The 105,737-nt window shown below is 68.4% G+C and carries 84 protein-coding genes, 2 other RNA genes and 2 pseudogenes (1 of these 88 running past the window's edge); 33 read left to right on the top strand and 55 right to left on the bottom strand.

All coding sequences use genetic code 11. From position 1 onward, the window contains the following. The 7 genes from fxlM to ACZ404_RS07915 all read right to left on the bottom strand — a co-directional run. Positions 1 to 89, bottom strand: the 5' portion of a protein-coding gene (fxlM, locus tag ACZ404_RS07885) for a methyltransferase, FxLD system (protein WP_468436995.1). Its footprint begins 1,132 nt before the window's first position; 89 of the gene's 1,221 nt are visible here — the first part of the coding sequence; it begins with the start codon at positions 87 to 89; its stop codon lies beyond the left edge, outside the window. Positions 90 to 181: 92 nt separating this feature from the next. Next, complete coding sequence (locus ACZ404_RS07890) at positions 182 to 1,339, bottom strand: lanthionine synthetase C family protein (protein ID WP_468436997.1); 1,158 nt, start codon at positions 1,337 to 1,339, stop codon at positions 182 to 184. Beyond that, positions 1,336 to 4,380, bottom strand: a complete 3,045-nt coding sequence (locus tag ACZ404_RS07895) for a lantibiotic dehydratase (protein WP_468436999.1) — start codon at positions 4,378 to 4,380, stop codon at positions 1,336 to 1,338. The genes ACZ404_RS07890 and ACZ404_RS07895 overlap by 4 nt, the downstream gene beginning before the upstream one ends. 74 nt (positions 4,381 to 4,454) lie before the next feature. Continuing rightward, a complete protein-coding gene (locus tag ACZ404_RS07900) occupies positions 4,455 to 4,640 on the bottom strand; it encodes an FxLD family lanthipeptide (protein WP_468437001.1) in 186 nt (61 codons plus the stop codon). A gap of 135 nt (positions 4,641 to 4,775) precedes the next feature. Further along, a complete protein-coding gene (locus ACZ404_RS07905; RefSeq protein ID WP_385999577.1) occupies positions 4,776 to 4,955 on the bottom strand; it encodes a hypothetical protein in 180 nt (59 codons plus the stop codon). Continuing rightward, the gene (locus ACZ404_RS07910; protein ID WP_351443490.1) at positions 4,952 to 5,206 is read right to left on the bottom strand and encodes a hypothetical protein; all 255 of its coding nucleotides are present in this window, start codon (positions 5,204 to 5,206) and stop codon (positions 4,952 to 4,954) included. The genes ACZ404_RS07905 and ACZ404_RS07910 overlap by 4 nt, the downstream gene beginning before the upstream one ends. A gap of 221 nt (positions 5,207 to 5,427) precedes the next feature. Beyond that, positions 5,428 to 5,835 carry an ATP-binding protein gene (locus ACZ404_RS07915; RefSeq protein ID WP_468139390.1) on the bottom strand — a complete coding sequence of 136 codons (408 nt, stop codon included), beginning with the start codon at positions 5,833 to 5,835 and terminating at the stop codon, positions 5,428 to 5,430. Between the two features lie 232 nt (positions 5,836 to 6,067). Here ACZ404_RS07915 and ACZ404_RS07920 point away from each other — a divergent pair, with 232 nt between their 5' ends. The 4 genes from ACZ404_RS07920 to ACZ404_RS07935 all read left to right on the top strand — a co-directional run bounded on the left by ACZ404_RS07920 (position 6,068) and on the right by ACZ404_RS07935 (position 9,921). Continuing rightward, on the top strand, positions 6,068 to 7,462 hold the full coding sequence (locus ACZ404_RS07920) for a helix-turn-helix domain-containing protein (protein ID WP_468437004.1): 1,395 nt from the start codon (positions 6,068 to 6,070) through the stop codon (positions 7,460 to 7,462). Further along, positions 7,459 to 8,343: an aminoglycoside phosphotransferase family protein gene (locus tag ACZ404_RS07925; protein ID WP_468437006.1), complete on the top strand. Its 885-nt coding sequence runs from the start codon at positions 7,459 to 7,461 to the stop codon at positions 8,341 to 8,343. Before ACZ404_RS07920 ends, ACZ404_RS07925 begins: the two co-directional genes overlap by 4 nt. A gap of 248 nt (positions 8,344 to 8,591) precedes the next feature. After that, entirely contained in the window at positions 8,592 to 9,110 is a 519-nt protein-coding gene (locus ACZ404_RS07930; RefSeq protein ID WP_468437007.1) for a hypothetical protein, read from the top strand. Positions 9,111 to 9,336: 226 nt separating this feature from the next. Then, on the top strand, positions 9,337 to 9,921 hold the full coding sequence (locus ACZ404_RS07935; RefSeq protein ID WP_468437009.1) for a hypothetical protein: 585 nt from the start codon (positions 9,337 to 9,339) through the stop codon (positions 9,919 to 9,921). Between the two features lie 430 nt (positions 9,922 to 10,351). Here the strand turns inward: ACZ404_RS07935 and ACZ404_RS07940 are convergent, their stop codons facing one another. The 3 genes from ACZ404_RS07940 to ACZ404_RS07950 all read right to left on the bottom strand — a co-directional run bounded on the left by ACZ404_RS07940 (position 10,352) and on the right by ACZ404_RS07950 (position 12,632). Further along, complete coding sequence (locus ACZ404_RS07940; protein ID WP_468437011.1) at positions 10,352 to 11,158, bottom strand: hypothetical protein; 807 nt, start codon at positions 11,156 to 11,158, stop codon at positions 10,352 to 10,354. 31 nt (positions 11,159 to 11,189) lie between these two features. After that, positions 11,190 to 12,302, bottom strand: a complete 1,113-nt coding sequence (locus tag ACZ404_RS07945) for a hypothetical protein (RefSeq protein WP_468437013.1) — start codon at positions 12,300 to 12,302, stop codon at positions 11,190 to 11,192. 69 nt (positions 12,303 to 12,371) lie between these two features. After that, positions 12,372 to 12,632 (bottom strand): helix-turn-helix domain-containing protein, encoded by a 261-nt coding sequence (locus ACZ404_RS07950; RefSeq protein WP_366837083.1) that lies wholly within the window; start codon positions 12,630 to 12,632, stop codon positions 12,372 to 12,374. A 194-nt stretch (positions 12,633 to 12,826) separates the two neighbouring features. Between ACZ404_RS07950 and ACZ404_RS07955 the strand changes: the two genes are divergently transcribed. The 9 genes from ACZ404_RS07955 to ACZ404_RS07995 are packed head-to-tail and all read left to right on the top strand — an operon-like array spanning position 12,827 to position 38,634. Continuing rightward, entirely contained in the window at positions 12,827 to 13,150 is a 324-nt protein-coding gene (locus ACZ404_RS07955; RefSeq protein ID WP_366837082.1) for a hypothetical protein, read from the top strand. 1 nt (position 13,151) lies between these two features. After that, positions 13,152 to 13,967 carry a DUF8175 domain-containg protein gene (locus tag ACZ404_RS07960; RefSeq protein ID WP_468437015.1) on the top strand — a complete coding sequence of 272 codons (816 nt, stop codon included), beginning with the start codon at positions 13,152 to 13,154 and terminating at the stop codon, positions 13,965 to 13,967. 37 nt (positions 13,968 to 14,004) lie between these two features. Then, the gene (locus ACZ404_RS07965) at positions 14,005 to 15,570 is read left to right on the top strand and encodes a hypothetical protein (RefSeq protein WP_468437017.1); all 1,566 of its coding nucleotides are present in this window, start codon (positions 14,005 to 14,007) and stop codon (positions 15,568 to 15,570) included. Positions 15,571 to 15,597: 27 nt separating this feature from the next. Further along, positions 15,598 to 17,094, top strand: a complete 1,497-nt coding sequence (locus tag ACZ404_RS07970; RefSeq protein WP_468437019.1) for an SCO6880 family protein — start codon at positions 15,598 to 15,600, stop codon at positions 17,092 to 17,094. Between the two features lie 15 nt (positions 17,095 to 17,109). After that, positions 17,110 to 18,471: an ATP/GTP-binding protein gene (locus ACZ404_RS07975; RefSeq protein WP_468437196.1), complete on the top strand. Its 1,362-nt coding sequence runs from the start codon at positions 17,110 to 17,112 to the stop codon at positions 18,469 to 18,471. Then, entirely contained in the window at positions 18,468 to 20,288 is a 1,821-nt protein-coding gene (locus ACZ404_RS07980; RefSeq protein ID WP_468437021.1) for a type IV secretory system conjugative DNA transfer family protein, read from the top strand. Before ACZ404_RS07975 ends, ACZ404_RS07980 begins: the two co-directional genes overlap by 4 nt. Then, positions 20,281 to 20,943 carry a hypothetical protein gene (locus ACZ404_RS07985; protein ID WP_468437023.1) on the top strand — a complete coding sequence of 221 codons (663 nt, stop codon included), beginning with the start codon at positions 20,281 to 20,283 and terminating at the stop codon, positions 20,941 to 20,943. The genes ACZ404_RS07980 and ACZ404_RS07985 overlap by 8 nt, the downstream gene beginning before the upstream one ends. Positions 20,944 to 20,961: 18 nt before the next feature. Then, positions 20,962 to 21,489: a hypothetical protein gene (locus ACZ404_RS07990; protein ID WP_468437024.1), complete on the top strand. Its 528-nt coding sequence runs from the start codon at positions 20,962 to 20,964 to the stop codon at positions 21,487 to 21,489. 60 nt (positions 21,490 to 21,549) lie between these two features. Further along, positions 21,550 to 38,634 carry a UvrD-helicase domain-containing protein gene (locus ACZ404_RS07995; protein ID WP_468437026.1) on the top strand — a complete coding sequence of 5,695 codons (17,085 nt, stop codon included), beginning with the start codon at positions 21,550 to 21,552 and terminating at the stop codon, positions 38,632 to 38,634. Positions 38,635 to 38,664: 30 nt separating this feature from the next. Here the strand turns inward: ACZ404_RS07995 and ACZ404_RS08000 are convergent, their stop codons facing one another. Then, positions 38,665 to 39,870 carry a hypothetical protein gene (locus ACZ404_RS08000; RefSeq protein WP_468437028.1) on the bottom strand — a complete coding sequence of 402 codons (1,206 nt, stop codon included), beginning with the start codon at positions 39,868 to 39,870 and terminating at the stop codon, positions 38,665 to 38,667. Positions 39,871 to 40,285: 415 nt separating this feature from the next. On the opposite strand from ACZ404_RS08000, the gene ACZ404_RS08005 reads away from it, so the two are divergent. From ACZ404_RS08005 to ACZ404_RS08015, 3 genes are all read left to right on the top strand, one after another. Continuing rightward, positions 40,286 to 40,648 (top strand): type II toxin-antitoxin system prevent-host-death family antitoxin, encoded by a 363-nt coding sequence (locus ACZ404_RS08005; protein WP_468437030.1) that lies wholly within the window; start codon positions 40,286 to 40,288, stop codon positions 40,646 to 40,648. 148 nt (positions 40,649 to 40,796) lie between these two features. Beyond that, positions 40,797 to 41,828, top strand: coding sequence for a hypothetical protein (locus ACZ404_RS08010; RefSeq protein ID WP_468437032.1), 1,032 nt, complete (start codon positions 40,797 to 40,799; stop codon positions 41,826 to 41,828). A gap of 78 nt (positions 41,829 to 41,906) precedes the next feature. Further along, positions 41,907 to 42,797: a hypothetical protein gene (locus tag ACZ404_RS08015; RefSeq protein ID WP_468437033.1), complete on the top strand. Its 891-nt coding sequence runs from the start codon at positions 41,907 to 41,909 to the stop codon at positions 42,795 to 42,797. Between the two features lie 176 nt (positions 42,798 to 42,973). On the opposite strand, the gene ACZ404_RS08020 is transcribed toward ACZ404_RS08015, so the two are convergent. The 6 genes from ACZ404_RS08020 to mobF form a co-directional block, all read right to left on the bottom strand. After that, on the bottom strand, positions 42,974 to 43,330 hold the full coding sequence (locus ACZ404_RS08020) for a hypothetical protein (protein ID WP_468437035.1): 357 nt from the start codon (positions 43,328 to 43,330) through the stop codon (positions 42,974 to 42,976). 26 nt (positions 43,331 to 43,356) lie between these two features. Then, entirely contained in the window at positions 43,357 to 44,367 is a 1,011-nt protein-coding gene (locus tag ACZ404_RS08025; protein WP_468437037.1) for a hypothetical protein, read from the bottom strand. Between the two features lie 325 nt (positions 44,368 to 44,692). Beyond that, positions 44,693 to 45,265 (bottom strand): GIY-YIG nuclease family protein, encoded by a 573-nt coding sequence (locus ACZ404_RS08030; RefSeq protein ID WP_468437038.1) that lies wholly within the window; start codon positions 45,263 to 45,265, stop codon positions 44,693 to 44,695. Between the two features lie 382 nt (positions 45,266 to 45,647). After that, entirely contained in the window at positions 45,648 to 46,601 is a 954-nt protein-coding gene (locus tag ACZ404_RS08035; protein WP_468437039.1) for a DUF4365 domain-containing protein, read from the bottom strand. A 204-nt stretch (positions 46,602 to 46,805) separates the two neighbouring features. Continuing rightward, positions 46,806 to 47,102 (bottom strand): hypothetical protein, encoded by a 297-nt coding sequence (locus ACZ404_RS08040; protein WP_468437040.1) that lies wholly within the window; start codon positions 47,100 to 47,102, stop codon positions 46,806 to 46,808. An 18-nt stretch (positions 47,103 to 47,120) separates the two neighbouring features. Continuing rightward, positions 47,121 to 51,899, bottom strand: coding sequence for a MobF family relaxase (gene mobF / locus ACZ404_RS08045; protein ID WP_468437041.1), 4,779 nt, complete (start codon positions 51,897 to 51,899; stop codon positions 47,121 to 47,123). Positions 51,900 to 52,248: 349 nt separating this feature from the next. Here mobF and ACZ404_RS08050 point away from each other — a divergent pair, with 349 nt between their 5' ends. Further along, positions 52,249 to 52,731, top strand: a complete 483-nt coding sequence (locus ACZ404_RS08050) for a hypothetical protein (protein ID WP_468437042.1) — start codon at positions 52,249 to 52,251, stop codon at positions 52,729 to 52,731. Between the two features lie 72 nt (positions 52,732 to 52,803). Here the strand turns inward: ACZ404_RS08050 and ACZ404_RS08055 are convergent, their stop codons facing one another. The 10 genes from ACZ404_RS08055 to ACZ404_RS08100 all read right to left on the bottom strand — a co-directional run bounded on the left by ACZ404_RS08055 (position 52,804) and on the right by ACZ404_RS08100 (position 58,740). Continuing rightward, entirely contained in the window at positions 52,804 to 53,172 is a 369-nt protein-coding gene (locus ACZ404_RS08055; protein WP_468437043.1) for a hypothetical protein, read from the bottom strand. A 165-nt stretch (positions 53,173 to 53,337) separates the two neighbouring features. Further along, the gene (locus ACZ404_RS08060; RefSeq protein WP_468437044.1) at positions 53,338 to 53,865 is read right to left on the bottom strand and encodes a hypothetical protein; all 528 of its coding nucleotides are present in this window, start codon (positions 53,863 to 53,865) and stop codon (positions 53,338 to 53,340) included. 239 nt (positions 53,866 to 54,104) lie between these two features. After that, positions 54,105 to 54,422: a hypothetical protein gene (locus ACZ404_RS08065; protein ID WP_468437045.1), complete on the bottom strand. Its 318-nt coding sequence runs from the start codon at positions 54,420 to 54,422 to the stop codon at positions 54,105 to 54,107. Between the two features lie 147 nt (positions 54,423 to 54,569). After that, positions 54,570 to 55,148 carry a hypothetical protein gene (locus tag ACZ404_RS08070; protein ID WP_468437046.1) on the bottom strand — a complete coding sequence of 193 codons (579 nt, stop codon included), beginning with the start codon at positions 55,146 to 55,148 and terminating at the stop codon, positions 54,570 to 54,572. A gap of 245 nt (positions 55,149 to 55,393) precedes the next feature. Further along, an RNA gene (locus ACZ404_RS08075) (hammerhead ribozyme type II) lies at positions 55,394 to 55,459 on the bottom strand. A 53-nt stretch (positions 55,460 to 55,512) separates the two neighbouring features. Next, on the bottom strand, positions 55,513 to 55,857 hold the full coding sequence (locus ACZ404_RS08080; RefSeq protein WP_468437048.1) for a hypothetical protein: 345 nt from the start codon (positions 55,855 to 55,857) through the stop codon (positions 55,513 to 55,515). A 123-nt stretch (positions 55,858 to 55,980) separates the two neighbouring features. Then, positions 55,981 to 56,406, bottom strand: a complete 426-nt coding sequence (locus tag ACZ404_RS08085) for a hypothetical protein (RefSeq protein ID WP_468437050.1) — start codon at positions 56,404 to 56,406, stop codon at positions 55,981 to 55,983. Positions 56,407 to 56,414: 8 nt separating this feature from the next. Then, entirely contained in the window at positions 56,415 to 56,792 is a 378-nt protein-coding gene (locus tag ACZ404_RS08090) for a hypothetical protein (protein WP_468437051.1), read from the bottom strand. 575 nt (positions 56,793 to 57,367) lie between these two features. Next, positions 57,368 to 58,246, bottom strand: a complete 879-nt coding sequence (locus tag ACZ404_RS08095) for a hypothetical protein (RefSeq protein ID WP_468437053.1) — start codon at positions 58,244 to 58,246, stop codon at positions 57,368 to 57,370. Positions 58,247 to 58,473: 227 nt separating this feature from the next. After that, the gene (locus ACZ404_RS08100; protein ID WP_468437055.1) at positions 58,474 to 58,740 is read right to left on the bottom strand and encodes a hypothetical protein; all 267 of its coding nucleotides are present in this window, start codon (positions 58,738 to 58,740) and stop codon (positions 58,474 to 58,476) included. Positions 58,741 to 59,054: 314 nt separating this feature from the next. Here ACZ404_RS08100 and ACZ404_RS08105 point away from each other — a divergent pair, with 314 nt between their 5' ends. The 3 genes from ACZ404_RS08105 (at position 59,055) to ACZ404_RS08115 (ending at position 65,160) form a co-directional block, all read left to right on the top strand. Then, a complete protein-coding gene (locus ACZ404_RS08105; protein WP_468437198.1) occupies positions 59,055 to 59,417 on the top strand; it encodes a hypothetical protein in 363 nt (120 codons plus the stop codon). A 40-nt stretch (positions 59,418 to 59,457) separates the two neighbouring features. Beyond that, positions 59,458 to 61,608, top strand: coding sequence for an ATP-binding protein (locus tag ACZ404_RS08110; RefSeq protein ID WP_468437057.1), 2,151 nt, complete (start codon positions 59,458 to 59,460; stop codon positions 61,606 to 61,608). Positions 61,609 to 61,767: 159 nt separating this feature from the next. After that, on the top strand, positions 61,768 to 65,160 hold the full coding sequence (locus ACZ404_RS08115; protein ID WP_468437059.1) for a tetratricopeptide repeat protein: 3,393 nt from the start codon (positions 61,768 to 61,770) through the stop codon (positions 65,158 to 65,160). On the opposite strand, the gene ACZ404_RS08120 is transcribed toward ACZ404_RS08115, so the two are convergent. From ACZ404_RS08120 to ACZ404_RS08135, 4 genes are all read right to left on the bottom strand, one after another. Continuing rightward, complete coding sequence (locus ACZ404_RS08120; protein ID WP_468437061.1) at positions 65,154 to 65,519, bottom strand: tRNA lysidine(34) synthetase; 366 nt, start codon at positions 65,517 to 65,519, stop codon at positions 65,154 to 65,156. The two genes, ACZ404_RS08115 and ACZ404_RS08120, sit on opposite strands and share 7 nt — an antisense overlap. Further along, positions 65,516 to 65,755 carry a hypothetical protein gene (locus tag ACZ404_RS08125; RefSeq protein ID WP_468437063.1) on the bottom strand — a complete coding sequence of 80 codons (240 nt, stop codon included), beginning with the start codon at positions 65,753 to 65,755 and terminating at the stop codon, positions 65,516 to 65,518. The genes ACZ404_RS08120 and ACZ404_RS08125 overlap by 4 nt, the downstream gene beginning before the upstream one ends. A gap of 172 nt (positions 65,756 to 65,927) precedes the next feature. After that, positions 65,928 to 67,325 carry a DNA cytosine methyltransferase gene (locus ACZ404_RS08130; RefSeq protein ID WP_468437065.1) on the bottom strand — a complete coding sequence of 466 codons (1,398 nt, stop codon included), beginning with the start codon at positions 67,323 to 67,325 and terminating at the stop codon, positions 65,928 to 65,930. 97 nt (positions 67,326 to 67,422) lie between these two features. Then, complete coding sequence (locus tag ACZ404_RS08135) at positions 67,423 to 68,295, bottom strand: hypothetical protein (protein ID WP_468437067.1); 873 nt, start codon at positions 68,293 to 68,295, stop codon at positions 67,423 to 67,425. A 547-nt stretch (positions 68,296 to 68,842) separates the two neighbouring features. On the opposite strand from ACZ404_RS08135, the gene rnpB reads away from it, so the two are divergent. Then, an RNA gene (gene rnpB / locus ACZ404_RS08140) (RNase P RNA component class A) lies at positions 68,843 to 69,246 on the top strand. Between the two features lie 50 nt (positions 69,247 to 69,296). Here the strand turns inward: rnpB and ACZ404_RS08145 are convergent. Together ACZ404_RS08145 and ACZ404_RS08150 are read right to left on the bottom strand one after the other, a co-directional pair. Next, a complete protein-coding gene (locus ACZ404_RS08145) occupies positions 69,297 to 70,061 on the bottom strand; it encodes a hypothetical protein (protein WP_468437069.1) in 765 nt (254 codons plus the stop codon). Next, a complete protein-coding gene (locus ACZ404_RS08150; RefSeq protein WP_468437071.1) occupies positions 70,062 to 70,523 on the bottom strand; it encodes a hypothetical protein in 462 nt (153 codons plus the stop codon). A 792-nt stretch (positions 70,524 to 71,315) separates the two neighbouring features. On the opposite strand from ACZ404_RS08150, the gene ACZ404_RS08155 reads away from it, so the two are divergent. Continuing rightward, a complete protein-coding gene (locus ACZ404_RS08155) occupies positions 71,316 to 71,519 on the top strand; it encodes a hypothetical protein (RefSeq protein WP_468437073.1) in 204 nt (67 codons plus the stop codon). Between the two features lie 86 nt (positions 71,520 to 71,605). On the opposite strand, the gene ACZ404_RS08160 is transcribed toward ACZ404_RS08155, so the two are convergent. Together ACZ404_RS08160 and ACZ404_RS08165 are read right to left on the bottom strand one after the other, a co-directional pair. Further along, positions 71,606 to 72,364, bottom strand: a complete 759-nt coding sequence (locus ACZ404_RS08160; RefSeq protein WP_468437075.1) for a hypothetical protein — start codon at positions 72,362 to 72,364, stop codon at positions 71,606 to 71,608. A gap of 234 nt (positions 72,365 to 72,598) precedes the next feature. Next, positions 72,599 to 73,032, bottom strand: a pseudogene (locus ACZ404_RS08165) (transposase family protein); the annotation flags it as partial. Between the two features lie 117 nt (positions 73,033 to 73,149). Between ACZ404_RS08165 and ACZ404_RS08170 the strand changes: the two are divergent. Then, complete coding sequence (locus ACZ404_RS08170; RefSeq protein ID WP_468437077.1) at positions 73,150 to 74,241, top strand: hypothetical protein; 1,092 nt, start codon at positions 73,150 to 73,152, stop codon at positions 74,239 to 74,241. Positions 74,242 to 74,545: 304 nt separating this feature from the next. On the opposite strand, the gene ACZ404_RS08175 is transcribed toward ACZ404_RS08170, so the two are convergent. The 7 genes from ACZ404_RS08175 to ACZ404_RS08205 all read right to left on the bottom strand — a co-directional run bounded on the left by ACZ404_RS08175 (position 74,546) and on the right by ACZ404_RS08205 (position 81,947). Beyond that, positions 74,546 to 76,081, bottom strand: coding sequence for a gamma-glutamyltransferase (locus ACZ404_RS08175; RefSeq protein ID WP_468437079.1), 1,536 nt, complete (start codon positions 76,079 to 76,081; stop codon positions 74,546 to 74,548). Positions 76,082 to 76,229: 148 nt separating this feature from the next. Then, positions 76,230 to 77,543 (bottom strand): hypothetical protein, encoded by a 1,314-nt coding sequence (locus ACZ404_RS08180; RefSeq protein WP_468437081.1) that lies wholly within the window; start codon positions 77,541 to 77,543, stop codon positions 76,230 to 76,232. A gap of 705 nt (positions 77,544 to 78,248) precedes the next feature. After that, on the bottom strand, positions 78,249 to 78,560 hold the full coding sequence (locus ACZ404_RS08185) for a hypothetical protein (protein WP_468437083.1): 312 nt from the start codon (positions 78,558 to 78,560) through the stop codon (positions 78,249 to 78,251). A 119-nt stretch (positions 78,561 to 78,679) separates the two neighbouring features. Continuing rightward, positions 78,680 to 79,450, bottom strand: coding sequence for a hypothetical protein (locus tag ACZ404_RS08190; protein ID WP_468437085.1), 771 nt, complete (start codon positions 79,448 to 79,450; stop codon positions 78,680 to 78,682). Beyond that, the gene (locus tag ACZ404_RS08195; RefSeq protein ID WP_014676526.1) at positions 79,447 to 80,163 is read right to left on the bottom strand and encodes a ParA family protein; all 717 of its coding nucleotides are present in this window, start codon (positions 80,161 to 80,163) and stop codon (positions 79,447 to 79,449) included. Before ACZ404_RS08195 ends, ACZ404_RS08190 begins: the two co-directional genes overlap by 4 nt. Before the next feature lie 237 nt (positions 80,164 to 80,400). Next, positions 80,401 to 80,967, bottom strand: coding sequence for a helix-turn-helix domain-containing protein (locus ACZ404_RS08200; protein ID WP_468437087.1), 567 nt, complete (start codon positions 80,965 to 80,967; stop codon positions 80,401 to 80,403). Next, entirely contained in the window at positions 80,964 to 81,947 is a 984-nt protein-coding gene (locus tag ACZ404_RS08205; protein ID WP_468437089.1) for a helix-turn-helix domain-containing protein, read from the bottom strand. Before ACZ404_RS08205 ends, ACZ404_RS08200 begins: the two co-directional genes overlap by 4 nt. A gap of 198 nt (positions 81,948 to 82,145) precedes the next feature. On the opposite strand from ACZ404_RS08205, the gene ACZ404_RS08210 reads away from it, so the two are divergent. Next, positions 82,146 to 82,466: a hypothetical protein gene (locus tag ACZ404_RS08210; RefSeq protein ID WP_468437091.1), complete on the top strand. Its 321-nt coding sequence runs from the start codon at positions 82,146 to 82,148 to the stop codon at positions 82,464 to 82,466. Between the two features lie 570 nt (positions 82,467 to 83,036). On the opposite strand, the gene ACZ404_RS08215 is transcribed toward ACZ404_RS08210, so the two are convergent. Continuing rightward, positions 83,037 to 84,857 (bottom strand): glycoside hydrolase family 6 protein, encoded by a 1,821-nt coding sequence (locus ACZ404_RS08215; RefSeq protein ID WP_468437093.1) that lies wholly within the window; start codon positions 84,855 to 84,857, stop codon positions 83,037 to 83,039. A gap of 594 nt (positions 84,858 to 85,451) precedes the next feature. On the opposite strand from ACZ404_RS08215, the gene ACZ404_RS08220 reads away from it, so the two are divergent. From ACZ404_RS08220 to ACZ404_RS08230, 3 genes are all read left to right on the top strand, one after another. Then, positions 85,452 to 88,370 carry a glycoside hydrolase family 48 protein gene (locus ACZ404_RS08220; protein ID WP_468437095.1) on the top strand — a complete coding sequence of 973 codons (2,919 nt, stop codon included), beginning with the start codon at positions 85,452 to 85,454 and terminating at the stop codon, positions 88,368 to 88,370. 199 nt (positions 88,371 to 88,569) lie between these two features. Further along, on the top strand, positions 88,570 to 89,715 hold the full coding sequence (locus ACZ404_RS08225) for a glycoside hydrolase family 12 protein (RefSeq protein ID WP_468437097.1): 1,146 nt from the start codon (positions 88,570 to 88,572) through the stop codon (positions 89,713 to 89,715). A 196-nt stretch (positions 89,716 to 89,911) separates the two neighbouring features. Beyond that, a complete protein-coding gene (locus tag ACZ404_RS08230; RefSeq protein WP_468437099.1) occupies positions 89,912 to 90,934 on the top strand; it encodes a LacI family DNA-binding transcriptional regulator in 1,023 nt (340 codons plus the stop codon). Positions 90,935 to 91,014: 80 nt separating this feature from the next. Here ACZ404_RS08230 and ACZ404_RS08235 read toward each other — a convergent pair whose 3' ends face one another. The 7 genes from ACZ404_RS08235 to ACZ404_RS08265 all read right to left on the bottom strand — a co-directional run bounded on the left by ACZ404_RS08235 (position 91,015) and on the right by ACZ404_RS08265 (position 95,624). After that, complete coding sequence (locus tag ACZ404_RS08235) at positions 91,015 to 91,326, bottom strand: hypothetical protein (RefSeq protein ID WP_468437101.1); 312 nt, start codon at positions 91,324 to 91,326, stop codon at positions 91,015 to 91,017. Next, complete coding sequence (locus ACZ404_RS08240) at positions 91,326 to 92,264, bottom strand: hypothetical protein (RefSeq protein WP_468437103.1); 939 nt, start codon at positions 92,262 to 92,264, stop codon at positions 91,326 to 91,328. The genes ACZ404_RS08235 and ACZ404_RS08240 overlap by 1 nt, the downstream gene beginning before the upstream one ends. Positions 92,265 to 92,347: 83 nt before the next feature. After that, positions 92,348 to 92,710 carry a hypothetical protein gene (locus ACZ404_RS08245; protein WP_468437105.1) on the bottom strand — a complete coding sequence of 121 codons (363 nt, stop codon included), beginning with the start codon at positions 92,708 to 92,710 and terminating at the stop codon, positions 92,348 to 92,350. Further along, positions 92,707 to 92,889 carry a hypothetical protein gene (locus ACZ404_RS08250; RefSeq protein WP_468437107.1) on the bottom strand — a complete coding sequence of 61 codons (183 nt, stop codon included), beginning with the start codon at positions 92,887 to 92,889 and terminating at the stop codon, positions 92,707 to 92,709. The genes ACZ404_RS08245 and ACZ404_RS08250 overlap by 4 nt, the downstream gene beginning before the upstream one ends. Then, positions 92,864 to 93,154, bottom strand: a complete 291-nt coding sequence (locus ACZ404_RS08255) for a hypothetical protein (protein WP_468437109.1) — start codon at positions 93,152 to 93,154, stop codon at positions 92,864 to 92,866. Before ACZ404_RS08255 ends, ACZ404_RS08250 begins: the two co-directional genes overlap by 26 nt. Before the next feature lie 190 nt (positions 93,155 to 93,344). After that, on the bottom strand, positions 93,345 to 94,811 hold the full coding sequence (locus ACZ404_RS08260; protein ID WP_468437111.1) for an APC family permease: 1,467 nt from the start codon (positions 94,809 to 94,811) through the stop codon (positions 93,345 to 93,347). 78 nt (positions 94,812 to 94,889) lie between these two features. After that, complete coding sequence (locus ACZ404_RS08265; RefSeq protein ID WP_468437113.1) at positions 94,890 to 95,624, bottom strand: FadR/GntR family transcriptional regulator; 735 nt, start codon at positions 95,622 to 95,624, stop codon at positions 94,890 to 94,892. Positions 95,625 to 95,841: 217 nt separating this feature from the next. On the opposite strand from ACZ404_RS08265, the gene ACZ404_RS08270 reads away from it, so the two are divergent. After that, positions 95,842 to 97,293 carry an amino acid permease gene (locus ACZ404_RS08270; protein ID WP_468437115.1) on the top strand — a complete coding sequence of 484 codons (1,452 nt, stop codon included), beginning with the start codon at positions 95,842 to 95,844 and terminating at the stop codon, positions 97,291 to 97,293. Between the two features lie 123 nt (positions 97,294 to 97,416). Here the strand turns inward: ACZ404_RS08270 and ACZ404_RS08275 are convergent, their stop codons facing one another. The 3 genes from ACZ404_RS08275 to ACZ404_RS08285 form a co-directional block, all read right to left on the bottom strand. Beyond that, on the bottom strand, positions 97,417 to 97,602 hold the full coding sequence (locus ACZ404_RS08275) for an MbtH family protein (protein ID WP_468437117.1): 186 nt from the start codon (positions 97,600 to 97,602) through the stop codon (positions 97,417 to 97,419). A gap of 29 nt (positions 97,603 to 97,631) precedes the next feature. Then, positions 97,632 to 99,413, bottom strand: coding sequence for a non-ribosomal peptide synthetase (locus ACZ404_RS08280; protein ID WP_468437119.1), 1,782 nt, complete (start codon positions 99,411 to 99,413; stop codon positions 97,632 to 97,634). Positions 99,414 to 99,501: 88 nt separating this feature from the next. Next, positions 99,502 to 100,032, bottom strand: a complete 531-nt coding sequence (locus ACZ404_RS08285; protein ID WP_468437121.1) for a nuclear transport factor 2 family protein — start codon at positions 100,030 to 100,032, stop codon at positions 99,502 to 99,504. Positions 100,033 to 100,249: 217 nt separating this feature from the next. On the opposite strand from ACZ404_RS08285, the gene ACZ404_RS08290 reads away from it, so the two are divergent. From ACZ404_RS08290 to ACZ404_RS08310, 5 genes and pseudogenes are all read left to right on the top strand, one after another. Further along, positions 100,250 to 101,602: a DUF1015 family protein gene (locus ACZ404_RS08290; RefSeq protein ID WP_468437123.1), complete on the top strand. Its 1,353-nt coding sequence runs from the start codon at positions 100,250 to 100,252 to the stop codon at positions 101,600 to 101,602. 4 nt (positions 101,603 to 101,606) lie between these two features. Further along, positions 101,607 to 102,653, top strand: coding sequence for a ketoacyl-ACP synthase III family protein (locus ACZ404_RS08295; protein WP_468437125.1), 1,047 nt, complete (start codon positions 101,607 to 101,609; stop codon positions 102,651 to 102,653). An 11-nt stretch (positions 102,654 to 102,664) separates the two neighbouring features. Then, a pseudogene (locus ACZ404_RS08300) lies at positions 102,665 to 103,108 on the top strand (methylmalonyl-CoA mutase family protein); the annotation flags it as partial. Next, positions 103,088 to 103,411 carry a methylmalonyl-CoA mutase family protein gene (locus ACZ404_RS08305; protein WP_468437200.1) on the top strand — a complete coding sequence of 108 codons (324 nt, stop codon included), beginning with the start codon at positions 103,088 to 103,090 and terminating at the stop codon, positions 103,409 to 103,411. The pseudogene ACZ404_RS08300 and the gene ACZ404_RS08305, both read left to right, overlap by 21 nt. A 15-nt stretch (positions 103,412 to 103,426) precedes the next feature. Further along, on the top strand, positions 103,427 to 103,876 hold the full coding sequence (locus tag ACZ404_RS08310; RefSeq protein WP_468437127.1) for an SRPBCC family protein: 450 nt from the start codon (positions 103,427 to 103,429) through the stop codon (positions 103,874 to 103,876). A gap of 60 nt (positions 103,877 to 103,936) precedes the next feature. On the opposite strand, the gene ACZ404_RS08315 is transcribed toward ACZ404_RS08310, so the two are convergent. Together ACZ404_RS08315 and ACZ404_RS08320 are read right to left on the bottom strand one after the other, a co-directional pair. Next, positions 103,937 to 105,184: a dihydrolipoamide acetyltransferase family protein gene (locus tag ACZ404_RS08315; RefSeq protein ID WP_468437202.1), complete on the bottom strand. Its 1,248-nt coding sequence runs from the start codon at positions 105,182 to 105,184 to the stop codon at positions 103,937 to 103,939. Positions 105,185 to 105,212: 28 nt separating this feature from the next. Next, the coding region (locus ACZ404_RS08320; protein WP_468437129.1) for an alpha-ketoacid dehydrogenase subunit beta at positions 105,213 to 105,737 on the bottom strand (525 nt) is incomplete at its 5' end.

Raw genomic sequence — 105,737 nt, forward strand, 5'->3', positions numbered from 1 at the left:
CGGGCGTCGTAGAGGCCCGGGAGGCTGGCCTTCACGATCCGGTCGACCAGGCGGTTGCGTAGTTCCTGCGGAGTGCTGTGCTCAGTCATACATGTCCTTCCGGGAGCGCCCGGCTCGTCCTGGGCGGAGTGCGGGCAGAGCCTAGCTACGTCGTGGTGGTGGGAAATGGTGGTGAAACGGGTCAGCCGCTCAACAACAGGCAGAGATCCCAACTCGTCTCGGGCGTGGCGCACTTGGAGTCGTCGAGGCGGACCAGGTCCAGTCCCGCGGTGCCCTCCATGAGTGTGGAGCGGGCCGGTGGCCCTTGCTCTTCGAGGTGCGTCGTGAGCCCGGCCCAGAGCCTTGGGAGCAGGTCGGAGAGCTGTCCGTCCTTCTCGTCCTCGGCAGCACGTCGGGCCGCCTGTATGAGCCCCGACCACCCGTGGCACAAGGAAGCATCGGTCAGCAGGGCGAGCTGCTGCGGGTCCAGCAAACATCCGGCGAGTGCCTGCTCGGCATGCTCCTGGAGCGCAGCGTCACCGAGCGCGCGTCCGGCGAGCTGCAACGCACGGGCGATCCCCGGAGTGCCGTAGCACCACGACGGTCGCTTCGGGCCCATGCTCGCGGTACTGCCGCGTCGCTGCTCCTGCAAGTCGATCCACTCCGGCCAGTGGGCGGAGCGCCCGTCGCCGGTCCTCCAGTCGTCCAGCCACTGGCAGATGCGAGTCATGGCGCGTTCCTGGCCGGGCACGGTGTAACCGCGCAACGAGGAGGTGGCGAGAAGCGCCAGGGGCCCGGTGATGCCGTGGGCGAGACCGAAGTTGCCGTGCCCGTCGGCCGGCCACGCGGTCCCGGCTTCGCTGATGCTCCACCAGCCAGGCAGCGTTTGCCCGCCGCCGATGATGGGCTCGCACAGCTGAACGAGGTAGGACAGGATGCCCTGCAGCTCACCGATGTTGCCCCGGCGCAGGTGGTAGACGCCGAAGCCAGCCAGTCCGCTGATCAGGTCGAACTCGGCCGTCTTCGCGGGCTGCCCGCTCTCCAGCCGGGCGCGGGCGGCTTCCAGCCGCGAGGTCGTCATGCGCCGTACATGGCCGTCGAGGGCAGACAGGAGCCGCTCGGTGGAGGGGGTGTCCGTGAAGGTGAGGACGTAGGCGACTGCTGGGGCGCCCTCGTACAGGCCGAATCCCTCGGTGCCCGCCATGATCGGCATACGGAACATGGACTCGGCGCATGCTCGCATCGCTTCCGTATCGCCCACGCCCACAAGCTCTTTAATCGCTTGTAAAAGGGTGATGCCGGCGGCTCCCGAGTAGAGGGACTGTGGCCAGCCGGGCGCTGCCTGGGCCGTAGGGTTCACCGGTGTGCCTCCGACCATGCGAGGCACGCGATGGCAGTCTGGCGGGCGATGCGGCGGCATGTCTTCTCGTCGTCGCGGTTGACGCCCCGCATCCGGTTGTGGTGCATGTGCAGCAGTGACTCCAACACCGCATCAACGTCCATACCGTCGTCCAGAAGCTCGCGGTAGCGGGCGAGGGCCTCACCTCGGCGGTGCCACGCGTCGGCGAGGGCTGCTGACCAGCCGCGTGCGGCTGGGTTTCCGGCTCGGACGAGATCGATGGCCTGGTCGGTCGCATCGCGTCCAGCGGCGGCTGCTACCGAGCGTGTGGCCAGCCAGCGCAGGCCCTCGTCAGCACCGAGCAGGCCGCAAGCGATGTCGACCATGCCCACGGCTGTGAGCGCGTGACCCTGGGCGCCCGGAGCTGTGGTGCCTGCGAGGGCCGTGGCTGCGACGTACGAATCGGCGACGAACACGGCTTCGGCGCGCGCGAGGGTGCGACCGCTGCCATAACGGCCGATTTCGGGAGTGTAGGTGGTGAACGCCAGGTCACTGATCATGCCGCAGTTGTGCAGTATCGCCGCCCAAGTTCCGATGGCCTCGGTGTAGGCGCTGCGCTGGCCGGCGCTCGCGGCGCGAACGCGGAGGCGGATGTGGTCCGCGCCGTGTGGCGTCCGATATCGGATGAACCACCAGTCAGGGTGATTCTGCAGACGCGGGGCGAAGGTGGCCACGCCCTGGGCGATCAGCTCGTCATGGAGATCGGGGTGGGCGTAGAGCTGCACGTTCACCCAGGGCGCGGCGGGTGCGGCGGGGAGGGGGCCGAGCGTGCGGTTGCGCAGCACGGGCAGGCGACCGGTGAGGGGATTGGGCGAGGGTGACCGGGTGCTGGTCATCGGCACGGCCACCTCGTGGACACGGCCGCCGATCCAGCCGAATCCGTCCTCCGGCGGTGCCTCGGTGAGCACGGCCTGCCCGTTACGGTTCAGGTGCTCCCGCAGGATTGCGGCATGTGCGGGCACGTCGAGCATCAGTCGTAGGGCACGGTCGTCGTCGCGTAGCTCTACGGGCCCCTGGCACTGCCATATCTTCCGCCAGGAGGTGAGGGCGTCCATCCACTGGCCGCTGTCCTCCTTGGCAGGGGGAAGGCTGTCGGCGGACAGGTACCAGCGGGCTGGCGACAGGATGGTCTTGTCGTAGCGCACGCGCGGCAAGAACGGTAGCCGCTCGGCTTGCGGGCCCCAGTCGAACCCGGTCCAGGCGGGGCCGAAGGCCCGGGTCAGGTGGGCGAGGAAGCGGGCAAGGAGCGGCGGCTGCTTCTCCAGCGCCATCGCGTGGAAGACCTGCGGGTCGATGACCTGACGACGCGAACGGCTGACGAGGTACAGGCGGTTGGCAGTGGCGGTGACGGCGATGTCGTCGACGTCGATGACCTCGACCTTCTCACCGGCGGGTCGATGCTCTCCCAGAGAGATCACATGGGGAAGGTAGGCAGGGATACGCGCGACGTTCTCGATGTGGGCGTACAGGCCCGGGAAGGAGAGCTGGGCAGTGAGTGCGCCTTCAATGCTGGGCGGGACCTGGCGGTACACCCCTTCGAGGCCGGAGCCGGTGGCGACCGGGGTGAACCGGGAGGTGAGCGTCCCTGCGCTTCTTGCCGGTGTGACCGTGACCGTGAAGTGGCCATCTTGCAGGGCCTGCAGGTCGCGGGCGTGGATGCGGGCGCACATCTCGACGGACCGGGGTGCTGCTTCGCGCGCTGCAGGCGCCCCCGCGATCTGGTCGACCAGCTCGTCGGTGAGTACGATCTCGCGGCTGCCGGCAGTAGCTGCCTCCCATGCCACGGCGAGCAGGCGCCCGTCCCGCTCGGACACCATCAGCCTCGCGGTGAGTCTCCGGCTGCCCGGGTACTCGGCCGGGTAGCCGAGCCCGGCCACCGGGTCGATGACGTCCTTGACCGGCACGAGGGTACCGCTGCCGTAACGCTCCCAGAACGCTGCGTGATAATCCCGCCACACGCCTTGTCCCGCCGGCTGTCGGGTGAGTCGCAGCAGCACGTCGGCAGCACGTTCCATCTGCCGTACGACGCTGCGGGGGATCCGCACGTCGGCGTCCAGGACCAGATCGACGGCGATCGGACTGCGTGCCGCCGCGGATACGTTGCGGCAGTCCCTCACGGCTGCCTCGCGCAGGATGTCCTGGTCGCGGGCGGGGGCCGTGTTGTGCTCCCGGAAGGCTTCTTGCACGGCCAGGAGATCAACGAGGATGCCAGCAGCGGAGGGCACACTGTCCGCGTCGATCGCGTTGAGCTCGCCGACGAGGTGGCCCAGCGGATCCGTCTCGGTCATTGGGGCCCGCAGGTTCGTCAGGAGGAACTTCTGCCCCATGAGGGAGGCGATCAGCGCACGCGCACGAACGGGATCGGCTTCCGGAAACGCCCTGTCGAGCTCGGCGAGCAACGCGGTGACGCGAACAGGGCGAGTGGTGTGCTTCTCGATGAGTCGCACGACGCGGCTGCGCCGGACAGAGGCGCCCCTCGGGCCGCCGTGTTGGACATGCAGTCGGTCACCGCGGGGCATGGCCAGCGAGTTCAGGACGACGCTCAGGCGGTCCAGGAGTTCCGGGATGGACTCCAGGCGGGTACAGACGTCGTCCAGCCATTCGGTGTCTGCCCGGATGACGGCGCGGTGAGCGTCGCCCCACCGCACGTGCGGCTCCCTGTCGATCCCGGCGGCCGCCACCCCAGCGAAGAGACCGAAGGGCGTCGGGCGCCCGGTGGCGCGCAGAACGTAGGAGACGGTAGCGAGGTAGGCACGCCGAATCTGCCTCGGGTGTACGGGGCGTCCGCTGCAAATGTCGTTCAGCCGCGCGGCCAGATCACCGCTCGCTTGCCGGATCGCGTCGGCGAACACCCGTTGACGGCAGACGTCTCGCAGCCAATCGCTCACCGCGTCTGTGTCGTGCGGGTCCGGCCATGACGAGGGGAGCGCCGTCAGCGGTGCTGCGGCGGCGCGCAGCAGCGCTGCCCCCGTGTGCTGGTAGACCCTGGTGTGCTTGCCCATCGGTGCCTCCGCCGTTGTGTTCGGAAGGGTGTGGGGCCGGGGGAGCCCCCCGGCCCCACGTCAGCGGCCGTACGTCACACGGCGCTGGTGCACGATGACGCGCAGGTGGACTTGCAGCCGTCGCCGGTGCCGCAGGCCTGCGGCAGTTGCTCGGCGTCGATCTCGGTGACGACCTCCACCTGGACGTCGAAGGGGTCCTCCTCCGCCGGAGCCGTGGTGGTCTCCGTGATCGGCTTGGTCAGAACAGCAGCAGAAGCCATGCCTTCATCCCTTCTGGATGATCGTTTATGCCGGCCGGATGGCCGGCCTGGAACCCCTCCCCGGCCGACCTGGGCCCGTGGGGGAACGAGTCGGATCGATGGCCGAGGAGGGGGGCTTGATGCCCGCCGCGCGGGCTACCGCGGGCCGCCGAGATACAGAGCCGTGAGCAGGCTCCCGGTCGTCACCGCGGGCAGAAAGAGGATCTGGAACGTGCCGAAGCCGCACCGGCGGGCGTACCAGCGGGGGTGACGCAGCACATACCAGAGGCGGGCCAGCGTGGTCAGTGAGGCAGCCGCCAGTTTCTCCGGGTTCACGCTGCCCCCTGCGTGAGTAAGCCGTTCGCCTCCGGCGTGTCGATGACGGACGAGGTCAGCAGATAGGCGCCGGTGCGCCGCTGCCAGGCGGCCAGGTGCTCGACCTTTCCCCGGCTCAGCATCACCATCAGCGGCGTGATGATGCCCATGGCCTTGCCCTCTTCCACTGCGGTCAGGGCGTTGTGCCATCCCGGGCATCCGTCACGGTCACCCAAGGGGTCCGCCTGGTCAACGAACTCGGCGACGACCAAGCAGTGTGCTTCCTTCGCGTGGCGACGGGCTGCGTCGACAGCCCCGTCTGCCAGGGCACCGAGCGACGCGGGGACGCAGGCGTACAACACAAGGGCCGTGCCTGCAGGCACCGCCGGCTGTCCGGCCTGTATCGCTCTGCTGGTCATTCGGTGCTACCTCCGCCCGGCGTGGGCTGTCGTGTGGTTGAGAATGGGGTTGCGGCAGACTGCCGTCGGCATGATCACGGGGTGGCCTTCGGCTCACCAGGGCTCAGCAGGGTGAGCCAGACGTCCTTGCCGCCGCTGGGAGTGCGGGACACGCCGAACTGGTCAGCGATGACGCTGACGAGTTGGAGACCGCGGCCGTCCTCGTCCTCATCGCCGGCGCATCGACGCTGCGGCAGCGATGGGTCTTCGTCGTGCACGCAGAGCGCCACTCCATCGGGGGTGCGGGTGACGGTGATGAGAGCGCTGCGGCGCCCATCGCGGTCCGGCCGAGTGTGGTTCAGGACGTTGGTCAGCAGCTCGGAGACGACGAGAGCCCCCGTGTCGACCAACTTCTCCATGCCCCACAGGCGCAAGTGCGCGCTCACTATGACCCGTGCGATCCGCACCGACAGCGGCGTCACGTCGTAGTCCATCTCCAGCATGCCCGCGGTAGCGCGCGTCGCTCCGCGCACGCCGGTTGCAGCGGTGGGGTGAGCAAGGAGACTGGCCATTCCAGATCCACTTCGTTCTGGCGAACCTCACGCGAGAGGCCCGACTGCGGTGTGTACTGGTGCGTGATCGGTCAGCAACCATTGAGTCAGGCCGAAGCCCAAACGTGCAGATGCGGAAACGGAAAGCTCGACTTTCCGTTTCAGGACCCAGGGGACCCTCGTCATGCCACGACCCGAAAAGCAGCTGACTCCCGACGCCTCGCCGCGAGACTGGTTCGGGCACGAGGTGCGGTACTGGAGGAAGATGCGTGGCCACTCGGCGTCCTCGTTAGGCCCGTTGGTGCAGGCCAGCCCCTCCCTCATCGAGAAGGTGGAGAAGGGCCAGGCCTCCTGCCGCCGCGACCTGGCGGAGCGTTTGGACGAGGTGTTGGGGACCGGCGGCGTGCTCACCCGCGCCTGGGGGATGGTGTACGGCGAAGCGGAAAAGCGCCGTCGTGAAACGGAAAAGAATGCCGGCCCTGCGATGGAGGGCACCGTTCAGGTACACCAAGGGCGCATCCTGGGCAGAGAGACTTCGTCGCCGCTGGGGAGCACTGAGCCTGTGGACCGTCGCGCCTTCCTGGCCAACAGCAGTCTGGCCGCCATCGCATCGATAGACCTTGCCGCGCTCGTCGCCCCCACCACCCCGCACGAGCCACCCACCAGGATTCGCCCCAAGGACATCACGGCAGTCCTGAACGTGGCGGAAGACATCTACCGGCGGGACAACGCTCATGGCGGCGGAGGGATCGTCGGCGTTCTCGCCAGCCGAGCCATGGAGTGGGCAGTCCGTCTGCTCACCGTCCCTTGCCCCGAACAGCTCCGTGCCCCTCTCTACACCGCTGTCGCACGCCTGGGCGTTGTGGTCGGCGCATCCCACTTCGACGCCTACGCACACGACGACGCCCGCATCGCCTTCAAGATCGCCGCAGACTGTGCCGAGGAGGCCAACGACTGGCACTTGCGTGCCAAGGTCTTCTCCTTCCTCGCACGGCAGGCCATCTGGATCGGCGACCCAGACACAGGCCTGACCTACGCGGAGAAGGGGCTCGTCCGGGCCGACCGGCTCACACCAACCATCCAGGCCATGCTGCACACCGCACGTGCTCGCGCGTTCGGAAAGATGGGCGACATCGGCGGTGCGATGTCTGCCGTCGGGGCCGCCGACGATGCCTTTGCGAGGTCCAATCCGCAGGATGATCCGCCCTGGATGGCGTACTACAACGGAGCCCAGCACCACGGGGACACCGCACACGCGCTCTACGACCTGGTCCTGTTGAAGGACCAGGACCCCGGACAGGCCAGCCGGCGTTTCGAGATCGCCATCGAAGGCCACGACGACGCATACGCCCGCTCGCGCGCAATCTCCGGTACGAAGCTGGCGAGCCTTCTGATGGCCAAAGGCGATCCGCAACAGGCCACGGCCATTGGCCACCAGGCCCTCACGGACGCCGGCCACCTGACTTCCCGGCGAGCTGCAGACGACCTGAAGGAGCTCAACCGGTTCGCCGCCCGGCACCGTCGCATCCCCGAAGTGGCGTACCTTCGCGAACGAATCGGCGCTACGTTGCAGGCATGACGATCTCGGCCCATGCCTCCTCCGCGGTCCTGGTCGCAGCCTGCTCGGCGGCCGGACTCGATCCATCTGCCGCCGAGCCGATTCGCATCGCCGAGAACGAGATATGGCGTCTGCCGGGTCAGCGCGCCATCGTACGCATCGCGCGTCCCGGTCAGTCGGCGGCAGCCGTCCGAGAGGTGAACGTCGCTCAGTGGCTGGCCAACAATCACGTACCAGCAGTTCGCGCGCTGCCGGTCGACCAGCCGGTCGAGGTGAGCGGGCGCCCGGTGACGTTCTGGGAGGAACTACCAGCGCACACAAACGGCACCGTCCGCGACGTGGTACAGCTCCTCAAAAGACTTCATCCGCTGCCGGTTCCCGACTTCCCACTGGGCGAGCTCGACCCGTTCGTCCGTGTGTCGGATAGGATCGACGCCGCGACGTCCCTGACCGAGGACGACCGGTCGTGGCTCCGGCAACGGCATCAGGAACTGCAACGCCAGTGGGTACAGCGTCCTTCCGGGCTGCCCGACTGTGTCGTGCATGGTGACGCGTGGGTGGGCAACGTCGCCCGGACGGCCCGCGGCCCAATCCTGTTGGACTTCGAGCGAGTGTCCGTGGGCCCACCGGAGTGGGACCTGGTCTCCACCGCGGTGAAGCTCACCACAACCGGTGCCGTGAGCGCCCCCGAGTACGCAGAGTTCTGCGACTTGTACGGCGTAGATGTGACGGAGTGGGAGGGGTACGAACTGCTCTCCGGGACACGCGAGTTGCGCATGGCGACCTACGCGGCCCAGCATGCCGCGACCCGACCAGAGTGGCAGGAGGAAGCGCAGTACCGCGTGGACTGCCTCCGTGGCCGTCATGGTTCCCGGCCTTGGAAGTGGAGGGGGATCATGTAGCCGCCCTGTCGGATGCCCTCAAATCCCCTGATCGATAACAATGCACGGTCGCCTTGGTGGTAGCGATCAGGTTGCCGACATACGACATCCACCACCTCCGTACTCCTGATCAACCGAAGGCAGCAACGTAAGGCCCTGAGCCGCGGCGCGTGAGGACCTGTGGATAACTCCACACCTCGCCAGTACTCTCAGAGCAGGTCGTCCCGTCGGGGGACGACGACATCACGTCCTCATCGGAGGGACAAACCATGCCGTTGAGCCGCCTTGCCCAACAATTCGCTGCTGAGATCGCCCAGCATGACTGGTCCGACGCCCCCTACCGGATCGACCGAGCTGGCCACAAGCGAGACGACGACACCCCTGCCAAGCGGTCGCAGGAAGTCCTCACGGCCGACGAGGCTCGTCGTGTCCGGATGAACGTCATGTGGGTCACCGCGCAGGTCCTCGGGTACAACGACCCGAACTTCGACGTCTACGAGTTCGCCGAGGCCTGTGGCATCAACACCCGAAACAGCCGGGGTGGCCGCAACGGTACGATCGACGCCGGTCTCCGCTCTTGGTTCGGGGAGTACATGCGCCCTGGTACCTGGAAGTTCGATCCGGTCACCGAGGTCATCACCACTGAGACCAGCGACGACTACCATGCCAGCGCCCAGTGTTCCCTGTTCCGCAACGGCTACAAGGGCGCACCTCTCCTGCGGTTTGCGCCCGACAAGGTGCCGGCGCAGTGGAAGCCGTGCCAGTGCATGTCCCTCAACAGGGACTGACATGATCAGGCCCCGCCGCTCTCTCCCGGCGGGGCCTTCTACGAGGAAGTCCGGGTGGGCCGACAGGTGGTCATCCTGTATGACCTAGACCTAGGAGATCACGCGTCTGGGGGCGGGAATGGTGTTGAGTCTGGGGCCGGTCGGTCCTGCGCAGAGCGAGTATCTGATCCACTTCACTGGCCGAAGCGGGAGTCGGCCCATCTGGGTACCCGAGGACATCAGAGGCATGACCCCGGAGCAGCGTCTAGACACCATCCTGTGTGAGGAGAAGTTCCGGGCTTTCCCACCCTTCGGCGCAGCGGAGCCGGGTAGCTCGGGGACCCCATGTCTGTGCTTCTCCGAGTGCCCTCCTGGGCATCTCGACCACCTCATCGCGGCGCGAGGCTTCACACCATGGGGTCTGGTGACCGTTCGGGAAGTTGTGAACCACATCGGCGGAGGGACCGTGGCCTACGTCCCACCAGACGTGCACAAGGCATTCCAGGAAGCCGGTCTGGGGCACTGGGCGGTACGTACTTCGGCGGAGTCAACGTGGCTGCATGAGCGCGAGTGGCGGGTCCCTCTCCCAGACGGAGGGGCCGGCATCAAGGGTGTGAAAGCCATCCTGGTTGCCAACGCCGGGTGGAGGCCTACGAAGGTGCCCACAGGCCGGTGGATCGAGGGAGACACCGGTATCGAGGTCGCCGGACCGGGAGAACGGAACGCGATCGAGTTCTACGACTACCCGCGCCTGTGGCGCGAATCCAACGTGTGGGTGTGGGACCGGGAGAAGCGGGACTTCGCAAAGTATGAGCCGGGCGAGCTGTGCTGAGGATTGCTCGGCCCGCGCGTCAGTGCTGCCGCGCGACGGTCGAGACCGCGTGCCGCGTCGTGCCCGACAGCACCTCCACGACGAGACGGAGCGCCGCCGCGGTGTAAGAGTCGCTGTCGTCGTCCGCGCTCGCCCTACACCCGCCAGATGGCAAGGAGGGCGTTCACCTGCGCACGGCGCAACCTGGCCGTCTACGACCGGCGCCCTACACCGCCGCTCACGCACCAGTTGCACCGTCACGAGCGTCCGCGAAGGCGGGCCCAGAAGGCACCGAGGGCGGCGACTGCGAGTGCCTGAAGAGCGCCGGTGGCGCCTCCAGGTGTGCTTGCCTTCTCGCCCGCCACCAGAATCCCCGTGAGGATGAGAATGTACGGAACGAGGAAAAGAATGGTGCGACCCGTTCGTATCGGGTTCACTGCTTCCTCTCCTTTCAGCGAGTAGCGGCCAGGTGCCGGAGACGGTGACGGACTGCATTGAGGTTCGTTTCGCCCTGGGGGATGGGGATCTCTTGCAGTAGAGAGATGATCTCCTCTCCCTCGGCCAGGGAGTGCGATCGGGGGAGGCGCCGCCAGCAGCCGACCGCGTTGCCGACGGCGCGGATGGTTGTCTTGTGCGTCGGCCCGAGGAGACTGTGCCATGCCCTGGCGATGAAGATCCAAATCTGCAGAGCGTGACGGTCATCGCGCATGAGCCAAGCGATGTCGCCGCGAACGCTTCCGGCAGCCAGCGTGTACAGGTGGGTTGGGCCGTATTTCGTGGTCAGTTCGCTTATCAGTGCATCTGCGCTTGTGGCGGCCTCTGGGAAGCGCCCCTCTCTGGCGGTGACGCAGATTTCTTCAAGCCGTGCCCGGTACGGCTCGGGTAGCGGTTCGTACGGACGGTCTGGAGCGAGAGGTTCGTCCCACGGCAATGCGACGGGGGGTTGGGTGCTGGACGGACCTGGTGATGGGGTCACCTGGGTGTCCACCTGCGCAGCCCCCTGTGCCTTGGTCGAGTCGTCCGATAGCGGTTCGCTGGTGCCGTCCCTGTTGACCTGGATGGCCAGGGTGTAATGAGCCTGCTCATCATGGATGACGGCGCGGACGGGGGCATCGAGAGCTGCGGCCTCCAGCTGAAGGTGGGAGAGGACGGCTTCGTTGAGGGAGGCGCCCGGAGGTGGGGCGAAGAACTCGTCATCGATGAAGCACGTTCCGTCGGTGGTGATGCGAACCTGGACCATCGCGTCGGTAGCGTTCATGGCGTCTACTCCTTCCTGTTCGAGAGAGGGGTCAGATCGTGCTGGTGCCGCCGGCGCCGGGGAATGCGGGGTCGGCCCAGCCCCGATAGCGCAGGCGCCAGGTGCCGTCGGTGATGTCCTTGCGGTGAACGATGCCGATGCTCCCGGCCCTCAAGACGTCGTTGCTGGCGACCATGTCGTCGCCCAGGTACAGCGCGACGTGGCCAGCCGACTCGCCGGTGTCGTAGAACAGCAGCGCGCCGGCCGGCGGGTTGTTGTCGCCGGGGTGGGCGAGGCCCATGTCGACCAGGCGGTCCCAATGCGCGTTGGCGGTCACTGATCCGCTGTTTCGCCAACCGTAGGCCTGGGCGACGAAGTTGTCGCATCGCCGATACCAGCCGGTGCTTCCGGCGGCCCGGCGAGCCGCGCTGATCGCCTGGGCTGGGGTGCGGGGGTTCTTCGCCGTGAAGTGGGCGGCCGGGTCATCGCTGCCGTCGCTGTCGCATCCGGTGGACACCGAGGTCACAGCATGGGTGCCCCACGTTTTGGCGACGAGAGCGCCAGCGTCCTGCTCCCACTTGGCGTATGCGTCAGGGGTTCCGCTTCTCTGGACGGCCTGGGCGACTTTGGTCAAGGGCCTGGTCTGCCAGTCAGCGACCTTGACCAAAGCGTCGTAGAACTTGCCGGATGCGTAGACCGGGTCAGTCAGCTGGGCGACCGTTCCCCATCCCTGACTCGGGCGTTGCTGAAAAAGGCCGACGCTGTCCCGGTCGCCATTGTCGAGGTTGTCGAGACTTGATTCCTGCATTGCCGTGGCCACTGCTATGACGGCGGCGCGCGGGGCGAGACCCCGGGTCCGGGCGACGTTGGTGATCGTGGCGGCGTTACGTATCCGGGCAGCGCTCCAAGTTGCATGGGTCTGCGGGCCATGTGGGTCGAGCGGGACGATGACCTGGGAGTCGGTGGGTTGGGTCGATCCGTCGAATTTCACCGAGTCGCCAGCCGAACCGGGGCCGCTCTGTCCGTTGCCGACGGGCTGCAGACCGCCGTTGCAGGTCTGGGCGTTGGCCTCGCCGGTCGCCCCGGCCACGACCAAGGTGCTCAGCGCCATCACCGACGTGAACGCCGCGAATACCGCGATGGCGACGTTGCGAACGGCCTTCACCCGACCCCCCGTCATAAACACATGTGAATCACCACACCCAGTAGAGCATCACCTCCCTCCCGTCGGCTATCAAGATGTGCCACCCTCCGGCACCACCCCGCGAAAGAGGGCGAGGACAGCGGCGGTGCTGATGCGCCACTCGCCGCCGACTTTGCGGCCGGGGAGCTCGCCGCGTTGGAGGCCGGCCATCACCGCACCCTTCGTCGTCCGCAGCCAGCCAGCAGCTTCCTCAACTGTCAGGAAGTCGGGCATCAGGCGAGCACTGAACTGGGCATTTGGCCATCCGTCAAGTCTTGCTCGGGAGTCTTCGGCGGTGGGCTTCTCTGGCATGCACCTACCTCGCACAGAGCTCGGCCAAGGCGTCGCCGACGGGCCTCGGCTACCGAACGGGTGATCGTAGGCGTACCCTAGCCCGTCGTCAGGGTCATAAACAGTTGTTGTCAAGCTTGGGTCTCTGTACGTTGAGGCCGATTCGGCCCGTACTGGACCCAGTTCCGCGACGCGAGGACGTGGAAGGAGTGACGATGTCTGTCGCGCACCACGTGGTGACGCTGGCCGCCAACGGCAGCATCGGGAATCTGGTCAATGGGATAGCCCCGGACTGGGGGCCGTTTGCCGCTCTGGGCAATACGGCGCGCACTGTGATTCAGGCGATCATGGCTGGGGTGGTACTCGCGCTGCTGGGCCGGGCGGCTCTCGGCGCTTTCCACATCAAGGTGGGCGAGGGCCAGCACGACGTGGCGCAGGTCTCCAAGGGCAAGAAGGAGGTCGGCGGTTCCCTGATCGGCGCGTTCGTCGTCGGGTCACTCGGCACGATCTTCACGATCGTCTATGGCATGGGGATCTGAGATGACACGCAACTCCCCACCTCCGCGCCGTGGTACCAAGACGCTCGGCGGAGACAGCAGCGGGCCGGCACAGGGCAGCAAGCCGTGGTGGCGTGGCGCGGCGGTCGCCGGCGGGCTGTTCGTGGTCCTGCTCGTCTTGGCCGTCGTGGTCAACCTCGATCGGGGCAGCGGTAGTTCCACTGACTCGAGCCGCACTTCCAGCCCCGGCCCGACGCACGGTGCGGCGCCGGGGAAAAACGCTGGCGGTGCAGGCGGGAATCCGCAGACCTCCGCCTTGAAGATGGTCGACGGCGTTCCGGTTGGCTATCCCCACTCCCAGGCCGGCGCGGTGGAGGCCGCGGTCGACTATCAGATCGCCCGGTCTTCGGCGAAGTACTTCACCGACACGACTACGCGACACAAGATCATCGCCGCGATGGCGACATCGGAGGCGCGCGACAGGCTGACCGACAACGACGACACCGGCATGAAACAGGTGCTCTCCTCGCTCGGCATCAGCGACGTCAATGCTGACAGCCTCGTGGCGCGGGCTGCGGCCATGGGCACCAAGACCGTCAGCTACACCGACCAGGTCGCCACTGTCGAGGTCTGGATGGCCGGGCTGATCGGTACGACCAGCGAGAAGGCGCCGCTTCCCGTCTCGGCGTCCTGGACCACCTACACACTCACCCTCCAGTGGCAGAAGGGGGATTGGAAGCTCTCGTCAGTCACATCGGTGAATGGCCCGACGCCGGTATCCACCGGCAGCGAACCGAGCTCGGTCAACGACTTCCGCACGGCTGATGAGGAGTTCGATGCGCCTCCGTACATCGGCTGAGACGAGGCAGCGCCTGTGTAGGCGACTCCTTGTACTGATGGGGGTGACGACCACCTTCCAGGTGCTCTTCACAGCAAGGCAGGCGCACGCCAACGAGTTCAGCGACTGGTCGTGTAAGAACATCCCGTTCGCGGACAAGATCTGCCACACGGTCGAGGCCACCAACAAGGCCGTCGACTTCATGAGTGACCCGCTGGGGTACATCGCGCAGTTCTTCAACAACGCGGTGACATCGCTGTTCACGCAGATGATCAAGGCTCTGCTGTCGACCACCCGGATCGACTGGGGCAACCCGGGGTTCCTGCGCACGTACAGCATGGCGTTCGCTGCTTCCGCCGTCCTTACCGTGATCCTCTGGCTGATCGCCGCGGCCAAGCGTGCTTTGCAAGGAGTCCCGCCGTTGCAGGCGCTGGGTGAGTCGATCGGCTTTCTTCTGATCTCGGTGGTGGTCTCCGCTCTGGCACCAGCCGCCGTCGCTTACGTCACGGAGCTGTTCGACGAGGCCGCCGAGGCGATGTTCGCGCCGGTCGCTGGGGACGCGGCGAGCATGGTGGTCACCGTCACCTCGGGTATGGCCGCGCTGATGGCGATTCCAGGCGGCGCGGTCATCGTCATCTTCCTGGCGATGTGCATGCTCACCGCTGTCGCCGGGGTGTGGCTGGAGTTGATCGTTCGCAACGCGCTGATTCTGGCCGGATTGGTGTTCGGTACCTCGGTGTTCAGCGGGCTCGTGGACAAGAGCCTGTGGAACCACACCAAGCGGTGGATCGGTGTCATGGGCGCCGTCATCGCCAGCAAGTACGTCACCTTGACCACGATCGCCCTGGCCACCGGCATGCTGTCCACCAGCGGCCACGGGGACGTGTCGGTCGTTCAGGCGTTCGCAACGGTATTTACCGCGCTCGCCTTGCTCTTCTTGGCACTGTTCCTGCCGTTCTCCTTGGCGAAGTTCCTGCCGCTGGTCGGGGACGAGTTGCAGCACATGTACCAGGCCCGCGACGACCTCAAAGGCCGAGCGCAGAACCTCGGCAGCCAGGTTGGTGACACCTTCGGTGAGCTCAGAAGCCGGTTTGGCGGCGCATCGGACGGCGGAGGCGACGGCTCTGCCGAAGCCGGTGGTGGAGGTGCCGCTGGCGGCGGCGACGGCGGTGGCGCTGAGGTAGAGGCCGGCGCCGGGGAGGAAGCTGCGGGAGCAGAGGCCGCAGCGGCGTCCACCGGGGTCGGCGCGGCTGCCGTGGCAGGCAAGAAGGGCGTCGACATGGCCAAGGACCAGGCCGAAAAGGCAGCCGACCGGGCCGTGGACGGCGCCACAGCAGGCACCGGCGACGACGCCCCCGCTGCCCCGGACACGCCATCGCCCGGTTCGGAAACCGGTGTCGGCGAAGCCGTTGGAAGTGGATCAGGGACGGTTGAGTCCGGCCCTGGTGGCCCGGCGGGCGTCTCCTCGAAGTACATGCCGCCTCCGGCCGCTCCCGCACACGACCACACCGCTGTAGCCGGCGATGGGGTCGGCGCTCCGGAGGCTGCTCCGCCGTCATGGCCGCCCTCCGAGCCGGCGGCCGAGGAGCCAGCCCCGGAACCTGACGATGATCAGCCGCGATGAGCGACTCCATGATCGGAATTCTGTTCGATGCGTACATTCACGTTCCCGAGGCCGCGGCCACGCGGCTTGCTCGGTCGGAAGCTGGAGGCCGACGAACAACTCGTCCTGGGCGTCGGGTTCGTCGGCGGCCTGAGCCTGGTCTGGCTGCTGAGCGGCGTCGTTCTCAAGCTCATCGCGTTCTTGGTGATCGCAGGAAGCTGTGCCTGGGCGACGCTTGCTCCGTACAAGGGGCGGACCTATCTCAAGTGGTTCGAGATCAACCGGACCTACAAGCGGCTGTTGCGTGACGGTTCGCTGCTGTACCGCTCCAAGGCCGCGCACGTGGGCCGGATGGCCGACGGGCGCCGGGTGCCCATCGACGTGCCCCCTGGTGTGCCGCAGGACATGGAGTGGATCTCGGCGCGCACCGCGTTCGGGCAGATCGCTATCCTCCTCCAGCCACACGAGCTGATGTTCACCGCGGCGGTCGAGGTCGAGGCGATGCGCGATTTCGGCAGCCTGGACACCGACGACAAAGAGGCCCTGATCCGGGCGTACGAGTTCCTGCTGAAGTCGACGGCGGACGGCGGCGGCCGGATCCGCCGCCTGCAGTGGATCGCCCGGATCATCCCCACCGACCCCAATGCGCACGTCCGGGATGCCGCCGCGCGCCGCGACCCGCACGCCCCGGCCTGGCTCGACCACTCCTACGGCGAGCTGATACGCCAGGTCGCCGTCACCGCCGAAGACCGCCGGCTCATCCTCGCGCTCGGCATCCCCTACACCTCCGAACTCGTTGCCGAAGCCCGCCGCTACAACACCCTTCACCAGGGCTACGCGGTCACCTTGGGCAAGGAGGTCGAGTCGTTCATCCGCTCGCTGGCACGCGGTCAGCTGCGACACGTGCGCAACCTGGACGAGGCCGGGCTCGCCTCCTACCTGCACCACGCCTACGACCCCAGCCACTGGATCGACGACACCACCGGTATGGACCGGGTCACCGCCTGGCCCGCCGAGATCGATGCACGCCCAAAGGACCACATGGTCTCCCGCAGCTGGGAGGCCTCCCCGGACTCCTGGTTCTCGCGCACCGCATGGATCAAGGAGTGGCCCGTCCTGCCTGTCGGGATCAACTTCCTCGCGCCGCTGCTGCTGTACGTACAGGACGTCATCGTGTCGATGTCGGTGACCATGGACCTCGTTTCCACCGACCAGGCCATTACTGAGGCGATGGCTGACGCCACAAACGAGCTGGGGCAGGCCGACAAGCGGGCCGGGAAAATCGAGGACCCCCGCGAGCAGAAGGCACAGAAGGCGTCCCTGTCCACCATGCAGGAGATCGCCAACGGCGCGGCAGGTATCCGCCTGGCCGGGTGGCTGACCGTCACCTCTCCCAGCAGCGAGGCATTGCGCCGCGACGCCGACACCATCCGCAACGCCGCCACCCGCAGTGGGCTGCGCCTGGAGTGGTGCGACAAGGAGCACCACCGGGCCTTCGCCAACACGTTGCCGTTCACCGGTGGCCTGATCAAGGAGGGACGCTGATCAGACGTGCTGGAGATGTTGCGCACCCAGACGCAGACCAGGCGGCGGGCAATCCGCTCGACCTCCGCAAATGCCTGCGGCCTGTACCCGGCCGTGGGCGCTGCCAGCATGGATCCGCGCGGGGTGATCATTGGGCGGGAGGCCTACAGCGGCAAGGCGTACATTTTCGACCCGTTCATCCTCTATGACCCGAAGGCGCGCGTGCGCCTGCCCAGTCCGCACGTGTTGATTCTGGGTAAGTCCGGCCACGGCAAGTCGGCTCTGGAGAAGACGTACGTGTTGCGTCAGCTTCGGTTCCGCGACCGAAACTTCTGCGTCCTGGACGCTCAGGGTGAGGATGGTACGGGGGAATGGGACGGCATCGCCCGTGAGCTGGGCATCAAGCCGATCCGTCTGATCTATGGGGATGCCGAGGCCGGCGAGGGCATCCGCATCAATCCGCTCGACCCACGCATCCCCAGCGAGCACCAGTTCAAGGTGCTGGTCTCCATGATGGAGATCCTCGTCGGCGGGCCGCTGTCCTCGCAGACCAAGTTTGCCCTCGCCGAAGCGCACAAGGCCGCCTCGGCGAGCGCTCGCACGCACGGTCGCGTTGCTGTGTTGTCGGACGTCCTGAACGCACTCACCGCCCCGCGCGAGGCCCTGCTGGGTCAGCAAGCGGTCGGCCCAGAGGAGCTGAGCGAGTGGGGTCAGCCCGCCGCGCTGGCGCTTGACGAGCTGTGCAACCCCGACCGGGACCTGGCGGGTCTGTTCGATGGACCGACCAGCGAGGGTATCGACTTGGACGCCCGGCTGATCATCTTCGACCTGACGCGGCTGCCACGCGAGGGCGAGGCCATGCCGCTGCTGATGGCGGTGATCGGCCCCTGGATCCGGTTCGGGTGGATCAAGCCCGGCGACGACATCAAAAGAACCTTGATCGTCGAAGAGGCCTGGCACATCCTGAGCCACCGCCCCGTAGCCCGCCTGTTCGAAGAGCTGGTCCGCTACGGCCGCCGGCTCGGCCTGTCCTTCTGGGCGATCCTGCACCATCTGGCGGACTTGGTCCTCGAAGAGGCCCCCGAAGCCGCCGCGATCCTCAAGCTCACGGCGACGCGGGTGGTGTACCACCTGGATCGGGAGGAAGCCGAGAAGACCGCTGACTACCTGGGGCTGACCTCCTGGGCTCGCAAGTCGCTGCCGGATGGGGCGAACATCTGCGCCCCCGGGCGGGCGATCTGGCAGGTCGGCTCTCGGATCAACCTCGTTGAGCACATCCGAACGGCGACCGAGGTCCGGCTGACCGACACCAACAGGCGCATGACCGAGCGTTCCGGAACCGAGGTGACGCCGCCGACGGCGCCGATGATCCGTCTGCACAAGGGGGCCGCTGCATGATGCCCAAGGCCGCCGTCCCGAAGACCGCCGTACGGCTGCGGATGGGCCGCGACGCCATCTGGGTCATCCCTCTGATCGTCGCGTTCACGCTGACCGCGCTGCTGTGGGCCTCGGCGGTGCTCTCCGGGCTGCTGCAGCACGGCCGGCCCGCGGCGGTCGGCTGGAACGCCGCCGGGAACGGCATTCTGGCGATCCTTTCGCACCCCGGCGAACCGGGCACCGTCTGGCCCCACGCCGGCGTCGGCGGGCCGATCGCCTTCTGGAGCTCCTTCACCGTTCTGCTGGTCGCCTCCGGCTGCGGGGCGTGGAAGGGCTACTCGTGGTGGAAGCGGCGCGGCGTCGACGGTGCCGACGGCATGGCCACTGTTGCACAGCTGGAAAAGGCCATGGGGGAGAAGCAGGCCTTGGCCCGGGCTTCCTCCCTGCGACCCACCATGTACGAGAAGGACCCGAGCTCGATCACCATCCGGCACGTCGCCGTGCATATCGGCAACGCCGACCCCTCACACATCCCGTTGTGGATCACGATCGAGGAGAGCGTGGTCCTGGTTGCGCCTCCTCGGGAGGGCAAGACGAGCCAGATCATCCTCCCGGGCATCCTCGACTTCCAGGGCACGGTGCTGGCCACCAGCTCCAAGACCGACGTGCTGTACAACACGGCGGTGCTGCGCAAGGAACACGGCCCGGTGTGGGTTCTCGACCCGACGGGGCTGTCCGGTTGGCCGAACCAGTTGCGGTGGCCGCTGACCGCCGGGTGTGAGCGCTACCAGGTCGCCCGCAAGCGGGCCGAGACGCTCGTCGCCACGACCAAGAGCGAGGAGGGCACCTCCAATGGAGGCTACTTCTCTCTCAACGCCAAGACGTTGATCACCTGCTGGTTGCACGCCGCCGCGCTGAACAAGCGTCCGGTGTCCGATGTGCTGAGCTGGGCGGCCGATCCGGACAACCGGGAGGCCGTCGACCTCCTCGCGCTCCAGGGCAAGCACGCCTTGGCTGAGGCCCTGGCCGGCCAGCACGCCGCCGCGGAAGAGGAGCGCAGCGCGACCTGGCGAACAGCCCAGCAGTCTTTCATCGCCCTGTATGACGACAACGTCGCCGCCATCTTCGCCCCCGAGGGCGACGCGGAGGTCTTCGACATCGAGAAGTACCTCACCGAGGGCGGCACACTGTTTCTGATCGGCGAGGATGAAGAAGGCTCGGCGCTCGCGCCACTGAACGCAGCATTCGCCAAGGCGTTGTTCGACACGGCCAAGGCGATCGCGGGGCGCGCCCCCAACGGGCGGTTGCCCATACCGCTGGGTTGCTTCCTGGACGAACTGGCCAACGTCGCCCCCCTGCCGGAAATCCCGAGCCTGATGAGCGTCTCCGGCTCCCAGAACATCTTCGTCATGGCCGTCCTGCAGTCCTATGCCCAGGCGGAGGAGCGGTGGGGACAGCTCGGCGTACGCAAGATGATGGCGGCTGGCACCGTGAAGATCTTCCTCGGTGGTATCTCGGACCCCGAAGAGCTCAAGGCGTACTCCGCGCTGGCGGGAGAGTTCGACGAGGACGTCGCCTCGATCTCTGACGACGGAGACCGCGTGTCGGTCTCCACTTCACTGCGACGCCGCGCGGTGCTGGAGCCGGCCGACATTCGCATGATCCCCGAACGAGGCGGCCTGGTTTTCCACCGTCGCACCCCGGCGACTCTTGTCAGCTTCACCCGTGCCCACGAAGGACCGCGGGCCGAGGAAATCAAGGCCGCCACTCGCGAGGCACGCGAGATCGTCGAGGGCCGACGTCTGACGTTGGACAAGGCGGGCCGCGTCGATGGCTAACGGATTTGACGACCTGTTCAAGGCGATGGCCTCGGTGAACGAGGAGGTCGTCTCCATGAACGCGGAGCTGGTACTGCTCGGCGAACGCGTAGCGGTGCTGGAGGAACACCGCGCCGCCGGCAGTGGGGGCCACTCCGGCGGCGAGGGCGCCGAGGAGGAACGTGTCGTTGGTGTCCCGGTGCACTGGGCTGAGCTCAAACCGGCCGAGCGAGCAGCGCTGTGGCCAGAGTTTGTGGCCTGGGTCATCTGGATGGCCGACCGCTACGAGGTGACCAACGACCAGCTTCCCCGGCAGTGCTGGTGGCGGCACGGTGCCGTGGTCGAGGAGCTGACCGCTCTGTGGACCTCCCACCAGTCTGCCTATGCCCCCGGCGAGGACGCCGGCTCTGCCCCGTACCTGTGGCAGGACGCCCTCGCCCGGGCGATCGAGCGGATCGGCCGCCTGTGGGTCGGTGCCTGCCGCAACGGCCACCACCGCGACCGGCACCGTGAGAAGTGGGGCGGTGATGAGGAGTACCTCGCCGCGATTCTCGCAGCCGCCCCCACACCCGCCGACGGCGGCACCCGGGCAGAGGCCGGTGGGAAGCGGGAAAGCTCCGCTGTCTCACCGGGCGCAAACGCTGAAGACCATGACACACCCCCTGACGGCGAGTGACAGCAAGGAGAGATCGCGATGGCAATGAACCGGTACGGAGTGGAGGCTCGGGCGTACTGGCGGCGGTGGCTGCCCAAGCGCTACGCCGCCATTCCCGACCCCGTGGCCTTCTTCACCAACCTGGGCGAGCAGGTCGAGCAGCAGGTTGGCGACCTGTGGGACCAGCTGGTGGCCAACGACTGGCCGCCGGCGGACGAGACGCACGAGCAGCGCGTCGGACGGCTGGGCATGCTCAAGGCGCGAGCCGAGTACGAGGTGATAAGCGAGTTCGTGCGGCTGCCGCCCGAGCCCGATGCAGCCGCTGAAGCAGAGGCGGACGACGGGCTGCTGGAGAGCGACGAGCAGTTCGCCGAGCGTATGCGGCGAACCCAGGAGCACACCGAATGGGTGAGTTCCACTGCCGATGCCCTGATCGACGGCACGACCACCTTGGATGACCTCACCGACGAGCAGTTGCGGCAGGTACTCGACTACATGACGCCGTCCTTCCTGCGCCTGTTCGGTACTTCGGTGGAGGACCTGCGACCCCGGGGGCGCAACGTGTAGCGCCCCCCTAATCCACCCCCGGAACAGACCGACCGTGCCGCGACGTGGTGGAGGATCGCGATGTACCAGACTCCTCGACAGCTCTTTGACCTGGACGCTCAGGCTGCGTCTGAGGCCATCGTCTTCCGCGCCTCGACCAGCCCGGAGAACAAGCCGTGGCAGTACCGGCTCTATGCCATCGGCTCGGATGGCCCCGAGGCCGCCTATACCGAGCGCGGCAACTACCTGTTGGTCCGCGTGGCAGAAGACGGCTCGGTGCACGAGGTGGCCTCCCCACAGATACTGGTGCACCGGCAGTGGGCCGAAGACCTTTTCGACCGGCTTTGGCAGGCGCTGGAGGAAGGGAGCCTGTCCGAGGGCACGGACGACGAAGCCGCGCCGCAGTCGGCAGAGCAGGCCATCGTCACCGAGATCATCAGCGGGCCGCCACCCACCGAGGAAGGGGCCAGGACGCCCCCGCGCGGCGCGGAGGCACCTCCGGAGGAAAAGGCGACCTGGGAGGAAGCGCCCCAACAGGTCGAGCAATTCCAGGCGGGGGACGTCATCGCCCACCGGGACTGGGAGGCCGCCTCGGCCGCGTTCACCCTCCCCGACTACCAGCCGGCAGTCACCAGCGGGCCTCCACAGGACGGCGACGTCGACACCGATCCGGAACGCCTGACCGAGGCGGTGGTCGTCAGCAGCGCCGATGGGCGCCTGCTGGTGCAGGACGTTGACAGTGACGACGAGCCGTATGCCGTCGATGTCACGAAGGTCGCTCTGCGGCGCGCCGTCGCTTCTCCGCCGACGGAGGTGCAGCGGCTGCGGTTCAGGCCGCGGAGCCAGGACGACCTCGCGCCGTCCGGCCCGCTGGCGCGGATCCGGGCAAACATCGCCGCGATCCGAGTTCTGCACACCCTGCGGGAGGAAAAGCGGCCCGCGACCGAGGCCGAACAGGCCGTGTTGGCTCGCTGGAGCTCATGGGGAGCGGCCTGGCAGGCCTTCGACCCCCGTAAGCCGGAGTTCGCCGGGGTGCGCGCGGAGCTGCGGTCGCTGTTGACCGAGGAAGAATGGCACGCGGCCGAGGCGACCGTCCGCAACGCGCACTTCACCGACGCCGCCCTGGTACAGCCGATCTGGCAAGCGCTCAAGAACCTGGGCTTTTCCGAGGGCCGGGTGCTGGAACCGGGCTGCGGCAGCGGCAACTTCCTCGCCTTCGCCCCGCCCCAGGCAGCGATGACCGGAGTCGAGCTGGACCCGATCACCGCCGAGATAGCCGCGGCCCTGTACCCCGACGCGGAGATCCGCGCGCAGGACTTCAAGGACACCCGCCTGCCCGAGGGCTACTTCGATGCCGTCATCGGCAACGTCCCCTTCGACGAGATCGCTCCGACCGATCCCGTCCACAACCCGCTGCGTCTGGCCCTGCACAACTACGCCATCGTCAAATCGCTCGAATTGACGCGGCCCGGCGGCCTGGTCGCCGTGATCACCAGCCGTTACACGCTGGACTCCATGGGCAAGACCGCCCGACTGGAGATCGCCGACCGGGCGGACCTGGTCGGTGCGGTGCGGCTCCCGGCCGGCGCGCACCAGAGGGCCGCGGGCACGGACGTCGTCACCGACGTGCTCATCCTGCGCCGTCGTGACGGCAAGGTTCCGGAGACTCCGCCGGACTGGGTGGGCCTGTCGCCGGTGCAGGTCGACGCGGAGCGCAGCGTCCTGGTCAACACATACTTCGCCAAGCACCCCGACATGGTGCTGGGCACGATCGGGCTGACCAGCACCCAGTACAGCCGCGAAGACCTGACCGTCCGCCCGAAGGAGGGTACCGACCTCACGGAGGCGCTGACCGAGGCACTTGCCGCGATCACCCGTCAGGCCCAGGAATCGGGCCTGACGATGAGCGCCTCCCCGGATGCCGCGCAGCGGATGACGGTCGAGCAACGCGCCGAGCGGATGCGCCAGGCGCAGGAGATGTTCGGCGAGGAGCTCCAGCGGTTCGAGGGCACCCTCATCGACCAGGGCGACGGAACGTTCCTTCAAGTCGTCGGCGGCGAGCTGGCCGACCGCCCGTTGTTCAAGAACGCGGTGGAGGAGCTGCGTGCGCTGCTGCGCCTGCGCGACACCTACGTCGACCTGCTCAGCGCGGAGTCCAACCGGCAGGACGATCAGGCCACCTCCCTGCGCGAACAGCTCAACGCCCACTACGACGCCTACGCCGCCCAGTACGGGTTCCTCAACGACCGGGAGGCGCGCCGCGACCGCCGCAGTGCGCACGGCGCGTTCCGCACCGACCCGTACGCCGCCGGCGTGTACGCGCTGGAGGTCTACGACAAGGAGTCGCGCACCGCCAAGAAGTCGGCGATCTTCACCCGGGCGGTGACCAAGCCGCAGGCCGAGAAGACCAGCGCCGAGACTCCGCAGGATGCGCTGGCCATCAGCCTGAACACCTACGGCGAGGTGAGGCTCGGTGAGATCGCCCGCCTGCTCGGCATCGAGTCCCTGGACGAGGCCCGGGACGCCCTCGGCGAGCTGGTGTTCAACGAGCCGGGGACCCAGCGGTTGGTGCCCGCCGCCGAGTACTTGAGCGGGAACGTCCGCGAGAAGATCGAACAGGCCGAGAAGATCCTGCGGATGGTCCCGGAGGAATCCCGGGCCCACCACCCGCTGCAGGCCAACGTCGCCGCGCTGCGCCGCGTCCTCCCGTCCGACGCGCAGCCCGGGGACATCGAGAACGTCGAGATCGGCGCGACTTGGGTCGCACCCAAGTACTACGAGCAGTTCATCCAGCAGCTGCTGCAGACCAAGGCCGTCACCGTGACGCGCACCTCCGGGGCTGACTGGGAGGTCGACGCTCCGACGGCAGTGCGCAAATCCCGAGCGGCCACCAAGGTCTACGGCACCGCGCGCCGGGACGCCGTCGAGCTGTTCTCCCGCATGCTGCGCCGGGCCACCCTCGTGGTCAAACCACCCAAGCCGGACGAGAACGCCACCGCGGAGGACATCCGGGACGCCAAGCGGTGGGCCGCGGACCAGACCGAGCAGGCGATCGCCAAGGCCGACGAACTGAACCGGCTGTTCGCCGACTGGCTGTGGCAGGACCCCGAGCGCACCAAGGACGTCCTGGACACCTACAACCGGCTCTACAACTCCTACGTCCCTTACCAGGGTGACGGCTCGCACCTGACGTTCCCTGGTCTCTCCGAGACGATCACCCCGCTGCCGCACCAGCGCGCCGGCGTCGCCCGCGCGCTGTCCGAGCCGTACGGCACCTTCTTCGACTACGAGGTCGGCGCGGGCAAGACCTACACCATCGCCATGACGCTCATGGAGATGAAGCGCCTGGGCATGGTGAACAAGCCCTCGATCGTGGTGAAGAACTCCACGGTCAACGACTTCCGCAACGACTTCCTGAAGGCCTATCCGCAGGCACGTGTGCTGGCGATCGACAGCAGCGAGTTCACCAAGGAATCCGCCGCGGCGTACGTCGCGCAGATCGCCAATGGTGACTGGGACGCCGTCATCCTGCCCCAGTCCCTGTTCAAGCGGATCCCGATGTCCGGGCGCGGACAGGCCCAGTTCGTCGCCGACCAGACGGCCGAGTACCGGGCCCGCATCCACAAGGCGCTCACCGGCAGCGACCAGGCGCTTGACCCGGCCCTCAACCCCGGCGGCGACCCGCTGATCGCCGATGCACTGGACGCGGCGACCGCCGTGAGCGAGGGCCGGCCCGTGTCCAAGGACACCATCAAGAAGCTGCAAGGCGACTTGAAGCGCCACACGCAGCGCGCCGAGAAGAACCTGGTCAAGCAGACCACGACGGGCATCTCGTGGGAGCAGACAGGCATCGACTTCATCGCCGTGGACGAAGTCCAGGACTTCGCCAACGGCGAGGTCGGCGCGAACAATTCCGAGCTGTCGCTGCCGGTCTCCGCACAGGCCAAGGACCTGAAGGTCAAGCTGCGCTCGATGTTCAAGGCGTACGACCGCAAGGTCGGCCTCGGCGCCACCGGAACCCCGTTCCCCAACGCCATGCCCCAGGCGTACGTCATGCTCGACTACTTCCGCCCGGACCTTCTGCAAGCCGCCGAGATATCCGCGTTCTCCTCCTTCCAGGCGCAGTACCTCGCGGAGACCATGGCCCCGGAGATCTCCCCGGAGGGGATCCCGCGGATCAAGGAGCGGATCGGCGGCTTCCGCAACGCCAAGTCGTTCAGCCAGCTGTGGAAGTCCATGGCGGACGTCAAGACCAAGCACGATCTGAACCTGCCGGTCCCGGACTACACCAGCGAGACCATCGTTGTCCCCGCCACCGACGCCGACCGCGAGTACATGGCGGAGATCGCCGACCGCGCGGAGGCCGTGCGCGCCCGCGAGGTCGACGCCTCCGTGGACAACCTGCTGAAGATCAGCAACGACGGCCGACTGGCCGCCATGGACCTGCGGATGGTCGGCATGACCCCCGACGGTCCCGGCAAGCTGGATGCCGCCGCCGACAAGATCGCCCAGATCTGGCAGCAGTACAAGGACCACCGCTACACCGACCGTGAGGGCAACCCCAGCGAGCTGACCGGCGCCCTCCAGCTGGTGTTCGCCGACCGCGGTACCGCCTCGGAGGAGGCCAAGAAGCAGGGCCGGTTCATCGCCTACGACTACCTGCGCGACGAGCTGGTCAAGCGCGGCATCCCCGAGGACAAGATCCGCTACGCCCAGGACGCGCAGACCGCCGAGGAGAAGGAGAAGCTGTTCGCCGACGCCCGCGCCGGCAAGGTCGCCGTGCTGATCGGCTCCACCGACACCATGGGCGTCGGCGTCAACGTCCAGGACCGGGCGATCGCGCTGCACCACCTGGACTGCCCCTGGCGCCCCTCCGACGTCACCCAGCGCGAGGGCCGCATCATCCGGCAGTTCAACCAGCACTTCACCCAGGGCGTCCCCGTCCAGATCTACCGGTGGACCAAAGCCGGCTCCTTCGACGCGTTCATGTGGCAAACGGTCGAGCGCAAGGCACGCTTCATCGACCAGGTCCGCACCGGCCGTGAACTGGACGAGCAGGACCAAGCGCTCGACGGCGACCTGGGCAAGGACTACCTCGAATACGGCGAGATCAAGGCCATCGCGACCGGCAACCCGCTGCTGCTGAAGAAGCTGCAGGCCGACGAGGAGGTCCGCCAGCTGGAGGCGGCCTACAAGAGCTGGCAGCGCACGCACAAGCACCTGCGCAACGTGGTCGACACCGCCGACGAAACCCTGGCCAAGGCCCAGGAGCGGGCCGACCTGGTGGCGCGAGCCCTGTCGTTGCGCACCGACACCAAGGGCGACGCCTTCCGCATGGAGCTGCCCAACGGCACGGTCGTCACCAAGCGCGGCGAGGCGGCAACCGCGCTGCGGACCCAGATCGCGCTGATCCAGCGCATGATGCATGGGCCGGTCAGCCGCTGGGAGAACGTGGCCACCGTGGGCGGCCAGCAGTTCGAGGCCCGCATCAACTCCGTCCACGACTACATCGAGTTCCGCATCCGGGGTCTGCAGGACATCCCCCAGGCCACCTACACCATCGACGACGTCGGCGGGCTCGTCAGCGACACCAAGCCGCCGCTCGGCCTGGTGGCCCGCTTGGAGAACCTGTGCGAGCGGCTCGGTGACATCCACACCCGGCTGCTGGGCGCCGTGGAGGAGCTGAAGCAGGAGATCGACCGTGCTCAGAAGCTGGTCGACCAGCCGTTCACCAAGCTCGACAAGCTCCACCGGGCCCGCGCCGAACAGGCCCGCCTCGATGCCGAGATCGAGAACCAGGCCACCGGCCAGGACCTGTACGAGGACGACACCCCAGCGGCAGATCGCCCCGCCATCAGCGCTCCGGCGGCGCATGCCTCGGGCGAGCGGGCCGGGGAGGAGCCCTACGCCGACCGCGCCGAGTACTGGGCCACCGAGCATGCCGCGTTGGAGGGCTACCGGGCGTGGGAGCAGGAGCTCGGTACCCGCCTGGCCGACGGCACCGACGCCGAGGCAAGCCTGGCGGCGTCCGCGCAGCTGATGCTCTCGCAGTTCCAGGACGCCCGTCGCAGCCGGTTGCTGGGGCTGGAGCAGGTGGCCGACTGGCAGGTGCTCCAGGCCGCGGCCGACCTGGCTCACAAGGTCGCCGAGCAGTGGGACCGGGAGCAGCGCGGCCCGGAGGTCGTCAGGCGCACCTGGGAGATGGCCTACGCGCTGCGCGACCACGCCGCCCGCTACCGCGCGACCGTGGAGGACCGCGAGAGCACGGCCTTCCAGCAGTGGTGGGACACCGACGAGCCGATCACCGTCGCGGATGACGAGGCGATGGAGTTCATCCCCGGCCTGTCCATCTTCGACGAGTACACCGTCACCGGTCCCGAGGGCGCGCGTACCGCGGCGGTCAACGGCGTCGACCTCGCGGCTGGTATCGCGCAGCTCATCGCCGACGGGCTGCTCCTGGAGGAGAACCCCGACGGCATCGCGCTGTCAGGGCCGGACGGGGTCCGCTTCGAGATCACCAGAAGCACCTCCCCCGCTGGCACGCCTGCTGGCCCCAGGCCCGACACCATGGCGCCGGGCGTGCAGAGCGCTGCCGAGGACACCGAGTCGGCCGCGGCAGACGACCAAGCCGCGGCGGGTGAAGCGGACCAGGCGAGCGAACCCGAGCCCGAGCCGGAATCGGCTTCGGCGGTGGAAGTGCCCGGCTCTGCGCTGGCGCAGGCCCACCGGCTGGCGGTGCTGCTCGACCGCTACGCCGACGGCGGAGAGCTGGTGGCCGGCCGGGAACGGGTCGGCGAGTCGATCAGGCAACTGCGTGACGCGCTGGACGTCGCCGGGCCCGGCGACGCTGCCGCCCCGGCGCTGGGCGAGTTCGCCGAGGCCAGCGCGGAGGTCGAGCACGGCGAACAGCTCTCGCCGACGGATGTCTTCGCCCGTTACGACCGGCTGGCCGCCGCCGCATCCCGGCTCGCCGACGAGACCGGTGGTCAGGTCGCCGAGCACGCCGCCCGGCTCGCCCAGCGCACCGAGCGGCACCTGGGTCGCATGCATGCCGCCGGCGGCGACCTGTTCGACATGCTCTTGGACGCCTCCGGGCTGGACACCGACGCCTGGGCAGTCCTGGCGCGCAATGACCCGCTGAAGGAGCGGCCCACCCCGTACGCCGACAGCGACCATCTCACCTTCGCCCGGCAGCTGCTATTCGAGACCTACGACCGCTGGCCCGAGGTCTACACCGGCAAGGGCGGCGAGGCCAGCGCCCAGCTGCGCGGCGCGATGTGGAACATCCGCCAGGCCCCCGACACCGCGATCGGCACCGCGCTGACCGACTGGATGCAGATCGTCTCATACGCGCTGGACGCGGCCGAGGAGGCGGACAACTCCGTCAGCCGCACCGTGCTGCGCGACCTGGCCCAGCGAGCCTACCGGCACCACCAGGCCCTCGCCGCCCACCAGTTGGCTGCGGCTGACTCCCCCGCGTACGGCCCGGACCGCTCCTTCGCCGACGGTGTGGAGCGGATCACCACGGCGTGGGAGGCGTGGCTGGAGACGGCCACCGCCCGCGACCTGGCCGAGCGGACCGGACGGGCAGCGGACGCCGCGCTGGGCAGTGCGCGTACGGCCCTGGAGGAGATCCGGCAGGCGCTGTACGCCGCCGAGTGGGCCACGACCGACGACGGCACACTTGAGGAGGTCACCCGCCGCACGACGAAGCTCGCGCACGCTACCTATGCACTGGTGCTCAGCCTGCAGGAAGGCGCCTACCGCAGCCCGGACGACGGCAAGGGGCTGACCCGGCTGGTGCGGGCCAGCTACGAGCATGCCGCCGCCTGCCGCGCCAGTGCCGACGACCCGCAGGCAGCGGTCGAGGTGCGCACCGCCCTGGCACGGCGGCAGGAGCAGTTGCGGGCCGAGTCGGGCCCGCGGGCCACGCCGGAGCCAGCCACCGGCTCCAAGACCGCAGTTGAGGCCAGTGCGCTGGAGATCGAGCACCACTACCGCGGCACGGTGGTGCGCGGCACCACGAACGAGGAGCGCGATGCTCCGGTGCGCGCCGCCCTTGACCGGCACGGCTTCCGTTTCTCCCGTAACCAGGCCTTCTGGTACCTGCCGAGGCGCATGGTGCAGACCACGCGGGACGTCCATGTCCGCAAGCTGGTCGACGATCTCCTCCGCCTAGGTCGGACGTACCGGATGGCTGAGGAGCCGCCCGAGCAGGCCGGCCCGCCAACCGTCATTCCGGCGGGGGAGCCTTACACCAGTAAGGACGAGGCCACGGTGGACTTCGAGGAGATGTTCGCCGGCTACTGGCGGATGCAGGACACCCCGGCGGGCAAGCGGCTGATCACGCGCGGGGTCGGCGCCCGCCCGGACGGCGAGGCGGTGCACCGGGCGCTGGAGGACCTGCGGCAGGGCCCGGTCGGCAGCAGCCGCGACCCCTTCGCCCACCCCGCCGACGACGTCGTCCGCCGCTGCACGGAGCTGGCCCGCGCGGCGCAGACGCTCGCCCATAACCTCCAAGAAGAGCGGTACCGCGCTCCGGTGGCGTTGCGTCACTTCCGCAGGATGACGCAATACGCCACCCTGCTGGCCTCCCGCATCACCGCGACGGCACAGCAAGAAGGGCTTTGGGAGGGTCTGTTCGCCACCCCCGGCCCGGGCGTCGAAAAGGATGCGGCACCGGCCTCGCAGGGCGAGGCGCGGCAGACAGCCCCCGAGCAGCAGACCCAGGACGCTGCGCCGAGGACACTGGACGCCGGCGGTAGCGACACCGGGATTCGGCTGACGCATCAGCATCTGGAGGCGCTGCCCCACCATGCCAACCCGCTCCCGACCGAGGACGCGCGGCTGGCCGTCGTGACGACGCTGAACCTTCCGGACGGGCAGGTCCGCGACGTGCTGTTGCTGCTGCAGTCACTGGAGGTGGACGCGGCCGACGGCAGCGACCCGATCGTGCGCGGTGCCCAGATCGTCCCCCACAACAACCTGGTCTCCACCAGCTTGAACGGGCGCTTCCTGCCCGCCGATCTGCTGGCCATGGCCGACGCCCGCGTGCTGCCGCTGTCCGCGCCGATCCCCTGGGCGCAGGTGGAGCAGCTGGCGACACTGCCCGCGCACCAGGCCCGCCTCACGCTGCCGTTGCTGCTCGACCACGCGACGCCCGAGGAGACCGCGGCCAGCGCCGCGCGGGCGTTCGGCCTGGCCCCGCCCGCGCCGGAACTCGCCGCCGAGCAGCAGAGCGCTGATCAGACCCCGCAGGCCCAGGAACCCGCGGCGCCCCAGGACCACCAGCAGGAGCCGGCCGAGCCGGCCCCAGTCACTGAGGAGCCGAAGCAGGAGGAGAGCGTGACGGTCACGGAGCCGGAAGCGACAACAGGACCGTGGTCCAGCCGCATAAAGATCGTCACCGACGGCGGAGGGACCTTCGTCACCGGCACCGGCGCCGCCGGGTACTGGGAGCAGGAAGCAGAGCTGCGCGATCTTCTGAAGAAGGGCCGCCGCTTCGCCTTCCGGGAGGGGCGCTGGCGCTACCAGGGCCGGGCGGCCGACCGCGACCATGTCGTGGAGGAGATCCGCGCCTACCTACGGACCATGGACGAGCGGGCGGTATCCGCGCCGGCGACCCCGGTGACGGAGTACCCGCCCACCGAGCAGCAGCAGAAGATCATCGATGCAGCCCTCGCCGGGCGGGACATCGCTGTCCAGGCGCTCGCCGGAACCGGCAAGACCTCCACGCTGCAGATGGTCACCCGGCGGATGCCCGACAAGCGCATCGTCTACGTCGCGTTCAACCGCAGCATTGCTGACGAGGCGAAGCGGAAGTTCCCGCGCAACGTCACGGCGGACACCTCCCACGCGTTCGCACGAGCCGCGTTGAGGAACACCCCGCTGCGCGACAAGATCGCCAAGGCCGGGCGCAACGGCGGCGCGCGCCGCCCGAAGGACGTCGCCCAAGCCCTGGGATTGAGCGAACCGCTGAAGTACAAGGGCGGCGGCATCGAGCCGGAGGACGTGGCACGAATCGTGATGTCGGCCATCCGCCGGTTCCGCGAGAGCGCCGACGCCGAGCTGGGGACGCAGCACCTCGGGCAGAGCTGGGCGGCCAGCCCGGCCGCTGCCGGACTCCTGGAGGTCGCCCGCCGCGCGTGGGCGGACATCGCCGACCCGAACAGCAACAAGCTGTACTTCAGTCACGACGACTACCTCAAGCTGTGGGCTCTGACCAACCCGCGGCTGAACTACGACGTGATCCTGTTCGACGAGGCGCAGGACATCAACTCGGTCCTGAAGAAGGTCATCCAGGACCAGGACACCCAGACGATCGTGGTCGGGGACAGCAACCAGAGCATCTACGAGTTCCGCGGCGCGATCGACGCGCTCAAGGACTGGCCGGCCGACGAAGTCCTGCCGCTCACCCAGAGCTGGCGGTTCGGCCCGCAGGTCGCGGCCGTCGGCAACGCCTACCTGCAGTTGCTGGGCTCGGACTTGGTCTTGGAGGGCAACCCCGCGCTGGACACCACCCTCGGTCCGGTCGAGGAGCCCGACGCCGTGCTCACCCGCACCAACGTCGGCGCGATCGCCGCCGTGTTCGCCGGCTTCGAGGCGGGCAAGCGAGTGGCGCTGGTCGGCGGCGGCCGAGACATCGAAGAGATCGCGAAGGCGGCGCGTGACCTTCAGCGTGGGCGCCGCACCAAGCACCCCGAACTCCAGGCGTTCGACAGCTGGAACGAAGTCCGCGAGTACGCCGAGAGCGAGGACGACAAGTCCCTGCAGATGTTCATCCGGCTCGTCGATCGCTACAGCCCAGAAGGCCTGCTGGGCATGATCGGGGGCCTGGTGCCGGAAGACGCCAAGGACGAGGAGACCCGCCCGGAGTTGGTGGTCTCCACCGCCCACAAGGCCAAGGGCAGGGAATGGGACCGGGTGCGCATCGGCCCGGACTTCCCGCAGCCGTCGGAGGACGAGAACGGGGAGTTGGTCCTGCCCGCGGCCGAAGAGCTGCGGTTGGCCTACGTGACGGTGACCCGGGCCAAGGAGCGCTTAGAGATCGGCTCGCTGGGCTGGGTGCACACTCTCGGTGAGGGACTGCCTCAGCCCGCCGCCGCACAGCAGACAGTCACGGCCGCACCGGAGCAGGCCACGTCCGAACAACCCGCCACCGAGGCGGAGCCCGCCGTGGTAGCAGTCACCGAGGCGGCGGAACGGCAGGCGCTGGCCGGCGCGGGCGCGGCGCCGGAACCGGTGCGAGGTCCGCTGGTCACGGTCAGCCTGTCGACCGACGGGAAGGGCCAGCTGGCCGTTGCCGTCGAGGCTGACGGCTCGCGCCACGAACGGCCTGTGCCTGATCTGGGCGTAGCGGATCTGCCGGGGGTGTCCCTGCCCGTGACGGCGCAGGTGCCCGCGCTGGTCCGCCCATCCTCGGCCAGGGAGTCGCTGGTGTCCGATGAGGAGGTCGCCAGCTGGCTGTCGGCGCATCTGCCCGGCAGCGCGCTCGCGCCCTGCTGGGACGCGCAGCAGGCGCGCGCGGGGCTGACCGCGGCGGTGCGCGACGCGCTGCGCGACTCTATGGCCCCGGCCGCGGAGGACATCGCGGCGTGGCTGGTGGAGACCGCCGCCGAGCAGGAGCGGCTGGTGCGCGCCGCGCACGTCAACGACCAGGACAACTTCGCCCTCGTCTTCGCGCGGGCCGCCGACGACCTGGTCACCGACGGCGGCTCCGAGCACCTGATCTGGTCCTACCTGGGTTCCACCACCCGCCGTGAAGAGGTGCTGCGCCTGGCGGTCCCGGCCGCCTACGAGCAGCTGGGCCGTCTGGAGCTGTCCGAGGACACTCAGCGCGAGGAGCCGGCACAGGTCGCCGCGCAGGAATCGGTCCCGGACGCCGCCCCGGAGCAGCAGGCCCCGGACGCCGAGGACCGGCAGCGCCTGCTCGACGGACTCGGCGACCGCATCATCCTCGGTCACATCGGGCCGCAGCCCCAGTCAGTGGAAACCGAGATACCTGAGACCGCATCGGCGGTACCCGAGGCGGCTCCGCAGACCGCAGACGAGCAGCCGTCGCTGTTCGAGGACGGCAGCGCCCCGGCCTCTGCGGCCGAGACGGCCGACGCCGAGAAGACCGGGGGCGCACCGGCGGAGGCTGCGGGCGAGGTTGCCGCTGCCGGGCGGCCGGCTCCCCTGCCATGGGACTATGACAAGATCCGCCGCCGCGCCCAGGTCGGTACACGCCGCGGGCAGGCCAGCACCATCCCCAACCTCGCCCGCGAGATCAGCGAGGCCCTGGGTTCCAGCCGCGCAAGAATCGTGTGGGAGCAGGATCACCCCTTCGACCAGTTCCTGCTCAACCTCCAGCACACCCTCGACGGCTTCGGCGAGGAAGATGCCGCCACCCGCGCCCTGGTGGAAGAGGTTGCCGGTGATCTGCGGCAGCGGATCGGGCAAATCGCCGACCGCGCAGCCGAGCACTACAAGACGCTGATCACCCCGAACGCGGACGACCCGCAACTGCTGGCCACGCTGGAGGAGCAGCTCACCGCCGACAACCGGCTGCCCGAGCTGACCAATCCGTTCGTCCGCGAGGCGCTGGTGCTGGTCCTGCACACGATTGACGAGGCCGAGCGCACGGCGCGCAGTCGCAAGCTCAAGCCGGCCGCTGTGCGCGATGCGCTGGACCAGATTGTGGGCCTGGCAGGGTTCAGCGCGGTCGAAGACCAGCTGTTCCCGCACTTGGACGCGGCGCTGACGCCAGTCAAGGTGCAGCTGGACGTGGCCCGTGAGGTCATGGCCGAACTGGGCTGGGACGCACAGGTGGTGGAGGAGTACGCCGAGTTGCGCCGAGCGATCGCCGAGCGCCAGCAGCCGTCCGCGGAGACGCACTCGGCTGAGCCGCAGCAGGACGGGCCGCCCGGCAAGGGGGAGACCGCCGAGGGCGGCGAGGAGGCCGCGCCCGAGCCGCTGACCGACCGTGACATCGCGGCCGCGCTCAGCCGGATCACCGACCACGACTTCGGTCAGCTCATCTTCGATCTCGACAGAGGCCAGAAGCGGTACCCGCAGCTGTACGACGGGCTCTTTCGGATGCCCGTGGGGCCGGGGAACGAGCAGGGCCAGGAGACGGCGAGTGCCTTCTCCTCCCGGTCGGGACTGGAGATCGCGGTCTCCGTGGGCGGCACGCTCGTCCGCGCGGGCAAGATCCCGTGGTCCCGCGCGGTCACCTGGCTGAGGCCGGCCCTGACCCCATTGCGCCGGGAGCTGATCGTCGAGACCTGGCGTACGGGCAACGCGCTGCAGCGCACGGAGGACGGTTTCACCGTCATCGGTGAGCACGACCGCTTCCAGGCTGCACGCCAGGAAGTGCGGGACCTGCTCGGGTCGTTGAAGGACACGCTGATCAGTGAGTCGCTGCGGGCCCAGGAGGAGGGCACGGCCGAGGACCTGATCGCGCGGAACCGGCTGTCGGCGCAGGAGCCGGACGACGGGCTGATCAGCCTGGATGACTTGGTGGACCCAGGCAGCGCGAACGAGCGGGCAGGCGAGGAGGCGTCTTTGGAGCGAATCCGGCGCCTGTCGGCCGTGCTGCCGGAGCGCCACACCAGCGCCAAGCCGCTTGGCGAGGTACGGCCGGGAGACGCCTTCTGGCAGGTCTCGCCGCAAAGGCTGCTGTTCGTGGCGGACGGCCCCGCCACCGTCGAGGAGGGGCGGATCTCCATCGCCGGCGAGCTGCTGCTGGGAGGCGGCGAGCGGCGCCCGTACGTGTGGTCACTGCCGCAGTGGACCAGCCTCGACGTCCAGGTGCAGCCACTGATGCTGCCGCAGTCACTGGGCGACCTCATCGACGTGCCGCTCGACGCCGGCGCCGAGGGCCGTCCGTACGGTGCGGTGGGCGCTCTCGCCGAGGGGGCTTCCGCGGCGTCGCAAGAGCCGGTCGCTGCGGCCGAGGCAGAGCCCACGGCTGTACAGGAGAGTGCCGAGGAGGTCACGGCCGCCGAGCCGCAGACGGAAGCGGGCGCTGGAGCGGCAGATGAGCGCGGTGCGGAGCAGGCGGTGACCAGGCAGCCGTCCGGGCCGCCCATGGACAGCACGGACACTGCCGTCACAGGTGCCGCCCCGGCGAGACCGGACGACAGCGCGGCAGCGCAGCTGTACGCGGACCGGGACGCCTTCCTGCGGGAGTTCACCCAGCTGCGGCAGGCCTACGAGGCATGGGCGGCCTGCGACACCGGCCGGTCGATGCTGGCGGAGGCCCGGGAGCTGCGCGAAGAGACCGGCGTCGCCGCCGCGAACGAGGCCGCGCAGATCGAGGAGGCGTGGCGCGCTGTCGCCCTGGCCAGACTGGGCGACACCGATCCGCAAGCCCTCGCCCGCAGCTACCGGGAGCTGATCTCGGCCGCGACGCTGGCCGGGCGCTCGATGGACGCGCGCCGGGCGTTCACCTCGGTCGCCGACCGGCGGCTGCTGCAGGCCATGATCGCGCAGGCCCGGGAGCAAGCGGAGCGTCTGGAGGCGACTGCCGCCCAGCAGCCCGCCCAGTCGGCGCCAGCGGAAGCGGCCACCGTGACGCCGGCTCCGCAGGGTTCCCCCGCCCCGGTGGCCGAGCAGGAGGCTGCGCCAGCCGACGGTGCCGACCTCGCCGCGGAAGCCGATGTCGATGCCGTCGCGGACGACTTCGACTTCTGGCGCGACGTGATCGGCGACGACCTGGTGGTTGACGGGGCCGTCTACGACAGCGACGAGTGGGAGATGGACGGCGAAGGCGGCGTGCGGCGCCGGGAGACCGACACGGACCTGGCCGACTTTGACACGGCGGTCGACGGCACCGAGGAGGCGGAGACGGAGCCCTCCGTTCGGCCCGCCGATGCGTACGAGCCCGCCGCAGGCGCTCAGCCTGCCAGCGACACGATGGAGGAGGAGCCGGAGGCACCGACGGAGGAGCCACGCTCCTCGGCCACGGATGAGTTGGACCAGCACTTCGAGAGCATCATGGCGGTGCTCCGCGGCGGCGGCGCCGGTGAGCAGCAGAGCGTCCAGCCGAACGCGTCGGCGCCCGCGGCCCCCACACGCCGTTTGAGTGACGAGGAGGAACGGAGGCTCAACGCCCGGTACGAGGTACTGCGCGAGGAGTTGGACCGGACCCTGCGGAGCATCGACGCCGATCCGATTCTGCCGCGCACGCAGAACCCGGCGGTCGACGCGGCCGACGCGGCGGAGCTCGACGCCGCCATGGGGGCGGTCCAGGACCAGGCAGGCTATTACTGGGGCACCCCCGAGTGGGAGACGATCCGGCAGGTTCGCGACGCGGCGCAGGGCCTGCGGGCGGCGATCCGTGAGGCGCTGGGCACCTACGCCGAGGGGCTGGTGCGCGATGTGCGCACCCACGGTCTGGACCGCACGATCCAGGCCCGGACGGCACGGGTGATCTCGCACGCTGCCTTCGCGCTGGCCCGGCGGCTGGACCGTGGTGGGCAGCGGGACACCGCCGCCTGGCGGGCGGTGTGGCGGTTGCACCGTGCCGCGGCCACCCGGGCCGACCGGCTCACCGGCCTGCTGCCGCCCGACCAGCGCATCGACCTAGCCGACCAGCTGCGGGGGGCCTGGCAATGGCTCGCCTCGCGGATCACCATCCGGCCCGCCGGTGAGGAAGGCGCCGACCGCGAGACCGGCGGGCGGGTGCGCGCCTTGATGGAACGCGGATTCGAGACGATCAAGCAGGCCTACCACACGGTCGCCGACCGGATCGGCGACCTCGCGCAGCACCCGCTGTGGCGGCGCGTCACTGCTGCCTTCGAGTCCGCGCGAGAGGTGATGGACCGGGCCTGGCTCGGCGTCCATCGGCTCTCGGCCGACAACGCCACGCTGGGCACCGGGCGGATGCTATGGGTGCGCACCGTCGAGATGATCTCTCATGGCATCCGGACGCTGCTGGACCGACTGGAGCGCGGCGGAAACCGCGACGGCCTGCGCTGGAACGCGCTGCGCGTGCTGCACCACGCGGCCGAGGAGCACATCTCCCACCTGCGCGGCTACCTCCCCGAGGGGCAGACCACCCCGCTGGGCACCTACTACGACCCCGAACCGGCCGCCCAGCAGGCTGCCCAGAGCACCGCAGTGGACGGCGAACAGGCCACCAACAGCCCGGCCCCGCAGGCCACGGCTCAAGCTCCCGGACAGGAACCTGGGCCGGGTTGGAACCCCGAGCACGAGCCGTTCCGCAGCCGGTGGTTCGACGAGGTACGCGCGGCGCTGCCCCGCGAGCCGGTACCGGACGGAGAGCTGTCCCGCGGTGACATGATCAGCCTGCTGTTCCGGGAGAACCAGCGGGTGGTGCGAGGGCAGACCGACCGGGCCGAGGCAGGCCAGCGGGCCAACCAGGCGGTCGAGCTGTACCTGAGCGGTCGGGGCAGTGAGGTGCCCGCCATGCTGGCCGGCCAGGGCTACGCCTACGTGCGAGGCGAGGACGGCGACCGGTGGCAGCTGCGCGCGAGCACCGACGGCCCAGCCGCGACGGCGCGGCCGGCCGCTACCGCTCCCGAGGCCTCGAACCAGTCGGAACAGCCGGCGGCCCCCGCAGCGGAGCGGGAGTCCACGGAGGCCCCGGCGCCGCCGCTGCCGCAGCGCCGCCGTGTCCCCGACGCTCCGGCCACAGCGCCCACGGCCGCGGTCCCGCAACAGCGGCAGCGCCAGGCGCCGGACCAGCGGTCCCTGACCCAGCAGGCCCTTGCCACGCAGGCGGAGCGGCTGCGCGACCGGGGTCAGCTCGCCGCCGCGGCGGCGACCACACCTGCCGAACGACGCAAGGCCGAGATGCTGCTGGAGCTGGCCGACAAGTCCCAGGCGGCGGCGCAGAAGCTGGCCGACAAGCCCCAGACGCAGGTGGCGCCGACGCAGGAAGGGGCGCTCATGGCCGAGCCGTTCCTCGCGGCGCTGCGTGTCCACGCGGCAGCCAAGGGCGCGGCGCTGCCGGAGGACGTGATCCAGGGCGCGTGGCAGGCGGCGATGAAGGCGACCGCCGCAGCCCAGCGGCCGTCGGCGCAGCCGCAAAGCCCTGCGCCGAAGGGTCCGACGGCGAAGGGCCCGAGGAAGGAGAAGGAGCAGCGTCCGCAGCGGCACGCGCAGCAGGAGATCCACGGCCAGCAGCGCAATGCCCCGAGCACTCCGGGGCGTAGGTAGGGAGTGCTCGGGGCCGGTGGCGGGCGCCGTTCAGCGGCGGGCGTAGACCGCCAGGATCTCGCCGGTGCGGAAAACGCCGTTGGAGGCGGCCAGGTAGATGGGGACCTCGGCCGCCTCGGACAGCGCCTTGGCGCTACCCGCGGCGAGGTCGACGCGAGCACCCTGCTCGGTGCTGTCCGTGCCGTCCGGGGCGATCGGCAGTCGCCCGTACAGGCTGGAGGCGTCACTGCCGTCGCCGGTGTGGATCAGGCCGTAGGCGGTGCCGTCGTCGCCGACCGCGGTGAAGTCGATGCCCTTGCTGCTCGCCGAGCTGGTGTAGCAGCGGCCGGTACGGGAGTTGAGGTCGAAGGCGGTCTGCCCGGAGACCAGGTAGCGGCCGTTCGCGGAGGTGCGGGTGGAGCTCTGCGCAGAGCCGGGCTGCAAGGCCAGTCGATCGGCGGAGGTGCAGCTGACCGAGGCGATCGTCTTCCCGGTAGCCAGATCCTGGACAGTGAAGGTGGTCTTCGAGTCGGCGCTGAGGGCGGGCTGGTCGGTCTGGGAGTCGCTGGAGTGCCAGGCGGCGATGAGGTACTTGCCCGTGACGGCCAGTGGGATGCCGGTGTGCATGCCGCGCGGGGCGGTGGTGGTGCTCGTCCACGCATCGCCGACCTGGAAGCCGGTAGTGCACGGCTGGCCGCTGCCGTTGCCCCACCGGTCACAGCCGGTGGTCTGCTGGTACGTGGAGACCACGCCGGCGGAGGTCGCGAACGTCGGGGTGGCACTAAGCGTGCAGGTGGCCCCGCCGCAGCCCGGTATCGTCACGTCCTTGGCCGTGACGGAACGCTTGGCACCGGTGGCCGGGTCGATGACGGTGGCCTGGCTGTAGGTGCCGTGGTCCGCGGCGCCGACCAGGAAGCCGCTGCCGCTGGCGGCGAAGGACAGGGCCCGGTCGGACGGGACGGGCAGGTCGAGATGGTGGGCGGCGGTCGCCTTGGCCGGGGAGCGGGCGGGGATGATGTCCACCGTGACGGTGGGGGCGGACTGCTTCAGCCCGTTGCCGCTGGTCTTGCCCTGACGGGCGAGCAGGACCTGCTCGCGGCCCCCGACGGTCACGACGAAGACGCCGGTGCGGACGTCGCTCAGCGCGGCCGGGGTGAAGGTCCAGGCGACCTTGCCGGTGGCCAGGTCGTACGCCTGCACGCGGGAGGTGTCTTCGGCGGCCTGCACCACCAGGTTGCTGCGGGGCGCAACGGCCACCAGGGGGAAGCCACTGGACCCGGCCTGAACGTCCGGGGTCTCGGGACTGGCCTTCGTGCTCCAGCCGCGGGTGGCATCGAACCCGTCCGGAACCGGCAGCCGCACCGGCGTCGTGCCTGTGCCTTGGGTGCGGGTCGGCGAGGGGGATGGCTGCTGCGCGTCGCTATCGGAGCCACCACAAGCGCTGACGAGGGTGAGCGCAACGGCTAGCAGGACCGGGGCGGCTATCCGCCTCACCGCGCGATCGCACATCGTCGATCGTCTGACGGTGCCGTGACGGGCGACGAGCCATGTGTTGGTTGGGTGGTGACTCATCAAGTCCTCCGAGAACAAAGAGCGTTGCTGTCGGAAAGGAGTTGCGAGATTCACACTAACCTGAAGGACCTTAAGGTTTGAGGAAGTTAGGATGCGCGGCATGGGTGAGGTGGGCGATAGGGAACAGGGCATTGAGGCGGCGCGGGGCAAGCTGGGTGAACTCGTCAACCGGGCGACCTATCTGGGCGAGGTGACCTACCTGACGCGCAACGGTCGACGGGTTGCCGCTGTGGTGCCGGTTGTACCGGGCGAGGAACAACCGGTGGCAGTTGCGTCGGCTGGCGCCGCCGCGTCCGCACGGGTGTGGTGCGACGAGGACGGCGGATGGTGGATCGAGACGCCGGAGCCGGGCGGGAGCGGGCCGTGGGTGCGGCGGCTTGTCGTCGACGGCCCCTCGGTTCCGGCCGAACAGGCGGCTGGCGGTGGCGTGCTCCGCCGGATTGGGCGCCTCTACGGTGCGTAGTGCACCCCGTGGGCAGTCGGCAAGCTTTGAGAGGAGCCGGTGGCCGGCTTCGGACCTGAGGCGGGCCGTGGTGACCTTCGTGGCAGCCGACTCTGACAACGGCCCTACCCCGGCACCAGTTGTCAGAGGTGGCGTGTAGCGTCCGGCCGTGACTTACGGACTGACGCGCCTTCTCCGTACCGAGGACGACTGGTCTGACTTGCTGTGCCTCATCGCCGAGCTGGATCCTGAGCCGCTCCGGTCTGCCTTGCTCCTGGCACCGGGCAGGATCACCGTCTGGCGGGAGGCCTCGGTGAAGGCAGGCAGAGAAGCCCCAGCAGGCCGGGCCGACTTCATCGTCCTACTGGACGACATCGAGCGCACGGTGATTGAGGTGAAGCTCGGTGCTGGTGCTCACGGCGATCAGTTCGCGGCGTACGACGCCTGGGCGGACGCGAAGGGCATACCGGTATCAGCCCACTACCTGGTGGGCCCGAACGCTGATCCCATCCCCAACGAGCCGAGCCATTGGTCGCGTCAGCTCACCGTCGCCGGCCTCCTCGCCAGCTGGAACCGCTCGCCGGATGACCTCGCCCGACTCCTATCCCAACGAGCCCTCCAGCAGTTCATACAACTGGAGGCCGAGGCAATAGGTCCGGCGAGCCAGGCCTCCATCGGGCTGAGCGACGCACTGCGTCTGCGGCGACTGGCCAGCATGACGCAGGCTACCGCCCCACCCGGCACGATCTTCAAGCCGAAGCAACGCTCTGAGGCCGGAGCCGCGAACATCTGCGCCTGGCGAAAGACGGCGGACGGCTACGTTGCCGCCGAGATCCAGCGCCTAAATCCGAGGAGTCCCAGAGGCGGCACGGGCACTCCCTTTGAGATCCGCATCATGGTTGGGATCCCAGGGGCGACGCCCGCGGCCGACGGAGAACTCGCGGACCAACATCGAGGCTGGCTCGCCCGCCGTAGCTTCGTGCAGCACGCGGGCTCGACCGTCCAGGCGATGGTGGTGGCACCGGAAGACGACGGATTCAAGACGGAGAAGTCGAGAGGGAAAGGCCACCCGCGGTACCACGGATATAAAGGCGGCGGGCAGGGAAGCTCGGCGGTGCTCCGGAGCACGGTCGACTTGAACGACATGGTGACCGCGTTCTCCGCCGCGCTGCAGTACCTCACCACGTACCCAGAGCAGTAGACCAGGCCGAGCGCGACCCGGCGGCGGGCCCCCTCGCCGTCGATCAAGACCACTTCAGCCCCCAGACAGAGGACGGCAGTGCCCACTTCGATCCCCGCCAACGTCGCGGCTGCTGACATGCGTCGGCTGGGCAACGCCGAGCCTCTGGAGCCCTACCCAGGCCGCGCCCGCGAACCTTGGATGTGCCGTCACATCCCGTGCCAGCAGGTCATCTATCCGAACCGCAACAACGTGATGAACGGCCAGGGGGCCTGCATCTGGTGCGCGCCCAACGCCCCGAAGAACCCAGAAGAGGCCAAGGCGGCGATGCTGGAGCACGGCTTCATCGTGCTGGTGGACTTCCTCGGGACTGGCAAGCCGTGGCTCTCACAGTGCGTAGCGGCCGGGCACATCGTGGCGCCCCGGTACGACAACGTCACCGGCCGCAACGGCGGCTGCCGGTTCTGCAAGCGCTATGGCCCCGGTGACCCGCACGAGGCGGTCGCTGACATGCGGGCCGCCGGCTTCCGCCCCCTGGAGCCGTTCAAGAACATCGCCTCGCCCTGGCTCTCGCTATGCGAGCGGTGTACGAAGACCTCCTCGCCCCGGTTGAACAACGTCCGGACCAGGGGCGAGTGCTGCCAGCACTGTGCGCGCTACGGACTGGATCCGGGCGCCCCGGCCCGCCTGTACGTCCTCTCCCACGCGGAGTACGGTGCCGTGAAGATCGGGATCACTGGGCTACGGACCCGCGAGGACCGTGTTGCCCGGTTCCGGGTCCACGGCTGGGTGCCGTTCACCCAGATCGACTTTGCCACGGGCGCGGATGCCTATCGGGTTGAGCAGAGCGTGATCCGCCGACTCAGGATCGGAGGGCACGGGGTGTTCCTCGGTGACGTGCAGATGCCGATCGGCGGCTACACGGAGACGTTCGACGCGACGTCGGTGTCCGTTGAGCGGCTGCTCGCGCTGGCGGAGGCAGAGCGGTAGCGGCTCGACGTTAGGCCGCGCCGACCGCGGAGCCCCGGCCGATGCGAGCCAGCGCCTCACCGCTTCGAGATGTTCGGGCAGCAACCCGATGCACAGGTCCGGTTGGACTTTCAGTCGCCACCCAGTTCTCGCGCGGCAGGACGCCTGTCACCTCGCGGAATGTGCGGGTTCAGACCCTAAATTTCGATCACTGCTCTCGGGTCTGCCCAGATTGAGCGAAGTTCGGCGATGTCGTTCAGCGGAGAGTGCTTCGTGACCTCGACGATCCCGGCGACGCAAGCCTGCACAGTCTCCGGGTCGCGGTCCTCGATTGCCCTGTCGAGTCGAGCGAAGAAGCCTCGGTGCAGGTCGCGACGCTCGCCGAATACGTGGTCCAGGTAGTCCCGCAGGCCTTGGCTTGCGGCGTTGATTCTGGCGACCTCCTTGTCGCGGTCCGCGGCAATCCGGGCGCGCTCCGTCAGACTGGCGTCAATGCCCTTGGCGACGTCGATGATCGCCATGAGGTACTGGGCGGCATCCGCGGTGGTGGCCACACGGCCGACCGTTTCGACGACGGTACTTACACGGGCCTTAAGGCATTCGTGGACTCCGGGCTGTAGTCGCGGTACTTGACCACGAGGATTTCGCCGCTCGTGTCGAGCGTCAGATCTGGGTTCATCACAGGTGCTTCGGCGAGTTCGACGACGCCCTTCACCAGCTGAAGCGCCGTATGGAGCCGGTGCGCATGGTCATCGCAGTCGAGGTCGAACCCGCCGGGCGCACGCTCAGCCTCTTCCAGGTGGTCGAGCGCGTCACCGGCCCGTCGAACCATCCCAGCCAGCACGGCGAGCAACTCGCCGATTCGGCTGTCCACGGCTTGAAGGAGCACCGAGCTCCGGTGGTAAGTGGCGACTGCCCTCTTGACGTCTGCGTCGAACTTCGCGACATCCTTGTCCACATCGGACTTTTGCTTAATCAGCGATCCGACGGTCAACGCGACCGCCGGTACCGCCGTGATGATGTTGAGCCGACGAACGCCTGCTGCGACGCCCCCGCCACCAGCAGCCTTCGTGCCGCCTCCAATGACCGCCAGGGTGGCATTTCTCTTTGCTGCGCCGCTCAGCGTGTTGATCACAGTACCGGTAGACGCGGTGGCGACATTTGCGACAGTTGCATACGTGGCACCACTCAGTGCGATTCCGGCGGCCGCCGACGCGATGCCCCTCATCGTGGACGTGGTCCCGCTGATGCCGGAGACCTCGGGCGACGTATCGATTTCGCGATTCGTCGGCGCCTCTCCGCTCTCGATGACTTGGCGTCCATGCATCCGTAGCTGCCGCTCGTTGCGTTCAGCAAAGGCCCGTATTCGAGGCGTCACGGTATCGAGAGCGGACTGTTGCCGAATGCCCAGGCTTCTCAACTGCGCGATGGTGGATTCGGCGATGCCGCGGTGCTTCGCGTGCTCAGCATCGTGGTGGGCCTGGAGGTCTGCGATCTTCTTCTTTGCTCGATCCGCGATGACCTTGTTTCCAATCACGCCGACGGCAGACGTGCCAGCGGCGACGGCCACGGGGATCACCGGGAACTGCATCGTGACCTCCGTGTGATGTACGCCGCGACGGGCTCCAGGTCCTTCACGTGCCGCGCTGTCACCTGAGTTAGCGTCAAAAAGGGGAAGATTTGAGTCTAGTTGGTCTCGCCCGGGAGTCTGGCCGTCGTCAAATGTTGCTGCACTCCTCAGCAGGATGGAGCGTAGCGGGTTGTAGCCGCGTGTCCACGTTGAGGGTGGTCGGGGAGGGTCCCGCAGCCCAGGACTGTGCCGACGGGTGACATATAAGAGTCGGTGCCTGCAGCCTCCTTGAACACGGCTTCCTCGAAACCAGCCGCACCCAGCTCAGGCGCGACCGTAGATTCTGCTACGACTCTCGCCAGGCCCTCGCCTCCTCTGCCATCGCTGCGCGAGCTGCCTTGACCCTGCGGTCACCCAGGCTTCCCATCTTGGCCAAGTTGAGAGGCGGCCGTAACGCCTTGAGGACGGCAGTCTCAACCTCATCGAGGACCACGCCGTCAGGCCGTACCCACACCGAGAGCCGCAACCTCGCGTGCATCCATGCCGACAGCCGCTCATCGCCGCTGTTCTCCAGAGAGTAGTTGGCGCTGCCGTCGGGCCGAGCGAGGTTGCGGGGCACTGCTCGTAGTTCGAGTGGTTCCCGCAGGAGCGCCGAGAGTGTCCGTCGTAGGGTGGAGGAGCCAGTCTTGCCCGTTGCGAAATGTGTACGCAGATCGCGCCCTACCAAGCTGCGCTCTGCCTTCCCCACGTAGAGGGGATGGCCCACCGCACCTACCGCGAGTCCTTCGACCGCCAGCAGGTCGCCATGGACCGCATAGAGGCCTGCCTCGTACGGCACCACCTCAAGGGCTTCCTTTGCTGTGTACTGCAGGCCATTGGCCAAGGCAGCGAGAGCAGCACACACCATGGCTTCTTCCACGGCGACGAGCTTAGGGGTTGGGTACGACAGATCAACCGCTCTGAACCGTGCGATCGAGCGGTGTGCCCCTCGCACTCGCACCGTGGAGCTCACGCAGCGGGCAGCCGGCCGCAGACGAGGTTCAGTGCCCGCAGCCTGGCGACGAAGACTTGCTCTGCCAGGAGGCCGACGCGCGGGTCGGGCTGGAGCGGGAGCGCCCCGGGCTGCCCGCGGCGCCTGCGACGGATCACGGGACGGCAAAGTCTTGCGACTCGGGTAAGACACCATCCACCGCCGATGCCGAAGCACATGACCGCTGACAGAGCCCACCGACGCCGGAGATCGTCTGTCGGTCAAGGCCGACGGTCCGATCGTCAGCACCCGAGGAACCCGGCCTCACGGCTTACTGCACAAGCTGACGCTTGCCCGTGGCTCCGAACCTGTCAACCACCAAAAAGGCAGTGCCTAGTTCGTTCAGAGTCAGCTCCAGACGCCACAGCGCGACCTCGCCGTCGTCAGTGTATGGGCGCAGCCCGGAAAACTGGCCCTGCTTCCAATCGCTGTACTCCTCCGAGTGGAAGGTGATCTCGCTGTCCCAGACGCGGCATTCGGTGTCGTATTGGTCCCAGTCGGCTTCATCGTAGGTCTCTTCGTGGAGACCTACTTCAGCCCAGGCGAACAGCCCCGGCACGACATCGGCGTAGCTGGAAAGTCCGAGCATGATGGGCCACCTCGCGAGCTCGGTCGGCGGTTGGCCGTCCTCGTTGTCGACGCCGAGGACGATCTCGCCCCGTCCGGAGGTCTTGTTGACCCATTCCTCGATGTCGATGACGAGGCGCTCGCCGGCCGCGAGTCGCTCCATCCACGGCCGAGCCAGCTGCAGATCACGGATGCGCAGCACGTACGGGTCGCCCTCGGCGGCCTCGCGCAGCGCCGAAGCCGCTTCTTTGCCGAGGATCTGATTGCAGGGAACGAGCAGCTTCCAACCACCCTGGCGGGTTCTTTGCAGCGTCTCGCGGCTGACGAGCTGCCAGTAACAGACCCGAGCCTTCGGTTCGTACAGGACCACTACGACCGGCAGGGAGTGGTTGAGCCAGTACTGGACGTGTTCGGCATCGGGCCGGAACCACCAGCCGTCTTGAGTGGTCTCCTTGAACCAGCTCTCACCGCTCTTGATCTGCAGCGCGAGCAGTCGACCCAGCACTTCTTCCGTCTCCACGATTTCGACGTGGGCGTCGATCCCGTAGTCCTCGGTCGGCTGCTCCCTAAACAGCCACCCCAACTCATCCTGGACAGCGAGCTGGGTGTGAGTGACTCCTTCACTGCCGACCTTGGCAGCGGGCATGCGGCGCATCATGACCGCCATTATTCGCTGTCCTCGGCGCGCCGCGTGGCGGCAGTACCGGGCTCAACACTGACGACGTCGGCGCATTGCCAAGCGGTTGACCGCCGCAGCCGCTGCGGCGGCACGCTGAGGTACAGGGAGGAGCGGCAGATGCACCGGTAGGGTCAGGCGCCCAACGCGTAGGCGTGCGGTAGTGAGCCGAGGCGTCAGCCTTCTTCAGCTTCGAGTCGTGGCCGTCCCGGGCAGGGGCAGCTGACCGCTGAGGAGGGCGCGGATCGCTTCCTCCAGAATGGCCACCGTCCGGCGCAGTTCGTGGTTCTCCTGTGCCTTTTCGTCGTCCCTGTCGGGGCTGGCCTCGAATGCGGCGTCCATGGCCCGCAGCCGCTCATCCAGGGTGCCCTCCGGAGGCGAGGTGTGCCCGAGGGCAGCCATGCGTGCCTGCCGCTCGGCGAGCCACGAGGCGAGCTGTCCGCGCTGCTCCTGACTGAGGCCGTCGGTCGGCCGCTCCTCCATGTTTCCTCTCCTTCGTTGTTAGCTAACTGGGCCCCGGCGGGGGCCCACACCGGGGCCGGGACGCTGCTGGCGCTGCTGCTCGTCCTCCGCCGCCTGGCGGGCTCGCCGGGAGGAGGCGACCGTCCGAGCGATGTCCGGGCTGCCGGTCGGCGGCAGGCCCCGCCGGGCGCGCTCGCTTTCGCGCAGGGCGTGCAGCTCGGCGAGCCGCTGCTGGATCCGCGAGCGCTGGAAGAGTGTCAGGGCGTCGTGCAGCTCAGTCCACTGCGCACGCAGGTCGGTTTCATCGGAGCTCTCCCCGAGGGGGTCGTCCCTGTCAGTTTGGTGCAGCATGCGCCAGCTCGCCAAGGCGGTTACAAGCTCCCGCCACTGGGCCTTCTGCTCCTCGTCCTGCTCGTCGGGCGCTGGTATCTGCTGGACCCATTGCTCCGGCGGTTCCTCGCCGTCCAACACCAGACGCAAGGCGACGTCAGCGAACCCCGCGGCGGCGGCCGTGACCGCATGCCGGTCGTCGGCGTCGGTGAAGCGGGCCTCCAGGAGGCGGCGGTGGAAGGCCTCAGCGGTACGCGCCGCGATGCGTATGCCGGAGACGGGATCGTCCGGCCGCGCGCGGGCGGCAGCCCACGCCCGGGTGCGCCGACTGACCTCGTCGATCCGATCCTGGAGGGTCGCCCAGGCGTGGGCGTCGCCGGGGTCCTCGGGCTGCTCGCCGATGCCCTCGACGGCGTCGTCCAAGCCGTGCCGGACCCGCCAGGCATCCGCCAGCGCCGCGGTGCGCTCCCACAGCGTCCGAAGCTCGGTGCCGGTACTCGGGACAGGGCCCAGCATGCGCGCCCAGGCCGGCGGGTGCGCGGCCAGCAGCGCGCCGTTGTGCTCCAGCCGCTGGGAGAGCACGATGCGGCGCTCGACCAGGTGGGCGCGCCAGGCTTCGGGGGTGTCCGCGTCCCGTACGGCGGCCGAGGGAGCAAGCCAGTCCGGGAGCGGGCCCGAGTGGTCCGGCACCGAGGCGGGGCCGTGGGGGAGCTGGTCGCGCAGGCGCCGCTCGGCGCGGATGCGCTCGGCGATGATCTCGGCGCGGCGCAGTCGCTGGCGGGCCTCGTCCTGCCGGTGCAGGTTGGCGGTCAGCTCGCGGCGGGTGACCTCGATCGGCTGGCGGGCGGTGTGGCTGGCGCCGCGCCGGGGCTCACGCTGCCAGTCCTCGCGCATGCGGTCGAGAGGGCGCATGTCCCGCCGCAGCTTCTGCTCGCGGCGCAGCTCCGCGTGCTCCGCGGCGGCGGTGCGCTCGGCGGCCTGATCGCCTTCGAGGGCGGCGCGGCGCATGCGGCGCCGGGCGTCGGCGATGGCGGCGGCGAGGTCGGCGCGGGTGAGGTGACCGTGCGGTCGGCGCGGCCAAGCCGGGTGCGGCAGGCCGTTCACGACGATATGGCGGGGCTGGCCAGCCACCGCCGCGTCGGCGCGGTGCAGTTCGTCCAGCGCCTCGCGCCGCAGGCGCTCGGCGCGCTCCAGAAGGCGGTCGAGTAACGGCTCGTCGAGGTGCTTGAGCGGGCGGCTGCGGCCCGGGTCCGACTCCCGTTCGGCGGCACGCTCGGCGGCAGCGCGGCCCTCTTCCCCCCGGGCGTCGATGCGCCAGGACAGCACCGCAGCGACGTCCTCGGCGTCGGCGAAGTCGCGTTCGCCGTACGCGGCGGCGAGCAACCGGGCGGCGTCCCAGCCTTCGGCTTCCGCCTTCTTCAGCGAGCGCTCGACCGCGGACCAGGCGTCGGAGTCGATGAACGCCTCGGCCGCGCCGCCCAGGACGCGTCGGGCGAGGTTCTTGATGCGGTGGCTGACCGCGCGGGCGTGGACGTCGGTGTACTCGGCGGCGAGCTGGCCGATGCTGTAGGCACGGTCCTGCTCGGCCTGGATGGTCTCGTGCGCGGAGACCGAGCCGCGGTTGCTGCGTGCGACCGTGTCGAGCACGTGCCGCATGCTCTGGCCCTCGTCCGCGACCACGTGCAGCCGGTTCGACAGACGCCCGCGGGTTGCCATGACGTACGCGGACTCGCGGCTGGTCCTGGCAGTGATCAAACCGTGCGCGGTCACCACCGTCAGGCCCTGCGCGCGGTGCACAGTGGAGGCGTAGCCGAGTTCAGCGTGCCGTCGCAGGTAGGAGGCCGGGAGCACTACACGGCCGCCGTGGCCGGTGTGCCGGACGGTGGCGTTGCCCGCCTGGTCGAGGGCTTCGATGCGCCACTGGTCGCCGTTCTTCACGAAGTCCAGGCCTGCGTTGACCGTCAGGCGGCGCTGGTTCCTCCGGGTGACGATCAGGTCGCCGACGGCCGCCTGCAGGTCGTCGCGCAGGGCGGTGGAGCGGGTCAGGTCCAGGCGGCCGGAGGCGATCTGGAACGCCTGGGCGCGCAGGTTGAGTTCGCGGACGGCATCGGTGTCGTCGGCCATCATCAGCGAGTGCAGGCCGGCCTCGGTGTCGGTCTGCCAGGCGGCGAAGACCGAGTCCAGCATCTCCTGCGGGCCCCCGCCGACGATCCTGCCCTGGGCGAGATGCCAGGTCCACGCGTCGGCTGGATCGCCGTCGCGCAGCGCCAAGGTGGCCTCCGCTTCCCCGCCGGTGTGGAAGCGGTGCAACTGCTCCAGTTCGACCGCGCCGACCTCGCGGGCCACCAGCCGCAGGGCGCCGCCGGACTCCACCGCGCCGAGCTGCGCGGGGTCGCCAATCAGGCGGACCAGGGCGCCGGCTGCTTCTGCCTCGGCGACGATCCGGGCGAGGTTGCGGGTTCCGGCCATGCCCGCCTCGTCGACGACGATGACGTCCCCGGGACGGAGCTGGAAGGCGTCCTTGACCTTGCGTCCTTCGGCGAGCCGGTCGCGCTGAGCGATCCAGCTGTGCATCGTGTGGGCGACGGTGCCCAGGTCGTCCTCCATGACCTTCGCCGCCCGGCTGGACGGGGCCAGAGGTATGAGGCGTCCGCCGCCGGCGGTGACGGCGTCGCGCACCAACTGCAGGGCAGTGGTCTTGCCCGAGCCGGCCGGACCGATGCCGACGACGACCAGCTTGTCGGAGCAGGCGAACGCCTGGGCCAGGCGACGCTGGCCGGGGTCGAGCGGGGGCCCGCCGAAGCGGTCGGCGATGGCGGTGAAACGGTCGGTGCCCAGCGGCGGGATGACCGAGGTACGCGCGGCGTTCAGGATGCGGGACTCGGCCGCCAGGACTTCGCTGGAGGTGTAGAGCCGGGACTCGCGGCGCCGGTAGATGCTGCTGCCGTCGGCGCGTAGCAAGGGCGCGAAGGGTTGGTGGAGGTCCGGGGGAGTCAGGTCGATCGAGCCGTGCGCGATCACCTGCCGGGTGATCCGCTCAGCCAGTCCCCGGGTGTCGCCACGGCCCCGGGTCAGGCGAACGACATGGCGTCGAGCCTCGGCGAGCACATGCCGCTCACCCCACACCGAGCGCTCGGAGGAGACCACCTGCAGCACGTCCCGCGCGGCCTGCTCGACGTCGACCGCGGCGACCGGGTCCTGATCCGTGGCCGAGCGGCGGGCGATGGCACGCAGGTGCTCCACCAAGCCGTCGACCCGCGCGGCGCCGAACAGCGCGATGGCCTCCTCACGCCAGGCCGCGCGCAGATCCGAAAGCGCACGGGCCTTCTTCTTGTGCGGCCTGGACATCTGCGCGGCCTGCTGGATGAGGGCCATGCGGGCGCCGGTGTCGGGCTCCTTGCCATACCGGTGCCGGTACTGCTGAAGCAGCTTGTCCAAGTCCTTGCGGATGTCCTGGGCCCGCTTGGAGAACGCCTCGATCAGGTCGTCTTCCAGGCCGCTGATGGCCATCACGGGCCGCTTGCCGGGGGTGACCTCCCGCTCCTCAGCCTGTACTCCGAGTCGGCGGCACAACTCCTCGACCACGCGCTGGTTGTACAGCTCGCTGGCCGCAACTCCCATCGCGTACAGCAGCTTGCCGTCAATGCTGCGCCACTTGCCATCCAGCCCGCGGACCTTGTTGGCGACGACGACGTGGTCGTGTAGCAGCGGATCGCCGCGGCGGCTGTCGTAGTGCCGGTAGCGGGCCGCTATCAGGCCGCCGCGCACGTCTTCCTGCGCGATGCCGTTGATGCCGGTACGGGTCGCCAGGGCGTTCTCCTCGATCCAGGCGAGCGTCTCGGCGATGGCCTGCTCGTGGGCAGCCTGCACCTCAAGACGGGTTTCCTCATCGCCCAGCGCCCACAGGACGGAGCCGTACTTGTTTCGGAACACCAGGTCGTAGCCCGCGACCGCTTGGCGACCACAGGAGGTGTTGGCGCTGATGTAGCGGCTGAGTTCCTCGGCGTCCTTCGGGGCCCGACCGAAGTCCTCGCGGAAGGCTATGGCGCCGACACGCCCACGTATGCGCTTGCGCTCGGCGTCGGTCGCCTCGCGTCTCTCGCGCGTCTCGAAGTCCTGGATCGCATCCTGGATCAGGGCGGCGAGCGGGCCTTCGGTCTGCTCGTACTGGTAGTACCGCCGGCCGAGCCGGGCCTGTCGCACGGCGGCGGCCGGACTGAGCCCCTGGGCCTGGGCCTCGGCGATGATGTGGTCGGCGTCCGGGTGCAGACCCTCACCGAACAGGGCCTTCATCTGGGCCTCGGTGACGGTGCCTTGGACGCCAAGTTCGTCGGCCCCGCCGCCAACCCAGACGCCGGGTGGGTTGCCATCGGCCGTGTAGTAGTCGCTCAATTCACGCTTGCCCGACCGGCGTTCGTCACCGGTGGCGATTTCACGTGTGTAGTACAGGTAACCATCCCCAGCGCTGAGCTTGTGGATGGTCATCATGCGCTCAGCCTACCTTGTGACATTGTGAATGCAAGAGCTTCGACCGCGCCAACGGCGTGGTCGGGTGCAGTGAGTTGGGGAAGGCGAGGAACGAGCCGGCCAACGAGCAATCCCGGCCGTGCCGTTGGCGCGGTCCGCGCAGCGCTGGTGGTTGTCCCCAGGGGCGCTCTCCTGAGCGCCCCTGGGGACAACCACCACGTTCTGGTTTTCCACAGGGGGTGGTCCGGGCTGTCCGGGAGCGAGCCTCCGACTCGCGGACAGCCCGCCAGACGGCTAGTCAACTCGCCGTAGCATCGGCCGTTGCGTGGGGACCACAATGACCGTGTACCTACCGATGGGGAGGGCATCCATGGCAGAGCGGAGGACCACCCGCCAGCTCAAAGCGAGGGAGAAGGCTCGGGCCCGCACGGCGGAGCGTCGGCAGCGCGAGCAGCAGTTGGAGGACCTGGCGACTGCCTGGTTCGAGGCAGATGACGAGATAGCCGACAAGGAGTCCGCGGCCGAGGAGAAGATCAGGAAGTACACCGAGAAGGTGCGCGGGGAGGTGGAGAAGGAGACGGGGAAGCTCCGGGAGCAGATGAACGACGTCGTGGGCCAGATGCTGGCGCTCACCGGCGTGCGGTCCGTGGCGGAGCGTCTGGGCGTGCCCGAGGCCGTGGTACGCGAGATCAAGGCGTCCTTGGACGGCGCCGCGAGCGCTCCGGCGAGCGCAGGATCGCCGTCGTCGCCGACGCCCGTGGTGGCGCCGTCGCCGTCGGTGCCGCCGCCGTCTCCGGTGCCAGCCGTCGAGACGTCCGCTCCGTCAGATGAGTCAGTGGCCCTGCCCGGCTGATGCAGACGCACCGCGACCCCCGTCCTGACTGTTACCGGTCCAGGTCGGGGGTCGCGGCGTCTGCGGCGTGTGTCACCGGGTTCCGGGCGCCGGTGGAGTCACCCAGGAGTTCGGGTTGAGCTGGCCAGGTGCGGGCGCGGCCGGAGGAGCCGTTACCGGGCTGGTGTACTGCTGCTGGGGGACGTAATACCCCGTCGGCCGGCCGGGGTCGGCCGGCCGGTGTATCCACCGGATCTTGGCGCCTGCGGTCAGTTCGGTGCGCCACGGGTGGTCGGTGCTGAAGAGGATCCACAGCGGTTCGCCGTCGCGGGTGGTCCTCTCGTAGCGTGCGAGGCGGAACCCAACCTGGCTGCCGTCGGGGGTGTCCACTTCGATCGTCATGCCGATCCAGCCGAGATCGAGATCCTCGATCGGCGTCTCCGTCATTCTGCTGCGCGTCACGGGCTCCCCTTTCCCTCGGGCGCGTGATGCTGTTCGCGCTGATCAAGCGTGACAGTACCTCGGCCCAGGGACATGATGCGGCGCGCATTACGACATCCACGCCTACCGGCCCGGGGACACCGTGCCGGTGTCCCCGGGCCCCGAGGGCTGCGGTCGTGGCGGCGGCTACGCCTGCTGGCCGTCGGCGGTGTGCGGGATCATCAGATACAACGTGTCGGCGAAGTCGTTGAGATTAAAAGGCTCTTCGTCGGAGTCTTCTGGGCCGGTGACCTCGCGGCCGACGGCGGTGATGTGCAACGCGGTGCGTCCGGTGTGTTGCGCCGAGATGGTGAACATGGCGCAGTCCGGACTGCACGCCCCGCACGCAGGGGAGGGGTCGGCGTACCGAGGGATGTGGGACTGCAATGTCGCGCGGCCGGGCTGCTGGTCGTCCAGCTGGAAGGCGCCCAGGATCACGTCACCCTGGCGGAGCTGGTCGGCTCGTACGATGCGGGCGGTGCTGGCGTCCAGGCCGGGCAGCGGGTGCGGGTAGGTGGCCAGGTATGCCGCGATGAACAGGTCCGTGCCGGGGCCGCCGGCGAGGTTGCTGCTGGTCGGACGGATCGTGTCGTCCAGCAGGTCTACCTCCACGGTCGTTTCGCCGTCGGCACGGACCTCGAAGACGGGTGGGAAGGCTTCGGGATCGCGCAGCATGTCCCACGCCTCCTTCGCGGCGCTCAGCGGGTCGTCGGCGCAGACTTCCAGCAGACCTGGTACGTGGTCATGTCCGGATCCTCTCGGGTGTCAGTGGCGTGCTGTTGGTGGCGGAGCCGCCGGGAACTTGCCCTGTCCCTCGGCGGTGTCCGGGAGCCACGGTGGAATCCAACCTGCGCTGTGGCTCCAGGGGCGGGGGCCGGGGCGGCGCGACCGCGCGCCGCCCCGGCTGGCGTGGATCAGTAGATGAGGAAGGACTCCGGGTTCTGGCGGGCCATCGTCAGGAGGGCAGCGTCAGGGCCGCCCTTGGCCATGATCAGCTCACCGGCGAGCACGTCGATCTCGTGCTCGGTGAGCGCCCGGACACCGGACTGCTCCAGGAACTCGTCGATCGTGTCGAGAACGTCGTCGGGGTGGGTGAAGTGCTCGACCAGGCCATGGATTCCGGCCGGTTCGCTGCCCTTCCACAGCTGCACGGACAGGGTGCGCAGCACCGGGTCGAAGACCGGCACGATACGGGTGCTCTCGTCCAGGTCGATTGCGTTGCCGTAGGCCATCGCCTCTGCATCCCTTCGGATCGGATTGGTGGTGGAGTGCTGGGGGCTTGCCCTGCCCCCTTTCGGTGTAGGTAAATCTATCTCTTGGGGGGAGGAGTCAACCGTTCTCTCTTGTTGGTCAGCTGCGCGGATTTGCTGCGGGAACGGTCAGCCGAAGCTCACCGTGGTGCCGTCCTGGTGGACCGTGCCGAACCGGTGCGTGGCCGCCGAAGCGTGCAGGCGCTCGCGCGTCTCTTCGGGCACGTCCGGCAGCGCGAGGAGCGACCGCGAGGGGATAGCGTCGTTACCGCGCGCCGACATCCAGAACGCTTCTCCGGCCCGCTCGGCCGGGATGTCATTCAGCGCCTCGGCGTTGTCGGAGATGAACGCGGCGCACGCCCGCATGAACGCCTCGCGCTGCTCCAGCCCGACACTGTTCACATCCAGGCCCTCAACGTGCTCCCACTCCCGGCCCGGAGTGAGATCGGGGTCGCCGGGTGCGGGCTGAGCCTCGAACCACACCGCTTCACGCAGCGCTGCGGCGCAGAAGTCGAACAGGTACGTGCTGCGCTCGCTGACGTTGGGGGAGACCTCCGACCAGGTCCACGCCCATGCGCCGATGGCGTACCGGCCGTCCTCGCCGGGCTCCACGACGGTCGCGCAGGTGGCGGGGCCGTCGCTGTGGATGTAGCCCCAGCGGATGTGGAGCACGATGGCGGCCTTGAGCTCCTCGCCGTCCTCGGACATCTCCGACAGCTCCGGGCCTCGATGACTCGGATCTCGTCCTGGTGAGCTCGCCCGAACTCCTCGATCAACTTCCGGCAGTCGGCGGCTATCTGCTTGACGGTCTCAAGCGTGAAGCGCGGAGACAGCCAGCCGTTCCAGCGGTTGGACTTGTCTGCCACGGCCTCATATACATGCTCGCCGTCGGCGGACACCAGAACCTCCTCCATGGTGGTCAAAGCGCACCCTTCTTCCATGCCTGCTGAGTCGGGCGGCTGCCGTCGTCAGGCTCCGGGCACCACCCCGGAACGACCCCTCACCAAGGGGTTTCGGCAGTGAGCAACACGGAGTTCGAGCGGTGCCCGGCGCGCACGGCCGGGCACCGGAGTCAGCGCATGTTGAGCAGCACGGTGCCGTACGGCGTCTGGTGAAACTCCGTGATGCATGCCTTGCGCAGGTCAGCCGTGATGACCGTCCACGGGATCGGCTCGCCGTCCTCGATGTTGCTGAGGTCGAGCACGGTGCGGCCCTGGTTGTAGGCGGCCTTCACCGCGTCTTCGGCGCTGCGGCCGATCGAGATGTACCGCTCGCGTATGTCCTCCCGGATGGACCGGCGCTCTTCGCGGCGATCTTCCGGCGGCCACTCGGCGGGAACCTCGCAGTGGAGCGCGATCCATGCGAGTGCCCGCTGCTCGTGGGGGAGGGTGTATGCGCCGGTGCTCACGGAGTACATGAGCGCGCCTCGCTTCCTGGCGTGGTTGGCGGCGGAGTGTCGGGGGCTTGCCCTGCCCCGGTCGACGTAGGGGTGGTGGTGATTCGGCCGGTGCCCGGCGGCGGGCCGGGCACCGGTCTCGCTCTACTTCGAGTCGGCTACGACCCAGCGGGCCGCCTCCTTGCCCTTCCTCGGCTCGCGGATGACGTAGGGCGTGGCATCCCAGCGGTACGTCAGGATGCGCGGCCGCCAGCGCATCTGTCCGCCAACCAGCTCGCCGCCGGTCTGCACATCGGCGGGGTACTCCTCCGCGCTCAGCTGATTGAGGGCGGACGCGGCCAGGCCCAGCAGAATGCGCCACCGCGCCGGCCGCTCCGGCTTGGTCAGCACCTGCGTGCCGTCGCGCTGCGTGTACGCCACGCCGAGATCCTGGAGCGCGGCAATCGCCGTGTCCCACAGCGAGTGCACGTCATGTCGCTCGGCGTCGTCCAGGTTCGGTGACTTCGCCAAGTCCTCGGCGCGCTGCGCGATGTCCTCCAAGTGACAGAAGAGGGTTTCGAGGCTGTCCATGCCCTCGCTCACTTTCCGGTGATGATGAACTCAGTGAAGCCGCTTTCCAGTGCAAGATGCAGGTCCACCGATTCGCCGGTACCGAGCTCACGGACCCGTTTCTCGATCCAGTTGCCGCACGCTTCCAGTTCCAGCCGCTCACACTCGTCGGAGGGGTCGGCGTCCGGGCACTTGTGACCGTCGTTCCAGAATCCGTGGGCCTCTCCGAATGCCTCCATTCCGGAGAAGCGCATTCCCTTCCCAGCGTTCTTCAGGAGGGTGATGGCGTCCTCGGCAATCCGGGAGGGGTCGTCGGTGACGTACTTGGTGCGCTTCGCGCAGCGGTACGCCTTCTTGGATTCGGGATTCTTGACCTTGGTGAATTTGCCGATGCTCACCGCATACATGAGCGGGCCTCTTTTCCTGGCTCGCCGCACGCTTTTGCGCGCAGTTGGTGGTGGAGTGTCGGGGGGCTTGCCCTGCCCCGTCTCGACATAGGTAAATCTATCTATTTGGGTTATGGGGAGTCAACCCCAAACCCTCACCGACTGCAAGGAATTGGCTCCGCTCTCCGCACCCGCCATCGGCGGCCGTGCAGCGGACGTCCCCCCGCCGACCGGCCCTCATCCGACCGGCCCGCACTCGGCCGACCACCCCCGTCACCCGACCGGCAGAAGCCGCAGGACCGCCCCCCTCTCCCTCCCGGCAAAAAGAGATTCTGAGGGGGTGCCGGACGAAGCGCAGGGGAGGAACGGTACCTTTTTTCACTGCGACGGAGGAGCGGCGAAAAAAGGTTCCGAGACGACCTTGCGCACAGTCCGCCGCACCCCCTCACAATCTCCCCGCCGGGAGGGAACCACCCGCACCCCGACAACCCACTCCCACGACAGCCGGCCTACAGGGGCCGCACAATAGCCCCACCACTTCGGCCGGCTGACGGCCAGCCCGTATCGTCACCCACCCCCATTGACACAAACCACCGTCACACTGACCTCACTAGAGCCTCCGCCTCCTGGCGTCGGTAGTACTCCGTGCCGCCGACGACGAGAACGGGTTTCGGCGCCGTGCGGCGTCGCAGCAGTGTCTTGACGCGTTCGCGCCGCTGCGGCGGGGTCATCTCGTTGCGGACGGCGACCGGGAACAGGTCGGGGATCTGCCTGCGAGCGATCAGCCCGTGCTCAGGCATCACCGCCTGGGCAGCCTGCGACAGGTAGCGGGTGGCGACGTCGGGGGAAACCCTCAGCCGAGCCGCGACGGTCTCGGTGGTCAGGTTGGTGCCCTCGGCGATGGCGGCGCGCAGCAGGTCGGCGACCTCGGCGACTCTCCCGGATGGAGCCTGCGTGGCGTCCTTCCGGCCTGCGCTCTTCCCGCTGTAGCCGGGGCGCTCGGCGTCGTACCAGGCGAACCACGCGGCGACGGCGGCAGCGTCCCGCGTGTGGTCCTCCGCGGCGGGCGGGAAGGGGTGACTCGGGTGATCCGCGTACGCCTGGGCCAGGTTGCCGATGGCGCCGGGGGTCACGCCGCGCCGCCGAGCGATCTCGACACGGCGCCACCGCTCGCCGGGGGCGTGCGTCATGGGGCGCGGCTCGGCGGGCCAGCGCGGGCCGGACTGCACGTCCGTGGCCCCCTCCTTGTCGCCGAAGAGCCGCACGCGAACCCACTCCGCCGCCGTCTGCCTGTCGATGAGCTGGGTGCTGCGGGCACCGACCCGGGTCTTCGCCTCGGGGATGGGGTGGGCCTCCAGCCAGTTTCGGATCGTCTTCGGCGAAACGCCAGCGAGGTGTTCCAACTGCTTACGGGTCACCCAGGGGTCGTGCAGCGCGGCGAGCCGCTGCTCGAACTGCTCTCTCGTCGTAGTCATGGTGGTGTCATCCTGTCGTATCCCGAGCCGTACACTGATGGACGCTGCCAGCGGGAGACCTGATGTGGCCTCGTCGTTGGTGGTGGAGAAGGGCCGGCGGTTTTGCCCGAGCCAGCACGCTTCGGCGGGGCTGGTACGAGCTTCGGCTCGTAACCGTCGGCCCGCTTTGCCGTTTGCGGCCGGGGCGGGGCGGTGCCCGCCGCACCACCCCGCCCCGGCCCGGTAGGTCAGCCCGTGAGCCTGCGCAGGTAGGCGCCCGTCGCTTGGTCGCCCAGGTGGCGGCGCATCGCGGTCCCGCGCGGCTGAGGAGTGATTGGCCCGAGTGCCTGGGCCTGGGCGACGACGTCGGCCATCGCAAGATCGACCTTGAAGCGATGTCCGATGTGCGTCTCCAGATCGGCGTAGAGTGCGGCCATCCCGGGGCGCAGCCGGGCGGCGCACACGAGATCGTCTTCACTGGCCAGCACACAGAAGCTGCAGCTCAGGCGACTCATGCCCTGGTCATACACCGGGCTGTAGGGCAGCGCGGATTCCGCAATCTACTGCCAGACCTGCTCATCGGACCACGTGTGGATCGGAAGCCAGGTGAACACCGACCGCCCGCGGGTGGTGAGCGCCGAGTCCTGTGTTAGCGGGAGCTGCTGGCGGAGAGCAATACTCGACTCTGCCGAATACGTCCACGTCTGATTGCGGGCAGTGACCGAAGTCGGGACACTCATCGGCTCTCGCTCGATCTGCGGAGGCTGGTGGTCTGGCCTAGCGTGAAGGTATAGGGGGATAGCGCAAGGCACGCGAGGGGTGGTGCGTGATGGACCCGATCTCGACGGAGCTGTTGAGCGCGTTGGCAGGCGGTGTGGGTGGTGAAGCGGCCAAGCAGGCGTGGGCGTGGTTGAGGACCCTGGTACGGCGCCCCGCCGCATCGGATTCGGCGATCGCCTCCGGGGAAGCAGAACTGGACGCTCTCGAGCAAGCGCCGACGGACGTAGGCCGTGCTCAGGCCCTCAGCACCACACTCGCGCAGCGCGCAGCCGCGGATCCCGAGTTTAGGACTGGGCTGGAGCGGTGGCACCAGCAGGTGCAGGTAAACACGGGTACCGGTGACGTCCACAACGAGATCAGCGGTGGCACGTTTCATGACCAGGTGAAGCAGGGACGAGACAACGTCCACTAGGCCAGGTGGCACAAAGCCTTCGCTTGCTCAGGAGCATACGATGACCGAGCACGGGGAGGACAGGCCGCTGGCGGGGGTGTCGAACCGGATCAGCGGCGGAGTCTTCTTTCACGCGGTCATTCAAGGCCGGGACATCAACGTCCAACTGCCCCCTCAAGTCACCCCCGCGCTGAGCGCCCTCCCCGGGCCTTCGCCCACCTTCGCCGGCCGCGACGACGAAGTGGAGACACTCCTTCAATCTCTCGCGCCGGACCGCAGGGACGGGAAGCCATTTCTGGTCTCTGCGATCGCCGGCCTGGCAGGAGTGGGCAAGACCGAACTCGTCCTCCAGGTCGCCCACGAGGCCCTCAGGCGCAACGGCTGGTTCCCCGGCGGCGCCCTGTTCGTCGACCTGTTCGGCTACGACAACGACCGGCGCCTCACCCCCGAACAGGCCCTGGATGGATTGCTGCGCTCGCTGGGCATCCCCGGCGAACACATCCCCGACGAGCTGCAGGACCGCTCCCGGCTCTACCGCACAGTCCTGGCGGCCTACGCAGGACAGGGCCGGCGCATCCTGGTTGTCGTCGACAACGCCTCCTCGGCCGACCAGGCCAAGCCTCTGCTCCCCAGTGACGCGGCCACCGGGGTACTGGTTACCTCCCGCCACACACTCGACATCGGCGCCCGGCTCCATGACCTCAACGTCCTGGCTCCCGAAGCAGCTGTGGACCTGATCCGCCAAGCACTGCATCACGCGCGCGGGAGCAACGACACCCGAGTAGATGATGAACTTCAGCAGGCCAAGACCATCGCGGAGCTATGCGGCCGCTTGCCTCTGGCCCTACAGATTGTCGCTACGTTGCTTGCCGACAGCCCCACCCGACCATTGGCTTCGATGACCGAAGACCTCGCCGATGCGCGGAGTCGACTTGGCGGGCTTAGACGCGAGGACAAGGCCGTACGCGCGACATTCGACCTATCCTACGAGCACCTCAATCCCGATCAAGCCCGACTATTTCGCATGCTTTCCCTGAACGCTGGTCCAGACATCTCGACCGAGGCAGCCACTCAGCTGGCTGAGGAAGAACGACTCACCACGCAGCGCCTACTCGAAGACCTGGCCCGCGCTCACCTGATCGAGCATGGCCGGGTCTGGGGACGCTGGCGAATGCACGACCTGATCCGGACATACGCCACCGAGAAGGTCGAGTCTTTCAAAAGGACCGATCCCGATGCGACAGAAATACACGAGAAAGCACAGAAGCGTCTCTTCGACTATTATTACGATCTCGCCGACGCGGCGGACGACTGCCTTCGCACAAAGCAGCCACTTCCTGGCAGCCCCTTTAACGCCTATGGCGATGCCATGACATGGCTTGGGGTGGAATGCGACAACCTAATAGCAGCCACTCGTGCAGCAGAAAGGGTGGGAAATCTGACGTTCGCGGCACGTCTTCCTATAATTCTGAGTCAGTACCTGCAGCTTCTTCGCCGATATGATGATTTGTTGCTGCTATGCAAGACATCCATTCACAGTGCCCGCGAACTCGGGGAAGATCTGACCGAGGCCTCCGCATGGAACAGCCTCGGATTGACCCTACAGGAAGTCGGAAAGTCGGAAGATGCCCTCACTGCTTACGGGCATGCGCGCACGCTGCTACTTCGGGGTGGCAAGCTGGCGAGCCTTGCCGACCTGTACAACAATATAGGGATCGCCTTGAGGCAAACGGGCAAGCTACAGGGGGCCATTAGAGCTCATGAGTACGCGCGCGAGCTGTTCGTGAAGCTTGGCGATGAAGAAGGAGAGGCCGCGACGTGGGATAACGTCGGACTAGTGCTGTACGAGGCGGGCGGCTACGAGCAGGCCGCACAACTGCACGAAAGAGCCTTCAATATCAACCAAAGCATCGGCAACTGTCGGGGAATGGCCGTAAGTCTTGGGAATTGCGGGGCAGCATTCGACAAATTGGAACTCCCCGAAGAGGCGATTACGGCTTTTAGGCGGTCGGCTGAGATGTTCAGGCAATCCCTAGACCCTCATAGCGCAGGCGAAGAATACGCGGCTCTTGCTCGCACCCTGCGACGTGCGAAAAGAGAGGAGAGCGAGATACGTGCGGCATGGGACGCTGCAATCATCGCATACGAGGACGCTGGCGCCCTCAGCCATGCGGCCAGAACCCGAGGGGAAGCGGGGTATGAAATAGGCTGAACTCATCGAGTGCTGGCGGCGAGCAATACTCGATTCTGCGGACAGTGAACGCGGTCGGGACAGCCATCGGGCCGGCCTTGTCCGATCTCCGCTGGTTGGTGGTCTGGCTTAGCGTGGACGTATGGGGGGATAGCGCAAGGCACACGAGGATGGTGTCTGATGGACCCGATCTCGACGGAGCTGCTGACCGCGTTGGCGGGCGGCGTGGGCGGTGAAGCAGCCAAGCAGGCATGGGCGTGGTTGAGCACGTTGGTACGGCGCCCCTTCAGATTGGGCCAGACCACGTCGGATGTGCCAGCGATCAGCTCCGGCGAGACAGAATTCGCAGCTCTGGCCCAAGCCCCGGAAGACCCTATCCGCGCTGCGGCGCTGAGTCGCGTGCTCTCGGCTCGGTCGGCGCTGGATCCCGATTTCGGCGCTGAGCTGGAGCGGTGGCACCAGCAGGTCCAGCTGGATGCGACGGTGACGAACAAGATCACCGGAGGGGTGTTCTTCCACGCAGTCATTCAGGGCCGGGACATCACCGTCCAACTGCCCCCGAAAATCACCCCCGCACTCAGCGGTCTCCCCGCACCCTCGCCCACTTTCACCGGCCGCGACGACGAGGTAGGGACGCTCCTTCGAGCCCTCGCGCCAGACCGCAAGGACAGGAAGCCAGCGCTGGTCTCAGCAGTTGCCGGCCTCGCAGGAGTGGGCAAGACCGAACTCGTCCTCCAGGTCGCCCACGAGGCCCTCAGACGCAAGGGCTGGTTCCCCGGCGGCGCCCTGTTCGTCGACCTGTTCGGCTACGACAACGACCGGCGTCTCAGCCCCGAACACGCCCTGGACGGATTGCTGCGCGCGCTAGGCATCCCAGGCGAACACATCCCCGCCCATCCGCAGGACCGCTCCCGGCTCTACCGCTCGGTCCTTACCGCCTACGCCGAACAAGGCCAGCGCATCCTCGTCGTCGTTGACAATGCTTCCACCGCCGAACAGGCCAAACCCCTCCTCGCCACTGACGGTGCCACTGGGACACTCGTCACCTCCCGCCACACCCTCGACATCGGCGCCCGCCTCCACGACCTGGACGTCTTGGCACCCGAGTCGGCCGTCGATCTGATCCGCCAAGCACTGCACCATGCCCGTGGTAGCGACGACACCCGAGTAGACGACCAGCTCGAACACGCGAAAACCATCGCCGAGCTGTGCGGCCGCCTACCGCTGGCACTGCAGATCGTCGCAGCCCTGCTTGCCGATATCCCCAGCCGACCGCTGGCCTCCATGGCCGAAGACCTCGCCGACACCCAGAACCGACTCGGCGAACTCCGACGCGAGGACAAAGCCATACGCGCTGCCTTCGACCTGTCCTACCACCACCTCAACACCGAGCAAGCCCGCCTGTTTCGGCTCCTCCCACTGAACCCAGGCCCTGACATCTCCACGGAAACCGCTGCTCATCTCGCAGGATCCGAGCCACCGGTTACTCGCCGTCTCCTCCAAGACCTTGCCCGCGCCCACCTGATAGAGCCTGGCAACATCTGGGGACGCTGGCGCCTCCACGACCTCGTCCGCATCTACGCCGACGAAATAGGCTGTCTCCATGCCGAATCAGATGGCAGACCAGCAGCACTCAGCCATCTTTATGAGTACTACGCAGATACCACCGTTGACGCTTCTACCTATCTGACATATGGCGAAGAAGAAACCCATTCATGCTTCAATTCGAGGGATACGGCTCTTGCTTGGCTGGACATCGAGCGTGAAAACCTTGTCGCCATCGCCACCAAAGAAACCATTGATCCACCCATCATCGGGTGGCGCCTAGCATACTTTCTGTCCAGATACCTAGGCTGGCGCCGCCAGCTGGGGGACTTGGTGATCGTTGCCGAAAATGCCCGCGACTCGGCCCGACAGCACGAGGACCGACAGACTGAAGGCTGGGCCCTGACGAGCCTTGGCCAGGCATGCCAGGAGATGGGCAGGTTTGACGAGGCCGTTGACCATCACAGCATCGCGGTGGAAATCTTCCGCGAGCTTGGCGACCGGCAGGGCGAGGCTGCAGTGCTCAGCAGCCTAGGAACGGCGGTTCGGGAAGCCGGAAGGCCCGCTGAGGCTATTGACATAGTTAGGGAGGCGACGGAAATATTCAGAGTCCTGGGCGACCGCCACGGCGAGGGTGTCGCGCTTTCTAGCCTCGGATTGGCTCTGGGTGAATTGGGTAGGTTTTCAGAGGCGGCCCGCGCGCTCGAGAGTGCAGTCGGCTTCTTCCGTGAGACCAGTGACAGCCGAAGTGAGGCTGCGGCGCTCAGCAATCTCGGTCTAATGTTCACAAATCTTCGTAACTTCTCGAAGTCCATTGAGTCCCACAAAACTGCTGCCAAAATCTGTCGATCGATCAGCGATTGGCATGGTGAAGGGGCGGCGCTCACAAACCTCGGTCTTGCGCTTGCAGAGGCGCAGCGACCTGCTGGCGCTGTCAACGCACACAAGCGAGCTATCCGACTCTTCAGAAAACTCGGTGATCGGCACTCCGAAGCCGTGGCACTAGGCAATCTTGGTACGGCCCTGGACAGTCTCGGCCAGATACCAGAGGCGGCTAATACTCATCAGCGGGCCGCGAACATCTTTCGAGAAATAGATATGAGTCGCCTTGAAGCAATGGCTCTGACTAATCTCGGATTGAGTCGCTCGAGTCAGCAACAATTTTCAAAGGCGGTTGACGCTCACCGGCGCGCCGCTGACCTCTTCCAGGAAACCGGTAGCCACCAGCTTGAAGGAAAAGCGCTAAGAAATCTCGGAGACGCCCTATTGGGAATTCAGCGTTTCGACGACGCTGTCACTTCCTATACTCAAGCCGTTGCTATCTTTCGAGAATCCGGGGATGTGCTAGATGAAGGGAAAGCGCTGCATGAACTCGGTATCGCCTTGTATGAGGCGGGGCGCTCCGCTGAAGCCATCGATGCATGCAACCAGGCCATCGATGCATGTATGAAGGTTGATAACCGCAAGGGTGCAGGTGCTGCCTTGAATACACGAGGCCTTGCACTCCGTAAGATGCGGCGTTTTGACGAAGCTATCGAAGCTCTTCACGAGGCCCTGGCTCTTTTTATTGAACTCGGGGACCTGGGGCGACAAGCCCAAGTCGTGGAGAATCTTGGTGACACATTTAGAAGAACGAGCCGTTTCGACCAGGCCATCATGGCCTTTATTCATTTGGCGGAAACTTATGGGAAAATAGGCGACCGTCAGCGCGAGAGTGACGAACTAGTCAGAGCCGGCCGCATCTGCCTACAGATTCGTTGGTTTGAGCAGGCACGCATAGCCTTCGTTAGTGCTTTCGCCATCTGCAGGGAACTTGGCAGCTACAAGCATGAAGCCGAGGCGCTGGGCAACCTCGGCTGCGCCTTGGCGAAACTTGGAAAGTTCGAGGAATCCATCGATGCTCACCAGACGGCAGCCGATATTTTTCGACAGAGTGGGGACCGTCAGAAGGAGAGGGAACAGTTGTATAACTGTGCTTCTGTACACAATGAACGGTGGCTGAGGCTACGTGCGGCAGGTTCTCAATAGCAGAGCCGTGTAATATCGAACACTTGCGCTAGATCACATTCCGCGCTCCTCGACCTGCTCCAGAAGGCGCCCTGCTCGCGGCTGCGGACCTCAAAGCGCAGCCCGTAGTGCCGCGCGTGCAACTCGGCGAGCTCACGGCTGCCGCTCCACTCGACCCGGCCCAGGTCGCAGTGCACAACCACGATCTTGTCCAGCGCGCCGACGTGGGCGGCCAGCCCGGCCACGTAGGAGACCATGGCCTGCGAATCCTTGCCGCCGCTTGAGTTCAGCACGACAAGATCCGCGTTGCGGAGCAGGTCCAGCGGATCGTCGCCGGTCATGGTCGGCTCCTCGAAGAGCGACATCTGGGCGGTCGTCATCGCACGCCCCCCGCAGCGCTCGGCCGGCTCGGCGTGGCCGGGCGCGGCGCCAGGACGCCAAGACTGACGGCAAGCGCTTCGATCTCGGCCTCTTCGCGGGTCTGCTCCGGCACGGCGTACCGGACCGAGGGGGAGGGCAGCGCGCGCAGGCCGCGCGCGACGGCGAGGGCCTGGGTGGTCCAGCGGGCGAAGCTGACTTCACCCGTGACCACCCGGCGGGGTGTGGTCTTGGACATGTGCGTCCCTTCGTTGTGGTGGAGAGCCCGGCGGCGGCTTGCCCTGCCGTCCGCCAAGGCGATGAACGCCCGGGGCGAGTTCGCCCCTGGGTGATGTAGGTAAATCTGCCTATGTGCTGGCCTGGCAGATGTCAGCAGGCCGCCCCGCCCGGAGGGGGCGGCCTGCGGGTGCTTACAGGACGGCGCTGACAGCGTGACCGAGCCACTGCGGGACGTTGCAGCTGACGGCGTTTCCGGCCTGCATGGTCTTCTCGGCCTTGCTGCGGCCCTTGACGATGTAGGTCTCGGGGAAACGCTGGGCACTCATCTGCTCGCGCCACTGGAGCATCCGGAAGTGGCAGTCCTCGATCTTCACCGCTGGGCGGAGCAGACCGGCGGAGTCGCGTGTAGACAGGGTGTGCAGCGGCTCGCAGGTCCGCTTGGCGGTCGAGCCCTTCCGGAACGGGATCACTAGGCCGTGGTGGTTGCCGCCCGCGGTGACGGTGGCGAGGGGCCGATCCACGCGCTCGGCGGTGGCGTGGTTGCGGAACTCAACGATGAAGGGCGGGGCAGCCAGATCCGCGGTGGTGGCGTGCGGGAAGGCGCCGGGCGGTACGACGAGCCCTTCGCCGATCTTGACGGTGCGCGACGGCAACGGGGTGAGGTCCGGGCGGAAGGCGCGGCCGTCGTGTCCGCCGTGGTTGACGGTGACCACCGAGGGTTCGTCGGGGAACATCTCCAGACCGGCGGCGATGCGGTCCATGGTCGTGGGCGCCAAGGGGCGCTTGCGGTCCCCGATCCGGGTCCCCAGGTTCGTCCAATCGATGATGTCGGAGGCGGGCCGAACGTAGGGCGCGACGATCACGGCGGTGTCGTGGTTGGGGCAGGTGTAGTCGTACTGCTGGCCGTACTTGCCGATCCGGGTCTCGGTGTGGCCCGGCCGCCAGGTCTGCCGCGCGTATACGTCCTCGTCGCACTCCTCGCACCAGGCCAGGGGTCGCGGGGCGACGTCCGGAAGGCGCATGCCGACCTGGGTAAAGACGATGTAGAGGCGGTCCCTCCACTGGGGGGCGGCCGGGTTGAGCTCGTCGCCGATGTGCGCGGAGCTCACGCAGACGATCTGGTAGTTGTAGCCCAGCTTGACCATCCCGCTCAGCCACCAGTCGAACAAGATCCAGTCGGTGGCGAACTCGGTGACGTTCTCTATGAGCACCGCCTTGTACCGGTGCACCTCGACGGCGCGGATGACGTCGTAGGCGGTCGCGCGTGTCCGCTCGAACGCTGCGTCGGGCAGCGAGCGCAGTTCTTCCTCGGTGAGCCCGCTGACCTTCTTGCTGCGGCGGCGGCCCCCGGCGGGCGAGATCTCGGTGCAGATGGGGCTGGCCCACAGCACATCGGTGCGCGGCAGGCGGCGCATGTCGTAGTTCGAGACGTCGGCGCAGACGTGCTCGGCCTGGGGGTGGTTCGCCGAGTGGGTGTCGATCGCGGTCTGCCAGTGGTTGGCGGCCAGTTTCAGCTCCCAACCTGCGTTGACCAGGCCGGTGCTGGCGCCGCCAGCGCCACAGAAGATGTCGGTGAAGGTGATGCTCAAGGTCCGTCCTTGCACGCCGTGCGGTGGTGGAGTCGCGTGCGGGGCCCGGTTGCCCTCCGGGCCCGGCACGGTGGTGCGATCAGCTCAGCGGGAGCTGTTACCCGCCGTAGGTCTGGCAGGCGGTGACCTCGGCCAGCAGCAGGGCGCTGATCCGGTTGACGACGACGGCCGGGAGCTCGACCGTCGCCGGGTCATTGCCGTCTCGGCGCGCGACGGTGATCAGGGCGCCGCCGTCGTTGGCCAGCTCGCCGTGGTGGCGCGGGAGCCGGACCAGCTCCTCCAGCAGCCACGCGACGGTGGCGGGGGAGGTGGCGTCCTGCTGGAGGCGGACCGGCGCGCCCAGCGGGTGACGGCCGCCGTAGCGGGCCATGACGCTGGCGACGTACCGGGCGACATGGTCGGCCATCACGTCCACGTGGGCGCCGCCGAGGCTGGCGCCACGGGGGCGGTTGTGCGGCATCGAGTCGTACACCACGGCGATGTGGTCTTCGGGGCCGTAGTGCTCGACGTGCCAGCCCTCTACCTGCTCCAGCCGGGGAGGAAGGATTTCGTCCGCGCCGATCAGCAGGTACGTCAGGTCCGGCAGCCCGATGCGGATCTGGAAGCCGCCGCCGTCGGCGTGCGCCAGCTCCGCGTCAAGGCCACGCCCGCGCAGAGCGTCGAGAACCCTCTGGTACTGGGGCGCGATCTGGCTGCGGGAGTAGGCGTAGTTGATGACGAAGCGGATCAGCGGAGCCGGGTCGGCGGTCCAGTCGAGGTAGCCGGACTCGTCGGTCGCGGTGCCGAGGAAGGTACGCCGCCGCCAGAAGAGCCGGGGCCTCCCGCTGTTGTAGCCGGCAGTGATCCACAGCTGGTCCAGGCTGCTTGGCAGGACGATCACTAGCTGCCGCTCGCCCTCGGCGACCTGGACTTCCAACTGGGCCTGAGTGCGCAGTTCCGCGCCCAGCCGGGAGATGGGAACGAGTTCCACGAACCGTCTCCTTGTGGTTGGTGGTGGAGTGTCGGGGGGCTTGCCCTGCCCCCTTTTGACATAGGTAAATCTATTTATTTGGGTTGGGGGAGTCAACCCCAAACCCTCACCAACTATCAGGAATTGGACCTGCTATCCGCACCCGCCAGCGGCGGTCGTGCAGCAGACGACCCCTCCCGCCGACCGGCTCACACCCGGCCGACCACCACGCCCCCCGACCAGCAGAAGCCGCAGGACCGCCCCCCTCCCCCTCCCGGCAAAAAGAGATTCTGAGGGGGTGCCGGACGAAGCGCAGGGGAGGAACGGAACCTTTTTTCACCGCGACGAAGGAGCGGCGAAAAAAGGTTGCGAGACGACCTTGCGCACAGTCCGCCGCACCCCCTCACAATCTCCCCGCCGGGAGGGCCGTCTTGTATATGGGCGCCTTGTCTCTCGGCCGGCCAGGATAAAGCTGCTCAGTGGATACAGCCGGAGTGCTGCGGCAGCATGATCATGAGCGTCAGAGCCGCCGGCGGTGTCCGGTCGGCTAGCATGGCTGTACGGCAGACGAGCCGAGCGGACGGCCGCGTGGAGTCCCTGTAAGGGGGCTTCCCGAGGAACGTCCGGACTCCACAGGGCAGGGTGGTGGCTAACGGCCACCCGGGGTGACCCGCGGGACAGTGCCACAGAAAGCAAACCGCCTGGGGCTTTGGCCCTTGGTAAGGGTGAAACGGTGGTGTAAGAGACCACCAGTGCCCAGGGTGACCTGGGCAGCTAGGTAAACCCCACCCGGAGCAAGGTCAAGAGGGGGCGCCCCGGTGCCCCTGCGCGGACGATCGAGGGCGGCCCGCCCGAGTCCGCGGGTAGACCGCACGAGGCCAGCGGTAACGCTGGTCCTAGATGGATGGCCGTCTCCCCGGCCGCCGTGAGGTGGCCGGGTGACAGAATCCGGCGTACAGCTCGACTCGTCTGCCGCTCCACCAGAGTTGTGATCGACGATCTCGTAATGCATATCTGCTGGTTCAGTCGTCTGTGAGAGCTCTTCTTTGGCGAAGTCGTTCCCGGAGAGCGCCGACCATGGGAAGGGTCATTCCACTGAAGACGAACAGCACTGCAAGGCCGCTTAGTGTCGGGCTCACGACCTCCTCGATCTTTAGCGGCCAGGGATCCTCAAGGACGTAGAGGATGATGTAAGAGCCTTTGCAGACTGCATAGGCCATTCCGAGAATCGCGGCGATCGAGGAGAGCGCGAAGCCGACGCTGCTCCAAGGGCGGACCCCCCAATTGCGTCGTGACGTTCTCCCGCACATGAACATCAGCTCGCCGCAGGTGACCAGGACGTAGGAGAGATAGATAAGTAGGTATGCGGCAACCTTGGGGTTGTCGACGTACTCGGTCGTGAACTGGATGCCAGGCCGGTTGGCTGCAAGGAAGAGCGGCACCATGATGGCCAGTTCCAACACGGCAGCGAACCCGCGTTGGAGTATTGCCGACTTGAGGTACTCAGGGCGGTAGGCCAGATCAACCATCGTGATCTGAATCGCAGCGCACCAGAGGATCGCGCAGACGTGGGCTACAAGCTTGCCGGCGTTGGGCATGCCTGTGGCGTGCTGCAGTTGGTTGGCCACCGCTGGCACGGCGCACAGGACGCCAAGCGTGCAGATGGCGAAGGCGATGGCGATCGCCCAGGTGGCGACGCGTGGGTTCCCCACGGCTCTGCGAGTGCAGAGGGCAGTAACCAGCAACCCTGCTGCGGTGCAGGTGCCGAAGACTATGCCGTCCACCACTTACAGCCCCTCCAGTGCATCGGCCGCGTAACGTGCGGCTTCATCCTTACTGCGGCGCCGTCGGCGCTTGCCCTTTTCCTTTCCGGATTCAGCGTTCGTCGCCGGCTCCAGGCCGAGTTCGGCCCGGCGCTGCTCCAGGGCTGCGATGATGTTGTGCAGCTCGCTCTCTGGAAGGCCATTGAGCAGCGCTAGGACGCGGCGTGCGTCTGGGTTTTCGAACGCCTCCAGAGCCGCGAGGTCGTTATAACTTTCGTGCGGAAGGAGATGAGCCGGCGGCACGTTGTTCAGTGCTTTGCACAGCGCAACGATCGTGCCCACGGTCGGGTTGTCCTGGGAGCCGTTGGCCAACTTGGCGATGGCGGCGAATGACACAGACGCGTGCTCACCGGGCAGTGCGTTCACTGCTGCGGACAGTGAGCGCGACGTGTGGGCACGGCCGTTGGCGTCCAGACGGCTGGCCATCAAGGCTCTCAGTTTCTCCGCTAGCGACGGGCCGTTGTGGCTCACCACAGGTAGGAACTCCCCGACGTGCTCCGCAAACCGTCCTGTTGATGACTGCACACGACCACGTACCGGTCTCTCACTCTGTCGAAGGCCAACTGCTGTGTACTTTAGTTGACATGATCGGGGGCGCAAGGCAGGATCCCGAGATGGAGGAACCCTGTGCAGTTGCGTGACTACCGCATGCCGTCGCTGACTGCCATCGACGGAGACTTCTTGAGTCTTCTCCGATGGGAGGGTTTGCTGAGGGATCCTGCACAGGTGCCTCCCCATGATCTGAGGCTGACGACCCAGTCGTAGCGCCGCACCGGCAGGGGTGGAGGTGGAGTCGACAGTGAAGAGCACTGTTCGATGCGTCATGAGGTCTGCGGTAGGACGGGGTCGTTCTCGCCGACAGCGCTTGAGTGCCGCCGCTTTAGCGGGGTTGGCGCAGCCGACCCCGATGGATGAGCGGAAATCGCTGCGGTGCTTCCGGCGGAGTACTGGAGCACGTTGGTTCTTCAGCAGGTAGGGCCGCAGTTGCGCGTGGAGCTGACCTTTACAGAGACCACGGGGGCGATAGCGATGGGGATGCCGGGAGGGAGCCGGCGGGCAACACGGAACGATGCGTTCCCTAGGGGGACACAGACCACCCTGGAAGACTCCCACAGAAGCACTGAGTCGGTCGGTCAGCGTGTTGATCATGTACGCGGCGGGCATGTGTCAGGCTGCTTCACGCGGAACAGCGCAAGCGGGAGTGCTGCGCCAAGCGGCGTGTGGCTTGGCGCGGACGACGGCACGGTGCTCTTTTTCCCGGTCTCTGCCGGCGTCGACGGGTCCCTGCTCCGGCCGGACGCAGACAATCCTCAACTGGACGCGGGCGATCAAGCCACTCTTGATGCCGCGAGTTGGCTGATGCCGAAGCTTCCGCGCGAGCTGATCGCTGAATTTCTCGGCCTGGGCCTTCCGAAACAGTGACGCCTGCCCGCGATCACGGGAGCTTCTGCGTGGTGAAGCTGACGGTCGGCAATCGTCTGAGTGGCACCGAGCGGGGCGTTGGGTTGCTACGCCTCTCTGTTCTCTAGGCGCTGGAGCTGCGCGATCACGGGCAAAAGTGCCTGTCGGCTGGACGGCAGCAGCTCGTGACACTTCGTTGCGATTTCGCGCACAACCTCATCCTGTACTGCAAGGAGTGCATCGGGTTGCCGGAGAACGTTCGTGGCGGTCGTGAGCTGTTCCTCCGTGAGTGCCTCGGCAGCCTCAAGGAGTCGCATCATGCGAGGTAGTGCGTCCAACAAGCTTGGCTGGCTGGCGAGGTCGCTCAGGGTCTTGCGTTGCTCCGGGCTGAGGGCTCTGGCTCCCAGGGCGACCTTGCGTACACCTTCCTCGCCCAGCGCATCAAGCGTCTGAAGGCGTGCGAGCAATCCCTGGATAGTTTCGCGATCGGCTGCGCCTGACTCCACGTTCTGCAGCCTGATGTTGCGCACACCTAGACGCCGTAGCTCTTGGAGGAGATCCAGCTGTGCCTGGGTGTCGTCTTCGAAGGCGATCTCATCATCGACGAAGTACGAGATGCGACGGTGGAAGTACTCAGAGAGTGCCTTCAGATGGCGCAGCGTAACGTTCGTGCCGGGCTTGCCCGTCGCCAGCTCCCATAGGTACGGACCCGAGATCGGGACGCCGGTCTGCTCCGAGATCTCGCGGGCCAGAGTGTTCCAGGATGGCGGCTTGCCCTCCTCGGCGGCGAGCCCGTCGCGAAGGGCGGTCAGCTTCTCCGCGAGCGTGCGGGGCGCCGCGCTCTCGTCACCGCCGGTATCGGGCATCGTAGGCCCGCCCTCCTCTCTTGGTCAGGTCTCGGTTGCTCTGGCGCGTACGGACAGTATCAGCCATCTACGCACGTGAATATCACCGCGGGAGCAGGTCGAGTCAAGGTGACCTCGCTAGGTCGCAGGGCGCCGAAGAGGACTAGACCAATAGCCTCCGTTGGGTTGCACGCCCGGCAGGGTTGAGGGTAGCCGTCTGGATAGGCTCTCTACGGGTGTTTATCCAATCTGTTGGGCCAGGGCCCGGTTGACGGTCTTCCCGTGGGGGTGAGTTCCAGCAGGGATCGTCGGATGCCTATGGGCAGTCAAGGGCCGCCGCCCTGGGAGGCGAGATCGGCCAGGATCAGGACGCCTGGCGCTCGCAGATGCGGATGATGCGGATGATGCGGTGGGTGCGGGCACCGGTCAGGTCGTGAGCCCGGCGCGGCAGCGCGGGTGACAGCCACAGCAGCCGGCCGTCCGGATCGGTGACCACCTGCACGTTCACTCCGTGCCGCGGTGCTTGTGGGAGTAGTCGGCGCATGAGGCGCCGACCTGGTCGCACTTGGCCAGGGTGTCGACCAGCAGGATGAACTCCGGGTCGGCCTTTCGCCGGACCTTCAGCAGATCCTGGGTGCGCTGGGGAGCAGGTGGATGACCGTGTTTGTGTAGGCGTGGACGGTGGATTCGCCTTCCAGCGGTCGCAGGCCAGGCCCCAGGAGTCCCCGAGTGCGCGGCCGCTCCGCATGTCTTCAGTCACGCCAACACCTCACGGGCAAGGGGACTTGCCGCTAAGGTCTCGTGCGATGAGCATGGATGAACCCGGACTGACCAAGGCGGTTGCTGAGGCGCTGGGCGCTCAGCGCACCGCTGCCCTTACGGAACTCACCGAGCGTGTCACCGCGCTGCGCTCCATGACCGAGGACGCGGGAACCACCGAAGTGCTGTTGGCCCCGCTGAAAGGCCGCGCTGCGGAAGAGTGGGAACGACTTGCCCGGCGGGAGGCTGAGGACTGGGTGTATGTCCGTTCCGACGATGGTGCAACCATCCTTGCCGTGGACCAGGCATCCGAAGCCGGAGTCCGCGATCCGGCAGCAGCTGTCGTCTACCCTGAGCTGCACACACGACTGGTCAGTTGGTGGCTTGTCAACGCCTGGCGCAGCGCCGACCTCCTCGCTGACACCCTGGACAACCTGACCCGGTGGCGCATCACCTCCGGCGCGGTCACCGCCCGGGCTCTCATCGAAGAAGCAGGAGCCCTGGTAGACGAGCAGAACGCCATCGCTGAGGCATGGCGGATCGGCAAAGCCGCCTCCAAAGACTCCTTGAAACGTCCCGCCCTTGTCCGCGAGGTGCTTGCTCCTGTCCTGCTGAAGGCAGGGTTTGGCTCAAGGATGAACGGCAGCAACGAACAGCTCCAGGCCACCAACGTCCTGACTCTCGTGAAGAAGCTGACCAAAGCGACGGGCGATGACAGATTCCCGAAGTGGTATGACCTGCTCTCCGACGCCGCGCACCCCGCCTTCGGAGCCAGAATCGCCTTCGCCACACCTCCGCTCGTACACACCTCAAGCGCTGTCACGGTGCGCAGTTACGCCCGATCTCCCATGTCGCTCGCTGACGGAGGATCTGTCCAAGTTCTCGAACCTACCGTCGCCTTCGCAGTCGCCGACTCCCTGATCTCCGCCGGAACCCACATGTTGAACGTTCTCGAAGATGGCCTGGCCATCGTGGACGACTTTGGCCTGACGACATCAGCGGCAACGCTCACCCGCCGTACGTACTGGCGCGCCTTCCACCCCACGCGCGGCAGCCGCGCCTGCCCCTGCGGCCGCGGCAAGTGGTCCAACTGCGGTCACCGCTGGGGAAACCAGGTCCCCACGCCCTGCAGCCGTTGATCACCAGAGCGGAGCTGAGAAGTCCAGACCACCGGCCGTAAGCCTGCCTTACTACGGCGGAAGTTTGTGCCGCCGGTCGCCCTCATGGGTGTGATAGGCAGGGCGACCACCAGCCAGACGAACGACAACCTCAACCACTTCGCCGCCTGGGTGAACCGCTACTGCGACAGTCACCTACGCCACGACGCCTTTGCCCCGGGGGCCCTGGCCACACCGCACCCCGATCGGCGCGAGCAGGCCCGGCGGCTGTACGACTTCCTAGTTTCAACGTCGCCAACGGCCTGCTAAGTCACATCTCCACGGGCTAGGCGTGGATCGGGGGTACGTCGTAGCGGCTGACGGCCAGGTACGTCTCCGGCGTCGCTGCTTCGAGAAGACTTTCGTCACCCTCCAGGTCAAGCTTCGGTTCCTCTGAACGGCGCAGCAGGGCGCTCCAGTCGCTCGTCGCACCCCGCTCGTACGCTTCACGGATCAGGGGGCGCAGCCGGGGACGGGCTTCCTCCTGCTGCTCGCGGAAGATCCGCCGCCGGGTGAGTCGCTGTTCTTCCTGAGCATCCTCGCTGAGCCCCGAGTCGTCGGTCAGTTGGTCCTCGGCGCGCAGGCCCGGGGTACGCCGGGCGATGGCGAGATCTTCCTCGTGGAGGTGCTCGCAGGCGGCGAACAGCTTCCGGGACATGCCGAGGTGGACCTCCGTACCGGAGATGCGACAGATGAGGAAGTCGTCGAGCCCCATGGATCGGATCCCGGCACGCAGGCTGTGCTCCTCACCGTGAAGCGCCGCCCCGCGGGCGTCGGCCCGCATGGCGAGTGTGAGGGTGTCGTCTTCCAGGGGAGTGGTCAGACCGGAGCGCCGGCGACGCGAAGCGCGGTCGGCCGGCACAGGCATCGTGCGCAGCTGAGAGGCGGGAGCGGACCGCAGCGCCAGGTAAGCAAGCATCTGGGCGCGGGCCGCGCCGATGAGCGCGTCGTCGCTGTCGCCGAGACGGTCTTCGAGGTTCCCTGGACCCGCCGCTGCCTGGTCGTCGGCGTCGGATCCGCTTGGCATGAGCGGCGGCTGGCCGGGGTGCAGGTCGTGGTCGATGGTGAGGAAGAGGTCGTCTCCGGGCCGCACGGAGGCACCGACCAGCACGGTGCGGTGCGCGTACGAGCCGAGGATCTTACTGCCGGCCGCCAGTTGTGCCCACCCCTTGCGGAGTACGTCGACACCGACGTTGCCGCCCTTGGCCTCGATAAGCCAGTACAACTCCTCCGTCTCGTGCCGTCCCCACAGGTCGGGCAGCCTCTTCTTCGGGTCCTTGAAGGTTTGGCTCAGGGCGGGGATAGGGCCGCCGAGTTCGAGGTGTTCGGTCTGCCCGAGACCGAGCAGCGAACGGCAGGCCCACTCCGTCATCGTCATACCCAGCCGGTAGGCAGCGGCGTTCTTCGCCGTGCGCTCGGTGCCGTGCGCGTAGACCGGGTTCAGGGTCAGGCGCCGGCCCTTGGCGCCCGCTACTGGGTGCCGGGGCTCGACGAGGTGCGCGCCGAGGTAGGCGTACAGCGGGGCGACCCGGGCGACGAGTTCCCCGTGCGCGTACCGCGGCTGGTTCTGCAGGTGCGGGGTGACGTCGCGGCCGACCTCGGTGGCGCACTTGATGATCTCGCGCCACGTGGTGGTCGGGGCGTACCAGCCATCCGCTGCCGGGAACCCGCCCGACCCGGTCCACGCCTTGTGCTCGGCTGTCCGCCACTGCCTCTTGGGCTTGTCGGCGGGCCCATTACGAAAAAGGACCGGTATGTCGAAGCTGTCGGCGTAGGTGAGCGGCGGCTCGTCGGCGACGTGTGCGGGGATCATGGGGTCCATGGGGATAACCCTGGCACGGGCTCGGGCCCTCCCGGGGGCCGGTCGGCGGGCTGCCGCTCTGTATGGCTCTTGAGGCCATGGCGCACGGGACATGATTCATGGCGACTGGTGTTGTTGGCCTGCCACCGCTCTACTCACGTTCTACTGCTCACGGTCGGTCGGACCAGAAGATCGACGAGGGGAGCCGGACGGAGGGCAGGTGCACCGCCTTGAGCGGTCCCAGAGCGGCGGCAGCAGCACGAAGAGCTTCGTCGTAGGTGCCGGAGCCAAGGACCTCAGCAGAGCAGGCAGGACAGTCTCCGGGGCGGCGGGCGTGACCGGCGCTGCGATCCCCGGAGCCTCGGACGTGCGCGAAGGCGTCGTCAGGAAAGTCGGCCCGCACGGCATGCCACACCCCGACCCGTTCGTCCTCGGGCAGCCCGGCCGCTACCTCCGGCCGCATCGGCGGCAGCAGGCGCCCGCTGTCCTGGACGAGGAACACCCGGTCGGTGAAGTCGACGCCGTCCCCCTCGGGGCGCTCCTGCTCCAGCCACGCACGGGCCTCCTCGCGGGTGCCCGGCCCCCACAGGTAATCCGTCGGGAACCGTGTGGTCTCGTAGCGGGTGTCGAACTCCGCCCAGTGAGCGTCATTCCAGCGACTGCCCGGAATGAACGGGATGGCCCGCACCACGACGTACTGGTACTCGTCGCTCTCGTGATCTTCCATGGGGTCGGGGGCGGTGAGCGCGCCGGCGGGTTCCATCCGTGCCTGCCCGGAACCGTTCCAGCTCAGCACGGTGATCTCCCGATGCAGAGGTGCCGGGTACAGGCGCCCATCGGGGGTGGCCTCCCCCCACAGCTGGTTGATCAGCTCCGCCAGATCCCGCACCGTTCGGGCCGCCTCGACAGGAGTATCGACATGGTGGCCGGAGGGATGGGCAACGTAGTTACGCAGCTTGGCGAGCGCGTCTTCGACCGCTCGGCTGCGCCGCCCGCGGAGCAGACCCGCCGTACGCGCCCACAGGCGGAGCCCGTGCAGCATCCCGTTGAACTCGATGGCGTGGGTGTCGACGACCAGCTTCGCGCGTTGCCGCGTCATCCTGTCGGCGCGCTTCTTGACGTCGTCGTACGACGTGACGGTGTAGGAGACGTCCGGGGCCTGGGGGAGACGGTAGGTGATGGTGCCGGAGCACCACTCCATGAAGCGGTCGCGCAACGCCTGCTCGTAGATCAGGAGCGCCTGGTCGCCGACCATGGTGTACACGTCGTAACACAGCACGCCGTAGGCGAAGACGGTGCGCAGCCGCTCGAAGGAGTCGCGTGTTCCTGCCGCGACGCCCTCCGCCAAGTCGCAGTCGGCGATCTGCCGCTGCTGGAACTCCGTGGCGTCTTCGGGCCTCATACGGCCGCCGAGCCCGCAGGGGTTGAACGCCAGCGACAGATCGTCTGCAGCGCGCAGCTCCTCAAGCGGCCGGATCTCCATGTACTTCTCCTCACGATGGGAAACGGATCAGCTTGCACCTCCGGGCCTCTAGTTGGCCACCCCTTTCCCTTCAGGAACGTCACCACAAGGTCAGCGGGATTCCCGCTTCTGCCGCGGCACGGATTCTCTCTTCGATGCGATCTCGCGATTCGCCGGCTTTGAGGCCCGTCAGGATCGCCGAAGCGATGGCCCGTGTTCGGCCAGCAGCCCCCCGGACGTCTGCGAGTGGACCATGGGGATTGTGCCGCCGTCGCGACCACTCGGCTCGGTTCTCTGCGGCTGTCCCCAGCCGCAGATGGGCGGGATTCGTGCAGCCGTGGAAGTCACAGGTGTGGCAGATGACAGGATCCTCAGTGGAGGACCATCCCGTCCGGGTGACCACACCGTTGGCCAGCTGGTAGGCGAAGAGGTGAGCTGGGACCGTGCCTCTGCGAGACGGCCCCGGCAGGCTGGCGGCGCGGAATGATCCATGACCGGTTGAGCTGACGGCGCCCAGCCACGGCCAGCATTGACCCGCTGAGCGGACGTAGCACTTTGCCTTGAAGCGGGCGACGATGGTCTCGTCAGTCAGCCAGCTCAACCAGAGATCGGCAGGCAGTCGGATCGGTGTCGGGTATCCCAGAAGAGACAACTGTTCTCCTCTGGCTGACGCGGCCTGTCGCCCTTCGCCGACTTCCGGCAGCGGGAGTTGACCGGCGTTTTCCGTCATGGTGTGTTGTTGCCGAGCTGCTTAGGGTCAGGCGGGTAGCCCTTGGCCCGGAGCCATGCGTCGAGGGCCAGGGCGACGATGTCGCCGTGGGGTATCTCGGTGTCGGCATTGCAGCGGCGGATGCGCCGTTGGAGCTCAAGGACATCAGGAACGGCGTAGTTCAGTTGCCCGCGCTTGGTATGCCGGCTGTTGATGACCTTCAGGGTGTCCGGGTGGGGAGCAAGCGGATCATCTTGTGACTCCGACTGTGCTTCAAGCGCGTCGGCTACCGCACGCAGCTGGCCGACATAGGTAGCGAGGTAGTTCACGGAGTGGCTCCCGTGGAGGCGACTAGGCGGCTAGCTAGCCGCCTAGTGGACTAGTGGAATAGTCGCCGAAGGGGCGACCAGCTCGTACTGGCGGATCGCCCCGATCGACGAGCGGTTCGTCAGAACCCGCGGCGGTTCAACCACTCGTCCACTGCCACGCAGACGATGTCACCGATGGGCAGGTGGTCGAGATCGTTGTCGAGCGCGAAGCGCTTGATCCGCTTCTTCAGCTTCAGCGCCGCAGGAACCGATGCGTCGAGACTTTCCCGCGTGATGTGACGCTGATTGAGGACCGCGGAAGCCTCTGGGATGTCCTTCGGACGGCCCGCCCCCTGCGTCCATGGTGCACCCGCATTCGATGCTGACCCTGAAGCAGCCTCGCTCTCATACTGGGGAGCTGCTGTCCCAGCCCTCATAGGGAATGACGTTCCTTGTGCTGCCGACGCAGCCTCCCGCACGGCCACTTCGGAGGAGCCGTACGCGGGTCCAGGCGGAGCGCCCGGAACAGGCTGAGGAGAGGTTTCAGGTGCCTCGGACGGTGCCTCAGTAGGAGAGGCCACAGGGGGCGCGCCCGACGTGTGGCCAGCGCTTCCATCCGCCTGTGCGGCGATCCGCACCTGCTCTGGAGCCTGCATCGCGGACGCTTCGTGCGTTGTCGCGGGGGACTCGACACGGTCGGCAGTCGGCCGCGGCGACAGGCAACTGTCCGCCGTGGAAGGCGGCGCGAGATGGGTGCTGTCGGGGAGGGCCTGCTCGGCATCCAGGTGCTCACGGGTCAGCTCGGCCGGCGGCGGAGGCGCGGCTGCCGTCTTCTTGGCGCCGCCGAGCACGTGGCCCTTCGGACGGGAGCGCCGAGCCGGGGGCTTCAGCTTGTCGTTGTTCTCGGTCACGCTGCGTCCAGCTCCTTCATCAGCTCGGCGTACTCGCTCAGCTCGGTCGGCACTTCGCCGAAGGCCTCCATGTAGTGCACCCAGGAATGGATCACGGTTTCCGCAAGGGGGAACGGCCCGTCACGGTCCTCGCCGAGCCCCTCACCCTTCGGGGGATTCAGCAGGCTCTCCTTGGCCCTACGGGGCAGGCTGGTGCGGTCGTCCGCCTTGACCAGCACCACGTGGGCGGTGACGTCACGCTCGTTGCGTGCGGCGGCGCGCTCGGCCTCGTCGAAGGTGGCCACGAGCTTGCGGCGCTCGATCTTGGTGGGGGCGACCGGCACGATCAGCCGGTCCGCCTCGGTAACAGCCTCGTGGAAGATCCTGGCGCTGCCGCCGCCGGCGTCCACCACGATCGCGCCGAACTCGGCGCGCTTGGCCTGGATGTACTCGGCGATGTCATCGAACGGGTACCGCTCGACCACCAGGTTCTCCGGGATCTCGAAGCCCTCGGCCTGGGCGACCTTGAACCAGTCGTAGGCGGACTGGCTGATGGCGTCGGCGTCCAGGAGCAGCGTGCGCAGCCCAAGGACCACGGCGTAGTAGAGGGCGATGAACCAGGCCGATGTGGTCTTGCCGGCGCCGCCCTTGAGCATTCCGACGACGACCACAAAGGCGTCCCAGGTGCTGGTCTTTGCTGCTGCCAGCGTCTTCTGGCGAGTGAGCTCGTTCACGTTTGCTTGTACTCCTAGAATGCGAAGTTGAGGGTTTTCGTCAGGCAGCGGCAGAAGGCTTTGTGTGGAGCAACTGCCTGACGAGGGGCCCCTCCGGGTGCCTGCCGTCTCGGGCAGGCGCCCGGAAGTCGACGTGCCGGTCCTTTGGGGGAGGACGGGCCGGATGCAGCAATCCACATGAGTTCTGCTTTCGCTCACCGTGCTGAGCGAGGCGCTCGTGCCTCCGCGTCAGGCTGTTCACGGGACGGTCCTGCGCTGACGCTGTCCAGCAGAACCGTGGGGCCGCATCCGAGTCCTGGCCTGGCGCAGGAGGCGGTAGACCGTTGCGGTGGAAAGGTTGTGCTCCGCAGCGAGAACCGACACCGCAGCGCCGTTTTCGTACTTCGTCCGAAGCGCCGCCATCAGCTTCTGCCGCTCTGCGGCCTTCGCGGCGGAACGGATGCGCAGCGTCTCCTGTGCCGTGCGCGGTTTGCCGCCGGCCTCGATCAGCAGCTGACGGGCGGCCCGCTTCGTCTTGGCCCCAGCGACAGCCAGTTCCGCCAGAGTGGCGCCGTGCTGCTCGTACAGTCGGCGCAGATGAGTTGCCAGGCGACGGCGCGCCGGAGCTTCACGCATGCGGCGCGTCTCCCACGAAGTGCGCATCACCGTCCCGGCGTTGCGGAGCCGGTTGATGACCGTGCCGTATGAAAGGCCGCTGACTTCCACGAGTTCCTGAACTGTGGATCCGGCCTCGTAGCACTTCCGCAAAGCCTCGGGAGTGGTGGGCGGTTGATGGTCGCCCTGTACTGGGCGCTGATCCGTCATGCGGCGGACTCCCATTCTCTGAGTGCGTTGGTGTAGGCGGCGGCAAGCTCGTCGTATGAGCGCTCGTCGCGTGGAGTGATGAGGATCAAGCGGCCGTCCGTGGCGATCCGCCACTCCGGGTCTGCCACTCCTGTGGCCGGGTTGGTCACGGCTCCGTGCGGTCCGTGCCACTCAGCGGAGATCTCGTCTGGTCTCACGGCAGGAACCAGCACCGAACGGCCGTCACGGACCACCACCAGCGCCTTGGCCCGATGCTCTGCCAGGCCCTCCAGCGCCTTGCGGTACGCCGCCCTTTCGGCAGCGTGGAGAGCCTTGCGGCTGGCTGAGGTCCCTGTCGTTCCGTACTGGTCGGCGATCCGGTCCCAACCGTGTGCAGGCGTCAGTTGGAGGTCGGTAACAGCGTCCGGGTGGCTGTTACCGAACCCTTCCAGGGCCCTGGGGGCCAAGGACCAGGTCTCGCCGGTCTGGTGGACCAAGCCATGGCTCAAGAGCCGGTTCAGGGTTCGGTAGGCGGTTGCCCGCGAGACGGACGCTGTGACGACGAGTTCGCTGGCGGTCTGGTGGGGACGGGCATGCAGAGCACCGATCACCATGAGAGCGGAGCTGCCCAAGGCCTGATGCGTGAAGGCGTCGTGCCCCATGAGGCTGCTGATGACGGTGGAATCGACGTCTGCACCCAATCCCGTCTCAGGGGTGTTCCACTCCCCAAGTGCCGGGTCGGGGGGGAACTGAGTGGTACGAGATCGAGACTCGGGTGACTGAATGGCAGCACCAGGTCCGTCGCCGAGGTACCAGGTCGATCCTTCCCTGCCTCGTCCGACCTTCAGCCGGCGCAGCCATCCTGCAGGCACGAGAACGCTTTCGTAGGCCTTCCGCAGGGTCTGCCGCGATACTCCGGCCTCTTCAGCTGTCTGACGTTCGCTGGCCGCGTGCAGGCGGCCACCGGCGATCTCCGCGAAGTTCAGGTGGGCACGAAGCACACGCAGCGCGGTCCTGCCTCGCTCGCCGCGCCATGGGGTGGTCTCGATACGGGCTCGCAGGGCCGCGAGGTCCTCGTAGGACTGCTCCCGTGACTCGACCCGTGCCGTGCTACTGACCGCTGCGCAGGCGTTGTCCCAGACTCGACGGATGTACGACAGAGCGCGAGCCTGGCCCGAGCGCTGCGCTATGTGCTGCGGATGCCTACCGCCCTCGTGGTCCGGGTGCATGAGGAGTTGTGTGAGCTGATCAAGAGTTCCTCCACAACGTGCGACGTGGCAGGCGATGGCGGCGGTGATGCGGTGCCCGTGCTCGGACATGCCCTGGCGGTCACCGCGGCGTACGACCGCTCCGTCACGGTCGAGCTTGCTGTAGCTGCCGGCGGCGTAGCGACCAGTGAGGTCTCCGAGGAGGACCAGGTCGGCGGCGGCCGGAGGGAGGTGGGCGAGTCCCAGAGGCTTGGTGTGACCGCCTCTGACTGCCTGTGGATGGGGTTTTCCTGGACGCGAAGCCTTCTGTGAGTGCTGCGAACGGGGTACGGCGTATGGCATTCTGGGGTCGTCTCGCGTAAGACATGGACGCCACCGGGGCCCGCTAAAACCACGGGTGGTGTCCGGAACCGACCTCCAATCGGTGCCAGCGAAGAGCCTCCAGGATGGCCGTCCTGGAGGCTTTCGTGTGCCTGGCTCCGGTGGAGGCAGGCATCCCCATCGCGGCTCGACCGGGGAGACCGTGAAGGAGCCGGAGTCGTGGGCCTGTCCGACTCCGGACTCCCGGGCCGCTCAGGCGGCAGGAGCAGAGGGGTTGCCTCTGGCTGCCTCTGAGCGACCCGGGTCGATCCGGGGTCGAATCAGAGCGATTTCCTCTGACTGCCTCCGATCGCCTCTGCAACCCGTCCTAGCAGGTCACAGCCGGTTCGCCCCACCAAAGCCGCAGGTCAGAAGGGTGCTTCTGGAGAACCCGGCGTACAGCCCGACTCGTCTGCCGCTCTCCACACTGCTCATCGGTGGCGAGCCGCCCGGCTTGCCGTGACTCCGCCGGGGCCGGTCCTTCAGGGGCCGGCCCCGGCGGGTGCTCACCGTCTCAGCGGGCTACGGCAGGGGCGGGTAGGCGTTCTTCATGAGCTGCTGGAACTGGGCGGAGAACCAGTGCCCGGCCAGCGGCGCGCCCGGCAGGGCGCCCGTGGGGTTGTTGCCGTTGCGGGCGTTGCCACCGTAGGTGGGGTCGCACATACGGTCGAAGCCCTTGCCCTCGTCGTTGGAGACGGGGGAGCTGGAGCCGTCGGACTCACCCGGGGGCTTGACCCACACGTAGGCGTCGATCCCGGCGGCCGGGGCCGCCGTGGGGCGCTCGCCGAGTCCGGCGCCGCTCTGGTTGCACCAGTTGCCGGCGTGGATGCGCCGGTCGATGCGGCTTCCGTTGACGTAGTCGTCGACGGAGGTCATCGGGCCGGGGCCGGTGGGCCGGGCGGAGCCGCCCCAGCCGTCGCGGGAGGTGTCGATCAGCATGCCGAGGCCGGAGTTGAACCCGGCCGCGACCAGCTTGTCCCGCAGGCCGAGCGCGAACGACTGCTCATCCACGTACTGGTTCCAGTCGACCCACTTCGACTGGCGCACGGTCTGTCCGTTCACCGTGTCGGTGATCTTGAAGTTCGGTTCCTTGACGGGGCTGTAGTTGGCGGTGTTGACGATGAAGCCGGCCACGTCGTTCACGCTCGCGCCGTTGGTCGTGGCGACCTTGGCGAACTCCTGCACGGAGGGGCCGAGGTTGCTGTCCCAGCCGAGCCAGCCGTGGTGGCCGGCGTCGATGTAGTTGTAGACGTTCGGGATGGCGCCGAGCTTGTCCAGGGCGTAGGAGACGCCCTTCTCGTAGTTGCCGTTGCTCTTCATGGTCACGCAGGCGTCGGTGGTGGTGTTGGTGCCGCCGGCGTTGGTGACCAGGTTGGGCAGCGAGTCGGGCTCGATGACGGTGGCGATCCGCAGGCCCGCGTACTTCGGGTCGGAGAGGATCGTGGCGATCGGGTCGATGTACTGGGACTTGTACTTGTCGATGTCGTTCGGTCCGAGTTCGCCGTTGGAGGCGAGGGCGGCGCAGTCACGGCCGGGCAGGTCGTAGATGACCAGCTGGACGACCAGGTCGCCGGAGCCCTTCTGCTTCAGCGCCTCGTCGAGGTGGTCGCGCAGGCCCATGCCGCCGTTGACACCGTTGATCGCTGCGATCCGGTCCAGCCAGACGGCGGTGGGCTGGTTGGCGATCCGGCTGCCGCCCGGTTCGGCGGCGGCCTTGGCCGACCATTCGGGATTCACGTAGCCCTTGGCCCCGACATAGGGGTTGTCGACCCGGCCGTCGGCGCCGCCGTCGCCCCCTCCGCCGGTGCTGCCGCCGGTACCCCCGCCGGTGCTGCCGCCCGTGCCGCCGCCGGTACTCCCACCGGTGCTGCCGCCGGTACTCCCGCCGGTACTCCCACCGGTGCTGCCGCCCGTGCCGCCGCCGTCGTCGACATTGCAGGTGACGCCGTCGAGTGTGAACGTGGCGGGCACGGCGTTGGTGCCGCTGTAGGAGCCGTTGAAGCCGAAGTTGACGGAACCGCCGTTCGCCAGGGAGCCGTTGTAGCTCTCGTTGGTCGCCGTGACGGCGGCACCGCTCTGGGCGATCTTCGCGTTCCAGCCGTTGGTGATCCGCTGGTTGCCGGCATACGACCACTTCAGCGACCAGGCGGACTTGGCCGCCCCGTTGTTGGTGATCGTGACGGCGGCCGTGAAGCCGGTGTCCCACTGGCTCTGCACCTTGTAGTCCACGGTGCAGGGGACCGAGGCGGTGGCGGCGCCGGCCGGTGACGTGAGGAGTGCCGCCCCCGAGGTTCCGGCGGCCAGCGCCAGGGCGGCTACAAGTGACATTCTGGTACGACTCATGAGTGCGGTTTCCTTCTCCTTCGAGGGGGAGCACGGGTCGAGGACGCGCAGGTGTCGCGCAGGCCGGTGCCGCACGCGGTGGACCTGCCGTCGCAGGTGGACCATCAGGTCGCGTCGTGTGGGAGGTGAAGTGGTGGACGTGCCGGATGTCGCCGTCCCGCCGGCACTTCCCCCTGCGCCCGGACGAACTCGCCGCCGGGCCGACGCACACCGAGCAGCCGGCGGCTCCTGCCGTCGGCGCCCATGAGTTCGGCGGAGAGATGCAGCGCAGGCGCACTGCCGTCGCACGGTGTGCCGTTGAGCCCGAACACCGCGGTGCTGCTGGGGTGTTGCATGAGCGACTCCTTGCAGCTTGGCGCGCCGTGACGGACGCGCCGACTGATGGAACCGCTCCCACTGGTGCCAAGGAAGCTAGCGCCAACCGGGCTGTTTTCACAGGGTTGTTGCTCAACTTTGTCGCTCACGTTCAGGTGAAAACGATTCAACTTCTCAACGTCTTGACGCGATAGGGCGCCATCCTCACTATGGGAGCGCTCCCACTGGTTCAAGCCTTGACCCCCCACCGAGCCGAACTTCGCAAGGAGGACCAGAACCATGGATCCCGGACGCAAGCGCAGAGCCGTACGGCGGCTGTGGACCGCCGTCGCGGCCGCGTTCGCACTACCCCTGTCGATGCTCGCCACCAGCTCAACGCCCGCTCAGGCGGCGGGTGTCCAGTGCAGCGTCGACTACAAGACCAATGACTGGGGCTCCGGTTTCACCGTCGACCTCACCCTCACCAACCGCGGAACCGACACGATCAACGGCTGGACGCTGACCTACGCCTACAGCGGCAACCAGAAGCTCGGCAACGGCTGGAACGGCACCTGGTCGCAGTCCGGCCAGTCGATCACCGTGAAGGACGCCGGCTACAACGGCACGATCGCCGCGGGTGCCGCCGTCTCCACGGGCGCCCAGTTCAGCTACAGCGGCACCAACACGGCCCCCACGTCCTTCGCGGTCAACGGCACGACCTGCACGGGCGCGCACCAGCCGCCGGTCACCGTGCTGACCAGCCCGAAGCCGGGCGCGGTCTACAGCCAGGGTGACGCGGTCCCGCTCGCGGCGACCGCGGCGGCCGCCGACAACGCGACGATCAGCAAGGTCGAGTTCTACGACGACACGACCCTGCTGGGCACCGACACCAGCGCGCCGTACTCGCTCTCCGCCTCAAGTCTGTCCGTGGGCAGTCACTCGCTGGTGGCGAAGGCGTACGACAGTCTGGGCGCGTCCGCCGTGTCCACCCCGGTCGGCATCACCGTGGCCGCGGGCCCGGCTGTGGTCGCCTCACCCACCCAACTGGGCGTCCAGCAAGGCAAGTCGGGTACCTTCGCGGTGAAGCTGTCGACGCAGCCCTCGTCCGACGTGACGGTGACCACCACGCGCGCGAGCGGCAACTCGGGCCTGTCCGTGACCGGCGGCTCCTCGCTGACCTTCACGCCGTCCAACTGGAACACGGCGCAGACGGTGACCGTCACGGCCGACTCCTCCGGCACCGGCAGCGCCACCTTCACCGCGTCCGCCACCGGCCACGCCAAGGCGACGGTCACGGTGACGGAGCTGGCCGCGACGAAGGCGTACGACGCCCGCTTCCTGGACCTGTACGGGAAGATCACCAACCCGGCGAACGGCTACTTCTCGCCCGACGGCGTCCCGTACCACTCGGTGGAGACGCTGATCGTGGAGGCGCCGGATCAGGGCCACGAGACCACGTCGGAGGCGTACAGCTATCTCCTGTGGCTGCAGGCGATGTACGGCAAGGTCACCGGTGACTGGTCGAAGTTCAACGGCGCGTGGGCCCTCATGGAGAAGTACATGATCCCCACCCACGCCGACCAGCCGACCAACTCCTTCTACAACGCCTCCAAGCCGGCGACCTACGCGCCGGAGGCGGATACGCCGAACGAGTACCCGACCAAGCTGGACCAGTCCGTGCCGGTGGGTTCGGACCCGCTCGCCGGTGAGCTGAAGTCGACGTACAACACGGACGATGTGTACGGCATGCACTGGCTGGAGGACGTCGACAACGTCTACGGCTACGGCGACACACCCGGCGGGACCTGCGAGGGCGGGCCGACCGCGAAGGGGCCTTCCTACATCAACACCTTCCAGCGCGGCCCGCAGGAGTCGGTGTGGGAGACGGTCCCGCAGCCGACCTGCGACGCCTTCAAGTACGGCGGGAAGAACGGCTATCTGGACCTGTTCACCGGCGACTCCACCTATGCCAAGCAGTGGAAGTACACCGACGCCCCGGACGCCGACGCGCGCGCCGTCCAGGCCGCGTACTGGGCCGACCTGTGGGCCAAGCAGCAGGGCAAGGGCAGCGATGTCGCCACGACCGTGGGCAAGGCCGCGAAGATGGGCGACTACCTGCGCTACGCCATGTACGACAAGTACTTCAAGAAGATCGGCAACTGCGTGGGGGCCTCGACGTGCCCGGCCGGCACCGGCAAGGACGCCTCCCACTACCTGCTGTCCTGGTACTACGCCTGGGGCGGCTCGAACGACACGAGCGGGGGCTGGGCCTGGCGCATCGGCTCCAGCTACGCCCACAGCGGCTACCAGAACCCGCTCGCCGCGTACGCGCTCAGCTCCGACGCCGACCTGAAGCCCAAGTCGGCGACCGGGGCGGCGGACTGGTCCAAGTCGCTGCAGCGGCAGCTGGAGTTCTACCAGTGGCTGCAGTCGTCCGAGGGCGCCATCGCGGGCGGCGCGACCAACAGCTGGGCGGGCCGGTACGCCACTCCGCCGGCCGGGACGCCGACCTTCTACGGCATGTACTACGACGAGCAGCCGGTCTACCACGACCCGCCGTCGAACCAGTGGTTCGGGTTCCAGGCCTGGTCGATGGAGCGGGTCGCCGAGCTCTACCAGCAGACCGGGAACGCGCAGGCCAAGGCGGTCCTGGACAAGTGGGTGAAGTGGGCGCTGTCCAAGACCACGATCAACCCGGACGGCACCTACCGGATCCCCTCCACCCTGCAGTGGTCCGGGCAGCCCGACACCTGGAACCCGTCGAGCCCCGGCTCCAACAGCGGGCTGCACGTCACGGTCGCCGACTACACCAATGACGTCGGCGTGGCCGCGGCGTACGCCAAGGTCCTGACCTACTACGGCGCCAAGTCCGGTGACACGAGCGCCAAGTCGACCGCCAAGGCGCTGCTCGACGGCATGTGGAACAACTACCAGGACAGCCTGGGTGTCGCCGTACCGGAGACCCGTACGGACTACAGCCGTTTCAACGACAGCGTGTACGTGCCGAGCGGCTTCAGCGGCACGATGCCGAACGGCGACGCGATCAACTCGTCGTCGACGTTCGCTTCGCTGCGGTCCTTCTACAAGAACGACCCGGCCTGGTCGAAGATCGAGGCCTACCTCAAGGGCGGTGCCGCGCCCGTCTTCACCTACCACCGGTTCTGGGCCCAGGCGGACATCGCACTGGCCATGGGCTCGTACGCGGAACTCCTCGAATAGGCCCCCGCTGAAGCTCCGCGTACGCGACCCCGTCGCAGGGAGACGGGGTCACCCGGCCGGGCGGTTCTCGGCCCACAGAGGACCGCCCGGCACTTGTCAGGAACATGATCATCTCCGCGGTTCCTGGCAGTGAACTGGGAGCGCTCCCAAAACGAGGGGCGCTCTCGCTGCTCCCTAGACATCCCAGCGGAGGATCCGCATGCAACAGTTGAAGATCCGGACGAACCGGGGCAGGACGCCAACCCTGTTCGGTGCGTTGCTCACGTCACTCGTCGCGCTGGCGGCGCTTCTCACCGCCGCTCCGGCCTCGCACGCCGACACGACCATCTGCGAGCAGTTCGGCTCCACCACGATCCAGGGCCGTTACGTCGTCCAGAACAACCGGTGGGGCACCAGTGCCACCCAGTGCATCACCGTCACGGACTCCGGCTTCAGGATCGCCCAGGCCGACGGATCGGTCCCGACCAGCGGAGCCCCGAAGTCCTATCCGTCCCTCTACAACGGCTGCCACTACACCAACTGCTCACCCGGAACCAACCTCCCCGCCCGGATCGGCTCCATCTCGAGCGCGCCCACCGGCATTTCCTACAGCTATGTGAGCGGTGCCACCTACGACGCCGCGTACGACATCTGGCTGGACCCGACGCCCCGCACCGACGGCGTGAACCGCACCGAGATCATGATCTGGTTCAACCATGTGGGAGGCGTGCAGCCGGTGGGCTCACCGGTCGGCACCGCCTCCGTGGCCGGCCGTTCGTGGCAGGTGTGGTCCGGCAACAACGGTTCCAACGACGTGCTGTCCTTCGTCGCGCCCTCGGCGATCGACAGCTGGAACTTCGACGTGATGGACTTCGTCCGCCAGGCCGTCTCCCGGGGGCTGGCGCAGGACGGCTGGTACCTGACGAGTGTTCAGGCCGGTTTCGAGCCGTGGCAGAACGGCGCGGGCCTGGCGGTGACGTCGTTCTCCTCGACCGTGAACGTCGGTGGCAGCACCCCCGGTGACCCGGGTGGGGGCTCCGGCGGCTCGTCGGCGTGCAAGGTGACCTACGGCACGCAGGTGTGGCAGGGCGGCTTCACCGCCGACGTCACCGTGGCCAATACGGGTTCGTCGCCCGTGGACGCCTGGAAGCTCGCGTTCACGTTGCCCGCCGGGCAGAAGATCACGAGTGCGTGGAGCGCCGACATCTCTCCCTCGTCGGGAGCGGTGACGGCCGGCGGGATGGCGTACAACGCGTCCATCGCACCCGGCGGTCAGGTCTCCTTCGGGTTCCAGGGCACCTACGACGGCACCTTCACCAAGCCGGCCGGCTTCCGTCTGAACGGCACGTCCTGCACCACCGCCTAGGGCCGGCACGGGCATCCGTCCACCCCGCACCCACCCGAACGACGTTCAGGCCGGGTGGGTGCGGCTTCCTCCCGGAGCCCCGATACGCCCGACCGGACGTCCTCCCCGCCGAACACAGTCGATCATGTCCGGAAGTCGTGCCCCCGGTTCCTCTGACCCGTAAGATCGGACGTCTCGCGGGTGGGGAGAGGTGGTCATGGCCGGGCGACGCCCTGGAGCACCGACGCTGGAAGAGGTGGCCGCCCACGCCGGGGTGGGGCGGGGCACGGTCTCCCGGGTCATCAACAACGCGGCCGGTGTGAAGGAGTCGACACGCCGGGCCGTGCAGCGGGCCATCGAGGAACTGGGGTACGTGCCGAATCTCGCCGCCCGGTCCCTGGCCGGGCGGCGGGCCGATGCCGTGGCCCTCGTCCTGACGGAGCCGGACTGGAGACAGTTCGCGGAGCCGTTCTTCTCCGAGATCGTCCGCTCCCTCGGCGATGCGCTGGCGGACACCGGGATGCAGCTGATGCTGACCCTGGTCCGCTCGGAGAGCGAACGGCAGCGCTTCCTGGAGTACGCACGCGGCGGCCGGGTCGACGGGGTCCTGCTGATGTCCGTGCACGGGGGCGATCGGCTGCCGGACATGCTCGCCGAGGCCGGGGTGCCGACCGTGATGCTGGGGCGCCGGTCGGGCGACGAATACGTGAGCTACGTGGACGCGGACAACGTGGGCGGTGCCCGAAGCGCCGTATCCCACCTGCTGAAACAGGGCCGCAAGGCGATCGCCACCATCACCGGGCCGCTGGACATGTACGTCGCGCAGTGCCGGCTGCGCGGCTATCAGGACGCCCTGGCGTCGGCCGGTCTGCCAAGGGCGCGGTCCTGGGTCGCGGAGAGTGATTTCACGGAGGAGAGCGGGCGCCGCGCCATGGCGGAACTCCTCGAACGGCACCCGGAGATCGACGGCGTCCTCGCCGCGTCGGACACCACGGCGGCGGGGGCCCTGCACACGCTGCGCACGGCCGGCCGGCGGGTGCCGGAGGACGTCTCCGTGATCGGTTTCGACGACTTTCCGCTGGCTCAGCGCACCGAGCCGCGCCTGACCACGGTGCGCCAGCCGCTGGAGGAGATGGGACGGGCCATGATCAGGCTGTTGCTGGAGGAGATGGAGGAGCCGTCCGTGGCCTGGCGCCACATCATTCTCCGTACGGAGTTGGTCGTCCGCGAGTCGTCCTGAGCCTCGCTCACTCCGCGTCCGCCACCACCGACCCCACCCGGTCGGCCAGGTCCTGCGGCTTCGACCTCGATGCTCCCGGCCTAACCGCCCACCGCCCATCGCGCTCCCGCCACCACGCCCAGCAGCAGAGCGGGAAGTATCCACCACCACCGCATGGTCCTCCGCACCGAAGGCACCAGCCACAGCGCCAGAGCGGCCCCGGCGGACGCGAGGGTGAGGACGCACGACAGGACGATTCCAGCGTAGGCGTCGTCGTCCCAGCTGCCGGACGGACTGATGCTCAACGCCGTCCAGCAGAAGTACGCGGCGAGGAGCGTGAGCAGGGTGAGGGGTACAGCGAGGACCAGACGGAGGCAGCCGCGGTCGTCGTCCACGTGTGAAGAGCCGGTCATCAGCGCAGTGCGTTCCTTGCCTCGTCCAGATTGTTCGCGAATCCACGCCCGTAGGCCTGGGCGTCGTCGGTCTTCCAGTACGGCCCGCCGTTGTAGCGCGCGGCGAGCTCCTGGTACTGGGCCGGTGTCATCTCCTCGGCCGGCACATCGGCGAATTCGCTCTCCGCCTTGAGCTGGGCCAGGTACTCCGAGGCGATGAAAATGTTCTGCGCCGGGTCCTGCAGGGCTGTTTCCACCATGCCGCGCTGCTGGTCGGTGAGATGCTCGGGGTCGTAGCCGAGAACCTCGGCGCCACGTCGCACCTGGATGGCGATGGGGCCCATGGACGTATTGTCGGGGTCACCGCCGAGCCGCCACGGCAGGCTTTCAGGAGCGATCGGGCTCAAGGGAGAGTCCGCCTGTTCGCGGATGGTGTCGGTGATGTCGTCCAGGATGCCTGGCTGCCCGCCGATCTCCTGCCATGCGATACCGGCGACCATGTCCGGCGGCAACCCCGAATTCCGCGCCGCAGCCTTGATGATCTCCTTGTTCGCCGCGATCCAGTCGGCCCGCTCCTGTGCGTTGGACGGCGGGCCCCAGTAACTGTCCGTCGCGCCGGGAAGGTTGGCGATCTGCAGGCGGATGTCCCGCAGGGTCGGCGAGACGACGTCGTCGCCGGCGACGGGGGAGTAGTCCTGTTTGGGACCGCTGCCGGGCAGTCGGGTCAGCGGGTTCGTGCTCGCCTCGGCTGCCTCTCGCCGCAGCTCCGCGATCGCCGAGACGATGTCGACGCGTTCGATGAAGCCCATGCGGAAATCTGGCAGCAGGTCGTAGGCCTGCTTGAGCTCGTGGACGCAGATCTCCCGCGCCTCGTGCTCGGTGGTCTTCGCGAGATGGAAGTCCCCGCCGGCGGCGTCGTGCAGCCGGTTCGCGTCCTCGCGGATGTCGTCGACATCCATGGTCAGCTCGGGCGAAGAAGTCCATGACACCGGTGGTGGCCCGCATGTCCTCCCACTGGCGCATCGGCTCCGCCTCCTGGGCGTCACGGGTGACCGCCGTGCCCTTGGTGTGGATCAGGTCCGCGAGCAACCGCTCGTTCGCCTTGCCGTTGGAGTAGTGCGCCTTGGCGACCTCCAGCGCGAACGCGTAGCTGCGCAGAGCGCTGGACGTCGTAGCCTTCCGCGAGCTGCGCGATCAGCTTGCGCCCCTCGGACAGCCTGGCTTCGTAGTGCTGACTGCCCTCGCTCTTCCACTGTGTGTGCTTCTCGGCGCGCTCGGCGGAAGGGTCGATCGCCACCAGCATGTCGTGCAGGCGCTTGAACTCGTCCGCGTTCCGTTCGACGAGGGGCGGGTTGCAGTCCTCCAGGAACTCGACGTCCTTGCGGTGACTGATGCCGGTGCTCATCGCGCCTCCGGGGCGACGTACTGACCGTACTCCAGAACGTTGTCCAGGAAGTGCCGAGCCGTGTCGTCATCGATCTTCACGAAGTCGGTGCCGGTCGTCCTCAGGCGAGTGGACAGCGCCGCGAACAAGGCGACGGCATCCAGGTACTGGTCATCAGCGAATCCGGCGAACCGCGCCACGTGCTTGGCCACGTCCTCGGGCGTCCGGGGCCCGGGCCATGGTGGTCAGTTCGGCATCGGGCCGGCCCTCATGGAGGAAGCCCGCGATCTCGATCAGCAGATTCGCATTGCCATTGATCGACTCGGCCTTGGCGACCAGGGAACCGGTGGCCGGGGCGGCGGCTCCTCCGCCGCTGTCTGCCGACAGATGGTCGATCTGCATGCCGGTCTGCTGACGCGCCAGCGCGTCGGCCTTCAACTGGGCCCACTCCTCTTCGAAAGACAACCCGTTCCCCCTCAAGCCAGCCGCCTCGAACAGCTAATCGATCACGTTATCGGAGGGATGCGAACCGAAACCTCGCCGCTCCGCCTGGGGGCAGGTTCACACAGCGGCCTCAGCGGACCGGCGTCTTCGCGGCCCCGGCAGCCGCCTTCCGTCCGGTCCGCGACAGCCTGCGGCCGGAGTAGTGCCTCGCTCACTCCGCGTCCGCCACCACCGACCCCACCCGGTCGGCCAGGTCGGGGTCGCGGCGGACCAGGAGGCCGGCGTAGGCGACGGCGGCGAGGAGGGCGGCCAGGGCCGCGTAGGGGAACCAGCTGTACGGCGCCGGCTGGCCGGGCTTGGCCAGGTAGTAGAGGGGGACCAGGATCGCGAGCACGCCGAGCGCGGGAAGCACCAGGTGGCGGACGGTGCGGAACTCCTGGGGGCGGTAGCGGCGGTAGTACAGCGGCAGGGCGATGTTCGAGGCCAGGTAGACCAGCAGGATGAGGATGGTGCCCAGGCTGGAGGACTCGGTGAAGAAGACCACCGGGTCCATCGGGCCGGAACCGAGGAGGTGCCCCAGGCCCCAGCCGCCGATGATCAGCAGCGAGATCGCGGCGAAGGTGAGGATCGCGTTGTTCGGCGTGCGCCGGGTGGGGTGGACGTAGCCGAAGAAGGACGGGAGGAGACCCTCGCGGCCGGCGTTGAAGACCAGCCGGGCCTGGGAGTTGATGCCGGCGATCAGCACGCCGAGGGTGGAGGTCAGGCCGCCGACGTAGGCGAGGAAGGCCAGTGCTCCGAGGGTGCCCTGAGCGACGTCGACGAACGGGATGCGGGCGTCGCCGAGCCGGGCCACGTCGTAGTCGAAGCCGGTGACGGTGGCATAGGAGAAGAGGATGTAGCTCACGGTCATGATCGCGACGGAGAAGAACACGGCGCGGCCGACGTTGCGCCGCGGGTTCTCCGTCTCCTCGGCCAGCGCCGCCGAGTTCTCCCAGCCGATGAACAGGTAGACCGCGAGCGGGAAGCCCGCTGCCAGGCCCCTGAGGCCGTGGGTGATGTGGCCGGGCAGGAACGGGTCGGCGGAGAGCCGGCCGTGGTGTCCGACGATCGCCGCGACCGAGACCACGACCAGCACCAGCATCTCCACGCCGAAGAAGTAGCCGGCCCACTTGGTGGAGACCACCACTCCGCGCAGCATCAGCACCACCGACAGCCCGGTCAGCAGCAGCGTCCAGATGATCCACGGCAGGTCGACACCGGTGTAGTGGTGCAGGGTGATCTGCACGAAGCCGCCGGAGATGGCGATGACCGAGGCCATCGCGATGATGTAGCCCAGACCGGCGAGCAGGGCGGTGGTCACCGCGCTGACCGGTCCGAAGGTCTTGCCGACGAAGGTGATGAAGCTGCCCGCCGACGGGTGCGCCCGGGAGAACTCGGCGAGCGTGTTGCCGAGCAGCGCGACGGCGACGCCCGCGGCGACGATCGTCAGCGGGGACGCGACGCCCGCGGTGGTGGCGAGGAAGGCGAAGCCGAAGAAGAAGCTCATCGCCGGGCCGACGTTGGCCATCGTGGCGGCGGCGATGTCGGCCATGCCGAGGACGCCGCCGCGCAGTCGCTGGGGCGCGTGGCCGGCAGGGCCCGAGGTCGGCAGGGGTCCGACGGCTCCGGGGTCGGGCATGGCGCCAGCTCCTTCTGCGGGTGAGGTCGGTGCGGGGTGCGTGCGGACGTCGCCGGGTCGCTGCCGGGCGGGCCGGTGTCAGGCCGGTCCCGCGTGCCGGTGTGCCTTGACCGCGGCCACCGCCCCGGCCATCTCGCCGCGGGTGAGCTCGTCGAGGAGGCCGGCGTGGTGGCGGTTGCGCGCCCGGACGACGTCGGGCGCGGGGGCGGGCAGCAGCAGGCACTGGCGGCCGAGCAGGTCGGCGGCGAACTCGCGGATCCCGGGGCCGCCGAGTTCCTCCGCGAGGCCGAGGTGGAAGCGGGTCTCCAGCTCCAGCAGCCGGTCCGGTTCCTCGGCCCGGTCCATCTCCTCGACCAGCTCCCGCAGCCCGTCCAGCCGGCCGTCCGGCACCTCGCCCGCCGCGTGCGAGACCAGACCGCACTCCAGCAGCAGATGGACGGCGTCCAGCGAGGCCGCCTCGGCGGGGTCGTGCATCACGGCGACGACCGTGTCCCAGTCCCGGGCGACGAAGGTGCCGCCCGCCCTGCCCCGCCGGCGGTCGAGCAGGCCGTCCTGGCACATGCCCTCCAGCGCACGGCGCACGGTGATCTCACTGATGCCGAGCTCCTCGGCGAGGACTCCGGCGTCGGGCAGCCGGTCCCCGGGCGCCTCGGACTTCAGCCGTACGCGCAGCGCGATCCGGGACCGGACGAGGTCCGCGCCCGTGGGGCCCCGGCCGGGCAGGACACGGGTGCCCAGGACCCCGGCACCCGGCGCGGGCCGCGCGGGACCTGGCTGGCTGTAGGGGCCGAACTTGCCCGCTGCGTTCACCACGACGCCACCCTAACGGCGACCTTGCTGCTGGTTGGTGCATGAGGGATCCCTCGGGGCCGGGACACGGGGGACGGGGCGGTGGGCCGCACGGAAGCGCGGCTCAGCACTGAACGGAAAATAGAGCAAGGTGAACATTTAAACAAGACTGTTTTTTTGGATCCTACTGAACTAATTTTCGTGCCGCCCTGGTCCGCACTCCTCCCTCATGGATGTCGAGATGACCACAACCCTCCCCGAAAGCCCTCCCACCGAGCCCGGTCTGCGGGCCGGTCTGAAGAACCGGCACCTGTCGATGATCGCGATCGGCGGTGTCATCGGCGCGGGACTGTTCGTCGGCTCCGGCTCCGGCATCGCCGCCGCCGGCCCCGGCATTCTCATCTCCTACGCCCTCGTCGGCGTCCTCGTCGTCCTCGTCATGCGGATGCTGGGCGAGATGGCGGCGGCCAACCCCACCTCCGGCTCGTTCTCCGCCTACGCGGACCGGGCGCTCGGACGCTGGGCCGGCTTCACCATCGGCTGGCTGTACTGGTTCTTCTGGGTCGTGGTGCTCGCCGTCGAGGCGACCGCCGGGGCCAAGATCCTCGCCGGCTGGATACCGGCCGTACCGCAGTGGGGCTGGGCCCTGATCGTCATGGTCGTGCTGACCGCGAGCAACCTCGCCTCGGTCGCCTCCTACGGCGAGTTCGAGTTCTGGTTCGCCGGCATCAAGGTCGTCGCCATCGCCGCGTTCATCGCGCTCGGCGCGCTCGCGATCTTCGGGCTGCTGCCCGGCTCCGACCACCCGGCGTCCGGATTCTCCAACCTGACCGCGCACGGCGGCTTCCTGCCACACGGGCCCGGGGCGATCCTCACCGGCGTGCTGATGGTGGTCTTCTCCTTCATGGGCAGCGAGATCGTCACCCTCGCAGCCGGCGAGTCCGCCGACCCGCAGGGCGCGGTCACCAAGGCCACCAACAGCGTGATCTGGCGGATCGCGGTGTTCTACCTGGGCTCCATCCTGATCGTGGTGTCGCTGCTGCGCTGGGACGACCCGGCGATCCTCAAGGACGGCTCCTACGTCGCCGCGCTCAGCTCCATCGGCATCCCGCACGCCGGTGAGATCATGAACGCCATCGTGCTCACCTCGGTGCTGTCCTGCCTCAACTCCGGCCTCTACACCGCCTCCCGCATGGCCTTCTCCCTCGCCCGGCGGGGCGACGCCCCGGCCTCCTTCGGGCGCACCACCGAGCGCGGTGTGCCGCGGGCGGCGATCCTGGCCTCGGTGGTCTTCGGCTTCGTCGCCGTCGCCTTCAACTACCTGTGGCCGGACACCGTCTTCCAGTTCCTGCTCAACTCCTCCGGTGCGATCGCCCTGTTCGTCTGGCTGGTGATCTGCTTCTCCCAGCTGCGGATGCGCCGGATCATCGAGCGGGAGGCGCCCGAGAAGCTGGTCGTCAGGATGTGGCTCTACCCCTACCTGACCTGGGCCACCGTCGCCCTGATCACCTTCGTGCTGGGCTACATGCTGACCGACACGGCCGACGGCGGCGGGCGCGACCAGGTCGTGCTGTCCACGGCGGTGGCGGTGGCCGTCGTGATCTTCGCACTGGTCCGCGAACGGCTCTCCGGCAAGAACAAGAGCAAGAGCGGCAGCGAGAGCGAGACACCCGACGCGGCACTCCTGCCCTGACACCGACAGCGGGACACGGACAGCCGTACACGGATAGCGGCCCGGGCCCGGGATGTTCTCCCGGGGCCGGGCCGTTGCCGCACGACCGCGGGGGGTGGGCGGCCGGGCGGAGTCGGGGGCGGGTCAGCGCAGGGAAGCCGGGCGCAGATCGGTCCAGTGGGTGTCCACGTAGTCCGTGCAGGAGGCTTCCGTGCCGGTGAAGCCGGCCGGCTGCCAGCCGGCCGGGGTGGCGCGGCCGGCCGGGAAGAGGCCGTGCTGACCCTCGTCGTTGACCAGGACGGTCCACTGGTCCGGTGCGGTGCTGTCCATCGGGTTTCTCCTTGAGGGGGCGGCGGTGCTCACCGGGTGACGAGGTCCTCGGCGCGGCGGTCGGACAGGGCCGCCGTGAACGCGTCGAAGGTGCGGTGCCGGAACAGCAGGCTGGTGGGGACCTTGATGCCGAGCCGGGTGCGCAGCCGCGTCGCCACCTGCATCGCGCTCAGCGAGTGGCCGCCGAGGTCGAAGAAGTCGTCGGACTCGGCGATCGCCTGCACGCCCAGGATCTCGGACCACACGGCGGTGACCGCCTCCGGAACGTTCACCTCCGAGGTGTCGGCCGGCGCCGCGGCGGCCGGCTTCGGGGCGGGACGCGCCGAGTTGCTCGCCAGCCGGGTCAGCGCCACCCGGTCCGCCTTGCCGCCGACCGTGACCGGCAGCTGCTCCAGGACGGTGTACCCGGCCGGGCACATCCACACCGGCAGCAGCCGCTCCGCGTGCGCCCGCACCGACGCCGGGTCCGTGCCGTCGGCCAGCTCGGTGAACGCCTCCAGCCGGGGCGCGCCGTCGTCCCCGGTGTGGCACACCACGCAGGCCCGCCGCACCCCGGGGTGCTCCAGCAGCACCGACTCGATGCCCCCGAGCTCCACCCGGTGCCCGCGGATCTTCACCTGGCTGTCGGTGCGCCCGAGGTAGATCACCGTGCCGTCCTCGGCGCGGCTGACCCGGTCCCCGGTGCGGTACATCCGCGCACCCGCGGGGCCGTACGGGTCGGGCACGAAACGGGACGCGGTGAGGCCGGGGCGGCCGGCGTAGCCGCGGGCCAGGCCCGGGCCGGCCAGGCACAGCTCACCGGGCGTGCCGTCGGGGACGAGGTCGAGGCGGGCGTCCACGATGCGGATGTCGACGTTGGCCAGCGGTTCCCCGATGTGCGGCGTACGGCCGCGCACGATCGGGGTGCCGAGCGCGTTGACGGTCGCCTCGGTCGGGCCGTACAGGTTCGCCGCCTCCAGGACACCCTCGGCGACGAGCGCGCCCAGCGTGTCCCACAGCGCCGGCGGTACGGCCTCGCCGGCGATGAGCAGCTTCAGGCCCGGGCGTTCGCGGCGGGCGACCGGCTCCAGCTCCTCCACCAGGACCTGGGCGTGCGACGGGGTCATGTCGACCACGTCCAGCTCGTGCTCGGCCACGAACCGGGCGAACGCCTCGGCGTCGCGCCGCGTGTCGTCGTCGAGGATCGCCACGGTGTCGCCGCGGAAGACGCGCACCCACTCCTGCACCGAGGCGTCGAAGGCGACCGAGGCGTTCCAGCCGACGCGCTCGCCGGGCGCCCGGAAGAAGCCGCCCTTCTCCATGCCCTCCAGGAAGCTGGCCAGCGCCTTCAGGCTGACCTGCACCCCCTTGGGACGGCCGGTGGAGCCGGAGGTGAACACGGTGTAGGCGAGGTGGTCGGGCCGGGTGGCCACCGGCTGCGCGGGCGGGAGGTCGTCCCACTCCAGGCGGTCGAGGACGATCGCGTTGTTGCGGACGGAGTCCGGCACCTTGCCGACCAGGGCGGCGTGCGTGAGGGTCGTCTTGACCCGGGCGTCCTCGGCGATGTGCGCGAGGCGCTCGGTCGGCTGCTCGGGGTCGAAGGGGACGTAGACCCCGCCCGCCTTGAGGATGGCGAGGACGGCCACGACCAGGTCGGCCGAGCGGGGCAGGAAGACGCCCACCGAGCGCTCCGGGCCGACGCCGTAGCGAGCCAGCAGGCCGGCCAGCCGGTCGGTGCGCTCGTCCAGCTCGGCGAAGGTGAGCCGGGCGTCGGGGCCGATCACGGCGTCCCGGTCCGGCGTGCTGCGGGCGGCTTCAAGGAACCTGGCCACCACCGTACTTGTTCGTATCAACGGACTTCCCTGTTCCATCAGTGTCGATTCCTCGAGGCTCGTCGCTGCGTCGTCGGTCAGTCGTCGGTCAGGAGGCGGTGACCTCGGGGGTCCGGCCCTCGAACTGGTGGAGCAGCTCGGTCTTGGTCTCCAGCGGGCCCGCCTCGGTCTGCAGGGCGATCTTCCAGTCGCCGTGGTCGCGCACCCAGACCATGACGTGGACGAACGTGATGTGGCCGAGCGCGGGGGAGTCGAAGCGGACCCGCTCGATCACCTGGCCGGTGCGGCAGCTCTGGACGGCGACCTTCACGGGTGCGATCGTCATGCGCCACGTGGGGTCCTCGAAGTAGTCCTTGAGGATCCCGCCCCACGCCTCCTTGTTCATGCCGATGGTGCCGTCGGCGCCGAGACCGGTGACGTTGTCGTCGACGAAGAAGGAGAACCAGCGGTCGAAGTCCCGCCCCGAGAAGGCCTTGTCGAACTCCTCGGCCGCCGCGGTCAGTTCGGCCACACACCGGTCACAGGCGGGAAGTGCCTCGCCCTTGGTGTACGCCTCCTTCGGCTGACCGTCGTCGACCAGCTCCGCCGCGCTCTCGTCGACATCCAGTTTTTCCCGCATGGCATTCCCCTTCTCACGAGGTGTTTCGTCGTGGATTCCCGTCGTGGATTCCCGTCCTGGATTCCAGTCGCGGATTCCCGCCGTGGATTCTCACGAGGACCGAAGGCATCGAACCCGATGCCGGAAAAGCTAGAGCCGGTAACTACAGGTGGACTTGAGCGCCGGTCGCCCGCCCGGCTGCGAGCCCATCTCTAGCGGGGCGCCGGATTCTGGCGGCGTGCATACCAGACAGGAAAGAGAAGGAATCCGGAATTCCGGTGCCGAAGCGCTGCTGCTGGCCGAGGAGCTCGAGGACGGCGGGCTCGAACTCGCGCCCCTGCGCGGGGTGCGGTTCGCCGCGCCTCCCGGCCACGACCTCGGCGCCGGCACCGCCCCGCCCGACGCCCACCAGGACCCCGCGGCCGTACGGCGCATGCTCGCGCGGGCCCCGCACCACGTCCTCCGGCTCGTCCCGCACGGCCGCAGCGGCCTCGACGGCGCGGCCCGCCGGCTGCACCGCTGGCTCACCCGGGGCGTCCTCACCACGGACCCGCTCCCGGGCCTGTACCTGTACGAGCAGCGGCAGGGCGCCCGGGTGCTGCAGCGCGGCCTGATCGGGGCACTCGGCATCCGCGACGAGGAGCAGCGCGTCGTCCTGCCCCACGAGCACGTCTTCCCCGGCCCGGTGGCCGACCGGCTGGAGCTGACCCGCTCGGCCGCCGCCAACCTCGAGCCCCTGTACTGCCTGTACGAAGGCGGCGGTACGACGGCTCGCATCGTCGAGGACACCGCCCGCAACGCACCGCTCCTCGCCCGGGCCACCGCCGAGGACGGCACCAGCCACAGCCTGCGCCACCTGACGGACCCGGCCGCGCTCGCCCTGGTCGCCGCCGACCTGCGCGAACGCCAGGTGCTCATCGCCGACGGCCACCACCGGTACGCCGCCTACCAGGCGCTGCGCCGCGAACGACGCGACGCGGGGTACGGCCCCGGCCCCTGGGACCACGGGCTGGCGCTCCTGGTCGACGTCACGGCCCACCCCGTACCGCTCGCCCCCGTGCACCGCATCCTGCCCGGGCTGCCGGTGCGCGCGGCGCTGGCGGCGCTCGGCGGCCGGTGCACCGTGCGGCCGTGCACCGGCACGGCACAGGAGGCCCGCCGGGCCCTCGCCGCGGCCCACCGCACCCACCACGCCTACCTGTTCTGCGGCGACGGCGAACAGCACCTCGTCACCACCGTGCGCGACGACCCGGATCGCACCGACCCCGCCCTCCTCCACCAGCTCCTGCTCCCGCCCGCGGCGCGCGTCCTGCCGTACCGGAGCACCCCGGCCGAGGCCCTCGCCGAGGCCGCCCGGAGCGGAGGTACGGCCGTCCTCGTCAACCCCGTCGGCCTCGCCGAGGTGTTCGCCCGCGCCCGCGCCGGGGACCGGATGCCGCACAAATCCACGGCGTTCGGACTGAAACCGAGAACCGGACTCGTGATGCGCGTATTCACCGCCCCCGACGGCCCGGCCGGGCCACCGGTCGAGGGCCGCTCAAGGGAAATCCGGCAGCCTCACGGCATCCATTCGGGAATGCGGCAGGAGTGATCTCATGCGCTGGGAGAACGTGTACTTGGCCGGCCTCGGGGCCTATCTCCCCGAGGAGGAGATGACCGCGGAACAGGCCGTCGCGCAGGGACTTTACGACGCCACCGCGGCCGAGAACAACGGCGTCCGGGCGGTCCGCGTGGCACGCCCCGACGAGACCGGGCCGGTGATGGCCGCCGAGGCCGGCAAGCAGGCGCTGGCCCGGTCCGGCCACACCCCCGAGGACATCGACCTCGTCCTGCACGCCTACACCAACCACCCGGGCCGGGAACTGTGGACCCCCGCCCACTTCGTGCAGCAGGAGATCCTCGGCCGCACCACCTCGGCCGCCATCGAGATGCGCCAGGGCTGCAACGGCGTCCTCGGCGGCGTCGAACTGGCCGCCTCCTGGATCAGCGCCCGCCCCGACGCCGAAGCCGCGATCGTGACCTGCGGCGACGCCTGGCTGCTGCCGTACATCGACCGCTGGAAGAGCGACGACCAGACCGTCTTCGGCGACGGCGCCTGCGCCACGGTCCTGTCCACCCGCGGCGGCTTCGCCCGCCTGCTGTCCACCGTCAGCCGCTCCGACGCCACCCTCGAACCCCTCTACCGGGGCATGGGCCCCTGGACCCAGGCCCCCTTCGAGAACGGCAAGACCGTCAACCTCGGCGCCCGGCCCGGCGACTGGCTGCTGCGCAACGAGGACGCCTACGACGAGGTCCTCGAGGTCGTCAGCCAGAACTTCACCGTCACCCTGGACCAGGCCCTCGACGACGCCGGCATCGCACTGTCGGACGCCGACTGGTTCATCCACGCCACCGTCATCAAGCCCATCGCCGAGTGGGGCTTCTACAAGAAGCTCGGCCTCGACCCGAAGACCACCACCTACGACTGGGGCCTGGACTACGGCCACATGGGCAGCAGCGACCAGTTCCTCGGCATCAACCACCTCATCGAGTCCCGCAGGGCCAAGCCGGGCGACCGCATCATCACCGTCGGCGTCGGCATCGGCTTCATGTGGACCGCCGCCGTGCTGGAGGTCCAGGACGTCCCGGACTGGCAGGGCTGAAGGAGCCGGGCATGGCGGACGCAGGCACCGGTACGGCCGTCGAGGCCGGCGCCCGCTGCCGGCGGCTGATCGCGGCCGGCGCGGCCCGGCTGTCGGTCGGCTTCGACCTGCCCACCCGCCTGGGACACGACAGCGACACCCCGGCCGGGCGCGGCCAGGTCGGCAGAACGGGCGTGGCCATCGACTCCGTCGACGACATGCGCGTGCTGTTCGGCGGCATCCCGCTGGAACGGATCACCGCCTCCCTCCGGGCCGAGGCCCCGGCCGCGGTGCTCCTGCTGCTCTACCACCTGGTGGCCGAGGAGCAGGGAGCCCGCGCCGGCCGCCTCACCGGGCTGCTCCACACCGGCACCCCGGCCGACGGGCCGGGCATCTTCCCGCCCCGGCCGGCGCTGCGCCTGACCGTCGACCTCCTCACCTACTGCCGGGCGGAGCTGCCCCGCTGGCACGTCGTCCCGCCGTCCGCCCGCCGCACGCCCCCGGCGGCACCGGTCGCACCGGACCCGGGCCACGACCGGGCCGCCGAGCGGCGGCAGGCCGAACGCCTCGCCAAGCTGCGGGCCTGGCGGGACCAGGACCGGCTGGACGGCCGCCTGGCCGAGGTGCGGCGGGTGGCCGGGAGCGACGGCAACGTGCTCTACCCCCTGAGGGACGCCCTGCACGCCGGAGCAACGATCGGCGAGGTCTGCGACGTGCTCCGCGCCGTCTGGGGCGTCCGCCGGCCGGCACCGGCCGGCGGGTCCGTCACGACACTCTGAGAGCGAGGAACCGGCATGCGCCAGGTATACCGATCCGTGCACATCCAGGCCGCACCCCACGACGTGTGGCGGGTGCTGAGCGACTTCGCGCGCTACCGGGACTGGAACCCGTTCATCCGGGAGGGCGCCGGCGAGGCCGCCGTGGGCAGCACGCTCACCCTGCGGTTCGTCCCCGCCGACGGCCGCCCCATGACCTTCCGGCCCACGGTGCTCGCCGCCGACCCCGGCCGGCAGCTGTGCTGGCGGGGCCGCCTGCTGCTGCCCGGCCTCTTCGACGGCACCCACCGCTTCACCCTGTCCGAGGTCGACGGCGGCACGCTGGTCGAGCAGAGCGAGACCTTCGCGGGCGTGCTGGTGCCGCTCATGGGCACGGCGATCGGCAAGGTCGGCGGCGACTTCGAGCGGCTGAACGCGGCGCTGAAGAGCCATGTGGAGGAGAGCGCGGGCACGCGGATCGCGAGCTGACCGGCACCACCGAGAAGGGCCCCCGGGGCGTTCACCCCGGGGGCCCTTCCGTCGTGCTCCTCAGCTCCAGGTGATCAGGCGCTTGGGCTGCTCCAGGATCGCGGCGATGTCGGCGAGGACCTTGGAGCCCAGTTCGCCGTCGATCAGGCGGTGGTCGAAGCTGAGGGCCAGGGTGGTGACCTGGCGGGGCTTGACCTTGCCCTTGTGCACCCATGGCTGGAGCTTGATCGCGCCGACGGCGAGGATCGCGGACTCGCCGGGGTTGAGGATCGGCGTGCCGGTGTCGACGCCGAAGACGCCGACGTTGGTGATCGTGACCGTGCCGCCCTGCATCGCGGCCGGCGAGGTCTTGCCCTCACGAGCCGTGGACACCAGTTCGCCCAGTGCCTCGGCCAGTTGGGGCAGCGTCCTGGTGTGGGCGTCCTTGATGTTGGGGACGATCAGTCCGCGCGGGGTGGCGGCGGCGATGCCCAGGTTGACGTAGTGCTTGAGGACGATCTCCTGGTTGGCCTCGTCCCAGGAGGCGTTGACGTCCGGGTTGCGCTTGATGGCGACCAGGAGCGCCTTGGCGATCAGCAGCAGTGGGTTGACGCGCAGGCCCTGGAACTCCTTGTCCTGCTTGAGTTCCTCGACCAGCTTCATCGTGCGGGTGACGTCCACGGTGACGAACTCCGTGACGTGCGGCGCGCTGAAGGCGGAGCCGACCATCGCCGCCGCCGTCGCCTTGCGCACTCCCTTGACCGGGACCCGGGTCTCGCGGGCGCCGTCGTACGTCACGAGGGGGGCCGCCACCGGGGCGGGGGCCTGCGTGACCGGCGCGGGTGCCTCGGCGGCCTTCGGGGCCGCCGCCGCGTGGACGTCCTCGCGGGTGATGACGCCGTCCGGGCCGGACGGGGTGATCGTGGCGAGGTCGACGCCGAGGTCCTTGGCCAGCTTGCGCACCGGCGGCTTGGCCAGCGGACGGGACTGGGCCGGGGCGACCGGGCCGGCGGGGGCCCCGGTGGCCCGGCGGGGGCGGCGCCGGGACGCCGGCTCGGTCACGCCGTACCCGACCAGCACCGGCACCCGCTCGGGTGCCCGGTCCGGCTCCGGCACCTCGACCGCGATGACCGGAGCGCCGACGTCGACCGTGGTGCCCTCGGGGAAGTGCAGTTCGCGGACCACACCGTCGTAGGGGATGGGCAGTTCGACGGCCGCCTTGGCGGTCTCGACCTCGCACACCACCTGCCCGTCGGTGACCGTGTCACCGGGCCGGACGTACCACGTGAGGATCTCGGCCTCGGTCAGGCCCTCGCCCACGTCGGGCATGTTGAACTCGCGGATCACGGGGTCCCTCTCAGTACGCCAGGGCGCGGTCGACGGCGTCGAGCACCCGGTCCAGGTCCGGCAGGTACTCCTCCTCCAGGCGGGCCGGCGGGTACGGGGCGTGGTAGCCACCGACCCGGAGCACCGGGGCCTCCAGGTGGTAGAAGCAGCGCTCGGTGATCCGGGCCGCGATCTCCGCACCAGAACCGAAGAACACCGGCGCCTCATGGACCACGACCAGCCGCCGCGTCTTCTCCACCGACGCCTGGACGGTGTCGAAGTCCAGCGGCGAGACCGACCGCAGATCCAGCACCTCCAGCGAACGGCCCTCCTCGGCCGCCGCGTCCGCGACCTCCCGGCACAGCTTCACCATCGGCCCGTACGCCGCCAGCGTCAGATCCGTGCCCTCCCGCACCACCTGCGCCCTGTGCAGCGGACCGGGGATCGCCTCGGGGTCCACTTCGCCCTTGTCCCAGTAGCGGCGCTTGGGCTCGAAGTAGATCACCGGGTCGTCGCTCTGGATGGCCTGCTGCATCATCCAGTACGCGTCGGACGC

The sequence above is a fragment of the Streptomyces sp. NPDC030798 genome (genome assembly GCF_055572275.1).

Bases quoted from the DNA above. Each gene is read 5' to 3' on its own strand.
- ACZ404_RS08315 (WP_468437202.1), bottom strand. From the start codon at position 105,184: ATGCCCGACGTGGGCGAGGGCCTGACCGAGGCCGAGATCCTCACGTGG.
- ACZ404_RS08110 (WP_468437057.1), top strand. From the start codon at position 59,458: ATGACCGAGCACGGGGAGGACAGGCCGCTGGCGGGGGTGTCGAACCGG.
- ACZ404_RS08245 (WP_468437105.1), bottom strand. From the start codon at position 92,710: ATGAGCACCGGCATCAGTCACCGCAAGGACGTCGAGTTCCTGGAGGAC.
- ACZ404_RS07915 (WP_468139390.1), bottom strand. From the start codon at position 5,835: ATGCTGGAGATGGACTACGACGTGACGCCGCTGTCGGTGCGGATCGCA.
- ACZ404_RS08105 (WP_468437198.1), top strand. From the start codon at position 59,055: ATGGACCCGATCTCGACGGAGCTGTTGAGCGCGTTGGCAGGCGGTGTG.
- ACZ404_RS08070 (WP_468437046.1), bottom strand. From the start codon at position 55,148: ATGTCCGAGGACGGCGAGGAGCTCAAGGCCGCCATCGTGCTCCACATC.
- ACZ404_RS08310 (WP_468437127.1), top strand. From the start codon at position 103,427: ATGCGCCAGGTATACCGATCCGTGCACATCCAGGCCGCACCCCACGAC.
- ACZ404_RS07895 (WP_468436999.1), bottom strand. From the start codon at position 4,380: ATGGGCAAGCACACCAGGGTCTACCAGCACACGGGGGCAGCGCTGCTG.
- ACZ404_RS08175 (WP_468437079.1), bottom strand. From the start codon at position 76,081: ATGGACCCCATGATCCCCGCACACGTCGCCGACGAGCCGCCGCTCACC.
- ACZ404_RS08090 (WP_468437051.1), bottom strand. From the start codon at position 56,792: ATGTATGCGGTGAGCATCGGCAAATTCACCAAGGTCAAGAATCCCGAA.
- ACZ404_RS08150 (WP_468437071.1), bottom strand. From the start codon at position 70,523: ATGGCCAGCCGTCTGGACGCCAACGGCCGTGCCCACACGTCGCGCTCA.
- ACZ404_RS07975 (WP_468437196.1), top strand. From the start codon at position 17,110: ATGTTGCGCACCCAGACGCAGACCAGGCGGCGGGCAATCCGCTCGACC.
- ACZ404_RS08215 (WP_468437093.1), bottom strand. From the start codon at position 84,857: ATGAGTCGTACCAGAATGTCACTTGTAGCCGCCCTGGCGCTGGCCGCC.
- ACZ404_RS08060 (WP_468437044.1), bottom strand. From the start codon at position 53,865: ATGCTGCGCGATCCCGAAGCCTTCCCACCCGTCTTCGAGGTCCGTGCC.
- ACZ404_RS08240 (WP_468437103.1), bottom strand. From the start codon at position 92,264: ATGGATGTCGACGACATCCGCGAGGACGCGAACCGGCTGCACGACGCC.
- ACZ404_RS07950 (WP_366837083.1), bottom strand. From the start codon at position 12,632: ATGCCAGAGAAGCCCACCGCCGAAGACTCCCGAGCAAGACTTGACGGA.
- ACZ404_RS08120 (WP_468437061.1), bottom strand. From the start codon at position 65,519: ATGACGACCGCCCAGATGTCGCTCTTCGAGGAGCCGACCATGACCGGC.
- ACZ404_RS08220 (WP_468437095.1), top strand. From the start codon at position 85,452: ATGGATCCCGGACGCAAGCGCAGAGCCGTACGGCGGCTGTGGACCGCC.
- ACZ404_RS08050 (WP_468437042.1), top strand. From the start codon at position 52,249: ATGGCAGAGCGGAGGACCACCCGCCAGCTCAAAGCGAGGGAGAAGGCT.
- ACZ404_RS07940 (WP_468437011.1), bottom strand. From the start codon at position 11,158: ATGAACGCTACCGACGCGATGGTCCAGGTTCGCATCACCACCGACGGA.
- ACZ404_RS07965 (WP_468437017.1), top strand. From the start codon at position 14,005: ATGGGGGTGACGACCACCTTCCAGGTGCTCTTCACAGCAAGGCAGGCG.
- ACZ404_RS07995 (WP_468437026.1), top strand. From the start codon at position 21,550: ATGTACCAGACTCCTCGACAGCTCTTTGACCTGGACGCTCAGGCTGCG.
- ACZ404_RS08225 (WP_468437097.1), top strand. From the start codon at position 88,570: ATGCAACAGTTGAAGATCCGGACGAACCGGGGCAGGACGCCAACCCTG.
- ACZ404_RS08210 (WP_468437091.1), top strand. From the start codon at position 82,146: ATGCCTACCGCCCTCGTGGTCCGGGTGCATGAGGAGTTGTGTGAGCTG.
- ACZ404_RS08125 (WP_468437063.1), bottom strand. From the start codon at position 65,755: ATGTCCAAGACCACACCCCGCCGGGTGGTCACGGGTGAAGTCAGCTTC.
- ACZ404_RS08095 (WP_468437053.1), bottom strand. From the start codon at position 58,246: ATGACTACGACGAGAGAGCAGTTCGAGCAGCGGCTCGCCGCGCTGCAC.
- ACZ404_RS07935 (WP_468437009.1), top strand. From the start codon at position 9,337: ATGACCCCGGAGCAGCGTCTAGACACCATCCTGTGTGAGGAGAAGTTC.
- ACZ404_RS07970 (WP_468437019.1), top strand. From the start codon at position 15,598: ATGCGTACATTCACGTTCCCGAGGCCGCGGCCACGCGGCTTGCTCGGT.
- ACZ404_RS08100 (WP_468437055.1), bottom strand. From the start codon at position 58,740: ATGAGTCGCCTGAGCTGCAGCTTCTGTGTGCTGGCCAGTGAAGACGAT.
- ACZ404_RS08080 (WP_468437048.1), bottom strand. From the start codon at position 55,857: ATGTACTCCGTGAGCACCGGCGCATACACCCTCCCCCACGAGCAGCGG.
- ACZ404_RS08285 (WP_468437121.1), bottom strand. From the start codon at position 100,032: ATGCGGGAAAAACTGGATGTCGACGAGAGCGCGGCGGAGCTGGTCGAC.
- ACZ404_RS08275 (WP_468437117.1), bottom strand. From the start codon at position 97,602: ATGGACAGCACCGCACCGGACCAGTGGACCGTCCTGGTCAACGACGAG.
- ACZ404_RS07930 (WP_468437007.1), top strand. From the start codon at position 8,592: ATGCCGTTGAGCCGCCTTGCCCAACAATTCGCTGCTGAGATCGCCCAG.
- ACZ404_RS08270 (WP_468437115.1), top strand. From the start codon at position 95,842: ATGACCACAACCCTCCCCGAAAGCCCTCCCACCGAGCCCGGTCTGCGG.
- ACZ404_RS08200 (WP_468437087.1), bottom strand. From the start codon at position 80,967: ATGACGGATCAGCGCCCAGTACAGGGCGACCATCAACCGCCCACCACT.
- ACZ404_RS08295 (WP_468437125.1), top strand. From the start codon at position 101,607: ATGCGCTGGGAGAACGTGTACTTGGCCGGCCTCGGGGCCTATCTCCCC.
- ACZ404_RS08115 (WP_468437059.1), top strand. From the start codon at position 61,768: ATGGACCCGATCTCGACGGAGCTGCTGACCGCGTTGGCGGGCGGCGTG.
- ACZ404_RS08085 (WP_468437050.1), bottom strand. From the start codon at position 56,406: ATGGACAGCCTCGAAACCCTCTTCTGTCACTTGGAGGACATCGCGCAG.
- ACZ404_RS08005 (WP_468437030.1), top strand. From the start codon at position 40,286: ATGGGTGAGGTGGGCGATAGGGAACAGGGCATTGAGGCGGCGCGGGGC.
- mobF (WP_468437041.1), bottom strand. From the start codon at position 51,899: ATGATGACCATCCACAAGCTCAGCGCTGGGGATGGTTACCTGTACTAC.
- ACZ404_RS08180 (WP_468437081.1), bottom strand. From the start codon at position 77,543: ATGGAGATCCGGCCGCTTGAGGAGCTGCGCGCTGCAGACGATCTGTCG.
- ACZ404_RS08065 (WP_468437045.1), bottom strand. From the start codon at position 54,422: ATGGCCTACGGCAACGCAATCGACCTGGACGAGAGCACCCGTATCGTG.
- ACZ404_RS08035 (WP_468437039.1), bottom strand. From the start codon at position 46,601: ATGATGCGCCGCATGCCCGCTGCCAAGGTCGGCAGTGAAGGAGTCACT.
- ACZ404_RS07990 (WP_468437024.1), top strand. From the start codon at position 20,962: ATGGCAATGAACCGGTACGGAGTGGAGGCTCGGGCGTACTGGCGGCGG.
- ACZ404_RS07900 (WP_468437001.1), bottom strand. From the start codon at position 4,640: ATGGCTTCTGCTGCTGTTCTGACCAAGCCGATCACGGAGACCACCACG.
- ACZ404_RS08040 (WP_468437040.1), bottom strand. From the start codon at position 47,102: ATGGAGGAGCGGCCGACCGACGGCCTCAGTCAGGAGCAGCGCGGACAG.
- ACZ404_RS07925 (WP_468437006.1), top strand. From the start codon at position 7,459: ATGACGATCTCGGCCCATGCCTCCTCCGCGGTCCTGGTCGCAGCCTGC.
- ACZ404_RS07980 (WP_468437021.1), top strand. From the start codon at position 18,468: ATGATGCCCAAGGCCGCCGTCCCGAAGACCGCCGTACGGCTGCGGATG.
- ACZ404_RS08260 (WP_468437111.1), bottom strand. From the start codon at position 94,811: ATGCCCGACCCCGGAGCCGTCGGACCCCTGCCGACCTCGGGCCCTGCC.
- ACZ404_RS07985 (WP_468437023.1), top strand. From the start codon at position 20,281: ATGGCTAACGGATTTGACGACCTGTTCAAGGCGATGGCCTCGGTGAAC.
- ACZ404_RS08235 (WP_468437101.1), bottom strand. From the start codon at position 91,326: ATGACCGGCTCTTCACACGTGGACGACGACCGCGGCTGCCTCCGTCTG.
- ACZ404_RS07955 (WP_366837082.1), top strand. From the start codon at position 12,827: ATGTCTGTCGCGCACCACGTGGTGACGCTGGCCGCCAACGGCAGCATC.
- ACZ404_RS08025 (WP_468437037.1), bottom strand. From the start codon at position 44,367: ATGCAGTTCCCGGTGATCCCCGTGGCCGTCGCCGCTGGCACGTCTGCC.
- ACZ404_RS07960 (WP_468437015.1), top strand. From the start codon at position 13,152: ATGACACGCAACTCCCCACCTCCGCGCCGTGGTACCAAGACGCTCGGC.
- ACZ404_RS08170 (WP_468437077.1), top strand. From the start codon at position 73,150: ATGAGCATGGATGAACCCGGACTGACCAAGGCGGTTGCTGAGGCGCTG.
- ACZ404_RS08230 (WP_468437099.1), top strand. From the start codon at position 89,912: ATGGCCGGGCGACGCCCTGGAGCACCGACGCTGGAAGAGGTGGCCGCC.
- ACZ404_RS07920 (WP_468437004.1), top strand. From the start codon at position 6,068: ATGCCACGACCCGAAAAGCAGCTGACTCCCGACGCCTCGCCGCGAGAC.
- ACZ404_RS08160 (WP_468437075.1), bottom strand. From the start codon at position 72,364: ATGCCCGATACCGGCGGTGACGAGAGCGCGGCGCCCCGCACGCTCGCG.